General features: G+C 69.0%; 74 protein-coding genes and 7 pseudogenes. 41 read left to right on the forward strand and 40 right to left on the reverse strand.

What is annotated here, in order from left to right; all coding sequences use genetic code 11:
* A partial coding sequence (locus tag ACZ48Z_RS40855; protein ID WP_468741068.1) for an SGNH/GDSL hydrolase family protein occupies window positions 1–458 on the reverse strand: 458 nt, incomplete at its 3' end.
* A gap of 205 nt (window positions 459–663) precedes the next feature.
* Here ACZ48Z_RS40855 and ACZ48Z_RS40860 point away from each other — a divergent pair.
* The 6 genes and pseudogenes from ACZ48Z_RS40860 to ACZ48Z_RS40885 all read left to right on the forward strand — a co-directional run.
* The gene (locus ACZ48Z_RS40860; RefSeq protein ID WP_468740997.1) at window positions 664–1,122 is read left to right on the forward strand and encodes a nitroreductase/quinone reductase family protein; all 459 of its coding nucleotides are present in this window, start codon (window positions 664–666) and stop codon (window positions 1,120–1,122) included.
* The gene (locus ACZ48Z_RS40865; RefSeq protein WP_403729358.1) at window positions 1,119–1,586 is read left to right on the forward strand and encodes a cupin domain-containing protein; all 468 of its coding nucleotides are present in this window, start codon (window positions 1,119–1,121) and stop codon (window positions 1,584–1,586) included. The genes ACZ48Z_RS40860 and ACZ48Z_RS40865 overlap by 4 nt, the downstream gene beginning before the upstream one ends.
* A 69-nt stretch (window positions 1,587–1,655) precedes the next feature.
* Window positions 1,656–2,603, forward strand: a complete 948-nt coding sequence (locus ACZ48Z_RS40870; RefSeq protein WP_468740998.1) for an alpha/beta hydrolase — start codon at window positions 1,656–1,658, stop codon at window positions 2,601–2,603.
* 42 nt (window positions 2,604–2,645) lie between these two features.
* On the forward strand, window positions 2,646–3,548 hold the full coding sequence (locus ACZ48Z_RS40875) for a helix-turn-helix transcriptional regulator (protein ID WP_468740999.1): 903 nt from the start codon (window positions 2,646–2,648) through the stop codon (window positions 3,546–3,548).
* A 1,265-nt stretch (window positions 3,549–4,813) separates the two neighbouring features.
* Window positions 4,814–5,479, forward strand: a complete 666-nt coding sequence (locus ACZ48Z_RS40880; protein ID WP_468741000.1) for a hemerythrin domain-containing protein — start codon at window positions 4,814–4,816, stop codon at window positions 5,477–5,479.
* Between the two features lie 271 nt (window positions 5,480–5,750).
* Window positions 5,751–6,069, forward strand: a pseudogene (locus tag ACZ48Z_RS40885) (transposase family protein); the annotation flags it as partial.
* Window positions 6,070–6,138: 69 nt separating this feature from the next.
* Here the strand turns inward: ACZ48Z_RS40885 and ACZ48Z_RS40890 are convergent.
* On the reverse strand, window positions 6,139–7,008 hold the full coding sequence (locus ACZ48Z_RS40890; protein ID WP_468741001.1) for a helix-turn-helix transcriptional regulator: 870 nt from the start codon (window positions 7,006–7,008) through the stop codon (window positions 6,139–6,141).
* A 535-nt stretch (window positions 7,009–7,543) separates the two neighbouring features.
* Between ACZ48Z_RS40890 and ACZ48Z_RS40895 the strand changes: the two genes are divergently transcribed.
* From ACZ48Z_RS40895 to ACZ48Z_RS40910, 4 genes and pseudogenes are all read left to right on the forward strand, one after another.
* A complete protein-coding gene (locus tag ACZ48Z_RS40895) occupies window positions 7,544–8,644 on the forward strand; it encodes an IS110 family RNA-guided transposase (protein WP_468741002.1) in 1,101 nt (366 codons plus the stop codon).
* Between the two features lie 614 nt (window positions 8,645–9,258).
* A complete protein-coding gene (locus ACZ48Z_RS40900) occupies window positions 9,259–11,007 on the forward strand; it encodes a serine/threonine protein kinase (RefSeq protein ID WP_468741003.1) in 1,749 nt (582 codons plus the stop codon).
* A pseudogene (locus ACZ48Z_RS40905) lies at window positions 10,968–11,150 on the forward strand (hypothetical protein); the annotation flags it as partial. The gene ACZ48Z_RS40900 and the pseudogene ACZ48Z_RS40905, both read left to right, overlap by 40 nt.
* A gap of 615 nt (window positions 11,151–11,765) precedes the next feature.
* Window positions 11,766–12,242, forward strand: coding sequence for a hypothetical protein (locus ACZ48Z_RS40910; protein WP_468741004.1), 477 nt, complete (start codon window positions 11,766–11,768; stop codon window positions 12,240–12,242).
* Here the strand turns inward: ACZ48Z_RS40910 and ACZ48Z_RS40915 are convergent.
* The 3 genes from ACZ48Z_RS40915 to ACZ48Z_RS40925 all read right to left on the reverse strand — a co-directional run bounded on the left by ACZ48Z_RS40915 (window position 12,160) and on the right by ACZ48Z_RS40925 (window position 14,125).
* Window positions 12,160–12,561, reverse strand: coding sequence for a transposase (locus tag ACZ48Z_RS40915; RefSeq protein WP_468741005.1), 402 nt, complete (start codon window positions 12,559–12,561; stop codon window positions 12,160–12,162). The genes ACZ48Z_RS40910 and ACZ48Z_RS40915 overlap by 83 nt on opposite strands.
* Entirely contained in the window at window positions 12,558–12,989 is a 432-nt protein-coding gene (locus tag ACZ48Z_RS40920) for a transposase (RefSeq protein WP_468741006.1), read from the reverse strand. The genes ACZ48Z_RS40915 and ACZ48Z_RS40920 overlap by 4 nt, the downstream gene beginning before the upstream one ends.
* Window positions 12,990–13,255: 266 nt before the next feature.
* On the reverse strand, window positions 13,256–14,125 hold the full coding sequence (locus ACZ48Z_RS40925; RefSeq protein WP_468741007.1) for a helix-turn-helix domain-containing protein: 870 nt from the start codon (window positions 14,123–14,125) through the stop codon (window positions 13,256–13,258).
* A gap of 413 nt (window positions 14,126–14,538) precedes the next feature.
* Here ACZ48Z_RS40925 and ACZ48Z_RS40930 point away from each other — a divergent pair, with 413 nt between their 5' ends.
* From ACZ48Z_RS40930 to ACZ48Z_RS40940, 3 genes are all read left to right on the forward strand, one after another.
* Window positions 14,539–16,320 (forward strand): RNA-guided endonuclease TnpB family protein, encoded by a 1,782-nt coding sequence (locus tag ACZ48Z_RS40930; RefSeq protein WP_468741008.1) that lies wholly within the window; start codon window positions 14,539–14,541, stop codon window positions 16,318–16,320.
* A gap of 597 nt (window positions 16,321–16,917) precedes the next feature.
* Window positions 16,918–17,130: a hypothetical protein gene (locus ACZ48Z_RS40935; protein WP_468741009.1), complete on the forward strand. Its 213-nt coding sequence runs from the start codon at window positions 16,918–16,920 to the stop codon at window positions 17,128–17,130.
* Window positions 17,131–17,188: 58 nt separating this feature from the next.
* Window positions 17,189–17,704 carry a hypothetical protein gene (locus ACZ48Z_RS40940; RefSeq protein WP_468741010.1) on the forward strand — a complete coding sequence of 172 codons (516 nt, stop codon included), beginning with the start codon at window positions 17,189–17,191 and terminating at the stop codon, window positions 17,702–17,704.
* Window positions 17,705–17,883: 179 nt separating this feature from the next.
* Here the strand turns inward: ACZ48Z_RS40940 and ACZ48Z_RS40945 are convergent, their stop codons facing one another.
* From ACZ48Z_RS40945 to ACZ48Z_RS40960, 4 genes are read right to left on the reverse strand one after another with little or no spacing between them, the layout of a single operon-like run.
* A complete protein-coding gene (locus tag ACZ48Z_RS40945; protein WP_468741011.1) occupies window positions 17,884–18,201 on the reverse strand; it encodes an EthD family reductase in 318 nt (105 codons plus the stop codon).
* Window positions 18,198–18,365, reverse strand: coding sequence for a dihydrofolate reductase family protein (locus tag ACZ48Z_RS40950; protein ID WP_468741012.1), 168 nt, complete (start codon window positions 18,363–18,365; stop codon window positions 18,198–18,200). The genes ACZ48Z_RS40945 and ACZ48Z_RS40950 overlap by 4 nt, the downstream gene beginning before the upstream one ends.
* Complete coding sequence (locus tag ACZ48Z_RS40955; protein ID WP_468741013.1) at window positions 18,365–18,760, reverse strand: dihydrofolate reductase family protein; 396 nt, start codon at window positions 18,758–18,760, stop codon at window positions 18,365–18,367. The genes ACZ48Z_RS40950 and ACZ48Z_RS40955 overlap by 1 nt, the downstream gene beginning before the upstream one ends.
* 57 nt (window positions 18,761–18,817) lie before the next feature.
* Window positions 18,818–19,672, reverse strand: coding sequence for an RNA polymerase subunit sigma-70 (locus tag ACZ48Z_RS40960; protein ID WP_468741014.1), 855 nt, complete (start codon window positions 19,670–19,672; stop codon window positions 18,818–18,820).
* Between the two features lie 420 nt (window positions 19,673–20,092).
* Between ACZ48Z_RS40960 and ACZ48Z_RS40965 the strand changes: the two genes are divergently transcribed.
* Window positions 20,093–20,533 carry a VOC family protein gene (locus ACZ48Z_RS40965; RefSeq protein ID WP_329821861.1) on the forward strand — a complete coding sequence of 147 codons (441 nt, stop codon included), beginning with the start codon at window positions 20,093–20,095 and terminating at the stop codon, window positions 20,531–20,533.
* Between the two features lie 702 nt (window positions 20,534–21,235).
* Here ACZ48Z_RS40965 and ACZ48Z_RS40970 read toward each other — a convergent pair.
* Complete coding sequence (locus tag ACZ48Z_RS40970; RefSeq protein WP_468741015.1) at window positions 21,236–21,469, reverse strand: hypothetical protein; 234 nt, start codon at window positions 21,467–21,469, stop codon at window positions 21,236–21,238.
* A gap of 378 nt (window positions 21,470–21,847) precedes the next feature.
* On the opposite strand from ACZ48Z_RS40970, the gene ACZ48Z_RS40975 reads away from it, so the two are divergent.
* The gene (locus ACZ48Z_RS40975) at window positions 21,848–23,785 is read left to right on the forward strand and encodes an alpha-L-fucosidase (protein WP_468741016.1); all 1,938 of its coding nucleotides are present in this window, start codon (window positions 21,848–21,850) and stop codon (window positions 23,783–23,785) included.
* 35 nt (window positions 23,786–23,820) lie between these two features.
* Here ACZ48Z_RS40975 and ACZ48Z_RS40980 read toward each other — a convergent pair whose 3' ends face one another.
* Complete coding sequence (locus ACZ48Z_RS40980; protein ID WP_468741017.1) at window positions 23,821–24,375, reverse strand: winged helix-turn-helix transcriptional regulator; 555 nt, start codon at window positions 24,373–24,375, stop codon at window positions 23,821–23,823.
* Window positions 24,376–24,486: 111 nt separating this feature from the next.
* Here ACZ48Z_RS40980 and ACZ48Z_RS40985 point away from each other — a divergent pair, with 111 nt between their 5' ends.
* Complete coding sequence (locus tag ACZ48Z_RS40985; RefSeq protein ID WP_468741018.1) at window positions 24,487–26,109, forward strand: phytoene desaturase family protein; 1,623 nt, start codon at window positions 24,487–24,489, stop codon at window positions 26,107–26,109.
* A complete protein-coding gene (locus ACZ48Z_RS40990; RefSeq protein WP_468741019.1) occupies window positions 26,106–26,414 on the forward strand; it encodes an EthD family reductase in 309 nt (102 codons plus the stop codon). The genes ACZ48Z_RS40985 and ACZ48Z_RS40990 overlap by 4 nt, the downstream gene beginning before the upstream one ends.
* An 844-nt stretch (window positions 26,415–27,258) precedes the next feature.
* Here the strand turns inward: ACZ48Z_RS40990 and ACZ48Z_RS40995 are convergent.
* A complete protein-coding gene (locus ACZ48Z_RS40995) occupies window positions 27,259–27,834 on the reverse strand; it encodes a TetR/AcrR family transcriptional regulator (protein ID WP_468741020.1) in 576 nt (191 codons plus the stop codon).
* 237 nt (window positions 27,835–28,071) lie between these two features.
* On the opposite strand from ACZ48Z_RS40995, the gene ACZ48Z_RS41000 reads away from it, so the two are divergent.
* The 6 genes from ACZ48Z_RS41000 (at window position 28,072) to ACZ48Z_RS41025 (ending at window position 32,762) form a co-directional block, all read left to right on the forward strand.
* Window positions 28,072–28,767: an RraA family protein gene (locus tag ACZ48Z_RS41000; protein ID WP_468741021.1), complete on the forward strand. Its 696-nt coding sequence runs from the start codon at window positions 28,072–28,074 to the stop codon at window positions 28,765–28,767.
* Window positions 28,764–29,957, forward strand: a complete 1,194-nt coding sequence (gene lhgO / locus ACZ48Z_RS41005) for an L-2-hydroxyglutarate oxidase (protein ID WP_468741022.1) — start codon at window positions 28,764–28,766, stop codon at window positions 29,955–29,957. Before ACZ48Z_RS41000 ends, lhgO begins: the two co-directional genes overlap by 4 nt.
* A gap of 16 nt (window positions 29,958–29,973) precedes the next feature.
* Window positions 29,974–30,543, forward strand: a complete 570-nt coding sequence (locus tag ACZ48Z_RS41010) for an Ldh family oxidoreductase (protein ID WP_468741023.1) — start codon at window positions 29,974–29,976, stop codon at window positions 30,541–30,543.
* Window positions 30,519–31,082, forward strand: a complete 564-nt coding sequence (locus ACZ48Z_RS41015) for an Ldh family oxidoreductase (RefSeq protein WP_468741024.1) — start codon at window positions 30,519–30,521, stop codon at window positions 31,080–31,082. The genes ACZ48Z_RS41010 and ACZ48Z_RS41015 overlap by 25 nt, the downstream gene beginning before the upstream one ends.
* Window positions 31,079–32,422: a TRAP transporter large permease subunit gene (locus ACZ48Z_RS41020; RefSeq protein ID WP_468741025.1), complete on the forward strand. Its 1,344-nt coding sequence runs from the start codon at window positions 31,079–31,081 to the stop codon at window positions 32,420–32,422. The genes ACZ48Z_RS41015 and ACZ48Z_RS41020 overlap by 4 nt, the downstream gene beginning before the upstream one ends.
* Window positions 32,423–32,498: 76 nt before the next feature.
* Window positions 32,499–32,762: a hypothetical protein gene (locus ACZ48Z_RS41025; RefSeq protein WP_468741026.1), complete on the forward strand. Its 264-nt coding sequence runs from the start codon at window positions 32,499–32,501 to the stop codon at window positions 32,760–32,762.
* A gap of 437 nt (window positions 32,763–33,199) precedes the next feature.
* On the opposite strand, the pseudogene ACZ48Z_RS41030 reads toward ACZ48Z_RS41025, so the two are convergent.
* The 3 genes and pseudogenes from ACZ48Z_RS41030 to ACZ48Z_RS41040 all read right to left on the reverse strand — a co-directional run.
* Window positions 33,200–33,391: pseudogene (locus tag ACZ48Z_RS41030) on the reverse strand (hypothetical protein); the annotation flags it as partial.
* Between the two features lie 25 nt (window positions 33,392–33,416).
* Window positions 33,417–34,151, reverse strand: a complete 735-nt coding sequence (locus ACZ48Z_RS41035; RefSeq protein ID WP_468741027.1) for a TetR/AcrR family transcriptional regulator — start codon at window positions 34,149–34,151, stop codon at window positions 33,417–33,419.
* Between the two features lie 25 nt (window positions 34,152–34,176).
* Window positions 34,177–35,379, reverse strand: a complete 1,203-nt coding sequence (locus tag ACZ48Z_RS41040; protein ID WP_468741028.1) for a serine hydrolase domain-containing protein — start codon at window positions 35,377–35,379, stop codon at window positions 34,177–34,179.
* A 279-nt stretch (window positions 35,380–35,658) separates the two neighbouring features.
* On the opposite strand from ACZ48Z_RS41040, the gene ACZ48Z_RS41045 reads away from it, so the two are divergent.
* The 6 genes and pseudogenes from ACZ48Z_RS41045 to ACZ48Z_RS41070 all read left to right on the forward strand — a co-directional run.
* On the forward strand, window positions 35,659–36,486 hold the full coding sequence (locus ACZ48Z_RS41045) for an SDR family NAD(P)-dependent oxidoreductase (RefSeq protein ID WP_468741029.1): 828 nt from the start codon (window positions 35,659–35,661) through the stop codon (window positions 36,484–36,486).
* A 256-nt stretch (window positions 36,487–36,742) separates the two neighbouring features.
* Window positions 36,743–37,987: an MFS transporter gene (locus ACZ48Z_RS41050; protein ID WP_468741030.1), complete on the forward strand. Its 1,245-nt coding sequence runs from the start codon at window positions 36,743–36,745 to the stop codon at window positions 37,985–37,987.
* 299 nt (window positions 37,988–38,286) lie between these two features.
* A pseudogene (locus tag ACZ48Z_RS41055) lies at window positions 38,287–39,547 on the forward strand (IS701 family transposase).
* Between the two features lie 117 nt (window positions 39,548–39,664).
* Window positions 39,665–40,138 (forward strand): tetratricopeptide repeat protein, encoded by a 474-nt coding sequence (locus ACZ48Z_RS41060; protein WP_468741031.1) that lies wholly within the window; start codon window positions 39,665–39,667, stop codon window positions 40,136–40,138.
* Complete coding sequence (locus tag ACZ48Z_RS41065; protein WP_468741032.1) at window positions 40,132–41,292, forward strand: RNA 3'-terminal phosphate cyclase; 1,161 nt, start codon at window positions 40,132–40,134, stop codon at window positions 41,290–41,292. The genes ACZ48Z_RS41060 and ACZ48Z_RS41065 overlap by 7 nt, the downstream gene beginning before the upstream one ends.
* A 218-nt stretch (window positions 41,293–41,510) precedes the next feature.
* Window positions 41,511–41,939 (forward strand): annotated as a pseudogene (locus ACZ48Z_RS41070) (hypothetical protein); the annotation flags it as partial.
* Window positions 41,940–41,950: 11 nt separating this feature from the next.
* Here the strand turns inward: ACZ48Z_RS41070 and ACZ48Z_RS41075 are convergent.
* Window positions 41,951–42,236 (reverse strand): annotated as a pseudogene (locus ACZ48Z_RS41075) (ATP-binding protein); the annotation flags it as partial.
* A gap of 54 nt (window positions 42,237–42,290) precedes the next feature.
* Here ACZ48Z_RS41075 and ACZ48Z_RS41080 point away from each other — a divergent pair.
* Window positions 42,291–43,034, forward strand: coding sequence for a DUF4241 domain-containing protein (locus tag ACZ48Z_RS41080; protein ID WP_468741033.1), 744 nt, complete (start codon window positions 42,291–42,293; stop codon window positions 43,032–43,034).
* Here the strand turns inward: ACZ48Z_RS41080 and ACZ48Z_RS41085 are convergent.
* Both ACZ48Z_RS41085 and ACZ48Z_RS41090 read right to left on the reverse strand, forming a co-directional pair.
* Window positions 43,021–43,185, reverse strand: coding sequence for a hypothetical protein (locus ACZ48Z_RS41085; RefSeq protein WP_468741034.1), 165 nt, complete (start codon window positions 43,183–43,185; stop codon window positions 43,021–43,023). The two genes, ACZ48Z_RS41080 and ACZ48Z_RS41085, sit on opposite strands and share 14 nt — an antisense overlap.
* A 505-nt stretch (window positions 43,186–43,690) precedes the next feature.
* Window positions 43,691–43,888 carry a hypothetical protein gene (locus ACZ48Z_RS41090; RefSeq protein ID WP_468741035.1) on the reverse strand — a complete coding sequence of 66 codons (198 nt, stop codon included), beginning with the start codon at window positions 43,886–43,888 and terminating at the stop codon, window positions 43,691–43,693.
* A 36-nt stretch (window positions 43,889–43,924) separates the two neighbouring features.
* On the opposite strand from ACZ48Z_RS41090, the gene ACZ48Z_RS41095 reads away from it, so the two are divergent.
* Window positions 43,925–46,828: a helix-turn-helix domain-containing protein gene (locus ACZ48Z_RS41095; protein ID WP_468741036.1), complete on the forward strand. Its 2,904-nt coding sequence runs from the start codon at window positions 43,925–43,927 to the stop codon at window positions 46,826–46,828.
* 134 nt (window positions 46,829–46,962) lie between these two features.
* Window positions 46,963–47,091, forward strand: a complete 129-nt coding sequence (locus tag ACZ48Z_RS41100) for a hypothetical protein (protein WP_468741037.1) — start codon at window positions 46,963–46,965, stop codon at window positions 47,089–47,091.
* 331 nt (window positions 47,092–47,422) lie between these two features.
* Here the strand turns inward: ACZ48Z_RS41100 and ACZ48Z_RS41105 are convergent, their stop codons facing one another.
* Entirely contained in the window at window positions 47,423–47,734 is a 312-nt protein-coding gene (locus ACZ48Z_RS41105) for a hypothetical protein (protein WP_468741038.1), read from the reverse strand.
* Between the two features lie 467 nt (window positions 47,735–48,201).
* On the opposite strand from ACZ48Z_RS41105, the gene ACZ48Z_RS41110 reads away from it, so the two are divergent.
* The 4 genes and pseudogenes from ACZ48Z_RS41110 to ACZ48Z_RS41125 all read left to right on the forward strand — a co-directional run bounded on the left by ACZ48Z_RS41110 (window position 48,202) and on the right by ACZ48Z_RS41125 (window position 50,884).
* Window positions 48,202–48,423 carry a hypothetical protein gene (locus ACZ48Z_RS41110; protein ID WP_468741039.1) on the forward strand — a complete coding sequence of 74 codons (222 nt, stop codon included), beginning with the start codon at window positions 48,202–48,204 and terminating at the stop codon, window positions 48,421–48,423.
* A gap of 677 nt (window positions 48,424–49,100) precedes the next feature.
* Window positions 49,101–49,670, forward strand: coding sequence for a hypothetical protein (locus ACZ48Z_RS41115; RefSeq protein ID WP_468741040.1), 570 nt, complete (start codon window positions 49,101–49,103; stop codon window positions 49,668–49,670).
* A 697-nt stretch (window positions 49,671–50,367) separates the two neighbouring features.
* Window positions 50,368–50,529 (forward strand): annotated as a pseudogene (locus tag ACZ48Z_RS41120) (IS630 family transposase); the annotation flags it as partial.
* A gap of 46 nt (window positions 50,530–50,575) precedes the next feature.
* On the forward strand, window positions 50,576–50,884 hold the full coding sequence (locus ACZ48Z_RS41125) for an immunity 53 family protein (RefSeq protein ID WP_468741041.1): 309 nt from the start codon (window positions 50,576–50,578) through the stop codon (window positions 50,882–50,884).
* A gap of 52 nt (window positions 50,885–50,936) precedes the next feature.
* Here ACZ48Z_RS41125 and ACZ48Z_RS41130 read toward each other — a convergent pair whose 3' ends face one another.
* From ACZ48Z_RS41130 to ACZ48Z_RS41210, 17 genes are all read right to left on the reverse strand, one after another.
* On the reverse strand, window positions 50,937–53,333 hold the full coding sequence (locus ACZ48Z_RS41130; protein WP_468741042.1) for a DUF6519 domain-containing protein: 2,397 nt from the start codon (window positions 53,331–53,333) through the stop codon (window positions 50,937–50,939).
* A complete protein-coding gene (locus tag ACZ48Z_RS41135) occupies window positions 53,330–55,810 on the reverse strand; it encodes a hypothetical protein (RefSeq protein WP_468741043.1) in 2,481 nt (826 codons plus the stop codon). The genes ACZ48Z_RS41130 and ACZ48Z_RS41135 overlap by 4 nt, the downstream gene beginning before the upstream one ends.
* Complete coding sequence (locus ACZ48Z_RS41140) at window positions 55,807–58,410, reverse strand: baseplate J/gp47 family protein (protein ID WP_468741044.1); 2,604 nt, start codon at window positions 58,408–58,410, stop codon at window positions 55,807–55,809. The genes ACZ48Z_RS41135 and ACZ48Z_RS41140 overlap by 4 nt, the downstream gene beginning before the upstream one ends.
* Complete coding sequence (locus ACZ48Z_RS41145; RefSeq protein ID WP_468741045.1) at window positions 58,407–60,917, reverse strand: baseplate J/gp47 family protein; 2,511 nt, start codon at window positions 60,915–60,917, stop codon at window positions 58,407–58,409. The genes ACZ48Z_RS41140 and ACZ48Z_RS41145 overlap by 4 nt, the downstream gene beginning before the upstream one ends.
* Window positions 60,914–61,288 carry a GPW/gp25 family protein gene (locus ACZ48Z_RS41150; RefSeq protein ID WP_468741046.1) on the reverse strand — a complete coding sequence of 125 codons (375 nt, stop codon included), beginning with the start codon at window positions 61,286–61,288 and terminating at the stop codon, window positions 60,914–60,916. The genes ACZ48Z_RS41145 and ACZ48Z_RS41150 overlap by 4 nt, the downstream gene beginning before the upstream one ends.
* A complete protein-coding gene (locus ACZ48Z_RS41155; protein WP_468741047.1) occupies window positions 61,285–61,620 on the reverse strand; it encodes a hypothetical protein in 336 nt (111 codons plus the stop codon). The genes ACZ48Z_RS41150 and ACZ48Z_RS41155 overlap by 4 nt, the downstream gene beginning before the upstream one ends.
* Before the next feature lie 54 nt (window positions 61,621–61,674).
* Complete coding sequence (locus tag ACZ48Z_RS41160) at window positions 61,675–62,187, reverse strand: phage baseplate assembly protein V (protein ID WP_468741048.1); 513 nt, start codon at window positions 62,185–62,187, stop codon at window positions 61,675–61,677.
* On the reverse strand, window positions 62,184–63,302 hold the full coding sequence (locus tag ACZ48Z_RS41165; protein WP_468741049.1) for a hypothetical protein: 1,119 nt from the start codon (window positions 63,300–63,302) through the stop codon (window positions 62,184–62,186). Before ACZ48Z_RS41165 ends, ACZ48Z_RS41160 begins: the two co-directional genes overlap by 4 nt.
* Window positions 63,289–63,612, reverse strand: a complete 324-nt coding sequence (locus ACZ48Z_RS41170) for a hypothetical protein (protein WP_468741050.1) — start codon at window positions 63,610–63,612, stop codon at window positions 63,289–63,291. The genes ACZ48Z_RS41165 and ACZ48Z_RS41170 overlap by 14 nt, the downstream gene beginning before the upstream one ends.
* A complete protein-coding gene (locus tag ACZ48Z_RS41175; RefSeq protein WP_468741051.1) occupies window positions 63,609–64,265 on the reverse strand; it encodes a hypothetical protein in 657 nt (218 codons plus the stop codon). The genes ACZ48Z_RS41170 and ACZ48Z_RS41175 overlap by 4 nt, the downstream gene beginning before the upstream one ends.
* A gap of 42 nt (window positions 64,266–64,307) precedes the next feature.
* Entirely contained in the window at window positions 64,308–67,712 is a 3,405-nt protein-coding gene (locus ACZ48Z_RS41180) for an eCIS core domain-containing protein (RefSeq protein ID WP_468741052.1), read from the reverse strand.
* Window positions 67,713–67,849: 137 nt separating this feature from the next.
* Window positions 67,850–68,104 carry a hypothetical protein gene (locus ACZ48Z_RS41185; RefSeq protein WP_468741053.1) on the reverse strand — a complete coding sequence of 85 codons (255 nt, stop codon included), beginning with the start codon at window positions 68,102–68,104 and terminating at the stop codon, window positions 67,850–67,852.
* Entirely contained in the window at window positions 68,101–70,104 is a 2,004-nt protein-coding gene (locus tag ACZ48Z_RS41190; protein WP_468741054.1) for an ATP-binding protein, read from the reverse strand. The genes ACZ48Z_RS41185 and ACZ48Z_RS41190 overlap by 4 nt, the downstream gene beginning before the upstream one ends.
* Window positions 70,104–70,838, reverse strand: coding sequence for a Pvc16 family protein (locus ACZ48Z_RS41195; RefSeq protein ID WP_468741055.1), 735 nt, complete (start codon window positions 70,836–70,838; stop codon window positions 70,104–70,106). The genes ACZ48Z_RS41190 and ACZ48Z_RS41195 overlap by 1 nt, the downstream gene beginning before the upstream one ends.
* Window positions 70,839–71,685: 847 nt before the next feature.
* A complete protein-coding gene (locus ACZ48Z_RS41200; protein WP_468741056.1) occupies window positions 71,686–72,429 on the reverse strand; it encodes a hypothetical protein in 744 nt (247 codons plus the stop codon).
* Window positions 72,426–72,950: a phage tail protein gene (locus ACZ48Z_RS41205; RefSeq protein ID WP_468741057.1), complete on the reverse strand. Its 525-nt coding sequence runs from the start codon at window positions 72,948–72,950 to the stop codon at window positions 72,426–72,428. Before ACZ48Z_RS41205 ends, ACZ48Z_RS41200 begins: the two co-directional genes overlap by 4 nt.
* An 11-nt stretch (window positions 72,951–72,961) precedes the next feature.
* On the reverse strand, window positions 72,962–75,001 hold the full coding sequence (locus ACZ48Z_RS41210) for a phage tail sheath family protein (RefSeq protein WP_468741058.1): 2,040 nt from the start codon (window positions 74,999–75,001) through the stop codon (window positions 72,962–72,964).
* 717 nt (window positions 75,002–75,718) lie between these two features.
* On the opposite strand from ACZ48Z_RS41210, the gene ACZ48Z_RS41215 reads away from it, so the two are divergent.
* The 3 genes from ACZ48Z_RS41215 (at window position 75,719) to ACZ48Z_RS41225 (ending at window position 77,897) form a co-directional block, all read left to right on the forward strand.
* Complete coding sequence (locus tag ACZ48Z_RS41215) at window positions 75,719–76,585, forward strand: ISL3 family transposase (protein ID WP_468741059.1); 867 nt, start codon at window positions 75,719–75,721, stop codon at window positions 76,583–76,585.
* Window positions 76,527–77,324, forward strand: coding sequence for a transposase (locus ACZ48Z_RS41220; protein ID WP_468741060.1), 798 nt, complete (start codon window positions 76,527–76,529; stop codon window positions 77,322–77,324). The genes ACZ48Z_RS41215 and ACZ48Z_RS41220 overlap by 59 nt, the downstream gene beginning before the upstream one ends.
* 105 nt (window positions 77,325–77,429) lie before the next feature.
* Window positions 77,430–77,897, forward strand: coding sequence for a hypothetical protein (locus tag ACZ48Z_RS41225; protein ID WP_468741061.1), 468 nt, complete (start codon window positions 77,430–77,432; stop codon window positions 77,895–77,897).
* A 321-nt stretch (window positions 77,898–78,218) separates the two neighbouring features.
* On the opposite strand, the gene ACZ48Z_RS41230 is transcribed toward ACZ48Z_RS41225, so the two are convergent.
* On the reverse strand, window positions 78,219–78,584 hold the full coding sequence (locus ACZ48Z_RS41230) for a hypothetical protein (RefSeq protein WP_468741062.1): 366 nt from the start codon (window positions 78,582–78,584) through the stop codon (window positions 78,219–78,221).
* Between the two features lie 389 nt (window positions 78,585–78,973).
* Here ACZ48Z_RS41230 and ACZ48Z_RS41235 point away from each other — a divergent pair, with 389 nt between their 5' ends.
* Together ACZ48Z_RS41235 and ACZ48Z_RS41240 are read left to right on the forward strand one after the other, a co-directional pair.
* The gene (locus tag ACZ48Z_RS41235) at window positions 78,974–79,852 is read left to right on the forward strand and encodes a hypothetical protein (protein ID WP_468741063.1); all 879 of its coding nucleotides are present in this window, start codon (window positions 78,974–78,976) and stop codon (window positions 79,850–79,852) included.
* A gap of 373 nt (window positions 79,853–80,225) precedes the next feature.
* Window positions 80,226–80,522 carry a hypothetical protein gene (locus ACZ48Z_RS41240; protein WP_468741064.1) on the forward strand — a complete coding sequence of 99 codons (297 nt, stop codon included), beginning with the start codon at window positions 80,226–80,228 and terminating at the stop codon, window positions 80,520–80,522.
* A gap of 98 nt (window positions 80,523–80,620) precedes the next feature.
* On the opposite strand, the gene ACZ48Z_RS41245 is transcribed toward ACZ48Z_RS41240, so the two are convergent.
* From ACZ48Z_RS41245 to ACZ48Z_RS41255, 3 genes are all read right to left on the reverse strand, one after another.
* Complete coding sequence (locus tag ACZ48Z_RS41245; RefSeq protein ID WP_468741065.1) at window positions 80,621–81,553, reverse strand: hypothetical protein; 933 nt, start codon at window positions 81,551–81,553, stop codon at window positions 80,621–80,623.
* 716 nt (window positions 81,554–82,269) lie between these two features.
* Window positions 82,270–83,058 (reverse strand): hypothetical protein, encoded by a 789-nt coding sequence (locus ACZ48Z_RS41250; RefSeq protein WP_468741066.1) that lies wholly within the window; start codon window positions 83,056–83,058, stop codon window positions 82,270–82,272.
* Window positions 83,059–83,097: 39 nt separating this feature from the next.
* Window positions 83,098–85,620, reverse strand: coding sequence for a helicase associated domain-containing protein (locus tag ACZ48Z_RS41255; protein ID WP_468741067.1), 2,523 nt, complete (start codon window positions 85,618–85,620; stop codon window positions 83,098–83,100).
* Window positions 85,621–86,079 lie beyond the last annotated feature (459 nt).

Genomic DNA, 86,079 nt, shown 5'->3' on the forward strand with positions numbered 1-86,079 from the left:
CCACACGCTGTTCGATGAATACACCGCCTACCCAACCGAACCTGCCGCCACAGCTTGACGAGATATGCGCCTGAGGTGTCTACATCCCCACCGACACGGCCAGCGAGGCGATCGCCCCCCCTCGAACTGCGCCACCGGCAGCGGGCCCGGGCCGAGGACCGCATCCGTGCCGCCCGTGCCACCGGTCTGCGCAATCTCCCAACCGGCAGGTCCTCGCGGCCGCCGATGGCGGTGCGCTGGGGAACATTGGCCAGGGCGATGTCGATGTCGGGTCTGGCGGCGCGAGCCTGGCCGACCAGCGTTTTCATGCTGTCGAGGGTTCCGTCGGGGTTACTTATGAACCAGCCCAGGTCGTTGAACCCGAGCCCGACCAGGAGAAGGCCGGGCTGATACAACGCTACCTGCTCCCTGATCAGGTTCTTGTCCTGGGCCGCCTGACGGCCGGTAAAGGCCGTCACCGCGGATCTCCCGGACCATGAGTACGAACAGCTCGCATGCGGCGAACTGCACGGTGGCGCAGAAGACGAATCGAGGGGAGTGGTACTGCTGTTCCTACCCTCGCGACTGGCGGCTGACGTATCGCCCAGAGGACGATCGAACAAGCGAACTGCGGCCCGGGGCAGCAGCGCCACAGGCACGGCACAGTCCGAACCGGAGACAGTCATGACTGGCAAACCGGACTTGAACGTACGCATCATCCACGAGTTCCGTGCCAACAAGGGAGGGGTCGGTGGTGGTTTCAGCGGGGCGCCCCTACTCCTGCTGCACCCCGTCGGCACGCGCTCGGGCAGGTCCCGCGTCAATCCGATGATGTACCTGGCCGACAGAGGCCGCTTCCTCGTCTTCGCCTCCAAGGCCAGCTCCGGCCGCAATCCGGACCGGTACCCCAACCGGCTCGCGCGTCCCGAGGCACGCATCGAGGTGGGCGACGCGATCCTCGCCGTGCGCGCCGTCAAACTGCGGAGCACGGAGCGCGACACGGCGTTCGCCGAACAGGCCCGCCGCTGTCCCGGCTTCGCCGGCTATCGGAGCAAGACCGAGCGGGTCATCCCGGTGATCGCGCTCATTCCCCTCGGCGAAGGCGCCGAGTCCACCGATCAAGCAGAACGGACACCGTCATGACCATGGCCTACCTCGCCCAGCCCGAGCAGCAGCAGAGGCTCGAATGGCTCGACGGCAGCGAGTTCGCCGTACTCCTGGACAGCGTGGCCACCGGCGGACAACTGACCGTCGGACGGTTCTCCGTCAGCAAGGGCGAGGCGCCGCCTTACCACACGCACACCCGTGAGGACGAGATCTTCATGCTGATCAAGGGCAGTGCGCTGCTGTGGTGCGACGACCAGGAGATGGAACTGTCGGAGGGCGGCATCGTCTACCTCCCCCGAAACGTCCCCCACGGCTACCGGATCACTTCCGACACCGCAGACCTGCTGATGATCTGCACCCCCGGCGGCATCGAAGGCATGTTCCGCCACGCCGGACGTGACCTGGCCACCCCGCGCCCCGAAGGCTTTGAGATCTCACGGGACCTCATGGCCGAAGCCGCCGACATGTACGGCCAGATCATCGTCGGGCCGCCGCGCTGACCGTCGGCAGGTCCGCAGCGATCACCGCTCCGCCGTACGGCACTCACAGGAACCACGAAAGGCACTGCCATGTCCCGGCAACAGCGCCAAACCCTCGACGACCTGCTGCGGCACGGCCCGCTCGACCTCGGAGGCGACGTCGCCGAACAGCGCGCCGTCTTCCACGACATGATGACGTCCCTACCGTTGCCCCCCGACGTCTCGACCACGGCAGGCGAGTTGGGCGGCGTACCCGTCGTCACCGTGGAGACACCGGCGAACGACCCGGCGACCGTGCTGCTGTACCTGCACGGCGGTGCCTATGCCATCGGCTCGGCGGCCGACACAGCGGGCCTGGCCGGGGACGTCGCCCGGCGCACCGGTGCACGCGCCGTGTGCGTGGACTACCGGCTGGCCCCCGAGAACCCTTACCCCGCAGCCGTCGATGACGCCCTGGCCGTCTACCGTGCGCTGCTCGACGACGGTGTTCCCAGCTCCGCCATCGCCTTCGTCGGCGAGTCGGCGGGCGGCGGTCTCGCCGTCGCGACGCTGGTCGCAGCCAAGGACGCGGGCCTGCCCCAACCCTCGTCGGCCGCGGTCTTCTCCCCGTGGGCCGATCTGAGCGTGTCCGGCAACAGCGTGGTCGGCAAAGCCGCCGTCGATCCCGCGCTGACCCCCGAGGGTCTGCGCACACGCGCCCGCGACTATCTGCGGGACACCGATCCCGCCACGCCTCATGCCAGCCCCGTCTTCGCCGATCTGACCGGTCTGGCGCCCCTGCTTATCCAGGTCGGCTCGCACGAGATCCTGCTGGACGACGCCGTACGGCTGGCAGCCCGCGCCGCCGAACACGATGTCCACGTCGAACTGCAGGTCTGGCCACAAGTACCGCACGTCTTCCAGGCGTTCGCCGTGATGCTCGACGAGGCCGACGCCGCGCTGCAGGCCGCCGCCGCCTTCACCCGAGCACACTGGGCCACCACCGACGCCACCGACGAGGAACTGCCTGCGAGTAAAGAGTCCGTTGTGCCGCAGTAGAAGCGCCCTGCGGTCCATGCCGTCTGGACGACGATGACCTGCATGGCAACGACGAACCACTTCGGCATCGCTCTGCGGGGCTGGCGCGGGCGCGCGTCACCGCAGGACAGCGGGCTGGAGGCGGGCGGGGGCCGGCGCATCCCCGGGCTGCGCCGGGAGGAGCTGGCCCGACTGGCCGGGCTGTCCGTCGACTACGTGGTCCGGCTGGAGCAGGGCCGCGCTCGGCACCCCTCGGCCCAGGTGGTCGCAGCCCTGGCCAGGGCGCTGCGCCTCGACCCGTTCGAGCGTGATCATCTGTTCCGCTGTGCCCGTCTCGCACCGCCCGCCACCGGGATCGTGTCCCGGCAGGCACCCGCGCGCGTGCACCGACTGGTTAGCCAGTTGGGAGACAACCCCACCGCGATCTTCGCCGCCGACTGGACCCTCATCGGATGGAACGCGATGTGGTCCGCCGCGGTCGGCGATCCCCGTACGTACGGCTGGGACGAGCACAATCTCGTCGCCGGGATGTTCCGGTCGAGCGGCGGACGAGCGCGGGAACCGATCGCGGCATGGCCCGTTCTGTCCTGGGCGGGCGACGAGGTGGAGGAGGAGGAACTCGTCGCCGACCTGCGGGAGACCGCGGCCGCCCATCCCCACGACGGACGACTCGTCTCATTCGTCGATCACATGCGGCGGAACAACCCCCGCTTCGCCCGCCTGTGGTCCAACGGCACCGCCCGCACCCATGTCGGTGACCGCAAGACCATCGAACATCCGCTGGTGGGCGACATCGCCCTCGACCTCGACGTCCTGATGGCCGCCGGAACCGACCTCAGGATCGTCACGTACACGGCCGAGGCCGGGACCACCGACGCGGAGAAGATGGACGCTCTGCGTACCGCCTGTCATCCGCCGGGCAAGGGCCCGTCCCGCCCCACGTCAGAGATCTCCAGCCCCGGCTGATGACGCCGATCCCAGGCTCAGGACGATGCGCCGGAATCTCGGCCAACCGGGCCAGCAGTCCGGGCAGTTCAACCTCTGCGGCGTCAGGCTGATCACGGAGTTGGTCAAGGACGAGCGGGATCGCAGAAGATGCGACGGCGGGCAGGGACATACGTAGGGATCACTGGACTCGACACCCACATGATCTTGGAAGCTCGCGCCCGCCCTACGTTGCGGGCCCATATCGGGACGACCCCGCTCAACCGGCGACTACGTCGAAGCCTGGAGGGCGGCCCCGGCCACGATCACCGCCAGCGCGAGGACGAGCGAAACGAGGAGGCTCCTCCCCCAGCGTCTCTTTCTGGTTGTTCTCTTGCCGGCGAGCTTGCAGAATTCGCAGTCACTTTGTTCGGTACGCGGTCATCCCATGGGGAGCGTGCAGAAGATTCGCGGTGATACGGCCCGCATCCCGAGCTTTCGACATGAAAGCGTTCTCGGGCGATTGGGGCGAGGAGGCCAAGAGTCATCAGCGCGGCTGCGAGCACGGGTGCGATCGGTCCGGCCTGGCGGCGGGAGAGGTGGGACGCGTCTGCGTGGGGGATGAGCACGGGGGTGTGGAAGCACGGTTCTGGACATCGCTGTGCCGGTCCCAGGTAGAGGCATCCGACACCACTTGGGGTACACCTGTCTGCCGAGGTTATGGAGACTCCATTTCTCTCACAGTTGTGTCAAGGAGAACCACCAGCGACCAGAACCGGGGGTAGTACTGCTGTTCCTACCCTCGTGACTGGTAACTGCCGTGTTTACTGGAGGATGATCAGGCACGCAAAGGATCCGGCGAGTTCGTTGACCACGGCCGTGGGGCTTTCATGCCGTGAGAGGGCGGCGCCGCCCTGATTGTGGCCGGGCATCGCAGCGCCGCAGACCCCGAACCGGAGACAGTCAGGAGCCGTTGTACAACCGAATCTGAGACTTGGACTCCACAATGATCACGAAGCCCGTGCCTGCTCTGCTATGTGCCCCAACCGGTCACAACCCGCCCAGCCGCACGACCCCGGAACGTGCAGCCGCCCTGGCCTGACTGGCGACCTCAATTCAAAAGAGCCGCACGAAAAAAGGTACGGTCGCGCACAACTCCGCAAGGATTTGAGTTAGTTGCCACAGGTGCCGATAGCATTCAGAATCGCCGGGTGCATGCAGTGCGTCACAATTTATGCGCACCTTCTCAGTTAATCCCTCCCTTAGGAAAGCGACAGGCATTCATGAGTACGGCAACCGACGTTCCCATGGCCGATGTGCGTGACATGTATGTCGCGCACACCGTGTTCCGCCGCGAGTTCGGCCTCGCCCCGGGGCTCATACGCGGTGTCAGCAACGGTGACACCACACGCTCCAAAATTGTGGCAGCGCATCTCGACATCGTCCTCGGGATGTTGCTGACCCACCACGAGGGCGAGGACCTGCTGGTGTGGCCCAGGCTGCTGGAGCGCGTCAGCGAGGAGATCGCTCCGGTGGTCCACCTGATGGAGGAGCACCACGGGAGGATGCACACTCTTTGCGACGAACTGATCGCGCAGCTGAAGTCCTGGCGTTCCAACGCCTCCTCGGCCGAGGGCGAAACAGTCGCCACCACCTGCGAACGGCTCAACGAGGTCCTTTTCGAGCACATGGGCCTCGAGGAGAAGGAGATCCTGCCGCTCGCGGCGAAGTACATCACCGCCAAGGAGTGGCACGAGTTCAGCGAGCACGCCCTGGCCGAGACACCCAAGAAGAACCTGCCGCTGGGCCTCGGACTGGCGCTTTACGAAGGCGATCCTGAGGTCATGAAGGGCGTCCTGAAGGGCGCTCCTCTTCCCGTCCGTCTCATCATGCCCGTCATCAGCCGCCGCCTCTTCCGGTCTCACGCGAAAAAGGTCCACGGCACCCCTACCCCGCCCCGCGCGAGCGCCTGACGTGAAGGACGAGCACGAGTTCTCCGACGCGGGCGGACTGCCGCCTGACGCTTCCGTCGGCCTGCGGCCCCGGCCCTGACCCGGGCTCCGCGACCATCTCGTCGCCGGACTGGATCTCCGTCATCGCCTCCCGGGTGATCTCCCAGGGCCCCGTCGAGTGCCCAGATCGTCCCGGCTTGGGGTGTTGATCTTGGTGGTGGGTCCCGGGAGCAGGTGAACACGGCGCCTGTGGATCATGTAGTTCTCGACGCTGGAAGATCCACGAGGTGCCGTGTTCGTTCCTCCATCATCCCCTGTCGCTGTCCCCATGCCTCATGCGCCCTGTCTGGAAGGCCCTCGGCGAGGGTGCCGCCAAGGAGCAAGTCCGCTGCCTGGTCGCCGAGTTCGAGTCGGTCTGTGATCCGAGGGGGGCTTGCGGAGTGCGGTACCGGCTCTCCTCGCTGCTGGCCCTGGTGGTCTGCGCGATGAGCCCGTCCGACCACGACTCGATCACCGCGGCGGCGGAGTGGTGCCGGCGTGCGACGCCGGAGGAACTGGCCGCCCTCGGGCTGCCCTACCTCCCACTCCTTGGCCGCTACCGGGTGCCGGCTCCTCATCCTGTGTAGTCCGGGTCCGGTCCGAACCGTCCTCCCGGCTCTCGCAACGGTCACACCTTCCTTTCAGGAACCCTCTCCAGGCAGATGACAGGCCGCACGTAGAGCATCCAGCTTCTCTGCGTCAGTGGTCTCGGCCGCAGCCGCACACGTGAGGATCCGGAGGTCGGTGCCGGCAGGCATCAGGACATCGACGTCGAGGGTGATGTCACCCACCCGTGGATGTTCGATGGTCTTGCGGTCGCCGGCCCAGGGGGTGGCAGTGCCGTTGAACCACAGTCGGGTGAACGCTGGTTCCCGTCGAAGCATGCCTTCGACGAGTGAGGCAAGACGTTCATCCTGGGGATGGGCGGCCGCCGTCACACGCAGGTCGGCGACGAGGTCCTCCTCTTCCGCTTCGCTGCCTCTCCATGACCAGACGGGCCATGCCGCAATCGGGTCACGGTCTCGGCTGGCTCTCGTCTGGAACATCCCGGCGACGAGATTGCGTCCCTCCCAGCCGTACGCGCGGGGATCGCCGGCCGTGGCCGTCCACATCTTGTTCCAGCCGATGATGGTCCAGTCAGCGGCGAAGATCCCGGCGGGAGTCGTTCCCAACTGATGGACGAGTCGCTGCACGCTCGCGGGTATGTGTCTGGAGACGTTCCCGGCGGAGGGCGGTGCGAGGTGGGCGCAGCGGAACAGATGGTCACGCTCGGACGGGTCGAGGCGCAGTGCTCTGGCCAGAGCGGTGACCACTTGGGCCGAGGGGTTGCGAGCGCGGCCCTGTTCCAGCAGCACCAGGTAGTCGACCGATATGCCTGCCAGACGGGCCAGTTCTTCACGACGCAGTCCAGGGACGCGCCGCTCCCCGCCGGCCTCCAGGCCAATGTCCTGCGGTGACATACGCTCACGCCAGCCGCGCAGAGTCATGCCAAAGTGATTCATCGTCGCCATGCGGACCATCGTCGTCCAGATGCCACGGACGGCACGAAGTTTGTGTTGCCGCATAACGGATCTGTTACACGGAGTCGAGTCCTGACCGCCCGGGTCGGGTTACGGCGCGCCGTACGGCAGAGCGTCGCCGGACGCGTCGGGGTGCCGTTCCGGAGAAGCGCGATCAGATCGCCAACCGCAAGAAGCGCGGTTCTCGCGGCAGCCGTTCGCTGAAGTTCGACCCGGTCGACTACAAAGAACGGCACGCGGTGGAGTGCGGCATCAATCGCCTCAAAAGACACCGCGGGGCCGCCATGAGATACGACTGTGAGGATGTTGGGGTCCGCCTTGGGCGGTGGTCTGGCCCGCGATACGACTGGCCCTGGTGCCTTGCGTTTGATCTGCCGGCTACTGTCCGAGGCGGTACATGCTGCCACCGAAACGGTGGGCGTGTCCCGATAGGGGCCTTCGCGACAGGCACCGTCACAGTCCTGACCGCCACACCGTTCCGGCGTCGGCCACCGGTGTTCCCGAGGCGATCAGGAGACAGGCGACCATGCCCGGCATGACTCAGCAGAGCCATCCACGTCACGACACGGTTGATCAGCACGAACAGGTGCTGCTCGGAGTCGACACGCACAAAGACATCCACGTGGCCGCGGTCATCACCAGCACAGGACTTCTGCTGGACACGCGAGGCTTCCCCACGACCCGGGAGGGTTACCGCCAACTCCTTTCCTGGGCGCGTGCTTTCGGGCAGTTACAGCGTGCCGGAGTGGAATGCACTGGCTCCTACGGCGCCGCCCTCACCCGCTATCTGCACCACGAAGGCATCACGGTCACCGAGGTCAACCAACCCGACAAGGCCGCCCGACGCCGACACGGCAAGTCCGACTCCATCGATGCGGCCGCTGCCGCCCGTGCGGTCCTCTCCGGCCGGGCCACAGCCACCGCCAAGACGACAGACGGACCGGTGGAGACGATCCGGCTGTTCAAGATGGCCAAGACCTCCGCGGTGAAGTCCCGGTCCATGGCCATCAACCAGCTCAAGGCCGTACTCGTGGCGGCAGAGCCGGCCCTGCGTGAGTCTCTCGCCGGACTGAGCAACTCCAAACTCATCCGCCGGTGTTCGCAGCTGAGGCCCGCACGCATTACCGGGCCGCAGGCGGCATCCCGCCATACACTCCGGCTCCTGGCCAAGCGAATCCTGCACCTCACCGAGGAGATCAACGACCTCACGGCACGGATCAGCACAGCGATCAATGCCTACGCCCCCAAGCTCCTGGATCTCTACGGCGTCGGCCCGGACACGGCCGCGGCCTTGCTGACCGCGGCCGGCGACAACCCCGACCGCCTGGCCAGCGAGGCATCCTTTGCCGCCCTGTGCGGTGCCAGCCCCGTGGAAGCATCGTCTGGAAAGACCCAGCGCCGCCGACTCAACCGCGGCGGCGACCGCCAGGCCAATTCAGCGCTCTACACCATCGTCATCGCCCGTCTGCGCTGGGACACCCGCACCCGTTCTTACGTGGAACGACGAGTCACCGAGGGCAAGACACGACGCGAAGCCATCCGATGCCTCAAACGCTACGTGGCCCGCGAGATCTACCAAGCCCTCCTCACATCCAAGAGGCGATCGGCACCAGCCCCTGCCGATTGACATCCATAGGGGCATCAAGCTCGCCGTCCGCTACGAAGCGACCGTACTGGTCGCCGCCATCAACGAGTGGCTGTAGGAATCCGACGAAAGCCGAGGGCCGGTGGGGGCCCGCAAATCAGTCGAGAAAGCCTTTGCGTGGCTGTCACCCTGGCGAGATGTTGCTCAAGCTGACCGGATCCAGCGGGGCGGGCAAGACCACGCTCGCCTTCGCCCTAGCCCTGCCCTTGGAGTTGGTTGGAGCAACGCCGTGGGTGGTACTGCTGTACCTACCCTGCCCCCTAGGCCGCTGCCGCCCCCGGAGAGGATGATCGGCACGCGAAGGGCCCGGCGAGTTCGTCGACCACGGTCGTCGGATCTTCATGACGTGAGACGGCGGCGCCGCCCCGCTCGCGGCCGGGCCCTGCTCCTCATGGAACCGACCAACAGCCCTGGAGTCGCCCCGCGCGTGACAACCGGGCCCGACGCGCCGTGGAAAGCGGCTGCTTCCGGGCCCTTCGCTGCCAAAATGCTCCTCAACCAGTCGTAGGCGAAGGGCCGTTGGGCGTGCGGTCGGCCGGAGGAACCCCGTGTCGCCGTCGGCCGGATCGGTCTGAAGCAGAGAAAAGGAACCCACGGTGTCCGACGAAGGACGGCTGATCGCCGGCCGATACCTCATCCTCGACCGCATCGGCCGGGGCGGCATGGCCACCGTCTGGCGCGCCCACGACGAACTCCTCGGCCGCCAGGTCGCCGTGAAGAAGCTCCACTCCCAGCCCCAACTCGACGACGCCGAACTCGCCACCCTCTTCGAACGCGCCCGGCGCGAGGCGCACAGCGCCGCCCGGATCAGCCACCCGAACGTCGTTGTCGTCCACGACGTCGTGGACGACGAGGGCCGGCCCACCATCGTGATGGAGTACGTGCGCTCCACCACCCTCGCCGACCGGATCAAGGCGTACGGCACGGTCCCGCTCGACGAGGTCGCCCGGATCGGCCGGGGCGTGATCGCCGCGTTACGGGCCGCGCACCGGGCAGGGGTCCTGCACCGGGATGTGAAACCGGCCAACGTGCTGCTTGCCGAGGACGGCCGCGTGGTCCTCACCGACTTCGGCATCGCCCAGGCCGTCGAGACCTCGGCGCTCACCCGCACCGGCCAACTCGTGGGGTCGGTCGATTTCATGGCTCCCGAACGCCTCGTCGGCGCCAAACCCGGGCCGGAGGCCGACCTGTGGGCACTCGGCGCGACGCTCTTCGAAGCGGTCGAGGGCCGCTCACCGTTCCTCCGGGAAACGGTGGCCGAGACGATGTACGCCATCGCCATGGAACCGGCCCCCGAAGTGCGCGGTGCCGGACCGCTCACCCCGCTGATCCAGGGCCTGCTCGTGGCCAAACCGGCCGACCGGCTGTCGGCCGAGGACGCCGAACGCATGCTGCGAAGACCGGCAGGCGCAGCGGGGCCCTCTGTTGTTCCACCCGCCGCCCACCCCGTGTCCGTGGCCGACGATGCTCCGGCTCCGGCTCCGGCCGCGAACCCAGTGCCCGAGTCCGTATCGCCATCGCCATCTGGGCTCAATTCGGACCGCGGAACCGACGATGCCTCCGCAGCCGAGCCACCCGTAGAACCTCCACAGCCCGATACGACCGGCCAACAGGCGCACCGGCCCCCAGGCCGTTCGAAGAAGCCGGTCGTGCTCGCCGCGGCCGTCGCCACGGCGCTGTTGATCACGATCGCCGTACTGCTGACCAACCTGCCAACGGGGAAGAGCCGCGTCAGCGCCACCGCGTCCGATGGCCCGCTCGCGGCCGACAACCCCACCCAGCAGTCCACGGACACATCCGCACCCACGGTCTCTTCCCCCAAGGCGTCCCGCTCCGCGAGTTCCGGCGCCAAGTCTCCGACGCCGCACACCTCTTCGAAGCCGACGTCCACAACCGTGCAGGAGGACTCCGAGCCGGAGTCCGGAGGCAATGCCGGATCCGAGGAAAGCGGATCCGGTGCAACGGTCGACCCGGCCGTCGGCCATGCCCTGGTGGTCCCCGCCACGCAGAAGTGCCTGAGCGGCGGCGCAGGGACCGAGGGAATCCAGCTGGTCCATGTCGCCTGCGACGGCTCCGCGGCACAGCGCTGGCAGACCGGATCGGGGGACACCTTCCGCTCCTTGGGGAAATGCATGACCGTGGCCGACGGAGCGAGCGACGACCGGACCGAGATCCAACTGAGCGCGTGCAGCGGCGACTCCAGCCAGCAATTCCACTTCTCCGGTACGGAACTGGTGGCCGATCAGTCACAGAAATGCGTCACCGTTTTCGGGGGCACGAGCGGCACGGTGGTGGTCCTGTGGGAATGCAACGCCTGGGACAACCAGACGTGGACCCTCCAATAACATGGCCGACATGGCACTTCGGCATGGCTGTGCGCGGTTGGCGTGAGCGCATGTCACCGCAGGACACCGGGCTGACGTTGGGCGGGGAGCGGCGCATCGCCGGACTGCGCCGCGAAGAACTGGCCGGTCTGGCGGGCATATCGAACTCGGCCCCCTCGCCACGCCCTTCGGGCGGGAGGGGGCCTTTAGCGTCATGCCGCCGCCCGCTCCAGGGCCTACGGCTGAGGGTCGCCGGTCAGCGTGACGATGGGCGCAAAGGGGGCAACTCCGATTGCGGCGCGGACTTCTCGATCGTGACTGAGCTGATCGCGTCGTTGGCCGATGCCCGGGACGGTCCAACGTCGAAGCCCGACGAGTCGGCAGACATGTCAGCAGCCTCTTTGCCCCAAGGGTCCGACCGCGCGAGGATGGAGCGCCCCGTGCCTTAAGCGTTTTCCCGCATGCGAGCCGGGTAACGCTCCGTCGAATTCAGGTAGTAGGACGACGCCTGATCATTGGCCCCCGTAGTCACTCAACCGTGGCACATTGCCGGTGATGACTCAGTGCCTTGTGGCAAAGGGAGTCCCTGTTCGATGAGCAGGGGCTTCTTCGTGTGCGGGGCATGATCGCCTTGGGGGAGGGGCAGGCAGCGGACGGCTTGTTGTGGATCGAGGAGGGCGCGATGCCGTCGGTGCTGGGGTTGATGGAACAGCGAACAGCGTGAGGCGCGGGCGGGGCAGGATCTGGAGTCCTGGACGGAGGTCCTGGAGCAGGCCCAGGTGGAAGTGGATGCCGCGCGGGAGCGGGTCGAGCGGGTCCGGGTGGGGCGTGCGGAGCTTGTGTCGGTGCCGGCCGGGGAGAGCCCGGTGAATACGTCGGTTCCGGTGCCGTCCGGTGGTGAGACGGCTGCCGGCGTGGGATCGGGCGGCTTGGGTTCGGGGCATGGTGAGCGGCCGCCGGTGTGGCGGTCGGGCATGGGGGAGGAGGTGGTCAGCGGCCTGTATCGGGAGGTGTTCGCCGCGGTGGTGGCCGCTTCGGGGCCGGTGAACGGGGTGGAACTGACGCGGGCGGTGGGCCGGGAAGCGGACATCAAGAACGAGGTGGGGAAGATCCGCCACCGTGCCTATGCGCTGGAGAAGCGGGGCTGGCTGGTGCGGGCGAAGGACGGACGGTTCATGCCTGAGCCCGGAGCAGTCGGCCGGGACGCTTCTCCGGCCAGCGCGGAGCGTCTGCGGCCGGGTGCCGGGACAGTCTGATCATGGCGGCCCACCACACCATCTGGGCGTGGTGGTCGGGGCGGCGTTCGTGGTCGCGGTTGAGGCGGCGTGAGCGGGCCGGCCAGCTCAGCGTCCGCTCCACGACCCACCTGCGGGCCAGGACGACAAATCCGCGTTGTCCGTCGGAGCGGCGTACGACCTCGGTCCGGACTCCGTGACGGGCGAACGCCTTCGCCAGCGCCGGATCCTGGTAGGCGCTGTCGAACCAGACCAGTTGCAGCAGCCGGCCCGGCTGCTGCATGAACGTCTCCAGCAGTGCGGGGGCGGCCTTGGAGGCGTGCACATCGGCCGTGGTCACGGTGACTTCCAGGAGCAGGCCGTCGGTGTCGGTGAGGATGTGGCGTTGCGGCCGTCACGTGATTTGCCGCCGTCGTATCCGCGGCTGTCCTCGCCGGCGGTCTCGGAGGCGTCCGCCGACTGGCTGTCGATGACTCCCGCACTGGGCTCGGCGTTGCGGCCGGCGCGCTGCCTCGCCGAACGTCGCAGGCGTTCGTACAGTTCACGCACATAGTCGTAGGCCCGCCAGCGGCGGAAGAAGTCGTAGACCGCCCGCCAGTACGGGAAATCGACCGGCAGAGCCGTCCACTTCACGCCGTTGTCGACGAGGTGGCGCACCGCGTCGAGCATTGTCCGGTGGCAGTACGGCTCGGGGCGCCCGCCCCGCTGCAGGAGCCAGGCCGGCACCGGCATCGCGGCGCGGACCTCGGCCCACTCCGCATCCGTCACGTCACTCGGATAGCAGCCTGCCCGCCGCCCCGGAGCGAGCAAACCGAACCGGTGCACATAGCAGGCACACCCAGGAGTGACCGCGGTCGACGCAGGCACAGAGATACTGCTCAACTGATCAGGCAACGGGCTTCCTTGGTCGTGCTGGTGTCGTAACCGCGTCACTACCAAGGGGCCCGTTCTCTCATGCCCGCGACCGCACCCGAACCTCCGTCCAGATGATCACCCGCTGCCGCTCGAACAAGATCCGGTTTGCCACAACGCACTCAGAGGCGGCTCGCCGCGTCGACGTACATCTTGGTGATGTCGGTGATGAAGTCACGGCTGCCGTCGGGTCTGAGGGCCAAGTCCTGGAGGTGGTCGTACATCACTCTGTAGTGCTGCACGTCAGATGGCTTCTCCAGGTAGAGATCGCTGGTGAAGCGTTCCAGGTGCACCACTGCCTCGGGGCTGTCGGCGAACCGAAGGATGCAGAACCGTCCTGCGAAGCCCGGGTGGGCACCCGCCGTGTAGGGGAGGACCTGCACGGTGATGTGGGGCTCGGTGGCGAGTGCGTTCAGGTGCTCCAGTTGTTCGCGCATGATGTCCAGGCCGCCTACGACGCGGCGCAGTGCCGATTCGTCGACGATGACCCACAGACGCAGCGGGCAGGCCGGGTTGTAGATCCGGTGCTGACGGCGTAGCCGCACCTTGAGGCGTGTGGCGGCCTGTTCGGCGGTGAGCTGGGGGATCGTTTCCCCGATGACTGTGTGGGCGTAGGCGGGGGTCTGCAGCAGGTCGGGGATCATCATGGGCTCGTAGGCGTGGACGGTGGCGGCGTCCGCCTCCAGGCCGACGTAGATGCTCTGGGGAATGTCGCCGTAGACGTTCCACCAGCCCTGCTGTCCGGATTCCTTGGCCATCAGCATGAGCGCGTCGATGACCTGCTGGTCCGTCACTCCGTAGATCGCGCACAGATCGCGTACATCGCGGGGGTGGATGGTGCGGCGGCCGTTCTCCAGGTGACTGATCTTGGGCTGGGAGACCATGAGCCGCGCGGCCACTTCTGTGCTCTTCAGCCCGCTGGCCTGACGGAGCCGGCGCAGCTCGGCTCCCAGGCGGCGCCGTCTGACGGTGGGATTGCTGTTCGTCGTCACGGCGGTCTACCTCCGGCTCCACGTCATCGTGCTGGATCGCAGATTGCCACGGAACAGGGATCGTTGATCATGTGCCATGCCGTCGTGTTCGTCGGGCAGCCAAAGCGGACTGTGACTTCGTCATGTGCCTCGCAACAGGAACCGCCAGGCGTTCTACCGGGAGTGACCGAAAACAGGCACGCGTGCTTCCTTCACATGTCGGCGAAGGCTCTTGCATCCCTTGAGCTGGAGGCAATTGCCAGTGTAAGAGTCCTTTTCTCTGCCCGACGAACACGACGGTATGGCGCGTGACCAGCAGCCTTCACCCCGTGGCAACCTGCGGTCCAGCACAGCGACTTGGAACCGGAGGTACACCGCGCGTGGCGGCGAAATCCCATCCCGCAGGGCCCGGGCACGGCCCCACGGCCGTGACGATGCCCAAAACGGAGGTGTTGCGGGCGTACCGGTTCACCCTGGACCCCTCCGATGCCGAGCGCGCCGCCCTGTCCCGCTATGCCGGCGCTTGCCGGTGGGCCTACAACTACGCCGTGGCCAAGAAGACCCAGGCCCACCAGGCATGGGCCGACCGCAGGAGCTCCTACCTCCAGGCGGGGCTGAGTGACGCGGAGGCGAAGGAGCGGATCAAGGCCGACGGCGCCGAGCTCACCGACCGCGTCAAGGTGTGGGACCACCACCGCAAGAGCCTCACGCTCACCGTCGCCGGCAAGCCGCCGCTGCCCGCGATGCAGCCCCCGGCCGGGCAGGAGGCTCTCGTCCGCCGGCTGGCCGCCGCCCGCGCTGACGCCGCTGGTACCAGCTGTGAACGCGAGCTCCTGGCCGAAGGCCGGGCCACGGTGAACGCGCTCAAGGCGAAGGCGTTCAGTGCCGGTTTCCGCACGCCGACCGCCACCGACACCAGCGCCCTGTGGCGGATGGAACGGGATCTGCCCAGGGAGGAGGGCGGCAGCCCGTGGTGGAGCGAGGTCAACGTCTACTGCTTCACCTCCGGCTTCGACCGCGCCCAGGTCGCCTGGAAGTACTGGCAGGACTCGCTCGCCGGCCGCCGCGCCGGCCAGCGGCAGGGGTACCCCCGCTTCAAGAAGAAGGGCCACACAGAATCGTTTTCCCTCTTCCATGACGTGAAGAGGCCGATCATCCGCCTGGAGGGCTACCGGCGCCTGGTGATGCCGGGCCTGGGCAGCATCCGCATCCACGACTCCGGCAAGCGCCTCGCCCGGCTCGTGGAGCGCGGGCAGGCCGTCATCCAGTCCGTGACCGTCACCCGCGGCGGCCACCGCTGGTACGCCTCCGTGCTGGCCAAGGTGCAGCAGGAGGTGCCCGTGCGGTGGGAGCACGTCCACGACGACGGCACCCGCACCCCGTACCTGAGCCGCACCCAGGCCGAGAAGGCCGCCGAGGGCGGTGGACACGTCGAACAGATCGGCCGCCCCACCGCCCGCCAGCGCGCCGGCGGGCTCGTCGGCGTCGACCTCGGCTTCCACACCCTGGCCGCCCTGTCCAGCCCCCTCGATCCGGCCGACCCCGCCACTGCCCTCATCGAGCACCCCCGTCCACTCGCCGAGAGCACGGCAAGGCTCGTGAAGGCCCAACGCGCCATGTCCCGTTGCCAACAGGGGTCGGGGCGATGGAGAAAGGCCGCCGCCCGCGTCTCGCGCGTCCACCAGCAGATCACCGTGCGACGCGCCTCGTTCCTGCACGGCCTGTCCAAGAAGCTGGCCACCGGCTTCACGCACGTGGCGATCGAAGACCTGGACATCACCGCCCTCACCACCTCGGCCAACAGCACTCGGGACAAGCCCGGCACAAACGTCAGGATGAAGGCCCGCTTCAACCGGCGCCTCCTGGACGCCGGCCTGGGCAGCCTGCGCCGGAAGCTCGCATACAAGACCGCCTGGTACGGCTCGCAGCTCGTCGTCCTCGACCAGGGCGAGCCCGTCCACGGCACCTGCGCGAAGTGCAAGGAGCGAAACCCAAGCTCCGACCCCTCGTGCAGCAAGTTCCACTGCCCCTCGTGCGGTGCGGTCGTACACCACCACGAGAACAGCACCGCGAACATCGTCGACGCGGCGCACAGGAAGCTCAAGACGGTCGCCTCCGATAGGGGGGAGACCCAAAACGCTCGCCGAGCCCCTGCAAGTCCCGGAGCCCGCAAGGCTCCCGGGCAAGGGGCGTTGAAACGAGAAGACTCCGGCTGACGCCGGTGCCACCCCCGGGGAGAGATCCCCAGGCGTCCCACAACCAACGCCGCAGGACAGCTACCGCCGAAGGCCCCAGGCCATTCAGCCGCCGCTCCCTACGCGCCCGGGACGATCCGTGTTCTGGCAGATCGACAACTGCACCACGACGCTTCGCACGATTTCCTCCCAATCCCCTGACCGCCGTGGCCAGTCCGGCGTGAGGGGGCGACGCGGGAAGGATGCGCGGGCCCCGTTGACGCGGCCCGTGTCCTTCCGGCCGCCGTCTGCGTTGATCGGGTCGACGCGTGCACTGGTTTGGACCCCACGTCGGGCCGGTGCCGTCCGCGGCCCCCGATTCTGCGCTCTGGAGTCGGGGCCGCGTCAGCTTGGGTCCCGTCCGCGGACCCGCGTGAACAAGGTCCTGGCCTGCCCCGAGCGGCCAGGACCTTCGCGCCGTGATGAGGCGTTCCGTGCGAACGGAGCCGGGTGGTGGACTGGGTGGGGCTGCCGGACCGGTGGGCCCAACCACGGTGTGCCGGTCCGGCAGCCCGGGAGCGCGGCACCGACGGGCGCCAGCAGGCTCCTTGGGGTGTGGTGCGGGTGGCGGTGGGGGCCGTGCCCGCACCGCGCGGTCAGCGTCCGGGCCAGGGATATCGGCGGACGAGGATCGTCCACTCCTCATCCGCCCGGCCGGGCACCGGGCGGCCGTCGGTCTCCCACTTCGTCTCGGCCGGCTGGCCGGCCGTGCTGGCAAACCTCAAGTCGATGCTGGAGACCGGCGAGGTCCTGCCGCGGGCGCCCTGGGAGATGTCCCGTTCCCACACCTGAGCCGCGCCTCTCCGCCCCTGGTTCATTCCGCATACGCCCGCACAGAGAGGTGCAATGCATGCCGGACACTGCCCCACTCCAGGACGGCTACCGAGCGCTGCTCGACGCCGCCGCCACCGTGGCCAACGCCGACGACCCCAGCTCCGCCCCGCCGGACGGCGAGTGGAACGCCGACCAGATCCTCGCGCACGTTTCTCTCGTCAGCGCCGCCACCATCGCCGTCGTCGCAGGTATCGCAGCGGGGGCCAACACGACGTACGACAACCGGATCGCCCTCGACACCTGGACCATCCAGCAGACCATCGCGCACGCCGACGGCAATGTCGGTCTCCGGGACCGCATCCGCGGACAAGCAGCTGTCCTGTGCGCACTCGTCGGAAGTGCGGTGCTCAGCGACGCCGAGCTCGGCACCTTGGTGCCCGCCCGGCTCCTGTCCAACGACACCCTCCTGGTCGATCGGCCCATGCCGCTGCGCGACATCGTCACCGGACTGGCGGAGGCAGAACTGCCCGGCCACACGAAACAGCTCCTCGCACTCCTCCCCGAGCGGGCCATGACCGAGGCCACGCGGTGACCACGGCACATACAGACTCAGCTCACCCGCAGCTGATGGGGTGCGCCGACTCGCCCGAACGTCGGTATCTGCTCACTTCCCAACGCTCGGGGGAGGGGGCGTCCTCGCTTTGGCGCCGACGCGGATGATTCGAGCGGGCTGAGCCTGGCTCGTTCGTTGCATATACGGGTCTAGGTCGCCTACAGGACGCTCTCGCCCACGGTGAAGATCATGCTGCGGACCGGGGCGAGTTCCTGCAGGTGCGCCGCGTCGGCCGCTGTGGCGCGTCCTTCGGGTGAGGCGAACGCGGCGCGCAGGTCGTCCACCGCGTCCCACTCAAGCTCGGCGACCAGGTAGTACGGCGCGCCGCCGCGGACGGCGACCAGGTCGCGGCCAATCGTGTAGCGGCGCAGCCCCGGCAGGCGGCGTGCGAGTGGGATGTGGACGTCGTGGTAATACCGGTCGAATGCCGCGGAGTCGGCCGGTGTCTCGTACAGGGCGATGAAGCGGGCGGTCATCGGGCGGCCGTCCGGTACCGGGTGAGGACGGCGGGACCGGCCTGCTCAGCAGCCACGCACTCCAGCTCGGCGTGGGGGCCGTCGGTCGGGAAGAGCCGTCGGCCGGAGCCGAGGACGATGGGGAAGGTCAGCAGCCGGTACTCGTCGACCATGTCCGCGGCCATCAGTGGTCCACGACGCTCAGGCTCCCGGTGACGATCACGTCCCGCCGCTCGCGCTTGACGGCGTCGACCAGGTCGCCGCCTAGGACCTGGGAGTTCACCCACCGCTTCATGTCGGTGTCGATCAGGCTACGGGAGGCGACCAGCTTCGGCACGGCATTCATCCGCGCGGCGAACGGGTCGTCGCGGCCCGGCCAGAGCCGCGAGAACAGCTGCCAGGTGGCGCGGCCGAGCAGCAGCACCCCGTCGTCCAGCGTGCGGCCGAGCCGAAACTTGTCCCCGGCGACCGCCTCCGGGCCGTGCCGGAACGCCCAGCCACCCAACGGCGTGCCGGCGGACCCGTCCGGGTCGGTCACGATCCCGTCCAGGGTGATGAACTCGATGACGATGACGCTCACGATGAGATTCCCTTCGGTTCGGTGCTCACCGGTAGGTACCGGCGGCACCGCCCCGACTCATCGCTCCCCGCGGAATTCGTCGGCGGGAATCTCGCGTGGCAGCTCGAAGGCGTCGAAGACGCGCGGATCGGCGAACACGACGTTGTGCGCGATGCGGCCGTCGGTGACGGTGAAGACCTGCAGGGTGTGCAGCCGGAGCCCGCCGCCGGGGTCCGGCGCGTAGGCGGCGAGCGCAGGCTGCCCGTTGGCAGTGAGATCCCGCATGCCCCAGCCCGCGCCCCACATCCCGAACACGCGCTCCATGAACCGGCCGTAGTCCCGGCTGCCCCGATACCACAGAGGAACCGGCGGCATCTCCATCACCGCGTCGTCGGCCAGCAGCCGCACCAGCGCGGGAACGTCCGCCGCCTCGAACGCCCGCATGTACCGCTGGACCACGGCCCGCACCTCGGGATCGTCCGGCTCGGTGACCGCACCGGCATCGCCGACGCCGACGAGGGCGGCACGGGCGCGCTGCAGCGCGCTGTTGACCGCCGCGACCGTGGTCCCCAGCTGCTCGGCGACCTCGGCGGCGGTGAACGCCAGCACCTCGCGCAGCACCAGCACCGCCCGCTGCCGCGCCGGCAGGACCTGCAGCGCCGCCACCCACGCGAGCCGCAGATCCGCCCTGACCTCCACGTCGAGCCGCATGTCGGGGAACGGCTCCAGCCAGGGCACATCGAGCGCCGGCACCAGCGGCGCCCCGGGATCGTCGCTCGGCGCCCCCAACCCGGACGGCAGCGGCCGCCCGCGCCCCTCCAGCGCGGTCAGGCATACGTTAGCCGCGATCCGGTACAGCCAGGTCCGCACCGACGCGCGCGCCGGGTCGTACCGGTCGCGGGCCTTCCAGGCACGCAGCAGCGTCTCCTGCACCCAGCATCCGGTAGCAGAACGCCACCAATTCACCCCGGTACGGCTCGAAGTCCACCGGATCATCATGCCGCACACCCGCCTTGCGCGCCCTGAAACGGGGCTTCAACAGAATCCGCCAGGCCTGAGCGCCCCGCACCAGAAGGACAGGTCCGGCTTGGGCCATCTATCGATCCTCGGGCGGGCCAACTGCAAATCCTCGCTGCTCGCCAACTCGTCGACTCGAGCGGCGGGCACGGGGCCACCTATTAATCGAAGTCACATGTCCTGAGCTACCGAACCTTCAGCATGTGCCAACGAAGTTTGAGCGGTGCAGGCCGCTCGCTGAGATTCGTGGCGGAGGATGTCGAGAACGTGCCACCGGCTCCGTCCCAGGGACATCAGCGGCCACCACTGGCCGCACGAGGAAGAAGGAGAACAAGCATGGCGATTCAGCGGATGGACAACGTCGGCATCGTTGTCGAGGATATGGATGCCGCCATCGCGTTCTTCGTGGAACTCGGTATGGAGCTGGAGGGCAGGGCGGAGGTCGAGGGCCTCGTCGCCGACCAGTGCACCGGACTCGACGGTGTTCGCTGTGACATCGCGATGGTCCGGACCCCGGACGGTCACAGCCGGCTTGAGCTGGCGAAGTACCGCAGCCCCGCGGTGATCAGCGCCGGGCCGCGCAACCGGCCACACAACATTCTGGGCACGCACCGCGTCATGTTCGCCGTCGACGACATCGAGGACACCGTTGCCCGCCTGCGCCCTCACGGAGCCGAACTCGTCGGCGAGATCGCCCGGTTCGAGGACAGCTATCTCCTCTGCTACCTCCGTGGCCCCGAGGGCATCATCGTCGGACTGGCCGAGCAGCTCAGCTGAAGGCTGACGAGGGGTCCGGTACACCCGCAAGCCTCCAGCCACCACCTTTGACGCCCAAGTACCGACGCGCCGCTCAGACTTCGTTGACACGCTCAAGGTTTGGTGGCACGGGACAACTCACGTCGATCACGATGCGGTCACGGTCGACAGGTTTTCCAAGGTCGGCGTCACACGGGAGCCAAGAGACACACCTGTAGAAGGTGCACGGCGGGATCAGCCCGCCCCACCACCAGGAGCACCCAGTGGCGAGCGCCGCTGGCGAGCCGGAACAGACCCCCTCCGTAGACCCCTCCGTCACCCCCTCCGCGCCCCGTCATCAAGGGGCGGGCGTTTCCGCAGGTCAGTCCCGCCGGACAGGGGGTCGCCGCAGGTCCGACAACCCTCATGCCCAAAGGCGATCCAAGCACAGGAGGACTTCGGCGGAGCCTCGACGCAGGGAACTGCTGCAAGCGCTGGAGATCTTTCAGAGGGCGACGCCCGATCAGCTGTGGAAGCTGACCCGCCCGGACAACCAGCACGACAAGCTCACGCGGTACAACCTCCTGGATCTGGAGGAACACCACCTGGTGAGGATCGAATCGGTACAGGACGACCAGCGACAGGTGTGGGTGCTCACCAAACGAGGACACAGCGAAGCGAAGAAGGTGCTGGAGCCGAAAGGCATACGAGTCTCGGTGCTGCGCGAAGAGAAGTACGACCCGGTCACCGGGAAAGCTGCTCGGCACCGGCTACGACGACCACGCCGCGGCGGTCACCTCCACGGCCGCCGAACTCCACCGTGCCGGGATCGGGCACCGGCTCGGCTTCCAGACCGAGATCGGCCACCGGCTCGGCAACGGGTACGTGCCGTGTCCAGACGTTTGCGACCACTCGCACAAAAAACCAGGTAACGAGTGGGGAACGGCGGCGGACGCGGACTTCTACCTCGCGATCCATCCCATCTCTACCTTCGCGGGTGCTCCGCCGCGAAAACCCTTGACCCGATCACTGTGGGCCCAGACATGCCATGTCTGGGCCCACGGGAGGTGCCTAATGAGGAGCGATCTATGACAAATAGGCCATTTTTCCTGTCTTTCATCCCTGCACGGGCGTTGACATCCCTGGGATACATAGCCGAAGTTCATCGTTAACATCCGGAGCCCCGGCCTGGGGCGCTGTTCGACCCGCGTCCCCGCCCGTCCTCGACCTGTCGTTTGCGGCACCTGGGGGTTCGCCGGCTGCCTGCAGGTGCGAGAACCGGGCGATGCGCATTCGGTCGTCTCTCACCGTGTACGGCCCAGTCAGGGGTAAAGCGCACCAATCAGGAGTGAGATCATGTCGTCAGGAAGACTGTCCCGCCGTACGCTTCTGACTGCGGCGGGTGCTGCCGCAGCAGTGACCGCCCTGCCCGTTCTTCCCGCCTTCTCCGGCCTCCTGGCCGAGGCCTCCGCCGCTGACCTGCAGACCAATCTGGCCAATCTGGCCGACCTGCGGTTCGGGATGTTCAACCACTTCAACCTGGGCACGTTCACCAACGAGGAGTGGGCCGCGCCGAACCAGAGTCCCACGCTGTTCGCTCCCACCGCCGTCGACTGCGCGCAGTGGGCGGCTGCGGCCGCCGCCGCGAAGATGAGCTACGGGGTCCTGACGACCAAGCACCACGACGGCTTTGCCCTGTGGCCGAGCGCCTACGGCACGCAGAACGTCGCCAACAGCTCCTACAAGCACGACATCGTGCAGGCCTACGTCACCGCGTTCCGCGCTCAGGGTCTCAGGGTCGGCCTGTACTACTCGATCTGGGACCGTACCTACAACGTGCAGGCCTACAACACGCGGCAGGGGGTTGCCGCCACCGAGGAGATCCAGCCGGGGGACATCACGTTCATCCTCAACCAGATCACCGAGCTGCTGACGAACTACGGCACCATCGACATGTTCATCACCGACGGCTACGCCTGGCAGATGGGCCAGCAGGCCGTCTCCTACCAGCAGATCCGCGAGCACGTGAAGTCGCTGCAGCCGAACATCGTCATGATCGACCACGGCGGGCTCTCGCAACCCTGGCTCGGCGACGCGATCTACTTCGAAGAACCGCTCGGCGTGACCTCGCCGACCGGCAACACCTACGCCTCCCTCCAGGGACAGACGATCAGCGACGGCTGGTTCTGGCACCCTTCCACGCCTACCACCGACCCGATGAGCCAGGCGTCGATCCTGTCCCATCTCACGGACCTGGAACCGAAGTACACCTCCTTCATCCTCAACTGCCCGCCCAACCGCAACGGCGTACTGGACACCAACATCGTCAACCGCCTGGCCGGCGTCGGCGCCGCCTGGAGCCCGAACACCTCCCGGGCCCCGCTGCCGACGCAGCAACTGCGCTGCGAGCACCCGGTCAACCCGGTCAATGCCTACGCCACCGCCTTCCATGCCGGCGAGGGCCCGCTCAACGCCATCGACGGTCTCAGCGACAAATCCTTCGAGACCTGCTGGTCCACCTGGAGTCTGTCGCTGCCGCAGTCGATCACGATCGACCTGGGCGGGGTCTGGAGCAACGTCTCCACCCTGGAATACCTGCCCAAACAGTGGAACCGGTCCAACACCACCGACGGCGACATCACGTCGTACACCATCTACACCAGCACGGACGGCGTCACCTTCACACAAGCCGCCACCGGCACCTGGAGCGGCAACCAGACGACCAAGCTGGTGGAGTGGACGAACCGCAACGTCGGTTTCCTGCGCATCCAGGTGGATGCCGCCACCGGCGGCTACGCGAACATCGGCGGCGTCAGGATCGGCGGCTGGTCAGCCAAGCCCGCCCTGGTCTCCAGCACGTTCCCCGGCGACTCGACCGTCTACAAGCTGGTCAACCGCAAGAGCGGAGAGGTTGCCGACGTGTACAACTTCGGCACCGCCAACGGCGCCAACATCCAGCAGTGGCCCTGGCTGAACAACACGGCCCAGAAGTGGACCTTCGCGAGCACCGGCGACGGCTACTTCAAGATCCGCAACGTCAACAGCGGCAAGCTCATGGAGGTCGCAGGGCTCTCCCGCGTCGACGGCGGAAACGTCGGCATATGGGCCGATGCCGACGTTCCCCAGCAGCACTGGGCCCTGACGCCCACCGGCGACGGCTACTACTTCCTCACCAACCGGCTCAGCGGTCTTTCACTCAACGTGGACGGCGCTTCCACCGCCGACGGGGCCAACATCAACCAGTACACGTACACCAACGCCGCTCGGGAGCAGTGGCAGATCGTCAGCGTGTAGCCCGAACTGCCAAAGGCGGCGCAGCGATGCGGATGTCACGGCCCGTCAGCCGGGCCGGAGGCATCCGCCGCGCCGGACCGGGCGGGCCGGGCTCCGGGGCCGGGCGTCGCGGTGATGTCGCGGACGGCGGCGATTTCGTGGCCGGAGGCGCAGGCAATGACCGCGTGGACCGGTGCCCCGCAGTCGCGATGGATCAGCGTGACCGTGGGCCCAGGCGCGTCGGCAAGCCAGCGTTCGGCCCAGGCGTTGAGAGCAACCAGGGTGGGAGCGAGGCTGAGTCCTTTGTCGGTGAGCCGGTACTCGTCCCGCTCGCGGGCACCGGGCTCGCGGTAGGGCCGTTTTTCGAGCACGCCGATGGCCACGAGGTCGCGCAGTCGCGTCGAGAGAACGGTCCGGCTCAGCTCGCAGCGGCGCTGGAAGTCCTCGAAACGCCGGGTGCCGTAGAAGGCTTCCTTCATGATCATGCCGGCCGCGCGGGGGTTGAGGACCTCCAGGGCGAGGGCGATCGAGTCGGGCTCGATGTCCCAGGAGTCACGGTTCCACGGGGCTGGACCGCCTGTCGGGCTCGGTCCTTCTGATGCGTCAGTCACGTCCCTCTCCCCGGGTCGGCGCCTGCCAACAGGCCCCTCACACGCCTGCACTTTACACGCACTCCAGGCCTGAGTACGGTTATGCGGACTCAGCCGAGGAGAGGGGCACGCATGAGCGTCGGACAGAGTTACCGCCGGAGCAAGGCCGGTACGTCATGGGACGCGATCGTCATCGGGTCCGGGATCGGCGGCCTCACCACCGCAGGCTTCCTCGCCCGGGCCGGACAACGAGTTCTGGTACTGGAGCGGCATTCGACCGCCGGCGGAGCCACCCAGACCTTTCGCCGGGCCGGGTACGAATGGGATGCCGGGCTGCACTACATGGGCGAGGTGCATCGTCCCAACAGCGGGCTGCGCCGGATCTTCGACCACATCACCGGCGGCAAGCTCGAGTGGGCCCCGATGCCCGACGTCTACAACCGGATCGTCGTCGGTGACCGTGAGTACGAGTTCCCGTCGGGCGCCGAGCGGTTCAAGGAGCGCATGACCCGGTACTTCCCGGACGACGCCGAGGCGATCAGCCGTTACGTGGACCTGGTCTTCTCGGCCAACCGGACGGCCAAGAACTTCTTCGCGCAGCGCAGTCTGCCGCAGCCGACCGCCGACGAGCTCTACGAGGCGATGTGCGCACCGTTTCGCGCCTTCTCCGACCGCACGGCGACGGAAGTCGTTTCGGAACTCACCGACAACGAGGAGCTCAAGACCGTCCTGTGCGGTCACTACGGCGACTACTCACTGACCCCGGGGCGCGCCTCGTTCGGCATCCACGCCATGCTCATCCGGCACTACATCGACGGAGCCAGCTACCCGGTCGGCGGATCGGGCCGACTGGCCGAGACGATCAGTGAGGTGATCCGGGACGCGGGCGGAGAGGTCCTCATTGCCGCCGAAGTCGCCTCCGTGCTGCTCGACGACGAAGGACGGGCCGGTGGTGTCACGATGGCCGACGGCCGCGTGTTCCACGCGCCGGTAGTGATCAGCGATGCCGGCGCCCTGAACACCCTCACCCGTCTGCTGCCCGCCGAGGCGAAACACGACGACGGCCTCGTTCAGGCGTGCCGGGCGATCGGCCCCTCGCTCACCTGGGTCGTCCTCAACATCGGGCTCAAGGAGCCGGCCGACCAGCTCGGCCTGCAAGCGTCCAACATCTGGGCACACCAGGGGCCGGACATCGACGCCCAGTTCGCCGCCTACGAGGCGGACCCCCTGCACCGCCCGATGCCGGCGTACTTCCTGACCGCTCCCTCGACCAAGGATCCGCTCTGGAACGACCGCTACCCCGGGCGGAGCACGATCGACATCGCCGGGGTGACGACCTGGTCCCTGTTCGAGCCCTTCGCGGACAGCGCCTGGATGCGTCGCGGAGCGGAGTACGAGCAGCTCAAGCAACGGCTGAGCCAGGAAATGCTCGACCAGGTCCTGCGTTTCTATCCCAAGGCGGAAGGCAAGATCGATCACATGGAGCTGGCCACGCCGCTCAGCTTCAATCACTTCCTCGGCCGCACCCACGGTGACTTCATGTCGCTGGCGCACACTCCCGAACGCTTTGCCCAGCGGGGTCTGAGCGCCCACACCACGGTGCCCGGCCTGTTCCTCGCCGGCCAGGACGTCGCCGCGGCCGGCGTCAGCGGCGCGGTGATGGGCGGACTCGTCGCGGCATCCGCCGTGCTCGAACGCGATCTACTCGTCGACCTCGCCACGAGGAACCTCACGCCCGCAGGAGACAGCGCATGACCGTGAAACTGATGGTGCTGTACACGCAGCCCGTCGACGGCGACGCCTTCGACGAGCATTACGTGGGTGTCCACGCACCCCTCGTGGAGGTGGTTCCAGGCCTCCAGCGATGGGAGTCCGCGCGCGTTGCCGTAGCCGCCGACGGCGGTGAGCGGACGTTCCACCGCATCGCGGAGCTGTATTTCACGGACATGGAGTCCCTGGAAGCCGCGCTCGGTTCCGACGAGGGACGGGCTACGGGCCGCGACTACCGGCAGATCGCCCCACCCGGCTCCCGGATGTTCATCGCCGCGCTCGACGAGTAGCTGCCGCGGTTCTCCGTTCGAGGTGAGCGCGGTCCCGGGAGCGGCGCACTCCCGGCACACGGTATCCCGACGGGGGCGGCCCGACCGCGAAGTAGATGGCGGCCAGTGAAGCAAGTGCGTCCCGAGGCCGCGGAGTTGCTCGTACAGGACATGACGCAGCCGCAGGCAGCAGCCCTGCGGCTGCCGTCTCCGGAAAGTCCGCCGACGTCCGGCACGCCGGCGGGCGGACGGATTGGAGTCTCTGCGGTCCGATCGTCGGCAGCCCGGTTTCCCTGTCTCATCGCCCGGGCCCGGCATTGGTGCGGTGGCGTGGTGCTCGGCCGGGGTCATGCCGCGCAGGCGCTTGAAGGCGATGTCAGTGCGAAGGTGTTGGCGTAGCCGAGCTTCACCCGGCGGTGGGCGAGGAACGGCCGGCTCACCCACGCCGGCCACCTGCGGGCCTTCGCCTCACTCCGAGCATCCACCGGAGCCGACGCGCACGGCGGCTGGCACACCGCCGCCCAGCGCAACCTCTTCAACCGCTGTAGGTCGGCTCCACCACTGCCCACAGCACCGCCGGCTGTTCGACGAACACACCGCGCCCCCACCGGACTCGCCGCCGCAGTTTGACTCGTCGGCTCGTGAGGTGTCTGCCTCCATGCCCGCGACCGGTGGCGATCACCCGGTCGAGACTCCCGTTCGACGCGCACCCCGCAAGGAACGACAACAGCCACTGAGCTTCGACGCAGGCCTGGACACCCCTGATGAGGGGCTCGGGCGGATCGAAGTCCGGTTCTCGCAGGTCTTGACGGGCAGGTGAGGGCCGCACGGGGATCGACGACGACGCGCGCCCTGGCGAGTGTTGTCAGCGGTGTGCTGTCCAGCCTTGGAGTGCGCCGTAGTAGGCGGGGATGAGCCGGTCGAGGGCCTCGTCGGTGGTGGATCCCTGGTCGACGAGGTCGAGGACTTCGCGGGGGTCGAAGAGGATGTTGTAGAGGAACAGGGCGTGGTCGAACTGTTCGTCGGGGATGCCCAGTTTGCGCATGACACCGCGGATCGGCCGCTCCCACGCGTCACGGACCGTGCCGATCACCTCGTCACCGCCCCGCAGGCGCCCGAGGAAGCCTTCCCGGGCCCGGAGCTGGATCATCGCTGTCCCGTACACGGCCAGCAGCCGTCCCCATTCCCGCACCACGTCCTCGAACAGGGCCGTACCGGTCTTGGGGCAGTCGTGGCTGTAGTCACGCAGGGCCACGATGACGTCGTGCAGGTAGGTGTTGAGCAATTCGTCCAGTGACGGGAAGTACCGGTAGGCGGTGGCGGGCGAGAGCCCGGCCCGCTTCGCGATCACTGGTACGGACAGATTGAGCGACCCCTCCCGGAGCGCCTCCCCGGCCGCATCGAGAAGCCGCTTGCGGTTGCGCACCACGTCACTGCGCAACCGCACACCCTTCGAGCCGTTCGCATGCCGCGTGCCACTCAGCGCCTGACTCCCTGTCAATTCGTAGCCGTATCCGGTCCAGGGGCGCAGGTTCTCTTCCCGAGCGTTCCCGGCCTGTGACCGCCGAGTCCGGCAAAGACCTTCCGTGTTCCATTGACGTAACTGAGACACCATTCTAGCTTGTGATCTCACACTCGTACTGAGAGTTCATTCTCATTTTTGCTGGAGGGTACTGGGATGAGCGGGACCGGCACGGAATCCGGCGAAGCGGCGGTGCGCGCGAACTCCACGGTCATGGCGGAACTCGGCCGCCTCGGGGCGGCGACGATTTACGAGGCCCAAGGACAACGGGGTGCGATCGACTCGGACGTGCGATCCCTGGATACGGCGTTTTCGCTGGTCGGCGAGGCTCTGACCGTCGACGCGGGGTGGGCGGACAACCTCATGATCCACGAAGCCCTCCTGCATTCCAGGCCGGGGCAGGTGCTCGCGGTGAACGCCCATCAGTGTGTCCGGGCCGGCGCGTGGGGGGACGTTCTCACGGCGCAGGCCATGCGCCAGCGGCTGGCCGGGCTCGTCATCGACGGCGCCGTACGAGACGTGCGGAGCATCGTCGACGCGGGATTCCCGACGTTTGCCCGGGGCAGCTGCATCCAGGGCACCACGAAGGCCTTTCACGGGACGGTCGGTCAGGCCGTCGTCATCGGGGGCGTCGAGGTCGAGACCGGCGACATCCTGGTGGGCGACCGCGACGGCCTCGTGGTGATCAAGGCGGCTGACCTGGGCGAGACCCTGCGTCGCGCCCAGTCCCGGGAGGCCGTGGAGGCCGGGTACAAGGCGGCGATCGCGCAGGGCGCGACCACCGCCGAGCTGCTGGGGCTGAGCGACCTCCTCCAGGCGCGGCGCACGGCCCAGGGGCGAGGCTCGGCGTGAGCGGTCGCGCCCACGTCGTCGTGGTCGGCGCAGGCATCCTGGGTCTGGCGACCGCACGCGAGCTGATCGAGCGAGGCCATCGGGTCACCGTCCCCGAAAAAGAGACACGAGTCGCACTACATCAGACGGGAAACAACTCTGGTGTCATTCACTCGGGCCTGTATTACAAGCCCGGCAGCGACAAGGCCACGCTCGGGACGGCAGGCGCCACCTCGATGCACGAATTCGCCGAGCGGCACGGCGTGCGGGTCGAGATCTGCGGCAAGATCGTGGTTGCGACCGACCCGTCCCAACTGCCGGCTCTGCGCGAACTGCACCGCCGCGGGCAGGCCAACGGTGTGCCCTGCCGGCTGATCAGCTCTCAGGAGGCGAAGGAGTACGAGCCTCATGTCGCCTGCGTGGCCGCCCTGCGGGTCGAGTCGACCGGCATCGTCGACTACCCCGCGGTCTGCGACGTGCTGCGCGGTCTCCTAGAGGAAGCCGGGCACGAGGTCAGGCTCGGTGCACGGGTCACCGGGATCGTGACGACGGCGGCCGGGGTCGCCGTGGACACCTCGGCCGGACGGGTCAGCGGTGACCAGCTCGTCAACTGCGGTGGTCTGCACAGTGATCGGCTCGCCCGGCTGGCGGGGCTGCGACCCCAGGTCCGTATCGTCCCTTTCCGGGGGGAGTACTACCAGCTCGCGCCGGACCACGCCCATCTCGTCAAGGGCCTGATCTACCCGGTGCCCGACCCCACCCTCCCCTTTCTCGGGGTGCACCTGACCCGGATGACCGACGGTCCGGTCCACGCGGGCCCCAACGCGGTACTGGCCCTCGCCCGCGAGGGCTACCGATGGAGCACCGTCGTCCCCGGCGACCTCGCGGACAGCCTGCGGTGGCCCGGCCTGTGGAGACTCGCACGACGGTATTGGCGTACAGGACTCGCCGAGACGGCGCGCTCCCTGTCCCGACGCCGATTCCTCGCCGGCCTGCGCGAACTGGTACCCGCTCTCCCCGACGAGAGCATTGTCCCGGCCGGCGCCGGTGTCCGGGCGCAGGCGCTGCACCGCAGCGGCGCACTCGTCGACGACTTCTCCTACCAACGGGCGCCACGGCAGATCCACGTCCTCAACGCGCCCTCACCCGCGGCGACCGCCGCGCTGGAGATCGCCCATCGCATCGCCACCGAAATAGAGGCAAGTCAGTGACAATCGAGGAAAGCCGATGACGTCTACCTCGCCCGAGCGACGTTTCGAGGCCGCCGACCTGCGGCGCTACGTCGAGCGGATCCTCTCCGCATGGGGTATGCCGCACCGCCCGGCAGCCATCACCGCCGACATCATGATCGACACCGACCTGTCCGGCGTCGACTCGCACGGCGTCTCCATGCTGGCGCTGTACGAGAAGCTGCGGGCCAAGGGCCGTCTCGACCTCGCCGCCCTACCCGTGGTGGTCACCCGCCATGCCTCGCTGCTCGTCCTCGACGCCCGCAACGGCCTCGGCCATCCGGCGGCTCTGGAGGCGATCGACCTGGCAGCCGCCCGGGCCAGGGAGAACGGTGTCGGTGCGGTCGCCGTGCGCAATTCGCACCACTTCGGCGCCGCCGGATACTACGTACGCCGGGTCGCGGAGGCCGGCCTGCTCGCTCTGGCCACCTCGACCACCCGGACACCCGTCGTCTCGGCCACCGGTGGGACGACGCCGGTACTGGGCACGAACCCTCTGGCCTTCGCCGCTCCCCGTGCGATGGCCGGCCGGTGGTCATCGACATGTCGACCAGTGTCGTGGCGATGAACAAGATCAAGGCCTACGCGCTCAAAGGGGACCCGATCCCGCAGGGCTGGGTCGCCGACCAGTCGGGCGACGGCGTACTCGACGCGGCGGAAGCGTTCGAACTCCTGATCCACCGTTCCGCGTCACTCAGCCCGCTCGGCGGTCCCAGCACCACCACCGGCGGCCACAAGGGCTTCGGACTGAGCCTGATGGTCCAGATCCTCAGCGCGGCCCTGTCCAAGGCCGCCGCTCCGGGACACGACGGAGCCCATGACAACATCGGCCACTTCTTCCTCGCCATTGACCCCGAGCACGTCAACCCCGACGGTGGCACACCGCGCCAGGTGGAGGAACTCGTGCGTTCGGTCCGTGCCGGCGAACCGGACGTCCTGATCCCCGGGGAACCGGAAGAACGCTCTCGTGCGAGGCGGACGGCTCTGGGCATTCCCCTGCCCGACGCGCTGGTCGACCAGATCGCCGCCATCGGCGAGCGGGCGGCCATCGCGATGGAACTACATCCCGTCACCGGCGAGACAGCAGAGCCGAGGTCCACCTCATGAGTGCCATCATCGCGCTGGCCGCATCCATCCTGGCCATCGTCGCCTGGAACGTTCTGCTGCGCCGCAGCGTCGGAGAAGCGATGATCGTCGGCTTCCTGGTCACCGTGGCCTTCGCCGGCGGCGACGCGCCCCAGGTGGCCTGGAACAGCCTTGTCACCGCGCTGAAGGAGCCGATCACCTTCGCGGCCCTGGCCTTCGTCTTCGTGAGCGCCGTGCTCTCCGAAGCCGGCCTCATGCAGCGCCTGGTCGACATTCTCAGCTCGCTGCTCGGCCGCTTCCGCGGCGGATCCGCCTACGCGGCCACGGCGTCCGCGGGGCTGTTCAGCACCGTCGCGCACGCGGGTCCGGCGATCGCGGCCACCATCGGCTCCATCACTATTCCGTGGATGCGACGCTCCAACACCAGCGGGGAGACGGCCGCGCTCATCACCGCGGGCAATGCCGGCATGGGCACGACCTTCCCGTTCGGCGCCGCCTTCTTCGTGCTGCTCGCCTCACCGACGGTCAGTCCCGTGCTCGATTCGTCCGATGTCGTCCCCGCCATGTTCGTGGTGGGCACCTGGATGGTCCTGATGCGGTTCGCCATCACCTTCGTGATCGTCCGCCGTCGCGGCATCACGGCGATGTCCGCGGACGACATCCAGCCTTTGCGCCATACGTTCAGCCGGGGATGGACCTCGCTGCTGATCTTCGTGGGTATCGCGGTCCCTGTGCTGGCCACCCTCGGGCCGACCGGAAACTTCGTCAAGCACCGGGTCGGGGAAGCGGGGGCCGACGCGATCGACCTGCTCATCTGGATGCCCGTGCTCGTACTGCTGCTGGGAGTCCTCGTCACGCGGAAATCCCTGCCTCAGGGACCCCGTGGATGGTGGCAGTTGCTGGACACCATCGGCCCGAAACTGAGCGTCGTCGGCGTCACCATGGTCTGCGCCTTCGCGGCATCCAACGTGCTCAACACACTCGGGCTCGCCGACCAGCTCGGCCGCCAGCTCCACCGGCTCGACGGCGTTCCGGTCTTCATCGTCGCCCTGCTCGTCGGCCTGGTCGTGGTCGTCGTGGCCGGTCCGCTGAACTCCACGGCGACCACCGCCGCGGTGGGTCCCGTCGGATTCGCCGCGCTGACCGCCGCCGGGGTGTCGCCGGTCGCGGCGTTCGCCGCGCTGCTCGTCTTTGCTTCTTCGGAGGGCGCTTCTCCGCCCGGCGCGGCTCCGATCTATGTCGCGAGCGGTATCGCCGAGATCAACCCGGTGCGGATCTTCGGCCCCATCATGGCCTACTACCTCCTGCCGTCCATCCTGTTCGGGGTGCTCATCGCCGCGGGGATTCTGTGGGTGCCGTGAACCACTGGGCCGCCCCTGACAGTCCGCCGGGTCGCAGACCCGCTCTCCTGCCCAACGCCACGGAACCGGAGCTGTCGTGAACAGAGTCCTCTCCATAGCCTTTCGTCTGTCGCTGCTCGTCTTCCTGCTCGGCGGGACGATCGTCACGTTCGGACAGATCGCGGGCGTTGCAGCCGGCGACGGTGACCTCGTCATGAAGGTGGCCGCCAGAGTCGGGGAGCCGACCTGTGTCACAGCGGGCATCGCGGGTCTCCTGGCGTTCGTCCGTATGTACGTCAAGTCCGAGCAGCGGGAGGGAGAGGCGCAGCCCGTGCCGGAGCTGCCGAAACAGCGGACCTGAAAGCCTCGGCGGCGTGGTCGGTCGCCTCCGGCGTCGCTCCTGTACAGCGCAGGACCACGGGGCCGAGCCACAACTGCTCGACAGAGCGCCCGATCCACCGGTGGGCCGCCCACGCTGCCGAAGTATGTCAGCGGCACTCATGCCTGGTGGCACTGTTGGGCTTGGACCGGCACCCGGACGCACTGCGGGAGCATCTCGGCCCCTGTTCACCGCACCGGTGGTTCGGATCCGCGCGTACAGCAGGGCCACTGCGGCCATGGCTTCCGGGGGTCGGCCTCACAGGGGACATGACCCGGACCCTTGCGTCCGGCCCCTCGGACCGCTCCTGGACGAGTACGCAGCCACTGACTCTGTCGGCGAGCTGCGATGTCGTTTCGTTTCGTTGAGGACGGTGACGCCATCGTGTCGGCGATGGCGATGAGTTCTGGGTTCTGGCACAGATCGTCGCCCGGCGTCACGTAGCCCTCGGGCCACGCCCGGTCCGGCACCAGGGCCGCCCGCCGCAGCCGGAGGCGCCCCTGCGCCTGCCCGGTTACCCCCTCACCCGTCCGCACGGCGACGTCGAGGTCGATGGCAACCACGTCTCCCGAGACGGAAGGGAATCCGGTAAGCGCCTGCGCGATCTCGCCGGTTGCCCTGTTGCTCGGCGAGGCGTCAGTTCTCCGTGTGTTCGCTTCCTTCTGCGCGGGCGCGCTGCGCGCGGAGCTCCACGGCGTCGAGGAGCAGGCCGAGCGCGGTCTCGAACTGGTCCTCTTCGTCGATTTCCGCGAGATAGGGGGCGACCTGTGCCAGGTTGGGGTACCGCTGTGGCGAGGCCGTCAGGTACTCGCGGCGCCAGGCCAGCCGGTCGCCTTCCTGAGCGGCCTTGTCCAGCACGTTGAAGGAAGCCTCGAAGGCGCTGACGGCGAGTGCCATTTCGGCCAGGACCCGGTAGTACGAGGCCGCTTCGCGTCCCTGGAGGCCGGCCTCGAGCAGGGCGCCGATGACCACGTCGGCGCCCTGGAACTCTGGCTCGCGCCGGGAGGTCCGGGCCGCGACCAGGACGGCCACGCCCGGGTGCTGCAGGCATGCGGCACGGATCCGTCGGGCGAGCGAGGCGAGGGTCTCGCGCCAGCTTTTCGACGGTGCGAAGTCGTGCAGGGCGTCGCTGACCAGCCGGGCGGCCAGGCCGAGCAGCAGGTCGTCCTTGCCGCGGAAGTGCCGCAGGACGGCTGTGTGGTCGGCGCCCAGATCAGTGCCCAGCCGACGGAAGGTGAGCGCCTGCGGACCGTCCCTCTCGATCACGGCCATTGCGGTGTCCAGGATCAGATCCGGGGTGAGGAACGATGCCTGACGCTGCTTCCGCCGCGCGGGAGTGGCTCCTGCCGGGTCGGTCTTCGCGCGTGTCATGGCTGTCATCTTATCGACGGCGTTGTCAACGGTGGTCCTCCTGCAGGTGGTCGGCGACCGCCCGCAGTGCCGTGACGGACTCCGCGTCACGTGAGGGGTCGTCCGCCGTCGGCCACGCGCTGGTCTTGACGATCACCACGTCGGCGTCCGGGTCCACATACAGGTACTGGCCGTGGATCCCCACTGCGGTGAACGGACGTCGTTCGCCGCCGAGTGTCCACCACTTGTTGCTGTACCCGTAATACGGGTAACCGCTGGGGCCCAGTGCGCCGACCTCCAGGTGCGGCACCCCGCGTCCCCGGCTGCGTGTCACCCATTCCTCGGGCACGATGCGCTGCCCGTTCAGCTCTCCGCCGCGGGACATCAGCAGCCCCAGCCGGGCCATGTCGCGGGCGGTGGCATTCAGTGAGCCGCCGGCGATCGCGGTACGCGGATGCCCCCGGGTGAGCCAGTAGTACGCGTCGTGCCCGGCGCCGATGCGGCTCCAGAGGCGCTGGGCAGCGTATTGCGCGAGGGAGCGGCCGGTGGCGGACTCCAGCACCCATCCCAGGACCTGGGTGTCGATCGTCGAGTAGTTGAACCGTGTGCCGGCCTCGGTCGAACGCTCGGCCGAGGACACGACCTCGTGCAGCGAGCCGCCACCTGTTGCGGTCTTGGCGAATCGGTTGATCAGACTGTCCCGAACGGTGTAGGCCTCCAGGTCACCCACTCCGCTGCTCATGTCGAGCAGATGCTCGATGGTCACGCCATCGAAGGCAGAGCCCAACAGCCCCCTGCAGTACGCCGTCACCGGTTCGGTCACATCCTTGATCGCCCCCTCGTCGAGGGCGATCCCGATCAGCATCGACGTCACCGATTTGGTCATCGAGAACATCTGGAACCGTACACCGACGCCGGCGAAGCGCCCCGGATACGACTCGTGGACGATCTCGCCGCCATGCAGCACGACGAAGGAGGTGGTGTTCGTCCGAGCGTGCAGTTCGGCAAGGCTCCGCTCCCGCCCCTCGAAGCCGTAGGCCACTTCCAGGGGGCGCGGTCGCCGGGGCAGGGGCAACACATCTCCGCCGCGGCGGACGTCTTCGGTGGGCATGAGGAGATTCATGTGAGTGAACGTCCACTCATTGACCGGGCGGTGGGTCATCACCTCGTCCTGGTGGCGCCACAGCCACACCGCCCCGGCGCCCGCCGCGGCGGCTCCCAGCAGCCATCCACCCGCTTCAATGCGCATTACTGAGCCCCTTCATCGCATGGACATGCCGAGCTTCGACGCCCTCACTCTGGCTTGCCGATCCATCGGTGTCAACGGTGGTGACAACTGTGATGGCACCACTGTTGACACGCTTTGGATGGATGGTCATGCTGACGGCGAGGTCGCTGGACCCCCTTCTTCCGGCACTCCACGAAGGACAGCGCATGACAGCCATCCAAGAAGAACTGTGCTGCAGGCCCGCCCCGGACGGACGCACGGGCAAAACGCTCGGCTCGCGGATCACAGGAACGGCGACCGATGAACGGCACTGAACTGACCACCGCGCGCCGCCTGCTCGGGAAGCTGCCCTTCGTCGACCCGGGCCGGTCCCCGCTGCCCGCGAGAACCGCGTTCCTTACCGGTGCCAGCTCGGGCATCGGCAAGGCGCTGGCAGCCGAGCTGTGCGCCCGTGACTACGACGTGTACCTCACCGCGCGCAGAATCGAGCTCCTGGAAGAACTGCGGGCACAGCTCACCGCCGCGTTCCCGCAGCGTTCGGTGACCGTGGCCGCTCTCGACGTGACCGAGCACGAGGCCGTGGCGCGGACGATCGACGACGCGGTCCGGCAATTCGGGGGACTCGGAATGGTCATCGCCAACGCGGGGGTCGACGCAGGGGGCAACATCGGGGAGGGCCGCTTCGAGGCGCACCGCGCGGTGGTCGATGTCAATCTGCTGGGTGCGATGGCGACCATCGACGCGGCCGTCGCGCACTTCCGCAGCAAGGGCGGCGGACAGGTGGTGGGCTTCACCTCCGTCGTGGCCGCGGCGGGCCTGCCGGGCGGGGCACCGTACTGCGCCTCCAAGGCAGGGCTCACGAGGTACCTTCAGTCGCTCCGAGGCGAGCTGTGGAACAGCGGCATCACCGTGACCACGGTCGCCCCCGGCTACATCGACACCCCGATCAACGAAGCCCTGGGCGACGAACGACCGTTCCTCATCGACACCCGCACGGGCGCCCGCAAGATCATGGACCGCATCGAGTCCGGCGCCGTCCACGCGACAGTGCCCCGCGTGCCCTGGGCCGCCGTCGAATACCTGCTGGCCCGGCTCCCGACCCGTCTGCTGCGGAAGGTCAATGCCTGAGCGCCCGGGCCCGTTGACCACTGACGCGCCGGCTGCAGCCGCAGAGTTCGTCCGGGGCGGCTGACCACTGGCCGCCAGCCTGTGCCCCCGACGCGTCCGGGTCGAGCATCCCCTCTCTGCCCGAGGCTCCCTTCGCCGCTGCAGTACTGGACACCGCACCCGACCGCCAACCAGTTCTGAGGTTTCTGACGATGCTCCTCTTCCCTCCCGCTCCCACGCCTGCCTGCCAGGCGGCCCTCCGCGCAGGGGGCATTGAGTGAAAACGAACAGCGACAACGCGCTGACGCTCACCGTCGCCGCTGCCCTGATCGCCGGAGTCACGCTCGGCAGCAGCCCCAGTAATGTGATGCCCGTCTTCGTGGACGACTTCGCCGACCGCTTCGACCTGTCCAGCACCAGCGCCGGACTCGTCGCCGCCAGCCAGCTGATGGCGGTCGCGATCACCACCCTCCTGCTCACCAACCGCGCCGCCCGCCCCGGACGCGTCCGAATGGCCCGAGGCGGGCTGGCGCTGGCCGCCTCGGGATTCATCGGCGCCGCCATCGCCTTCGACGTCCTGACGCTGATCGTGGCCAGCCTGCTGCTCGGCACCGGACTCGGAGCCGTCTACGCCGCCTCCACGGCCGCCCTGGCCGGCGCCGGCGACGACGCCGACAAGACGTCCTCGATCACCGTCATCGGCGCGCTGTTCGCGAATGCCCTGCTGCTCCTCGCTTTCCCGGCCGTCGACGCGTCCGCAGGCGGGGGAACCGGCTTCTTCCTGCTGGCGGTGTGCTGCCTGCCGGGCTGGTTCCTGGTGGGCCACCTCCCCGACGGCCCGGGCCCGGCGAGCAGTCCTTCCGCGACCGCCCCCGACGCAGACTCCCGGCAGGCCCGTCCCTCCGCTGTGCTGCTCGTCGGCGCGGGCCTCCTGACGGCCGTCACGCAGGGAGTCTGGTCCTACGCCTCCGTCCTGGGGCGCGGCCACACCGGAATGTCTGCCTCTGTGCTCTCCGCCGTCCTGGCCGGCTCCAGCGTCGTCGCACTCGCCGGAGCCGTAGCCGGACCGCTCGCCGTGAAGCGTTTCGGCCGCCTGCGCTCGATGACCGGGTTCGTCGTCGTCGAAGCGTTCAGCACGGGGTTCCTCATCGTCACCCACAGCCCCACCCTGTTCATCGCCACCGCCGCCGTCTGGCAGACGTGCTGGCTGGCCGTCCTGGTGCAGATACTCGCCGCCGCCTCGGTCATCGACTCAACCGGACGCTGGCTGGCCGCCCTCAGCGGCGCCGGAGCACTCGGTGGAGGCGTCGGCCCCCTGACCGTCGGCGCGATCATGGACAACATGAGCGTCGGCGTCCTGAGCGTCCTCCTCACCGCCGGAACCCTCATCGCCGCACTCCCGCTCCTGAAGATGACCGCGTCCAGCGACGCGGCAGCAGACACCGCATCCGTCGCACCCCACCCGCAGCCCACGTTCATCTCGAGGACGACCACCGAGAAACCAGCCTCACCAGCGGAATGAAACACCCGCCCCACAATGTGTCGGCGGCGGCTGAATCCTGACCGGTGTGCTCCAACGGCAAGAAGGCGAACGCAACCTACCTGGCCTTCGCAACTTGGTTGCTCCTTCCTGCGCCATGAAGGCATGCGCGGCTTGAGTGCCCGGCTGTCGCGTCCGGAAAAAGGCGGCGTTCTGCTGGCGGGCAGGCACGCTGTCGTCGAGTCCGTCGAGTCCGTCGAGTCCGTCGAGTCCGTCGAGTCCTGGCTAGTAGTGCTTCGTTAGGTCTATGCGTTTTCGCTGATCAAGAGCATGTTGCAAGTGTGGATGCGCATGAAGTGAGCCGATTACGGGCCGCGTTGGGATTGTTCGTGGCGGATGTGTTCGCCTCGGTGCCGCGTACGGATCAGCGGGCCAAGGGTGAGTGCTATCTGCGGGGGCTGATGCTGGATGGCCGGCGCAAGTCGATCCAGCCGATGGCGGCGCGTCTGCCGGATGGGGACATGCAGGCCCTGCAGCAGTTCGTGAACCAGTCGCCGTGGGATCCGCTGCCGGTCAGGCAGCGGATCGCCGAGCGGCTGTCCCAAGTTGTCAGGCCCGAGGTGTGGGTGATCGACGACGTGTCGTTCCCCAAGTGCGGCAAGGCGTCGGTAGGGGTGGCCCGCCAGTACTGCGGAGCGGTCGGCAAGCGGGCGAACTGCCAGGTCGCGGTCAGTGTCCATGCCGCCACCGACACCGCCTCGTGCCCCTTGGAGTGGCAGTTGTATCTGCCGCGTGAGTGGACCGACGAGCCCGACCGCTGCCGCAGGGCAGGAGTCCCCCAGGAGGTGGTGCACCGGGAGAAGTGGCGTCTCGCGCTCGGCCTGCTGGACACACTCGCCCAGTGGCAGCTGGAGGCGCCGGTCGTGGTCGCCCGTCAGCACACCGTTCCGGCTCGGTCTGCAGGAGCGAGGGCTGTCCTATGTCCTGGCCCTGCAACGCAAGGAAGTCGCCCATCCGGAGGAAGCCGAGCCGCACCAGCCCGCTTATGGCGGGCTCGGGCCGCCCACCCTTCCCCGCTACCGCCTCCCGCCGCGAGCCCTCTCGACCCTGGCCGCGGAAGCCGGCGCGGAGCGATTCTCCGAGGTGACCTGGCGGCAGGGCAGCAAGGGCGTGATGACCTCACGGTTCGCGGTGCTGACGGTGCGGCCTGCGGGCAAACAGTCCCTGGCCGCCGCTCAGGAATCGGGCGGGGGCCGCAGCCGGTGGGACGGCGTCCTGCCCGTCCAGACCGTCCTGGTCGAATGGCCACACGGCCAGGACGCCCCGACGGACTACTGGATATCGAACCTGCCTCCCACCACACCGACCGCTGACCTGGTGCGGTGGGCGAAGATGCGCTGGCGGGTCGAACATGACTACCGCGAGCTCAAACACGGCCTGGGACTCGACCACTTCGAAGGCCGCACCTGGCGCGGCTGGCACCACCACGTCACCCTCGTCACCGCCGCCCAGGCATTCCTCACCCTCCGCAGGCTCGACCCAAAAGGCGAAGCACCAGCCCAAGCCTCTACCAGACCCTCGACGCCCTCCAAGACCTGCTGAGGTGTTGGACGGGCACCTGCAGCACCTGCGGCCGCCCCCTCACCGCAAGCAGAACCAGAACCTAACGAAGCACTACTAGGCGACCCAGAAGAGTCGGCCGCCCATGCCCGCCGCGCTGTGGAGTTCTACGCGGCCGAAGGCAACGAGGCATGGCGGGCCGCGGCACTCAGCCGCCTCGGCATTGCGCTCACCGCGGCCGACGACTATCGGGCGGCCTTGGCGTGTTGCGCGGAGGCGCTGGAAATCCTGGTGAACCTGGACGACCGCTACTACCAGGCTCATGTGCTGGCCACCCTGGGGCTGATCCAGCACCGGCTCGGCGCCTACGACGAAGCGGTCGCGCGGTTCCAGGACGCGGTAGAGCTCTGGCACGCGTTCGAGAACCGCTTCGAGGAGGCGTCCGCGCTGCACCGGCTGGGCGACGCCCACCACGCGGGCGGCGACGCGCTGGCCGCACGCCGGGCCTGGTCGGCGGCGCTCGCCGTCCTCGACGACCTCGGGCACGCGGACGCCGCAGCGGTACGGGCCAAGCTCGCGCCCCACCCCGGCAGCACGGCCCCGGACGGCGGCGCCCCGGAGGACGGATGCTGACGATCGACGCCGGTGCCGGCGGCGGGGGCCTGCTGCGTACGGCGCTTTCGCTCTCGGTCGCCCTGGGAGTGCCGGTCCGGCTGCTCAACGTCCGCGTGGCCGCACCCGAGCGTGGCCTGGCCTGGCCGCACGTCAGGCTGCTGCAGGAACTCGGCAGGTGGACCGGCAGCGACGCAGGGGACGTCCGCCTCGGCGATACCGAGGTGGTCTTTCGGCCGGGTGCGAGCCGTCCTGCGGGGCCGGCACACCTGGACCTGGACGACCCGACGCGCACCTTCGAACGCCGCGGCATCGCCGTCAGGCGCGATTACGACCGCGCCAAGGACGTGTTCCCCGGCGGCCTGCCCGACGAGGGCGGCCGTTCGGTACGCGGCTACTCGGCGTGCGCCCCGCTCATGGCGCTGCTGCCCCTGCTGGGGCGGCCCGGCGCCTCGGCAACCGTACGGGGCGGGACGGAGACGGCGGGCGCGCCCTTCGCCGACGCCGTCCGGTACGCCCTGCTGCCCGCACTGGCCGCCCAGTTCGGGGTGCGGCTGACCATGTCCGTCGTACGGCGCGGATGCATAGGGATCGGCGGAGGCGAGGTGACGGCGGCCGCCGCACCGTCGTCCGACCCCGCGCCCGGCCCCGATCCGGTGCCGGTGCCGGTGTCCGGGACGGCGGCGCTGCTCTACCTCTTCGGTGACGTCGGCGGCGACGTGGCCGTGCGCTGGCGGGACGGCCTGCCGCGCCGCCTGCCGGGCGAACTGCACACCGGCGTGGTGCGCGTGCCGTACCCCGCCCGCAGGGTCCAGCAGCTCTTCCTGCTGGGTGGCGCGTGGACCCGGGACGTCAGCATGTGCGACGAGGAGGGGCTGCCACTCGCCGCCCCACAGACGTACGAACGGGTGCTGTCCGAGCGGCGGTTCACCAGGCACGTCAGCCGCTTCCTGCTGGAGCAACTCCTGATGTGGGCGGCGATCCGCGGCGAGGACGCCTGCTGGACGACGGAGCTGGACGGAGCACCTGGACGCGGTCTCCACTGTCGTGCAGGCAATGTGCGGCCGCCCGGTCAGCCACCGTCCATGCCGCGGGGCCATCGAGGTGCGCATCGGTTGACCAGTGAGTGCGCCCGAGCCCCGTATTCAGCCTCGTCCGCGCGGAGTGAGACCTGAGCGAGGTTGGCGATGCGGCAGAAGTCGCCGTCGGGGCGTACGAGGTATCGCCAGTTGAAGGACATGCGGTCCCCTTCCCGTGGAGCAAGGCGCGAGACCTACCGTCTGTCTGCTTCGTGACCTGCGTCAAGAGGCGAGACGCCTGTGCACGCGGGATCCGGCGCTGTGCTCCAACGCCGGGTACTGCGCGAGCGCTTCGCTGAGGTGTGAGAGCGCGCGACGCGCAGTGGATCCACCGTCCGGCGAGCGCGCCGGTCACCTCACCGGATCTCGCCTGGGACGTGGCCAGCGACCGGGACATGTTGCGGGCCTGGGCCCTTGCCTGGGATGACGGGGACGGCAACGCGGACCTCTTCCGTCCCGAATTGCTCGATGACCCGGCCACGTCCGTGCTCGTCGGACACTCCGCTGACGGCCTGGTGGCCGCCGGGGCGGTGGCGAGCCGCAATGACCACGTGGTCGGAGTCTCCAACGTCTTCGCGGTGGAGGGCGGCGCTGACCGGGCCTGGCCGGTGGTGCTGGACGCAGTGCACCGGCTGTTCCCGACCCTGCCCGTAGTGGGCTATGCGCACGGCGCGGACCTGGATGCCGCTATCCGCCATGGCTTCGAGGCGGCCGGCGCGCTGCGGGTCTGGCTGCACGGGTAGTTGATCGCGGGTCAATTCCTGCTGCTGGGGTTCTTCGGGCGCTTGTTTGGGCGGTAGCTGGGGCCGTTCATGATGACCTGGTGGCTGGCGTTGATCAGCCGGTCCAGGAGCGACTCGGCGACGACCGGGTTGGGGAAAGAGCGGATACCAGTCGCTGGGCGCCCGGTTGCTGGTGATGATCAGGGATCGGCCTTGCCGCTCGGAGACGAGTTCGTAGAGGTCGTCGGCCTGCGGTGCGGTCAGCTGGCGCATGGCGAAGTCGTCGAGGGTGAGCACGTCGGGCCGGATGAGTTCGCGGAATGGCGATCCCGGACTTCGGGCTCTGTCAGTGGGGCTCTATACCGTTCGGCCATGGGATACACAGCAGATGAGCGTCTGGCGGCAAGTCCGGAAGAGAGCCGGTACTTGGGGACGGTGTTCACACTGGGGGCGCAGGTGGGCACGCATGCCGAGGATCCGGCGAGAGCCGTGTACGTCGTCGAGGTGACGGAGGTGAGCCCGATCCGGGTGCCGAGCGGCCGGCTCGTCGTCGCCTCGCCCTGGCCGGATGATTCCGACTGGGAGTTGCCCACCCCGGCCGGCCGGGAACTGAAGGACCGGATCCCCCCTGGCGTTCACCGGGTGCAGGCCTCCTGGACGGAAGCGCCGTACGAGTACGACGGCGAGCAGTTCGACGGTCGCGAGGCGGTCGCGGTCCGCCTGCTTGTCAGCGATGCCCCAGTGGCCTGCTGGGAGGCGGGCCTCGGTGTCGGTGAGAGCATCGAGCAAATCGTCCACGGTGAGCGGCCGGGTTTCGACTCTGAGGAAAATATGGGGAGTTTCGCCGACGCCACCGCCTGGCCATCGCTGACCGAGCCATTCCGCCAGGTCTGGCTCGAGGTCGATGCGGGCAGGCAGGATGCATCCCTGGCCGCCGAGTCTCTGGGCGAGTCGTTTGAGCGGGTGAGCTACGAGGCTCTCGGAGCCGACCTCGTGACGTTCCCGGCCGATGGGGGGAGCGTTGTATGGCTGGGGCGCACGGAGACCGGGAGTATCGCCTCGATCGTCACGACTGGAACGCCTGCCTTTCATAACCGGCTGTTCACAGCCGTGTGAGCAAGGCCTGCCGGACGCGGTCGTAGCCCACCCGGCGCACCGCGTCCTCCGCCGGGCCTACCGCAGAGGTGTCCGCCGGAACACCGGCGACAGCGGTCAGCAGCAGGGCGGCGGACGTGGTCCCAACCACCGCCGCAGCACGTATACGCATGTGAGTCCAAGTCAGAACAGGGGGCCGGTAAACAGCAGTGCGCTGTGTAAGCGGCCCGCGAGAGTCAGAGAGCCGATCGGCCCACGGAGACTGTCCGCAGGGACCGAGGGTTGTAGGAGAGTCGAAGATCAACCCAGCTGTGGTTCCGTTCCGTCCGGCGCAGACGAGGCACCTGGCACGTTGTCACCACGCCAGCACGACCGCATAGGACGCGGTTGCTGCCAGCATCCCGCCCGGCAGCGACGACTGGCCCAGTCACGAAAGAGGCACCCGTGGTCGCCCGGATCTTGATCGAGACGATGGGCACCAGGATGTTCCCTCCACAGGGCCTCCGTTGGGCCCTGGCACCGCGGACACACCGCCCTCTCTGCAATCCACTGATCATTCATGCGCGCATGCTGACGGCTCGATCCGCTTACGTCCTGCGCAGCGACGGTGCGCCGTCGCGGCCGCGCCGTCACTCTCCGGTGAACGGACGCTACCCACGCTGTCCAGGAGCCGCACCTCACATGAGGAGGGGGGTGAGGGCTGCGGTGACGGCGGCGGCGAGGGTGATCATTGTGGTGAAGGTGAGGGCGGCACGGGTCAGGGCGCTGGGCCATGTGCTGCCCTCGAGGCGGGCCAGCGTTGCGGCGACGGCGGCGGCCATCAGCGCAAAAACGGTGACGACAGCGACAGCGAGAAGGACGACGGCGACGGTCACGGCAAGCTCCCTGTAAACGGTGGGGTGTTGGCAGGGATGAACCTCCTGGAATGCCTGTGCGCCATGGTTCAGCGAGACGAAGATGAACACGGGCGCACACATCACCCGGGGGGCCAGTACATGCACGAGGCGGACAACGGCCGCAGCCCGGCACTTGCTGAGCTGCGCGGACGACTGGAGGATGGACGGGCCCGAGCCGGGTTGAACCAGACGGAGCTCGCCCGAAAGGCCGGCCTGGGCCGCGGGACAGTGTCCAAGGCGTTCTCGCCTGGGGGCGGCATTCCGACGACGCAGACGGTGGCCCGTATGGCACACGCGTTGAAGCTGCCGGTCGGGGAGCTGCTGGAGTTGCGGCGGACCGCGGTCGAAGAAACATCCGGGCACCCGGCCGACATGCCGGGGCCGGGGCGTCCGATTGAGCAGTGGGAGCCGCACGAGCTGGAAGTGCACCCGGCCGGTCCGGGCACCATCACGGTCGGCGAGCGGGCCCTGCCGGGATACGTGGAGCGCCGGCATGACGAAGTGCTGGCCGCGGTGGTACGGGAGGCGGCTAAGGGCCGCAGCCGGATCGTGGTCCTGGTGGGCAGTTCCTCGACGGGCAAGACGAGGGCGTGCTGGGAGGCGGTGCAGCCGCTCGCCACGAAGGGCTGGCGGTTGTGGCATCCCTTTGACCCGACCCGGGCGGAGGCCGCGCTGGAGGAGCTGCACCAGGTTGGGCCGCGCACCGTGGTGTGGCTGAACGAGGCTCAGCACTATTTCGGCGACCGGGCCTGCGGCGAGCGGATCGCGGCAGCCGTACACCGCCTGCTGACCGATGAGCAGCGCGGCCCAGTCCTGGTACTGGGAACGCTGTGGCCCGAGTACGCCGACCGGTACACGACGCTGCCCGGTCCGAACGGGAACGACCCTCACACTCGGGTGCGGGAACTGCTCACCGGCCGCACCGTTGCCGTCCCCGACGCGTTCGACTCCGCAGCCCTGGCCGCCGCCGCCCTCCTGGCCGAGGGGGGTGACGCACTGCTGGCCGACGCCCTCACGCGCGCACGCGACGGCGGACGGATCACCCAGGACCTGGCCGGAGCCCCCGAACTCCTGCGCCGCTACGAGCAGGCCACCCCACCCGCCCGCGCCCTGCTGCACGCTGCAATGGACGCCCGTCGCCTCTTCGTCGGCCCTTACCTCCCCCAAGCCTTCCTGACGGATGCGGCTCCCGACTACCTCTCACAGGACGACTACGACCAACTCACCGAGGACTGGGCCGAACAGGGCTACGCCGAACTCGCCGCACCAGGGCACGGCAAACAAGCCCCGCTACGTCGCGTACGAGCCCGTCCTCAACGACGCCCACTCGGCTTATCGCAGCCAGCCGACCACCCCGAGCCCCAGGCCAGGGGCACGATGTACCGGCTCGCCGACTACCTCGAACAACACGGCCGCTCTGTCCGCCGCTCCCTGTGCCCGCCTGCCTCGTTCTGGGACGCCGCCCACGCCCACCTCACCGACCCAGATGACCTGGAAGTCCTGGTCGAGGCGGCTGAGGACCGACACCGCCTGCAATGGGCACACCACCTCCGCCACCGCGGGGCCTCCCTCGGCAGCGTCAACGCCCTCTATGACCTGGCCGAGATGCGGGAGGACGCGGACGACCGGGCAGAGGCTGAGAGGCTCTATCGGCGGGTAGCCGACCTCGGCGATACCGATGTCCTCTTCAACCTGGCTCTATTGCGGGAGGCAGCGAATGACAGGGAAGGCGCTGACGACCTTGCACGGCAGGCCGCTGACCTCGGAAATATCAAAGTGCTGTCCGACCTGGCGGAGTTGCGGGAAGAGGCTGGGGACCGCGAGGGCGCTGAAGCCCTGGGCCGACTGGCCGCCGGTCACGGCAGCACCACCATCCTGTACCGCCTGGCCATGATGCGGGAGGAGGCTGGGGACCGGGCGAGTGCCGAGAGCCTCTACGAACAGCTCGTCGAGCACGTCGGCGCCGATGCCCTGTACTGCCTGGCCGTGATCCGAGAACACAGGGGAGACCAGGCCGGTGCAGAGACGCTCTATCAGCGCGCCGACGATCACCGCGACCTTGATGCTTTGTGCCGTGTGGTCACGGTGCGGGACATGGTGGGCGACGGGAAGGGCGCTGCAGCCCTCGCGCGGCGGGCGGCAGGCCGCGGCAGGCCTGTCGCCCTGTTCAGCCTGGCGCGGTCCGTCGAAAGGGCGGGGAGCGTAAAGGAGGCTGGCAGGCTCTATCAGGAGGCCGCCGATCATGGCATCACCGAGGCTCTCTTCCGGTTGGGCCGGTTGCGAGAGAAGGCCAAGGATCTGAAGGGTGCCGAGACCTTCTATCGGGAGGCCGTAGAACACGGCATCACCGAGGCGTTCTTCCTGTTGGCTGTTCTGCGGGAGCGGGCAGGGGATGGGGAAGAAGCGGAGGATCTCTACCGGCGAGCTGCGGACATCGGCGAGTCCGCTGGCCTGCGCCGCGTGGTCACGTTGCGCGAGAGGATGGGGGACAGGGAAGGCGCTGAAAGCCTGGCACGTCAGCTTGCAGACAACGGCGACCCTAACGGGGTGGGCTACCTGGGCGACTGCCGGGAAACGGCCGGAGACAAGGACAGCGCTGAAAGTCTCTACCGGCAGGCTGTTGAACGCGGCAGCGTTTTCGCCCTGAACCGCCTGACCAGGCTACGCGAGCAGTCGGGGGACCTGAAGGAAGCTGAGCGCCTTGCCCAACTGGCTGCCGACTTCGGCAGTCCCGACCCGCTGTACCGGCTTGGCCTGTCGAGGGAGAAGGCAGGGGACCGGGAAGGCGCCGAGCACTTCTTCCGCCAGGTCGCCGACCGCGGCCGCGCGCGCGACATGCCTCCTGATGGATCAGCCTTCAGTGCATGGTGGCCCGATGGTCTGGACCCGGATGGACAGCCCACACCGCCCTGGCGGTGAACTGCGGCGCGCGACGCCTACAGACGCCGGCGTACCGCAGACCGTGATGAACCCCAACGGCAGCACAACGACAACCACCTACCGGAGCCCGCTGGCCGACGGCAGCAATCATCGAGGGCGCCCACGCCAACGGCGTGCGCGTGATCGCCGTAGCCACCGGCCGCAGCGACGAATCCGTCCTTCGCGAAGCCGGCGCCGAGGTGGTCCTCCCCGATCTGCGGGACACCGACCTGCTGGTCAAGCTCGTACGCAACGGCGCCTGAACACTCCAGCGGCTGCCAAGACCCACCCCTTGACAGCGAAAAGGGGCGGCTGGCGCGCTCAAACCGCACCAGCCGCCCCCTCTCACGTTCCGTAAGGAGAACCCCGTCCATGACGACCTTCACGGCCCCCGCCACCGTCATCGACAAGAACCTGGATACCGCGTGTGCCGCTGTCACCAGCGAGATCAACCGAACGGACGGCGAGGCGTCCCTGTTCTTCGAACTACTGGAAGGCCGGATCGACTGGAGCATGGTCAGTGTGGACTCGTCCCCCTGCCGCGTCCATCAGCCACGATGGTTCGACCGGCCCCTCACGGCTGTGCCATATCGTTCAGCACGTTTCCGTCTTGGCGTAGTTGCCGAAGGTGAAGTGGTAGGCCGCCCCCGAGCCCGGGGGAATGGTGAAGCAGTCGCTGTCCGGTCCCCAGCCGATAACGACCCGTGCCCGTTGCGTGTTGCCGCATGCGTTCCACACCCACGCGACCTGCCCGGAAGCCTCGTTGTAGATGTCCGTCGAGACGCACCACGGGACGTTCCCCATCGCGGATGCGTCCTGGGCAGGGGCCGCGACCGCGGGTCCTGCCGCAAAGGCGAGGGCGGCCGCTGCCACCAGAGAGGTGAAGAGAACTTTGCGTGATGCCATAGGGTGCCCTCCGTTGTTGTGAGGTGGTGGCGCAGCGCCTGCGCGCCTGAGTAGGTGTTTTCAACATCTACCCGGGCCGTCACCGGTCGTGTCCGGGTACGGCGTGTGCGGGTGGCCAGGGTGCAGGCATGAACCAGTAGAGACCGAGTCAGTATGTGATCGCATAATGCCGCAGTCCAACGTTTCGGAATTCCCCGAAAAGGTGGACGTGTTGGACGCCCTCCTGCTATGAGCGGCGCGCCTGCCCGGAGCTGGCTCGCTGGCGCGTGTCGATGAGCTTGCCGGCCTGTCACCCGACGCTGACGTCAGCCCTCTCCGTTGTGACGGTCATGGGCTCTTGTTGGGGCCCACGTCGGGGGCCTGTGCTGGTAGCTGATGGCACTCGGGCCAACGCGGAGAAACGCCGACGCGGAACGGCGGCTTCTGCACCACTGGCAACACGCCGCCTCTGACCTGCGGCATCGAGGTTGAAAACACCTACTCAGCGCCTGCGGGAGTGGTCGCTCTTCCGCGCCATCACGCTCAAGCTGCCCTGGCAGCCGGACGACCTGCTCGCGTCATCCAACTGGCTCCAGCTCAAGATGGCCGACGGGACGAACACCGAGGCCTTCGAGATCCTCGCCGAAGCCGGCCGCACCAAGCGGATTCGCAACGCTGCCACCAGCCTCGCCCACCGCAGCTCAAGCTGAAATCAGCTCACCCACAACTCTTGACTATTGCTCCAAGGAAGCCGAAGCAGCACGCAGTCATCTACGCGACGCCTGCAAGTTGGCTACACAGCTGCGCAGGGCCGTTGTTGCCTTCTTCAGGCACGAGGACGGAACTGCCGAAGCCTGCTAGACCATGCCCACGACTCGATCTTCCCGGCCTTCGCGGGCAAGCGCGGCGCCGAACTCTTCTACCGCGTCGGCGGCCTGAAGCACTAGGTACGCAACCGGCCCCGCGCCGCCGTCGGCACCACAGATCTGGGCTGCCCCGCCCCGGTCTGGAGGACGCTCACTCCCCGCCGCACGCCCTCGGGACGAAGTGGCCTCAAGGCAGCGGTAGTTGGCGTATGGGGCGAGTTCTGGGGGCATATCGGGGCTGACGCTTGAGGAGTCAGAACGGCCGGGGAGAGGTTTCGGGGATGGCGGCTGGGCGGCGACGCAAGGTAGGTGCGGTGCGGCAGATCGGGGGACGGATCGCTCCGGAGCACCGCAACGGTGTCATGAGCCAGGTCGTCGCGACCCGGCTTCCGTGCCCCGTGTGCGGATCGGGCAAGCTCCGCGTCACAAGCAGTGGCCAGGAGTGCGAGGAATGCCGCCAGACACAGGAGCAGCGGCGCCGGCGGCGCACCATGCTCAGGCGAACGGCCGTGGGGCGACCCGTGTCGTGGCTGGTCAAGGAGCGCAGCCGGGAGGCCGGCCTGATGTTCACGCGCTACGCAGCCTGGCGGGCCCTCGGCCCCAACCCGCTGCCTCGAGGACGCAAGACCCTGGACCGGCTGCGTGTTCACCTGGATGCGGTGCACGTCCTGGACACAGAGCTCAAGCGCCGCTACGCCGCAGGGGCCGCGGTCAGCCCGGCGGGGATCACTGAGCGGCAGGCGGCCGCGTTCCGCCGGCGCCTGTTCACCGATCTGACGGCCGGGCGCCGCACCGTCGATGAGCTGCTTCAGTCTGACGACCGGCTGGGAGATCAGCATGCTTTGCTGGATGCGACGCACGCCTTCGGCGTCTTCAGCGCTCAGTACGGGCACCAGGTCGCCGCGAGCGTCTTTAGGCACGCGGGGGTGCCCGTGAGCCTGTCGTGGCAGGCAGCGGGTACCCACCTCCCTGCCCTCGTCCAGGCTGCGGGCACGGTCGCTTCCAGGCCGTCCGCCGCGTCAGACTGGCTGGAAGAGGCCACCCGCATCGACGTCGAAGCCGAAGCCGCAGCTGCGCGAGCCCGTGGGTAGCGGGGACGGCGAGAGGGGAGCGCCATGCCCAAGATGACGAGCGGTCCGGCCCGGCCGTGGCACCCGGGGATGACTACGGCTTCCAAAGAGGACATCAAGCACATGCGGCCGAAGCAGCGGAACAAGTACCGCCGTCTCGGCTTCACTTGGGCGGAGATCAAGAAGATCGACCGAGCAATCGGACGCGGGGAGCCCGCCCTCACCCTCAAGACCACGGCTGGCGAAGTGACGCTCACCCTGCCTCCGCCACCGAACAGGCCGCAGGCCCCGGGAAACCAGACATGACCTCCCCAGCTCCCCCCCCCACTCACGAGCAGCGCGACGGCAAGACCACCAGTCCGGTGTTTCTCATGGGTCACCTAGGCTGCAGCCGGATCCCTAGGCGCGGGATTCGCTGTGATACTCGCGTTCGGTCGGCCAGACCACGATGTCGACTTCTCGGGGTTCGGCGGCGGTCAGTGCCCAATGGGCGTCACGTCCAGGGACCGGCCGCGGGTTCCGCCGCGTGGCCCGCTCCCGCTTCCAGTACGAGGGCGGCCACCGCTTCGTCCTCCAGCTCACCGGGCGCGCCCGTGCCCTGGCCGCCGACGTCCGCCGCCACGCCGCCGCACTGCCCAAGAACGACGGCCGCGGCGCCCTCGCCGAAGTCATCCTTCGCAAAGCCGACGGACGCCTGTCCGCCCCGTTGGAAGGCACCAACCACACCGTGCAGACCCGAGCCCTGCACGCCTACCTTCGCTGGCGCAACGCCAACGCCCGCCACCGCGACGTCCTGGCCGCCGAACGCAAGGAACGCGCCCGCATCCGCAGCGAGAAAGGCATCCGCTGGGGCGGACGCCCCCTCGCCACCGCGGCCTGAGCGACCCGGCGAACCTATGGTCAGAGCACTACTAGCATCCCCTGTCATGAGCGATTCGGGAGATGTCCTTGACTGGCTGCAGCACTGGTACGCCGCGCAGTGCAACGAGGACTGGGAGCACGAGTGGGGCCTGAAGATCGCCACGCTCGACAACCCCGGCTGGACCGTCACCATCGACCTGGAGGAGACGGACCTGGAGCAACACGAATACCCCCGCCAGGACGTCAACCGCAGCGCTCACGACTGGGTCTGGGCATGGACTTCCGAGAAGACCTTTCAGGCCAGATGCGGCCCCGGCAATCTCACCGAAGCCCTCGCTTTGTTCCGCTCCTGGGCGACCGCGAACACTCCTTGAGCAATCGCACAGCGGCGGGACGCCACCCCGGTGAACCTATGCGGTCAGGACACTAGCCGAGCGTCAGGTAGAAGAACAGATCGAGATCCGCCGCCTGCTGCGGATCGCGTTCCTTGAGCAGCAGCTCACGGCCGGTCGCACCGGCATTCGTGCCCAAGTGCTCGGCGTTGAGATATACCCGGCGTTCGGTCCGCGGGTCGCGTGTCCATACCTGAGCGGACCGGACGCGCAGTCGGCACAGGATCTGCGGGGTTTCACCGGGCTTCCAGCCGACGGACTTGACCTCGTCGCTCTGGACGATGCGGTTGCCCCACTGGTGTAGTGGCGCGGAGGTGAGGAAGGCCTGTGCCATGGCCGAGGGGGTCCACACCACGCTCGCCCTCGACTTCCGGTTCAGTTCGATCCGGCCGTCGAGCCGCACTCGTTGGAACCCGAAGGGGGAGGAGACCGCGGGAGGGCCGGGCTGCTTGCTCGTCGCCTTCGCCCAGTAGATCTTGTCGGGGTCCGTCATCGGATACGGCAGGTCCAGTTCGACCTCGACGATCGGGTCGAACGGCTGAAGTTTGGCCTCCAGCAGCCACTGGGGTTCCGGCGGGTCCATGCGTACCACGATTTCCCTGATGAAGGCGTCGTGCGGGACTTCCAGCCCGTTGAGGATGAGATCGTCCCTCACAAGCTCGATCACCTGGCCGGACCCGACCAACTGGATGGAGGCGAGCCGTAAGGTGGGCGGCTCCATCGCGCCGCCGGCGTCGGCGAAGCCGGCCGTGAACAGTAGTGGTGGGCCCTCGTCGTCTCCCGTGGCCGATTTCAGGGCTGCCTGCACTTGAGGAAGGGTGTCGGGCGAGTTCGGCCCGATCTCCCAGTGGACCTCGCACAGGCCGCCTTTGGTGACGGTTGTGACGGAGTGCGTGGCGTCGACGGGGGACGCGTCGATCCGGCTGGGGACGCCGCCAGGAGGCATGGTCCACGTCACCGACGCCCCCTCGACAGGAGTGCGCCCGCGCATCACCGCGACCCGCAGTTTCCCGGGCAGGAGGTGAGGGCCGCCGCCCGACGGGTCCTGGACCTGTTGGCCGTCGCCGCCCCGGTACAGAAGGGCGCGGTCAGTCAAGGCCGCGGCCGGGATCCGGCAGTCCTCGGCGTCCGACGCCGAGACAAGGGCGGCGAGTGGGGCATAGCGGATCTGCGGACCGTGCGGTCGCTCCGCGAGGTCTTTGGGCCAGTCGATCGAGCCGTCGGCGCGGGCGGCGAACGTCCAGTAGTCGCCTCGGCGGAACACGTCGTCGAGGCCCGAGCCGAACCGGCACTTCAGGCCGTCACCGAGGTCGATGGGGAGGGACTGCCGCGGGTCGTCGGCCGACGCCTTCGCGGTCGCCACCCCGGCCCCCTGGGGGAAGGCGTCCCACAGCCGCAGAAACCAGCCCGTCGGGTCGTTCTTGAGGGAGGCGGCGATGCCCGTCGCCGCGGCCTCGAGGGTGACGAGGGTGTCGGTGGCCCGCGCGACCTGGAACAGCCGCTCACGGTCGGCCGCGTCCCGGGGGTCGACGTCGTCGTGCCGGGACACGAACTCGGCGTGGGTTCCGGGGGCGAACCAGTTCAGCGGGTCGAGCGCCGGGGGCTCGACGGTGATGGCGGATCCGTCCACCTTCACGATTCTGGCCAGGACCGAGGCGTTGCGCCGCGACAGTTTGACCTTGAGGCCGTCCATGCGGAAGCGCGGCCCGTCCGCGTCGGGCAGGTCTTGGCGCGGGACGCCGTCGTGCACCTCGATGCGGAACAGCAGGTTCTCCGGGCGGGAATAGCCGCCCTGCGGGGTGAGCGAACAGGGGTCGCTCGCCGGCGGTGCCTGGTCGGGCAGCACGGTTAGGGTGCCCGAGGACGGCTGCGTCAGCTTCGTCCACTCTGGGTGCTTCGCCACGGTGGCGCAGCCGAAGTCCGCTCCCCAGCCGTCGGCCGGGGCGAACGGGAACACCTGCCAGTCGACCAGGGCGCGACCGGCCGCCTGGGCGTCGCCCAGCGCCGGGTCGGCAAAGGCTGGTTCCTCGACGGGATCGATGTACCGAACCAGCGATTTGAGAGCGAGGAGCACCTGGCCCGTTGGGGTGGTCTCGGCTCGCGGGTGCGGCTGCGTCGACACCAGACAGTCGTCGATGGTGTTCTCCACCAGCCGCCCACCGAGGAAGCCATGGCCCGGTCCGATGCCACAGGCGTCTGCGGTGGCGGCGCCCGTCACTTTGAAAGCGCTCGATCCGGCGGGCACGACGAGGCGTTCGGGCGTGCCGAGCATGTCGTCGGTCGCTGTCTCGACCCGGTCGAGAAGGCACCGGCTCCGGGCGTCGAGATCGGCGTCCAGCAGCACCTGGCCCTGTCGGGCGACGACCGCACACGGCTGCCGCTCGTCCTGGGCCCGGATCGTCAGACGGGTGGCGTCGTTACGGCTGGTCATGGCGTGTTCCTCCGGGCTGCGACGGCGCTTGAGCGGGTGTCGTCGATGACTCCGGCCTCCAGGGCGACCGGCAGGTACTCCTGGAACAGGGCCCGCACATTGGATACGGCGATGCCGTATGCCGCGTGGGCGAAGGCGCCCATCTCCACGTCGCCCTCGCCGCCCGAGCGCACGCTGCCGGGGCAGCGCGGGTGCAGCATGGCCAGCGTCGGCTCGTCGGCGGAGGTGTCCAGGAAGAGGGGCTCGTTCGCCAGCCGGACCGCCTGCGTCTCCTCTGCCGTCAGCGGGCGCCGCGCTGTCTCCTGGGCCGCGGTCAGAGCGAGGGAGGGCTGGCAGCGGAAGGTGCGCGGTGTCGCGGAGCCGGTGGGGACGAAGCTGTGGCGTACGCAGCCGCTCTGACGGCGGGTCACCGTGACGGGCTCGGTGAACACGGCGTTCGTCGCGGACAAGGATCGCAGCGACGACGTTCCGAGCACGGTGACGTTGCACAGGGTGACGTCGAGGCCGGGTGTGTGGAGGGCATCGCCCGGGGTGCCGTCCGCGGTCAGTACGCTGTCCGTGACCGTCAGTTCGCCGCTCACCCGGTCGGTGCAGCGCAGCGGGCCGCAGATCGAACGGTCCACCGTGATGCGGGCAGCGACAAGGGGCCCGTCCGCGGCGACCGCGACATTGCCGGGGGCGCGCAGGGTCACGTATCGGATGGTGAGTTCGGTCACCGACTTCGGCTCCAGGCGCAGGCCGTGGGTGAGTTCCAGCCCGTCGAGGACGAGTCGGCCCGCCGGGGCGTCGGCGTCGCCCGTTCCGCGCTGCACACGCAGCGGCGCGTCCACCGTGCAGCGCCGTTCCCAGCGTACGACGAAGCCGCGCAGCGCGGGGTCGGTCTCCGCGCCGGGCGTCGTGCGCGGCGGCCGCCACTGCGCGGCGACGACGTACACCTCGGAGGCGGCGGGCACCGTCACATCCAGGGTGGCCGACCCCGGGGGTGGCGTTTCCAGGTCGCAGCGGGTCAGGACGACGAGGCTGCGCTGTCCCTTGCCTTGGGTGGCGACTTCGGCGAGCGCGTCGGCGAGTGTGGGCACGGTGCGGCTGGAGGCCTGGGCGGAGCCGCCGGGTGTGGCGGTGGGGTCGACGACCCAGACCAGGTCCTGAGCGCTGCCGGTGTCCCGGATGTCGAACGGCTCCGCCGGGGTGTTGCGGTCCTGGGCGCCGGCTCCGAGGGGCTGACCTGCGGCTGTGGCACAGGCGACCCGTACCTCGACGACGTCGGGCCCGGTGGGTGGCCGGGCGACGACGATCCGGCCGGTCACCGGGTCGACGGCGCAGGCGAGGGGATGTGTCCCGGTGCGCTGCAGCGCACCGGAGGGCTGCGCTTCGTACCAGGTGTGCGTCTCCTGGTCGGCGGGTCGGGCGCCCGGGGGATCGGGCGGGGATTCCAGGTTCGCGATCCTGAGCTCCGCGGGCGGCACCCGCCGGAAGTCGCTCTCGCCGTCCTGCCGGAGAAATACCGTGAACGGCGCTCCGGCCCGGTCGAACCAGCGCCGGGTCACCCATCGGGGCGCTCTGCCCTCAACTTGTGCGGCGCGCAGCTCACTCGTCTCGTGGTGCAGGGGCAGCCGCCGCAGTCGGTCGGGCAGGTCGGCCTCCTGGATTCGGGTCCCGGCGGCGTCGGCACGGCGGTCGGGGTTGAACAGACGCAGCACAGCCCCTGGTTGCTGGGCGAGCTGGAAGTAGCCGTCCCGTTCGGTGCCCTGGACCGGCCAGGGCCGGGCCCGGGGCACGCCCGCCAGGTTCGCCGCCGGGACCGTGTCCGCGACCGCGGTGGGCGCGGGGAACTGTGTCACCAGCGGTCGCAGGAGGTGGACGCCGACCGAGGCGGGCGCATGCCGGCCGACGGGTCGGCCGGGGGCCGTCGGTTCGATGCGGCGCACATCGAGCAGGCGGGGCAGCCGGTCGAAGGCGCCGCCGGCCGACGAGACGGTCCTCCCGGGGGTGAGGTCGGCGGTGGTCGGGCGGTCCGGTCGTAGGTCCAGCAGGTGGCCGCAGCGCGCCAGACGCTGGAAGTACTCGACCGCGACAGCGGGCAGGCCGGTGACATCGCCTGCCATCGCTTCGACGACGCGGGCCGTCCCCTTGCCCCTTCGGTAGCGGATCGTGTTGGCCACGAAGGCGCGACGCCCGATGCCCGCCTCGCCCGGGACGGGCTGGAGCGGGGGCGCGGCGACGAGGGAGGCGATCGCGTCGAGGGCGGCCTCGCCTGCCGTCTCGACGAACAGTGCGTCGTGCCAGTCCTGGATCTCTGCGTCGAGCTCGGCGCTGGCCAGCCCGAGCACCCCGAACAGGGCCCGCAGGGTGCCGCCGTTGGCGAGATCGGTCTGGCGGATGTGGGCGGGCAACAAGTCGTACAGGGCTTCGGCGACGGCCTCGACGCGGGTCGTCGGTATCCCGCTCCCACCGTTCGTCGTCGGTGTGTGGCTCATAGGGTCAGCTCCGTGAACGTGATGTCCGCGGCCGCCAAGGACAACAACCGGGCCGGGTCCAGCCGCGGCAGACCGCTGTGCGGGTCGGTGACCACGACCGGTCCCGGGCAGGGCAGTCGTCCCTGGGGGTCCTGCGTCACGCCCGGCGCGGAGAACCCGGTGAGGACCACGGCCGTGACACCGTGGACGTTCTGCACCGTCGCGATGATCTGTGAGCGGTGCACCGCGGTGCCGAACGGACGGGCGGGTTTGCCGAAGTCACGGACCAGGGCAGCCCTGACGGCCTCCTCCACATCCGGCCGGCGCAGACCGGTATCGGAGGCCAGGGCCAGCGCCACCGTCATCGGCAGATCGACGAATCCGGTGATCCGCACGTGGGTGCCCGGCGGTGCTGCGGCGACGATCGCGTGGTGCAGGCCTGCTGCGAGGTCCGAGCCGGCAGCCGGCGCGCTGAACGTGGTGGTGGCGACGGTGAGGCAGACAACACGCCGCAGTCCCATCCGTACCTCCACGGCCGAGGCCTTGCCGATGCCCCGGTAGGCCTGGGCGAACGCCTCCAGGTCCGTGAGGGACACCACCCGGTCCAGCGTCCGGATCGCCTTGGGCGCGCCGGTGCGCATGTCCTCGATGCTCTCGGCGTCGCTGCCGCCCTCCGCCGCGAGCGGGTTGGTCACCGACGCGAGGCCGACCACCGGAGTGAGGATCTGCGTCAGCCGCCCGGCCGGCAGATTCCCCGTCGCCCCGCCACCGGTGCGATACAGCGCTACGACATTGCCGGTCCCGCTGGACAGCCGTCCCCCGAACTGCACCTCCGACCCGCCCTCGGGGCGTTCGGAGACGTGGAAACGGCGGCTGTCCGGCCCCTCGCCGTACAGCGTCTCGGCATGTTCGTAGCGGCGGTCGTCGACCCGGACCTCGATGGCCGGGGCATATCCGCGGGAGCCGGGCGCGGGCAGATGGGCGAGGGGGGCCTGCTGGAGCGGGAAGCGGGGCAGGGGCATCGACGGGTCGCCCGATCCCAGGGTCTCGGCACCCGCTGCCGGGGTCTGCGCGTGCGAGGACGGGACGACGTTGGCGAGCACGGTCAGTGTGGCGCCGGTCCATCGGCCGGTCAGGGGCCGGTCGAACACGACGAGCGTGGCATCGGCGCTCGGTTCGCACCGCAGGACCGTCGCCGCCTCGGACAGTGGCTCGCCGTCGGCACTCTGGCCGGTGAGAAGCACGCGGCGGCCCGGTGGCAGGGGCGTTGCGCCGTCGAGGTAGAAGCGGTCGGGTAGGTTCTCGGCGGCGAGGTCGGGGTGCTGCGGTGGCGCCGGTTTGCTGTCGGAGCCCGGGTCGGTGACCGGCAGGAGGCGGTTCTCGGGGCGCGTGAGGAGGGTGCCGCGGGCGGTTTCGAGGTGGAAAGTCGTCTCGCGGACCTTGGTGTTGAAGTCCTCGGCGATTGTTTCCTTGAGGGTGATCGAGGTGCAGCGGGCGGACAGTGCGTAATCCGAGCGTGCGCGCTCCTGGGCGGCGAGGATGCGTGCCGCCTGCCGCGTGTCGGCCTCCAGGACGACGAGGCGACCGGGCGCGGCAGGCGGGTGGACGGCGTCGAGGTCGATGGTCCAGGCGTGCTCAGTCACGACGCCGATCGTGAAGTCTCGCCATTGGGTCGGCAACGACGTGCTGCCCACCGGCACCGGTGCGCCATAGTCCTTGCGCACCGTGTCCGGCATGAACCTGATGTCGGGCGCCGTCGCGCCGAACGCCCGGGCCTGCTGTCCGAGCAGGATCACGCTGCCCGGCCCGGCCGGCGCGGTCAGGCCGTCGTCCACGCTCAGCAGTTGCTGCGCGGAGAGGGTGAGCACGGTGCGGGCGGGTTCGGCGGAGGCCGCGAGTTCCACATCTGTGACCCGGGCCAGGAGCCAGGACGTCGTGGTCTGGGCGGGTGCCCGCTTCCTGGCGTGGACGAGCACCCGGTCGCCCACGCGGGCCCCCAGGCTCACCCCCTCGACCTCGACGGTCGTCGTCGCCTGCGAGATCTTCGGCACCACGAGTGCGCGCAGCGGCCGGAGTTCGTTCCACGCCGCATGCGCCTCGACGTCCGTGTCCGTCTCGAACGTCACCGGCTGCCCGCCCTGTTCGGGCACCGTGGCCACCTTCATGCCCGCCGGGATCGTCACCACGTCCGGCAGACCCGGCACCGACGTGGTGTCTGGCGCGCCCGGGAGTGTGGCGACCTGGAAGGCCAGCAAGGTGGCGGCGGCGAGAGCCGGGCGCGGCGCATGGCCGAGCATGCCGGTCAGCCGGACCAGTGCCGCACGGTCCTCGGTGGCGGGGAGCGTGGAGTCGAGGGCGAGCCGGTGCAGCGTCCAGCCCAGGACGTGATGGGTGCCCGCGGACGCGGCGAGCAGGGCGATGGCGGGGTCGTCGAGGGACCGCCCGAGCGCGGCCAGGGGACGGCCGCCCAGCGCCTGCGCCTGGGAGATGCGGTCGAGCAGGCGCTCCAGGATCGCGCCGTAGCGGAAGCGGGCCGGGTCGCCCGACAGTTGAGGTGAGCTGCCCGGAGCCGTCGCCGAGCAGGTCGCTGCGGATCCGCCGCAGCCGCAGGCGCAGCTCATCGCCCACCCCGCATGCCGAGCCGGAGCCGCCCGCGCTCCGGGAAGCTGGGATCGTCGCGCAGTTCGAGTACTTCGGCCGCCGCGGGGCGGATCACGCCGTGCTCGAGCTCGTCGCGGGGCGGACGCCCGAAGCGCTGGAAGACCAGTGGCTCGACGCTCTGCACGCCGCGTACCGCCATCACGGCGGCGATCAGCGCCGACAGGTACAAGGGGGTGCCGAAGGTGAACCGGTCGGGATGGAAGAACCCGGGCTTGCCGTCGCCCGCGGGTGAGAGCGCCGCGCGTACCCGCCGTCCCACCTCGCCGCGCAGCTGTCCCGGAGCGGCGCACACTGACAGGCTGATGTCCAACGGCACGGTGTGCGCGGCGCGTACCGCGACGTCGAAGCCCGCGAGCCGGAACGACTCCAGATGCGCGAGCAGTCCCGTCCTGAAGGCCGTGTCCAGGCTTGCCCCGCCTTGGCGGTCGACATGGACGATGACGGTCTGCCAGGCGCCGGTCCAGCGGGGGAGGGCGACGGCGGCGACGACGCCGGGGTAGCGGCGGGCCGCATCCGCGTAGTCCGCCGCGGTCACGGCACGCTCCTGCCGGCGGAACGCCTGCGGTGCGGCCACCCTGACCACCGCGTCCTCCTCGGGCGCCGCGCCTCCCGACGCCGCGACCAGGTTCGTCACCGCCGTGACGCCGACCCTGGCCTCGGCGTCGGGCAGGACAAGGTGGCCCAGCGCGTCGGCGCCGAGGTTGCCGGCCGGTCCGGTGCCGAACCGTCCGCTCACGCCGAGGGCGTCGCCCACCGCCGGTGCCAGTCCGTGCGTGCCGTCCCCGAACCGCAGCAGCGGGGCGCCATCCGGGCCGGTCTCGACGACGAAGTCCCGGGCGAAGCGCCCGCTCGCCAGCAGATCGCGGCGTACGGTCCAGGCGGCGAACGCGTCGTGCAGGGTGATCTGCGGCAGGCACCGGGCAGGGTCTATCACCGTGAGTGCGGCGGCCGGGGGCGGCCCCGGATCGGCCGGCCCGTGCGGTGCGGTCCGTGCGGGCGCCCCGTGGTCGGCCGCCACCCGGGGCCGCCAGGTCACCCCCGCCTGCGGGGCCGGCGGGGACAGGCGCGGGGCCAGCGCGGCGGTGGCCGACGGCGCCAGGTTCAGATGCGGATGCGGCGGCAGGGTGGCGCCGTGCTCGGCGAGTACGACGTTGCCGTGCGCGTGGGCGCACACGACGTGCCGGGCCGGTCCGGAGGCCTGCGCGACCTCGGCGGAGACCACCAGGTCGAACGGCAGCGCGTCGGCGGTGTCCCATTCGACGTCGAGGAGGTCCGTGCCGAGCAGCAGGACGTCCTCGACGGGTGTCACCCGGGTCAGGCGTACGACATGGCGGTGGCGCGGATCGGCGTCCTCGGTACGACCCGTGTCCGGGGCGACGGTCTCGGCCAGCAGCAGGAAGTCGCCCGCCGACAAGGGCCCGACGCCCGTGCCGGTGTCCACGAGTGTGATCGCGGTGGAGCCCGCGGGCAGGGTGCAGCGCTCGTCGCCCCAGGTGTGCAGGGCGATGTCGGAGCGCCAACTCCACAGCGGCAGCTCGGCCAGCGTCTCGAAGACCACCGGCGCGGCGGCGAGCAGGGCCGGATAGTCGGCCGCCGCGACGACGGGGGACAGGGCCGGGGAGCGGGGCAGCAGGGGCGTGCCCGCCCGCAGCCGGTAGCCCTCCTCGGCCGGGGCGGGCGCGGTGAAGGACACGGCGACGTAGGTGCGGGCCGATCCACCCTCACCGGGCGTGTAGTCGAGCAGCCGGGCGTGCCGGGTCAGCGACGCACGGGTGCGCGCGGAGTCCAGGAACGCCTCGGTGCCGACCCAGTCGAGGGTGTAGCTCTGCTGGTCGGCCCGGTAGGCCAGGGCCTCCACGATCGTCGTCGTTAGGTCGACCGGATCGTCCTCGCGAAAGGCGGGGACGAGCACCGCCATCCGGTCCAGCATCAGACGGCGAAAACCCTCCCAGTCGCGGGTGCGGTAGTCGAAGAGGGGATCCGGCGCTGCGCGCGCCGCCAGATCGTGACGGCCGGGGGCGCAGTCGCAGTCGCCGTCACCCGCGCAGTCCACGGCGAAGGAGAAGTCGACGGCGGACAGCCGGGGATCGAGGAAGTCCGGCGGGGCGCCGGAGCCCGCTGCGGCGACGATCGCGAGCCGGTAGGTGGAGAAGTCGGTCGGCCGACCGCCCGGCACCGTGACCGTGTACCGCGCCACCCGCGCTCCGCCCGGCGCCGTCCCCACGACCGGATCCACCCGGGGCGCGGGAAACCGTACCCCTCCGGTCAGTTCGATGTTGTCACCGGTGAGCGCGGCCTCGGGCAGGGACAGCGGCTTGACCAGCACGATGTCGATCTCGGTCGCATCGGCGGTCGTCGTGCCCCGGCGCACCTCCACATAGTCGATCCCGGACACACCGGCCGGTCCGTTCGCGGCCAAGGCGGCACGGCGGCGTTCGTCGCGGCAGTAGTAGCGCGCATCGCTCATCCGAGGGTCCTCCGCAGCTGTACCTGATCGGCAGCCCCACTCGCGCGAACCTCATAGGTGATGACGATCTCCAGCACGCCGTCGGCGCCGGTCATGTCAACGGCCACGTCCCGCAGCGTGAGCACGTCGCCCAGCCACTGCTGGATCGCCGACTGCAGGGCGGCCGAGAGCGCGATCGTGACCGGAGCGTCCTGCGGGCCGAACAGCAACTGATGGGCGGGGCTGCCGAGCTCGGGCCGCATCACCCGCTCCCCGGGAAGGGTCAGCACCAGCAGTTCGAGCATCTGCCGTACATGTGCGTCGCTGCCGTACGTCACCTGGGCGGAGCGGCCGAGTGCGGTGACGGTGAAGGGGAAGGCGAGCCGGCTCATGTCGCCACGACCCGGGTCTGGGAGCCGGAGATCACGGGCGGGCCGGCGGGGATCTGGTCGGCCGACTGGCAGATCGCCGCTGCCGGGTTGACCAGCATGGGCTGTCCCGAGACGGTCACCCGGGTCGCGCCGGCGATCCACTTCGTACTGACACACGGCTGCGGCTTGGAGGGCGGCACGGTGAACGGGCAGCCCGCCACCGTGCCCTGGTCGGTGAGGACGGCGACCGGGGTGCCGGACACCACGACGCGGGGACCGGCGGCGACGATGTTCAGCGGGGCGCCGTGCGGACAGGACGCGGTCGCTCCGGAGTGCAGGACAGGACCCGTCATCGCGGGCTCCTTCCGTCGTGCGTACGGCAATGGGGCGCGAAGGAGAGGGGCGGGTCACGTCACCACCAGCGCACCCCCGTTGATGTTCACGGAGGGCCCGACGAGCGCGATGGAGGCTCCCTGTCCGTTGCTGATGGTGATGCCGGTCGTCCCGATGACGATCGTCGCGCCGGTCGGGGTGGTGACCTGGACCTGGGAGGCGGGCAGGTCGGACAGGGTGACCGAGACGCCGGTCGTGGTCTGCAGATGGATGTTGGGGGTCAGGGGGGTGCCGGCCATGGCCAGGGCGGGCGCACCGGAGGGGTCGGGCCAGAACGCGCCGGTCCAGATGGGGGAGTCGGGGTCGCCGGCCTCGAACTCCACCCACACGGTGCTGCCGGTCTGGGGCAGCGCGATGATGCCCGCGGTGCCCTTGGCCGCGAACGGCAGCGCGGGCAGCGCCCACGTCGAAGGGAACAGCCCGTATCGATCGGAGAGCTGGACCTGGATACGGCCCTGCAGCAGCGGGTCGGCCGTGTTGAGGACGGTGGCCCGGTACTTGCCGAAGAACCTCGGCCCGGATGTCATGGCGCCACCTCCGTCACGTTCGACACGAGCCCGTCCCGGGCCAGCTGGAACGCCTGTTTCCAGCTGCCCCGCCCCAGCGTGTGGGTCACCGAGCGCACGAACCACAGCCCGTCGTGCGCCCGTCCGGCGCCACGCACCCCGACCAGGGAGCGGGCGTCCAAGGGCCGGCCGTAGCGGGCCAGGTCCATCGTTCCGGTCGCGGTCACCGGGTCGGCCGTGCCGCGGCCGGCGAGGAGCGTCATGAGGATCTCCGGCAGGGTCAGCTTGTCGGTCTCCCAGAGCTTCGTCCGGGTGGGCACCAACGGCCGGGCGGCGAGCGGCGGTTTGAGCAGGGCGATGTCCGGTGCCGGTACGGGGACCGAGAAGTTGGCGACCTTGACATGCCCGTAGGGCAGGATGGCCGTGTTGCCGTCGGCGGAGAAGCTCAGGCTGTCGAGGTTGGCGGAGGCGTCCATGTCGACGGTGAGGGCCGGTTGGACGAGGCCGACACGCAGCCGGGGCCCCCAGTACGCGGTGTTCACCCCGGGCGTGGGGCCGGGGATGACATAGAACTCGTGGCCGGCGTCCTTGGCGAGTTTGGTGGCGTACTCGAAGTCGGTGCCCTGCTGCTGGGCGAACTTCTCCACCGGATTCGTCGGCGGCTGGTACGGCGGCGGAATCGTCAGCGGTACGACGCCCAACGGCGCGTACTTGACCATCATCAGGGCCACCCGGGCGAACGGCGGCATACCCGGGAAGGGCAGACCGGTCAGGTCCGCCACGTCCATGTACCCGGAGACGTCCTCGCCGGTCACGACGAGGCGATGTTCGCCCGGCCGGCCGGTGGCGGTGACGTCCTGGCGTTTGATCGGGCCGTCGGCGAGCACCTTGGGTACCCCGCGCAGGGTCGCGACGAGCACCACGCGCATCATCGGGTCGAAGAACCCGGTGGGCAGCAGCGAGGTGGCGATCGGCGAGGTCTTGGAGTAGGTGAAGCTGAGCTGGAAGCCCGAGCGTGCTCCCACCGCGTGGGTGACCGTCGCGCCCTCCAGGGCGTCGATCACCGCCTTAGGGGCGGGGGCGACGGCGACCGGTCCCATCCGGACGGTCAGCGTGACCGTGCTAAGCGTGGCCATGGTCGGCGATCTCCAGAGGCAGCGGGATCATCACGAGCCGGCCCTCGGTGCCGGTCAGCACGGCCGGATCGGCCTCACCGCTCGCGTCGACGATCCGCCACCACAGAGCGGGATCGCCGTAGCCGTCGTAGGCGAGCGTGTCCGGCCGCTCGGCACCGTTGAGCCTGCGGTGGGCGAGCGGCACATGACGTTGCGGCGCCGGCAGGAGGCGGCGGGCCAGGAAGACCTCCGTGGTGCCGTCGTCGCCGGCGCGGGTGATGACGGGCAGCGCGTGGTAGCGGCTGTTGGGAGGGAAGGGCGCGGCCGTCATGGCAGCCTCGACAGACCCAGGCCCTGGACGCCGGCACCGCGTCGGCAGGCCAGCCGCTCGCGGCGCCGGGCGGCGGTCAGGAACAGCTCCGCACCCTTCGAGCCCGGGGCCAGATCGTCGAACGACAGCACGCGTACACCCAGTGCCACCCGGGCGAGGATCGGGTTGAGCCGGGTGTCGAAGGCCTCCTCGGTGGCGGTGAACTCGGTGATCCGCACCGGCAGCGTGCGGTGGGCGCCCAGCACGAGCAGCAGCAAGGGGGAGGGCAGGGGCAGGATCTCCAGTGTTCCCCTGCGGGCCAGTGCCTCGGCAGCCACCAGATCGGCGGTGGCGGGCGAGATCATGGTCTCCAGCTCGGCGAGGTCGGCGGCGATGCCGTCGGTGACCGCGGTCGGGTGCAGGGCGGGCTTCTCCAGGCGGTCGGTGGCATCGAGGACGATCTCGAGCTTGAGGGTCTCCACGGGGGGACCCACGAGTCGCAACGCCTCCAGCCGGTCTCCGGTGTCGGCGGCCGCACCTCGTGGGGTGAGGGTCCGGGTCAGGGTTTCGGGGTTGTACTGGAACGGGACGGTGCGCATGGCGGCGCGCCCGTCGGCGTCCATCACGACGAAGCCGCCGCGCACGGTGCGCGGTGAGCCAGGAAACGTGGTCAACGGGGTCCTCCTTTCCGGATGGTGGTCAGCACGGTGGTCAGTTCAGTTCTCCTTCGCCCGGCCACGCCCGAGCATGTCCTTGATGACCTCGACGGGGTCGATGGAGTCCGGTTCGACCTTGATCTGGGACAGGCTGGGCCAGGTGATCTGGCCGTTCTTGGCGTAGGCGATCCGGCCGAGGGTGAGTTTGAGTTCTGGTCCCAGCCGCGCCGAGGCGTTGGCGACGTCGTAGGTCCAGCGGTGGGAGAACAACCCCCACGCGGCATACAGCTCGGCGGCCAGCAGCACCCTGGCGCTCGCCGTCAACTGGCCTTTGGCGTAGGCCTCGGCGTCGAACGAGAATCCGTCCTTGTCGTAGTCGGCGGAGATCTTTATGCCGCCCTCGCCGTCGATGCGCAAGGACGGGGTGATGTCGATGCCGCCCTTGGCGCCGGCCGCGCCGAGCGCGATCTCGGCGCCGATGTACGCACCGAAGGTGCCGGAGAGTTCGGCGTAGGCGGGGACCATGAAGGCGCCGGTGAGCTTGGCCGCCACCTGGGGGTCGTCCTCGAACGGATAGAGCTCGCCCTTGAACACGACGCCCTTGAGCATGACGGGCCCCACGCCGTAGCCGAGTTGCAGGGCGCCGCGCAGCTCGATGTAGGCGGTCACGGCCGGCACCGGGGTGGGGATGGAGAACTTCGCGCCGACCCCCTTGAACAGGGGCACCGTTCCGCCTTGCGGGGAGGGCCACTTGCGGACCAGGACGATGTCGCCGACGGCGACCTCACCGGACAGCTTGACCGTGCGATCCTTGCTGATCTCGGCGGTGAGGACGGGCTTGAGGTCCTTGGTGACCTGGTAGGCGATGCTGCCCTTGCCCCAGTAGCGGCCCTTCTCGTCGAAGTTGAGGGCGAGGGAGCCGTCGGCCTTGGGGGTCTTCACGACGACGGTGGCCGCGCCCGAGAAACGACCCTCCTCATCCTCCTCGGCCCGGTTGTACTCCACCTTCATGGTGGCCTTGATGCTGTTCCACGAGATGTCGGCGTCGCCGTGGAGGTACAGGCCGCGGTCGCTGTAACGACCGGAGAGTTTCACCGAGTTGACCAGCGGCAGGGGTTTGTCGATCGTCACCGACCCGCTGTAGGTGACGGCCTGCCCTTCCCAGCGGGCGCCCAGGACGAGTTGGGAGTTGCGGATGGTCGTGATGATCGTCCCGGTCGCTTTGGGGTCGAACTTGCCGCCGGTGGTGGTGAAGCCGATCTCGACGTTCGCGGTTGAGTGCGGAAGGGAGGCGGTGCTGGCGGTTACCTTGCCGGACCAGCCGGTTTCGGAGTTCCACATCACTGTCCCGGCCGCGGCGTTGACGCCGGGGATCTTTCCGGCCGGGGTCAGTTGGCCGGTGGCGACCAGCGCGCCGTTCTGCACGGTGACATTGAGGGTGCCGAGCAGGACGGGTTTGGCGGACGGGCCCACCGAGAAGGTGAGCGTCCCGTTGGGCACCAGCGACGGGGAGAGCTGCAGGGCCAGTTCACCGCCGGTGAAGCGGAACGCGGCCGGCAGCGGCGAGCGGAGTTTGTCCGCAGGGATGGGGGCGATCAGCTTGAGCTCGTCGTTGGCGTAGACGACGTTGAGCCGGCCGAGGAACGGCACCGAGGAGCGGATGGTCCCTTCGCCGCTGAGTCGGCCCTGGTCGTCGAGGGCGACCTTGGTCAGCTCGCCCGGACTCAGATACGGGTAGTAGAACGTGATCTTCTTGTTCTTGGCCGGGTCGAGTCGCAGTCTGCGGGCTTCGCCCGGCGGGGCCTGGGTGGGATCGTCGGCAGCCTCGGGGCCGGCCGGGGTGGCGGCGGCCGGGGCCGTCGCGGGCATGACTTCGGCTTCCAGGACGACCGCGGCGTCGGCGTCGGTGGCTTTCATGGCGCGGCTGTCGAGGGCGGCCAGCACGGTGTCCCGGGCGGACTTCGCACCGGCCGCGGCTCGCTTGTACGTCTGCAGCCGCATGCCCGGGACGATGCGCCGGACAAGGCTGTCCAGGGGCGTCTCGCCGGTCTCGCGCACCAGCACCGTCTCGCCCTGACCACCGGCCGACAGGGCGAGGGGCTTTCCGGCGGCCTTGGCCTTGTCCGCGTCCGAGCCGCGTACCGTGCCGGCACGCAGCAGGTCCTCGATCTCGAAGCTGGCGTCGGGCTGACCGGTAGGTACGGTCGCCTTGGCGATACGGATCTGCAGTCGGCGCACGTTTTTGCCGCGCATTGCGGGGTCGCGGATCTGCCGCACGATGTCAAGGAGAGCCTGGCGCGTCTTCGAGCCCGCGGCCCGGTTCTTGGTGCTGGTCAGCAGTTGCAGGTTGGAGGGGATGGAAGTGCCGCCGAGCTGCTTCTCGACGATGTGGTCGATGTCGCACTTGGCATGCTCCAGGTCCTTGCCGAGTCCCTTGACGAGGTTCCTGACGGCCGGGTCGGCGAGCTTGCCGCGTACCGTCTCGTCGGTTCCCGCTGTGGCTGTGATGGCGTCGGCCAGCGCCTGGGTGCTGCGGAAACCGAAGGCGCCCAGCCACACATTCTTGTAGTCCTCGCCGCCCTCTTTGTAGGCGGCGACGGAGTTGCCCTCGATGAGGGGGCTGAAGATGAGACGGCCTCCGCCGGCCGCATCGTCGTAGGCCCTCTGCACCCAGCTTCCGGCCCCCTTCTCCAGTGGGAGGCTGAACTGCGCCAGTTCGACGACGAGTTCGGTGGTGCCCTGGCCGGTCGGCTCGTCGGTGATCACCTTCATGCCAGGCAGCAGGTTGAGGGCGGGGGGTGCGGTGGTGCCCGGCTGGGCGGCCGCCTCCTGCGGTGCGGCGGCGGGGCCGGGAGCGGAAGTCGGGATGGATGCCGGTGCGGCAGCACCGTTGGCGGCGCGTCGGATGCGGGGCGCGCCCGGGCGGGGTGCGAGCGTCGGGCGGCCCCCGTCGGCCAGTGTCCGCACCGCACGGTCGGCCTCCGCCTCCAGGCCCGGGTCGTTCGCCACGGCGGCGTGCGGGGCGGCGGTGCCGTATGCCTGCATCACGTGCGCGAGTTCGTGGGCGATCAGGCCGCGTCCGGCGGGTGTGGCGGGGGCGTACTGTCCGGCGCCGAAGACCAGGTGTGGTCCGAGCGAGAAGGCGCGGGCGTCGAGTGTGGTCGCGGCGAGGGCCGCGGTGGGGCCGTCGTGCACCCGGACGTGGCCGAGATCGCGTCCGAAGCCGGACTCCATCTGCCCGCGTAGGGACGGCGGAAGAGGGGTGCCGGGTTGGGCGACGGCGGCACGGACGCGGTCGGTGCCGGGGGAGGGGGACGAGGTGGTCTCAGGGCCTGTGGACGCGGGTGCGGTGGTGTGCGCGGGCGTGGCCGTCGTGCGGAGGGAGACCGGCCCCGTGGCGTTGGCCCGTGTCGTGGATGTCGGCGCGGCGAACGCCGGTGTCCGGCCGGTCCGTCCGGACGTCATGGCGGTCGTCGGTGGCGTGAACGACGGCGCCGGGGTACGCCGGCCGGCGCGGCTGTGGTCCCCGTGCTGCCGGCCGCGCGTTGTGGGCGTGGCCGCCTGGGGGTGGCGAGTGGGGCGCACGGCGTGCGCCAGCTGCCTCACCGCGGCTCGCTTACGTCGAGCCGGGCCCGCACGGCCTGGACGACGGCCGTGGCCACCAGGTCCGCCCGATAGGCGGCGAGGCTCGATTCGTGGACCGGGACGGCCCGTGCCGGTGTCGGATCCGCTGTCAGGGCGCGTTCGATCGCCGCGGGCAGCGCGTCGGCGAGGAGTCGGGCCTCGGCCGCCGAGCCGGCGGTCACGTGCAGCGTGCCGATCCGGAGCCGGATCGGTGGCTCGACGAGCGGGTTCATTCCGGCTCCTCCCACCGCACATGGGGGACCGGCAGATTCTGTTTGCGGAGTTCTTCGGCGAGCTCGGCCTCGACCATTGCCCGGTCGACGCCTCGTCCGGCCTGCGCGGCGAGGAAGGCGGCGCCGAGGGCGACGTTGCGGATCGCACCTCCGGTCAGCGGGAGGGCGGCCAACGCCTCCCAGCGCATGGACTGCAGCGGGGTCTGCGGTGGGAACGCCGTACTCCACAGGCGCTGCCGCTCCGCTTCCGAGGGCAGCGGGAAGTCCACCACGAAGCGGAAGCGGCGCAGGAACGCCGGGTCGATGGCCTGGCGCAGGTTGGTGGTGATCACGGTGAACCCGGAGAAGCACTCGACGCGCTGGAGGAGGTCGCCCACCTCGGCGTTGACGTGCCGGTCGGTGGCGTTCGAGACTCCGCCGCGGGTTCCCCAGACAGCGTCCCCCTCGTTCCACACCATCATCGACCCGGAACGCTCGGCCGCATCGAACACCGCCGCGATGTTCTTGGACGTCTCGCCGACCCATTTGGAGATGACCTGGCTGAGATCGATGACCATGACGCGCAGGTCGAGCGTCGACGCGAGGACCTCGGCCGCCATCGTCTTGCCCGTGCCGGACGGACCGCAGAACAAGGCCGCCACGCCGCGCCCGCGCCAGCTGCCGCGGCCGCCCACGCGGGCGGCGAAGCCCCAGTCGTCGAAGACCCGGGTCGCATGGCGTACATGTGACTCCACCCGACGCAGTGCGGCCTCGGTGGCCGGCGGCAGCACGATGTCGTTCCAGTCGTAGGCGGGCTCGACCAGGTTGACCCCGGGCAGTGGGGACGGGGTGAAGGAGCGGGCGGCGACGTGCCAGAGCGCGGCGGCCGCGCTCGCCGGATCCGGGGCGGCGTCGACGGCGGCCGCGGCACGGGCGGCCGCGGTGGCGATCCCTTTGGCGTCGAGCCGGAACTGCCCGGCCACGCGCTCCACTTCGTGCCCCAGCCGGGCCGTACGCTCGGCCCCCAGCGCCGTGGCCCAGCGGCGGCCGGCGGCGGCGGGAGTGTCACCGGCGGCGGGGACGATGTGAAGCCCGCGGGTGAGGCCGTCGGGAACCTGCTGTCCCGCCAGCAGCACATGCCCCAGGACCCGGTCGGCGAAGCCCGCGACCGCGCCGGTGGGAGCAGCGCCGGCGGTGTCGATGACCAGGGCCGCGGTGTCCAGCATGGCCTCGCGGCTCCAGTGCGCGGCCAGCCGCTCACGGCTCTCGGGGTCCTCGGGGATGTCCGAGCCTGCCAGGCGCCACGGTGTGAGACCCAACGCGGACAGGGCCTGCGCGATGTCCTCCCGGGGTACGTCGGGCAGCAGCACGAGCGGGGGGACGCCCAGCGGGCCGCGTGAGGCCAGCGACCGGGCCAGGCCGAGGGGCAACTCGCCCTTGTCACCGGGTCCGTCGGCCGCCACGGGTACCGGTGTCATCCGCGCGGACACCAGGGGGTCGCGGACGGGCTGGTCGAGCAGCCGGTCCAGTACTGGCGCGGCCAGCGTCAGGCGGGCTTCGACGCGCGGGGCGGCCGGCTCCGCCTCCACGATGTCGAAGCGCGCCAGCGGCAGCGCTTTCGCCAGCACGGAGGGTCGCAGCTCCGTGATCGCGCGGCAGGCCAGCCACAGGGGCAGCCCGCCGCCGGGCACGCCGCCGTTTACGGCCGTCGCCTCGGCCACGGCATGCGCGACCTGTTCGGACGTGTCCGCCGCGAGCAGCAGGAAGATCAGCTGCAGCTCAGCCGGGGAGAGGCCGAAGCCCTCCGCCATGCGCGGAAGCGCGGACGCGGGGTCGGCCCGCTCCAGCCATTGCCGCAGTCGGGTGTATCCGTCAGTGGGCGGCTCGCCGCAGGCCACGGCGGCCAGGGCCGACAGTGCCGTCGACACGGCGAGTTCGGCCAGGTCCGGCTCGCGTCCGTGGGCGGACTCCTTGTGCTGGCCGGGCCTGGTGGCCGTCTGGGTGGGCGGTGGGGTCGCCATCAGGCACCCCCCGTGATCGGGACGGTGTCGCCCGGGGGCAGCGTGGCCGACGGTGTGACGTCCGGCCGCACGCCGATCTGTGCTTTCGTCACTTCCTTGGCGACGGGGTAGGTGTCACCGACGTCGAGGAACACCGTGGTCACCAGGAAGTGGGCGCAGGGCCGCATGGGGGACTGCAGAGCCGACCAGATCTTCGTCGACAGGTCGACGTCGACCGGTGCCTGGGACACCGTGATCTGCTCGGGCTGCTTCGCCGGATCGTGCAGCGGCTCGGCCGCCAGTGTGTTGAGGATGGGCGCGGATGGGTCCGCCACCGAGATGGCACCGAGGATGGACTGGATGAGCGGCCGTGACACGATGCCGTGTCGGTTGAGCGCCGCGATCCCGAGGCCGAGCAGGACCTCGCGTTCGAGTCCGGCACCCGTCGCCGCGAGCAGATAGTGCAGGTCGACAGCGAGGGGCGAGGGACCGGTCCGGTGGCCGGATGAGTCGACATGCGGTTCGTGCATGGAGCGCCAGGCCGAGTTGGGCACCACATGGTGCAGGAACAGATACAGGCCCGCCGGTTCCGGCTGCGGAGCGGCCATGCCGTTGGCGGGTGTGGCCGGCGGGCGTGGTGGCGGCTCGACGGAGACGGTCGGTGCGGTCAGCCCGGCGTAGGCGAGGCCGATACGGCGCTGGAGAACGGTGCGCAGCACGATGGTGGTTGCCGGGAGGGCGAGTTGGGCCGTCATCAGAGCCCCCGCCCCGTTGTACCGGCGGGCCCGGTGGCCAGGTAGTCATCGAGCGTCGGTCCGGTCCTGGGCCGCGGCCGCCGCTCCTGAGAAGGAGTCGCGCCGGCGCCGGCCGCGATCCGCACCTCGACGCGCCCGATCTCCACGACGATCGGGACCGGCGTCGCGGATGCTTCGGCCGTGGGCGGACCGGGCTCGAGTGGCAGGGGCAGGGGTTCGGCGGGTACGACGTCGAGGGTCACCGCGGTCCGAGGGGTCGGTGAGGCGTGGCGCGGGGGTGCGTCGGCAGGTCCCGGCACCGTGTGGTCGCCGGTGGCTGGCGGCGGCAACGGCTGTGCGGTGGACGGTGGTTGTGGAGGCGGCGCGGGCTGCGGGATCGGAGAGGGCGGCTGAGGTACGGCGGTGCGGGGACGGTCCGCAGTGGATGGCAGGGCAGCGTCCGGCGTGCGGGCAACTGGTCGGGTGGGCGGAGTGGGGGGCGCGGAGTCGTCGCGTGGGCCCGCCTCTTCCTCGTCCTCGGTGCGGGCGCCGGGCGGCGGAGGCCGCTGTTCCTCGGACATGGCTCGGTCCGGGTCGCGCAGCACAACTGTCGTCTCGGAGACGCGTCGGGGAGAGCCGGAGACCGTGTCGTCCACCCATGAGCGGCGACCGTCAGTATCTGGCGCAACGTCAAGGATGCTGTGATCAGAGGGCGGTAGCTCGTCGAACGCGGTCTCGTCCCATGCCTGCTCGAACCGTGAGCGAGGCCTGGGATCGGCCCTGGAGGACACGCTGTCGTCGTTTTCCGCTCCGGCCGTCCGAGCCCCCGCTCGTCGCAACGCCTGCGCGTATGCCGAGCGCCGCGCCGTCATTGCGCCGCCGCCGTGCGCCGGGCGGGAAGGTGTGCCTCGGAGATGAGTTCCACGTAGCGACGGCGGCGCGCCGTGGGCATCGTCAGGATGGACTCCTCCGACCAGCCGTAGCCGCCGGCGATCACGTCGACGTCGTGCATCAACTCGTCCACGAGCCCATCGAGGTCCCGCGCCACGAAGTCGGCGGGATCGGCGTCGGCGGAGATCGTGTGCCCGCACGCCGCGCAGGAGAGGTCGACGAGCAGTGAACCGGCAGGGTCCAGCACCTCCCACCCATCGGCGAGCCGGTCGAGATCGCCCGCGTCCAACGCGGGAACCCGCGCTCCCAGGCAGGTACGGGCCGCGAGCGCGGGCAGACTGTCGGCCACGGTGAGGTCGGACAGCACCGGCAGCCGGAACGCCGACTCCACGCCGTCCACGACGATCCGCACCGCGGCGTCCCGCTCGGCGCGGGGGAGCGCGGTGACGGCCTGAACAGGCAGCGTGAACTCGTTGTCGGTGGTGCACCTTGGGCACACCACATGCGCCTCGATCGGTCGGCGTACCAGGCTTTGGTGCATGGTGAGCAGGCGCTGGTTACGGGTGCCCAGCGGGTATTCGAGAGCACCCGGGCCGTCGACTGCCACCAGCAGCTCGACGACACGTTCGCCCGCCGGCCGGCGCCGTGCGAGCGGCCACAGCCGGACGATGTCGGCCGCGCTCAGGGCGGGGACGGGCGGGGTGTTCACGGTGGGGCTCACGGCTCGACGAAGGTGGGCTCTTTGGGCTCCGCTACGGCGTAGTCGCGCTCCCAGCCCTCGTTCTCGAGTTTGAGCTTGGCGATGGCCACGGCGTTGGCGTTGGCGTCCAGATCCGGCAGCGCCTGGTACTCCGACACCCAGCACCGGTAGATGGCGTAGCTGAGGACGACCTGTCCGGCCTCGTTGAGCAGTTCGATGATGATGTCCTTGCGGAAGTCGGCGAGGGACACCTCACCGCCCAGCGTGGAGCCGAAGTTCCAGGTCTTGTTCGCCCACTGCTCGAACTCCTGGTCGTGGGAGACGCCTCTTTCCAGCGTGATCGCGTCGTACTCGGTGCGGCCGGGGGACTTGTACGACGTGGAGGGATCACCGCCACAGCGATGCTTGACCACCTCGGTCGTCCGTTTCAGCACAGACGCCTTCGAGATGCCCGCGACATAGCGGCCGTCCCACTTCACACGGAACTTGAAATTCTTGTACGGGTCCAGCCGCTGCGCGTTGACCGAGAACTGTCCCACCATGCGCTCCTGTCTCAGACGGCCGGCTGCACGATCTGCTTCAGGCTGATCACCACGAACTCGGCCGGTTTGAGAGGCGCGAACCCGATGACGACGTTGACGACTCCCAGATCGATGTCGGCCGGGGTGGTGGTCGAGGCGTCACAGGCGACGAAGTACGCCTCCCGCGACGACACGCCCTTGAACGCGCCCTGCCGGAACAGGCCGTGCATGAACGCCGTGCAGTTGACCCGCAGTTGGGACCACAGCTCCTCCCCGTTGCGCTGGTGGACCGCCCAGCGCAGGGACTCCGACAGCGAGCGGAGGATGTAACTGCCGGTCCGGCGTACGGGGATGTACTTCCACTGGCTGGCCAGCGCGTCCGCGCCGTCCACGGTGCGCGAGCCGAAGACAACGGTCTGGTAGATGGGGAAACGCCGGATCACGTTGAGTCCCAGAGGGTTCACCAGACCCTGCTCCGCGTCGGTCACGTCCAGGGAGGGGCCGTAGACGCCGGCGAGGAAGGCGTCGGTGCCGGCTGGCGCCTGCCAGACGCCCACCCGGTTGTCGGTCCTGGCGATGGTGCCCGCGACCGCACCGGAGGGCGGGTGGGACACGATGCTGCCCGGCCGCAGTGGGTCGTCCACCCTGATGTTCGGGAACCACGCGGCGGCGTGCGTGGAGCGGGGCACTTTCGTGGCCTTCCACACCGAGGCCGAGGTGATGTCGACGACGTCGGGCGGCGGGTCGACGACGAGGAACGCGAACTTGACGGCGCACACACGGGCCGCCTCGGCGTAGACCGCCATCGCGTTGGTGTGGTGTGCGGCTCTGGGATCCTTGACCGAGGGACGGACGAGGTCGGGCAGGCACAGGAGGTTGAAGAACGCGTCAGGCCCCTCGAGCGCGGTGACGGTTTCCTTGAAGTCGGCCGACGCCGGCTGCCCGGTGGCCTCGCCGTCCGAGCCGGCCTTGCTGTCCTTGGTGATCGGACTGTTCTCGTACAGCGCGCCGAGCCGGTAGCGCGAGGGGTTGGTGACCTGAGAGGCGAGCTTGTACTCGCCCAGGAGATCTGGGTTCGCTTGCGGGGCTTCGATAGTGACCGTTGCGTCGTGGACGCGTTTCCCGTCGGGCGCCTCGGTGGGGCGGCTGAGCGTCAGACGCAGGAAGTCACCGCCCTCGTGGAGAGTGACTGCGACAGCGGCGTCGCTGAGCTTCTTCCGGGCACCGTCGTCGGCCTGGATGCCCGCGTTGAGTGCGGTGACCAGCCGGTTGACCATCTCCAAACGGCTGGTCGGCTTGGGGCTGTCCTTCTTGAAGACGGTCACCGTCAGATCCTTGACCGAGGAAGCGGTGTCCTCCTTGCCGTCGGCACCCCGGGCGATCACCTTCAGGGTCACGTCGATGGCATTCGCGAAGGTGCCGGGCGCGGGATCGGCACCGATGCGGTAGACGGATCCTGTGGTCTGCGGGCCGTTCACCCCCGGCCCGTTGAGCTTCACGGTCACCAGTCGTGAACCCGTGGCCGGGTCGCTGACCACGGTGTCGGCCGATCGGGCATTGCCCGCCTGGGTCGTGAGGTCCACGAACCGCTCGACCAGGCCGGTGGCAGGATCGACGAACGTGAGGTTGAAGCGCGTGCGATCGTGCTTCGGATCCGTGCTGGAGTAGGGATGTGCCCCGATCTCGAACGGATCGATCTCGACGAAGAGGTCGCCCCCCGCGGTGCCCGAGCTCAGCGCGGTCAGCGTGAGGGAGACGGCCGTGGTGCTCTCGTCCTGCTTGACCTCCGACACGGCCTGCGCGGCCTTGTCCACGGGCAGCCGGATCACGACCGCCTGACCACCGCCGTTGGCGAAGAAATGCATGATGGAGTAGGACAGCGAACTCTTGGCGTACAGCCCGCCGAAGTTCCGCTCGAAGTCGGCGAAACTCAGACAGGTCACGGGCCGTTTGTCGATCCCGGTCCGGGTCGGCCCCAGGAACAGGGCGACCGACGTGGGCGCTCCGGCCACGGTCCGTACACCGGAGTCCAACTCGCGGGTGTAGACGCCGGGATGAGTGAGGTTGAGCATCGCATGGCCTCCGAGCCTGTGATGTCCCGCCGCGAACGCGGAGCACCTGATGCACCGTCAGCACATGGTCCCCCGCGTAATGCTCCCAGTACTTCCCATTTAGTGTCGATACGGAAAATGTCTGATCTGAGGGAAGCGATGGAGATGAGGGGCAGAGGACAAGCCCAGGTGGAGGCCCGTACAGACGGCATGTGGGTCGGTCACTTGGACGCCGGGAGCCAGCACAACAGCACAGCCTGCCTACGCTGTGACATCACGACCGCTGGCCTATCAGCCCGCCGACAGGCCGACTGATCAGGTCCTCGAAGAGATCGCCTTTCGCATCGCGCCTCCCGGACGGCCGGCGCCGCTCCATCGACGGAGCACTTCGTCCGGGAGAGCATCTTGACGCCGTCGCCGCCGAACTCGATGGCCGCCCACGCAAAACGCTCGGCTGGGAAACCCCAACCGAGCGCCTGCATAAACTGCTCGCGGCCTGATCCGCACGACCACGCGTTGCAGCTCCCCGCTGAAACCGCCGTGGTAGTGGGCCTTATGGCTTTGTGGGTGAGAGTTGGGCTCTGGCACAGATCTTGGGGTGCGGTCGCGGAGCGTCACTGCGGCGTTCGATTGCAAGAGCCCGGATTCGCGCGAGGCCGCGTACGCCTTCCCGCCTTGCAGCAGAGAGTGACGCTCCGTCAGGTCTGTGCTGGCCCTCTCCGGTGACCGCAACGAGCGGTGACGGTGCTGGTCATGCAGGCCGACGCAATGTTCTGGGACTCGCTCGTGTTCGACGGAATCGACGGCGTGGAGGTCGAAGCGGTGACCGCTGCCTTCGGCACGGTCGATGTCACAGCCAGAGGCCGGGCAGCCGGGGCAGCATGTCCGGACTGCGGCCGCTCCTCGGACCGAGTGCACGACTCCTACCAGCGCAGACTGAAGGATCTACCGCTCGCTGAACAGAGCGTCGTGATCCATCTGACGGTCCGGCGCTTCATCTGCAGCACGGACGACTGCCCGCGTCGTACGTTCGCCGAGCCGTTCGCTCAGTTGACCGCCCCGTACGCGCGCTTCACTACGCGGCTGGGCCGCGTCCTGGAGCGTGTCGGGCTCGCACTCGCCGGACGGGCCGGCGCCCGGCTGACTGCCCAACTGGATTTCCCCGTGGGACAGATGACCCTGCTGCGTAGGGTCATGGCGTTGCCTGACCCGCAGCTCAGCACGCCGCGTGTGCTGGGTGTGGACGACTTCGCCACCCGCCGTGGGCAGACCTACTCCACCGTCTTGACCTGCGGAGAGACCCATCGCGTGGTGGACGTGCTTCCGACGCGCGACTCCGGGCCGCTGGCCGCGTGGCTGGCCACCCATCCGGGTGTGGAGATCATCTGCCGGGACCGGGCGGGTGCCTATGCCGAGGGCGCGCGACTCGGCGCTCCCGCCGCGATCCAGGTCGCCGACCGGTTCCACCTGTGGCAGGGCGTCGGCCGAGCCGTGGAAACCTGCGGTCGCGGCCCACCGCGAATGCCTGAACGGACCAACAGCGCCCATGCGAAAGGACGTTGCGGCGTCGCCCGACGACTCGGTGCGCGGCGGACCGGACCTTGATGGCTGGCGGGCCCAGCGCAAGAAGGCCGCGCACGCCCTGGTCCACGAGCTGCTCGCCCAGGGCCACTCCCGCAGGGCGATCGCCCGGCATCTGGGCTGGGGGCTCAACACCGTGCTGCGCTACGCACATGCTGCCACCTGGCAGGACACCCTGAGAGAAAACCGCCCCCGGCCAAGTCGTCTCGACCCCTACAAGCCCCATCTGGAACGGCGGTTCGCCGCGGGATGCACGAACGTCACCCGCCTGCATCGCGAATTGACCGCCGAGAACGCGCCCGTCACCTACCAGATGGTCCGCGCCTACATTGCCACCCTGCGCGCCGCACTGCCGCAGCCGCCACCCCCGCCGCCGACCGTCAGGCGGGTCACCGGCTGGCTCACCCGTCACCCGTCAACCCTGAGCGAAGACGAGCGCGCCGCGTTGAAGGACGTCCTGGCTCGCTGCCCAGAACTGGATACTGCGGCCGAACATGTCCGCGGCTTCGGCGAGATCCTGGCTCACCGGCTGGGCCCCACGCTTCCCGCATGGATCGAAGCCGTCGATGCCAGCCAGCTGCCCGGCCTCACCAACTTTGCCCTCCATCTGCTCCGAGACCTCGACGCGGTGACCGCCGGCCTCACCCTGCACTGGAGCTCCGGTGGCACGGAAGGCGCCGTGAACCGCATCAAGAAAATCAAGAGGCAGCTCTCCGGCCGTGCCGGATTCGACTTGCTCCGCAAGCTGATCCTGCTCCAATAGCGTCACGCCCAGACTCTGCAGCCAACCCTGGTCACGTCAGCGAGTGTGGTGGGCTGAGAAGATCACCGCGAGACCACAGATTCCGTCGGGACCGCGAAGGACAGAATGTCGGAGAGACCGCCCATAGACCGGGCCGAGGAGCGACTGCACCATGAGCTGAGCCGCGGACAGCAGCCCCTCGCCGAACTGGACTTGGACGAGGTGTGGCTCAGGTTCGTGCGCTTCGGCTCCCAGCGCTTCGACACCGCGGACACGCCAGACGCTGATGGCCTTCTCTTCCAGTACGGGACTCACGCCTTCGAGGGACCGCCCGTCTTCACGCTGGACCTGGCTCGGCAGTTCGAGATCAACAACGCTTCCGACGAGCATGATCATTACATCCAGCTCCACTGCGAACTTCGGTACGAGCCCGTCCCTCAACTTCGGGCGCTGGGGCACTTCGAGACCTGGTTCTTCCACGACACGGACGACGAACTCGACGCCTGGGCCGACGGCCTTGGTCGCCAGGAATTCTGGCCGATCGTCCGCAACTTCCACCCCCAGGAAATCCGGGTCTACCAAGAGCAGGCGTGATCACAGCCGCGAAGCGACCTGCCTTGTGACACTCCGCGACCGCACCCCAAGATCTGTGCCAGAGCCCGAAACTCACCGACAGACCCATGCAGTCCCTCGTGCACGGCACGATGCCTCAGGAATCCGCCGACCGCCTCGCCTGGTGGCAGGCGTACTGGAGGCGTCGCCACCACGCGAGCCCGCCTACCGATCCACCTGAATAGCCCCGGCACCTCTCACTCTTGTTTCCCTGACGGGCAGACAGTTCGCCAGCTGGCGGCGCCACCAGCTCGTGCCGGGTGCCGGGTGCCGGGTGCCGGGTGCCGCGGTCACGGCGATGACCTAGTTGATCATGGTCCCGGTTCGGTGGTGTGGGGTGCGGGAGGCGGGACGTCGGGTGGTGGGGCGGTCGTGGGAGTCCTGGGGGGCGAGGGCTTGGAGGACGGACTGGACGAGGACGACGGCGAGGCCGGCCAGGGCGAGGGTCAGGACGGCGGGCCAGGGGGCGCCGGTGGTGATGAGGGTGAGGGTGCTGACGCTGCCGAGTCCGGCGCCGGGCCAGGGCGGGGACCCGGGACGGGCGGGCCGGGGCCGGTGGAGCGGGCTGCGGAAGGGGGGCAGTTTGCGGGTTGTTGTGCGGGCCGCGCTGCGGATCGAGCATGGTGGACTCCTGCCGAATGTCGGACTTGGCCGGTTGGTGTCCACCACCGTCTGAGGTCGTTGATTGACTCGGTAGCGGGGCCGCCTTTCCTGGCGAACCGAGTCGTCATCTCACTGAACTCAGCCACCGCAACACGGAGACTGCGAGATCATGCCTGTATGGCCACCACCGAATGGACTTTGGCGCCGCAGACTTGGGCAACCGACGGAATTCGTTGACCTGCCGGAACGTGGCTTCCGCTGCGTGGGAATCCCGCGCAGGCGGGCCCGCCTTCCCGCCGATGAGCAGCATGGGCGCGATCGCAGGCAGCCAGGGTGGAAGAAGACCGCGCGCCACTTGACGTCACCGCTGGGGGAGGTGGACGTTGAACGCAGGCACCGTGACTATTCGGCTCTGCAGGGTGGTCTCGGCCCGTCACATCAGGAGGGGGATTTTCATGAGCCCTGTCAATTTTCACTACTTCGCGATGCGTACTCGCACAGGTGGCCAGGCAGGTACTGACAGCGCCGTGAATCTGATCATTACCACTGGCGATAGGGACATTTACGACCACCGCTATCCGGACACCGAGCAGGAAGATCAGGAGCGAGGGCAGGCGAACCTCTACAGGAGGGAAGGGTGGATCGACGACGTCGGCACGACTGCCCGGGTTGGGCTGCTCGGTGACGATGCATGGGAGCCGGAGTTGCTACTCCTCTGGGGCACCCGCGAAGAGGCAGATGACCGCAGTCGACGTATCGTGCCGCTAGCGATCGAAACCGATGTCCAAACGGCGTTGAGCACCAACGATCGCGGCGCTACGCAGTCGATGCCCCTCCGACGTACGGGTAACCCCGAATTGAGAGTTCCCGTCCAACAGCTCCTACTGATTATCGAAACGGTTCAGGACAGCAGCGATCTCGACGCACCCTTCGGTGGCGGTGCAATTTCCGACCCGGACGCTGTCGCCGACTCGGGAACCGAGGATGAAATCAGGCTTCAGATTGTCGCCAACGATGCACTGGTTGTTGACGAGGTGATTGGAGATACCGCCCAGTGGGATCTCGAACCCAACCAGGTCAACATCTACTCCATACCAGTCGCTGTGCCCTTCACGCGGGAGGGGCTCGCTAAAGATGCGATCCGGTTGGGAATTCGCGGCAGCGATGCGTGGCGTCCCAGGAGGCTTTTCGTCTTCGGCCTGTTCGTGAAGGACCGGACCTATGTGATGCCCTTGGTGCATGAGGATCCTTGGGTCCAGGGGAGTCTGAGCAGGGACAGCGGCGAGGGGCAGAGCCAGGTGATCCTGCCGTTGGAGGAAATGCCCTCTCTGTGATCGAGCGGAGAAGGCTTGCGACCTTGGGTGAAATTGAGGTCGGGGTCCGTTTGTCACCTTCGCAGGCGTCCTCGGCCGGCTTCTTCGGCGCGGCGCTGAGCTGGGCGGGGAACTCCTTGGCCAGGTCCGGGTAGCCCGAGTCGTCCTCGGCCTTCACCCTCGGGTGCTGCTCGAACTGGGCAACCGACGGAATTCGTTGACCTGCCGGAACGTGGCTTCCGCTGCGTGGGAATCCCGCGCAGGCGGGCCCGCCTTCCCGCCGATGAGCAGCATGGGCGCGACCGCTGACCTCTCGCAGCGAAGGTTGAGCGTTGTCATCGAAAGTTGAGTGATCGTTTAGGGCTGGCTGTCTGGGGAGACGGTGAGGGAACCGGTGCAGGCGTACGGCGACCCCGTCCTCAACGCCTTTGACCTGGGCTTCTTCGATGGTGGTCGGCGTCATCGGGTGGCGTTGGGGGCCGGGTGGAGCGTCCAGTTCGAGGATGTACCGCCAGCGCGCGTGTTCCGATGGAACAAGGGTGATCGCAGCTTTCCCGGCTGGTGCTACGCGGAGACCACAGGCAGCAATGTGGGCTACGAGTCGCGGTTAGAGCGGCACTGTCTGATCCTGCTGGACTTTGACATCCAGCCTGCTGGCGTCCTCGGTCCTCAAGTCGTCGGACGCAACTGAATGTCGGAGTTTCCATGCTTTCGCCCCCGCAGGGGCCCAGAAGGAACGCGGCCCGAGTACGCGCCAGCGGTGCTGGCCAGAAGCCGCACGGGTCAGGCTCACCCAGGCGGGGGTTGCGCCAGGCCGGGGCTGTCGATGTCCAAGTCGTCGGGCCCGTCCACGAGAGGTCCCATCACCGTTTCACTCTGGCCAGGGAAGGACACCATCGGTACCACCCGAACGACGATCACCTCGGACGCAGATACCTCGACGGGCGGGAGCTGCGGAGCCCTTTCTGGTATCCCGAGGCCAGAGCGTCGGACCTCCGGGGTGGGGCGGTCTGGCAGCGTCGTCATTTGTATAGGGACCTTGACTATCAGCGGCATCTCGTAGGCGGCATGGGTCTGTTCCGGTCCCACCGCCGGGAGGGATGGTCCGGCGGCGCCCGCGAAGTTTCGCACCGAGTCGGCCAGCTCCTGCAGTCCGTCCACGTTGATGTTGTGCACGGCCTCGCCGACGACACGGGTCGCATCGTCGGCGAGGGCCAGGAAGGTGGGGTGCAGGACGTACTTGCCCAGCTTGACCGCCACCTCCCACTTCTCGTTGCCGCGGGCCAGGTCAGTGCAGATGGTGGCGGTCCAGCCTTCGGATGAAGCGTGCGGGAGCATGAGCCGCCCGAGGACGTCGAAGGCGTCGGCCGCCTGGCGCTCGCCAAGATGCGGTACCTCGGCCTGACCCGCCAGGCCGAGGTCGGCCTCTGTCCATCGGTGTGCCAGCGCGTGTACGGCGAGTTGGAGAGAGCTACAGACGAACTCCCTCTGCGCTGCGGCCTCGACCGGCGGGTGGGCTGGCCGGTCGAGACCCAGCATCGCCTGTGTCTGCCCCGCCAGGACGCCGAGAGCCCATGTCAGCCGTTCCTGGTCTGGAGAGCGCCGCCGCAGTTCCCGGGCGGCGTCGCGGGCGGCCCTCAGTACCCCGCGAGCCAGCTGGTCGAAATGCTCAAGCGACGTGGCGGCCCACTGACTGGGGCCCGTCGGGTCGTCGGCGTTCAAGCTGCTCCCCCTTCCCGGCCGGTCCGATGGTACGAGCGGGGAAGGCCGGTAAGCCCAGGATGCCCCGTCTGATGCCGTTGTAGCCCCATCGGCAGTGTCGGAACGGCGGATAGCATGCCTCGGACCGTCACCGCCTCAGTTCTGCACGGTCCGGCACTCAGACTTCAGCGAGAAGCGCTCAGCCTTCACTGCGACAGATCAACCGCAGGCACAACCAACGGAGGCTGGCTGGTCCCCGACTGCGTTTCGTCACCCGGGACGGTCCATTTCGTCGGTAGTCCGACTCTGGTTTGGGAGGTGCAGCGCAGGAGCGGCACCGTTTGGATGACGGTTGTGTCCCGGGAAGTCACTACGTCCGCGCACGCGCACGACCTCGGGCGTACTGCTCTCGCGGCCCATCTCATGGGCGTCGATCACGACTCGGACCTGGACGACCGGCGTGCGGTCGTCCGGTATGCCGGCATGTCGGTCGTGGTCACTGAGGGAAACCTTGAGTGGTACCTCCGGGAACAGGGCTACTACGAAGGCTCGACCGCCCCCGCACTGAGGGCAGTGCTGCCCCAGGATGCGTGCGCAGCTCTGCCAGATCAGCTCCAGGCCGAACTTGGCCGACGAGACTGCCCCGGCCCAACGGCGCACGGTCCCGTCGACCGAACGAGTTGATCAACCGGCCCCTTGTCATGCAGGCCTCAGACACAGGCACTAAGGGGAATGCGTCAGCCACCGATGCCGCGTTCGATCGCGCGTACTGTCTCCTGAGTCAACTGTTCGCTCTGGTTTACAAGGACCAGTAGGGCGTTGACCTTTGCAAAAAAGGCGACGACAGGGTCAAGGAAGCTCGCGTCCATCATCCGTCGGATGAGGTTCGGGCGGCGCAGCAGGGCCCTCTGAGCCGCGTCAGTAGCTGCCTCGACCGGGTATCGGCCTCGCAGCCGTGCCTGCTGTACAGCTGCAAGCATCTCGTTCAGTCGAGCGAGCAGGAACTGTTTGTCGGATTCCTCAAGCGTGGATGCGAGCACCGCCTCCGTAAGTTCGCTGATGAGAGCCGTGAGATCGCGCCCTTCGGCCTCGGTCAGACCAGCCTCTACTTGGGCCCTGCGGAGCTCGCCGGCACACCCTTGCAAGCTATAGATCGCTGCGCTGCGGGCCGTGTCACCGCCATCACTGAAGTTCTGCCATACGTGGGCGATATTGTGGTGGGGCTGCGAAGATGCCTGAAGCCCAGCGTCGACTCCGACCAATGGCTCCAGTAGGTACTCCCGGTGCTGGACATCGGTCACAACGAGGGAAACAGCCTGTCGCACCTTGCCTGGCAGGTCTTTCGCCTCAGCGAGACGACGAAAGAACTCTGCATCTCCTGCTGCGACCGCAGCGTCCTCATAGCTGAGTGCCTTGGCCCATGCGATCCAGTTGCTTTGGTTTGGTCCCAGCTCTTTGCCGACGCGGCAGAACTCAACGAGCAGCGAATGAAGGCGTTCAGCCGGGTTGTCAACGCACTCTGCCACCCGCTCAGCGTAAAGTGATCAATCGAGTTTCGCGCCACTTCACATCAAGTCCAGGCCGAGGGTGGCCAGCTCCGCGCGCCGCTCGGCGGACAGTTTCCCGGCCCGGCGCCGGGTGTTATCGAGCCACGCGCCGATCTTGAAGCTCACTCCGTCCACGACCTCGACAGCCTTCCTCGGCACACGCACATGCCCCTCCCGTGCGTGGAACCGCTGTACCGCGGCGAGGTTGGCCGCCCACCGGTCACCCTGGCTGCGCCGCGCCGGCACCGCGACCTCGTCTTCGTCCGCGGGTTCGATGCCGATGCTCTCCAGCAGGAACCGCTGCGCCGGCACCAACTTGTCCCACCCGGCCCGCTGTCCGACGATCCACGCTCCGAGGTCCTCGCCCTGCACGATCACCTCGCCCGGCTCGGCAGGCAGCGTGCCGCCGGCCTTCACGTGCGCGAGCGCGAGCCGATACGACCGCTGCCAGCCGATCTCCCACTCCGGGCACCACCCGGGATCGATGTCGTCCAGCAACTCCATACGGCTGGGGGAGAGCTCTCCGACGCCGGAGACGATTTCCCCGGCCTCCCGCCGTACGGCGTTCTCACGTGACCTCCGGGCCGCAGCACGCTGGTTCTTAGCCCAGGTGCCGATGGGAAACCCGTCCCCGCCCCAGACCGCCGTGGCGGGCGGCAGGAAGTGGCCGTGGGCATCGGCGTACGAGCGAGCGACGTCCAGACCGGCATCCCACGCGGACGCGTGCACCGACCACACCATCCCGAGCTGCTCCAGCTCCGCGACCCGCTTGGCGTCCAGGGTGCCATCGCGGTAGTACCGGCGTTGATCTGCGACCCATACCCCCAGGGGATGGCCGCCGATGCCCGCCCCCCAGTCCTCAGGCGTGACGTACGTGAACGGCACCCGCAGCGCGCCCTCCCCGGTCTCACGCAGCCACCGCGTCGCGGCCTCGACCCCACGCCGCCAGTACACCTTCTCGGGGTCGATGACCCGCAGCCGCACGAACGCGGTGAGTGCCGCGGGGTCGCGTTCCTCGGTGAAGCGCAGCACCCCCGCCGCCGCGCCCCCGACCACCGGAACGACGTCCTGCTCCTGGACCTCCTCGCCCCCGTCCTCGCCGGCTTCGTCGTCCTGGCCGTCGACGATGTCCTCGCCGCTCCCAGGACCGCCTTCGGACGGCCAGCGGCTGTTGCGCAGCCGGGGATCCGCGAGCGCCTCGATCATCTGAGCATCGTGCGCCCGGAGAGCTCCAAGGACCTTCGACAGGCTGTTGTAGGCATCCGAAGTGAGGAGTTCATTCGCATCTTCGCCCGGCCCGAGGAACACCGGAACGATCAACGTTGCCAGTTTCCCGTGATCGGGATTAAGCCGCAGAGCACGTCCGACCATCTGCACAATGTCGACCATCGAGCCCCGGACGTCCGCAAAAAGGACAGCGTCACACTCGGCAGTATCGACACCTTCCCCGAGCACACGAACGGAAGAAAGCACCCGCAATTCTGCCCGCACATCCCGACCCTCAAAGTCAGGTCCTCCGAGGAATTCAGACGCGAATTCATCCAGCACCTGACGACGATGGCCGGGGGCGTGCTCGCCGTACAGCCAGTCCGCCCACACCTGCTCCACGGGCGGGTAGGCGTCGGGGTCGTCCTCAGCGAGCCGGCCCGCGGTCACCGGGACCGAGACCGCCATCGCCTCCGCCTCACCCACCCGACTGTGGAAGCTGAGGACGCGACGAAAGCGCTCCTGGACAGCAGCGCGCATGAGCCCCGTCTGCACCGCCGCCAACCGCGCCCCACGCACGCCATCCGAGCCGGTGTCCTCGCTCGTCAGCGCCGCGTACAGGTCAGGATCACGGATGTCGAGGCACAGCACCTGATACGGCGCCACAATGCCCCGCCCGATCGCCTCCGACAACGTCAACTTGTAAGCGACCGGCCCGAAGACGGGGGAGCCGTCCTCCATCGACGCCACCATCCGCGGCCGCTCACCCTCCGCCTCCCACACCCGCGGCGTCGCCGTCATGTACAACCTGCGCTCCGCGGGAAGCTGCGCCTGGTCGTGCACGGCCGCCCACGGCTTCAACCCATCCCCACTGGTCCTGTGGGCCTCATCCACGACCATCAGGCTCCAAACCCCCAGGCCAGCGGCGTGCGCACGCTGAAGGACACCCATACCCACCGAGGCGTACGTCGCGAAAACGGTCACGGTCTCCAGCCCGCGCATCCACTCCACGAGCTCCTCAGGATCCGTCGTGCACGGCAGCCCTTGGCTCTCCTCAGCCCGCAGCGAGCAAACCCCGATCATCGCGCCGGACCGGCCCGCCCGACGCCACGCGCCGGCCATCTGCGTCAGCAGATCCAGCGTCGGCACCAGAACGAGCACACGCCGGGCCGAAAGCCGGTGCGCCGACTCTGCGGCGATGAGGGTTTTACCGGAGCCGGTGGCCGCGATTACCTGCGTCCGTAGACCCTCGGGAGGCATATGGCCACCGGGCGGAGTCCCGAGAATGCGGACCACATTATCTACGGCCTCAACCTGATGTGGACGCAATTCCATCTGAGTCACGGAGCCTCGCATTCTCGGAGCCCTGGAGGGAATCGACTGCTATCCCAGAATCGATCCGGGATCCCAAAATGACGACCTGTACCGAGTGAATTCACGAAGGGATAGGTAGTCTATGCTCATCCCAGAGTCTAGCCGATGACAAGAGTGACGCACCACGTTTAGGGGGAGTGTCCGAAACGTGATCAGAGGTGACCGAGGAGGCAGCCCTGATGCAGCGTCACGCGACCGACCCCCGCCCCTTTGCCGCCGCGATTTTCCTGACGTGCCCGGAGGGTGCGTCAGGTCCCGTACTGGACTGCGGAGCAGGCCTGTACGGGACGATCCGGCGGAGCCGGATCACCGGATCACGGAGTGATCCGGTAGGCGGAACGGAGTTCCGCCGCTATTCCGGCGAAGCCGGAATCCGCCGCGTAGCGGCGGCGCGTCGTGTCTGCGGAGCAGACCGCGCGC

Source organism: Streptomyces sp. NPDC031225, from assembly GCF_055570355.1.

Excerpts from the sequence above, each read along its gene's own strand:
- ACZ48Z_RS40860 (WP_468740997.1), top strand. The coding sequence starts at position 664 with ATGACTGGCAAACCGGACTTGAACGTACGCATCATCCACGAGTTCCGT.
- ACZ48Z_RS40865 (WP_403729358.1), top strand. The coding sequence starts at position 1,119 with ATGACCATGGCCTACCTCGCCCAGCCCGAGCAGCAGCAGAGGCTCGAA.
- ACZ48Z_RS40870 (WP_468740998.1), top strand. The coding sequence starts at position 1,656 with ATGTCCCGGCAACAGCGCCAAACCCTCGACGACCTGCTGCGGCACGGC.
- ACZ48Z_RS40875 (WP_468740999.1), top strand. The coding sequence starts at position 2,646 with ATGGCAACGACGAACCACTTCGGCATCGCTCTGCGGGGCTGGCGCGGG.
- ACZ48Z_RS40880 (WP_468741000.1), top strand. The coding sequence starts at position 4,814 with ATGGCCGATGTGCGTGACATGTATGTCGCGCACACCGTGTTCCGCCGC.
- ACZ48Z_RS40890 (WP_468741001.1), bottom strand. The coding sequence starts at position 7,008 with ATGGCGACGATGAATCACTTTGGCATGACTCTGCGCGGCTGGCGTGAG.
- ACZ48Z_RS40895 (WP_468741002.1), top strand. The coding sequence starts at position 7,544 with ATGCCCGGCATGACTCAGCAGAGCCATCCACGTCACGACACGGTTGAT.
- ACZ48Z_RS40930 (WP_468741008.1), top strand. The coding sequence starts at position 14,539 with ATGCCCAAAACGGAGGTGTTGCGGGCGTACCGGTTCACCCTGGACCCC.
- ACZ48Z_RS40940 (WP_468741010.1), top strand. The coding sequence starts at position 17,189 with ATGCCGGACACTGCCCCACTCCAGGACGGCTACCGAGCGCTGCTCGAC.
- ACZ48Z_RS40945 (WP_468741011.1), bottom strand. The coding sequence starts at position 18,201 with ATGACCGCCCGCTTCATCGCCCTGTACGAGACACCGGCCGACTCCGCG.
- ACZ48Z_RS40950 (WP_468741012.1), bottom strand. The coding sequence starts at position 18,365 with ATGGCCGCGGACATGGTCGACGAGTACCGGCTGCTGACCTTCCCCATC.
- ACZ48Z_RS40965 (WP_329821861.1), top strand. The coding sequence starts at position 20,093 with ATGGCGATTCAGCGGATGGACAACGTCGGCATCGTTGTCGAGGATATG.
- ACZ48Z_RS40970 (WP_468741015.1), bottom strand. The coding sequence starts at position 21,469 with ATGGATCGCGAGGTAGAAGTCCGCGTCCGCCGCCGTTCCCCACTCGTT.
- ACZ48Z_RS40975 (WP_468741016.1), top strand. The coding sequence starts at position 21,848 with ATGTCGTCAGGAAGACTGTCCCGCCGTACGCTTCTGACTGCGGCGGGT.
- ACZ48Z_RS40985 (WP_468741018.1), top strand. The coding sequence starts at position 24,487 with ATGAGCGTCGGACAGAGTTACCGCCGGAGCAAGGCCGGTACGTCATGG.
- ACZ48Z_RS40990 (WP_468741019.1), top strand. The coding sequence starts at position 26,106 with ATGACCGTGAAACTGATGGTGCTGTACACGCAGCCCGTCGACGGCGAC.
- ACZ48Z_RS41000 (WP_468741021.1), top strand. The coding sequence starts at position 28,072 with ATGAGCGGGACCGGCACGGAATCCGGCGAAGCGGCGGTGCGCGCGAAC.
- ACZ48Z_RS41010 (WP_468741023.1), top strand. The coding sequence starts at position 29,974 with ATGACGTCTACCTCGCCCGAGCGACGTTTCGAGGCCGCCGACCTGCGG.
- ACZ48Z_RS41015 (WP_468741024.1), top strand. The coding sequence starts at position 30,519 with ATGTCGACCAGTGTCGTGGCGATGAACAAGATCAAGGCCTACGCGCTC.
- ACZ48Z_RS41020 (WP_468741025.1), top strand. The coding sequence starts at position 31,079 with ATGAGTGCCATCATCGCGCTGGCCGCATCCATCCTGGCCATCGTCGCC.
- ACZ48Z_RS41035 (WP_468741027.1), bottom strand. The coding sequence starts at position 34,151 with ATGACACGCGCGAAGACCGACCCGGCAGGAGCCACTCCCGCGCGGCGG.
- ACZ48Z_RS41040 (WP_468741028.1), bottom strand. The coding sequence starts at position 35,379 with ATGCGCATTGAAGCGGGTGGATGGCTGCTGGGAGCCGCCGCGGCGGGC.
- ACZ48Z_RS41045 (WP_468741029.1), top strand. The coding sequence starts at position 35,659 with ATGAACGGCACTGAACTGACCACCGCGCGCCGCCTGCTCGGGAAGCTG.
- ACZ48Z_RS41065 (WP_468741032.1), top strand. The coding sequence starts at position 40,132 with ATGCTGACGATCGACGCCGGTGCCGGCGGCGGGGGCCTGCTGCGTACG.
- ACZ48Z_RS41080 (WP_468741033.1), top strand. The coding sequence starts at position 42,291 with ATGGGATACACAGCAGATGAGCGTCTGGCGGCAAGTCCGGAAGAGAGC.
- ACZ48Z_RS41085 (WP_468741034.1), bottom strand. The coding sequence starts at position 43,185 with ATGCGTATACGTGCTGCGGCGGTGGTTGGGACCACGTCCGCCGCCCTG.
- ACZ48Z_RS41095 (WP_468741036.1), top strand. The coding sequence starts at position 43,925 with ATGAACCTCCTGGAATGCCTGTGCGCCATGGTTCAGCGAGACGAAGAT.
- ACZ48Z_RS41105 (WP_468741038.1), bottom strand. The coding sequence starts at position 47,734 with ATGGCATCACGCAAAGTTCTCTTCACCTCTCTGGTGGCAGCGGCCGCC.
- ACZ48Z_RS41125 (WP_468741041.1), top strand. The coding sequence starts at position 50,576 with ATGAGCGATTCGGGAGATGTCCTTGACTGGCTGCAGCACTGGTACGCC.
- ACZ48Z_RS41130 (WP_468741042.1), bottom strand. The coding sequence starts at position 53,333 with ATGACCAGCCGTAACGACGCCACCCGTCTGACGATCCGGGCCCAGGAC.
- ACZ48Z_RS41135 (WP_468741043.1), bottom strand. The coding sequence starts at position 55,810 with ATGAGCCACACACCGACGACGAACGGTGGGAGCGGGATACCGACGACC.
- ACZ48Z_RS41140 (WP_468741044.1), bottom strand. The coding sequence starts at position 58,410 with ATGAGCTGCGCCTGCGGCTGCGGCGGATCCGCAGCGACCTGCTCGGCG.
- ACZ48Z_RS41145 (WP_468741045.1), bottom strand. The coding sequence starts at position 60,917 with ATGAGCGATGCGCGCTACTACTGCCGCGACGAACGCCGCCGTGCCGCC.
- ACZ48Z_RS41150 (WP_468741046.1), bottom strand. The coding sequence starts at position 61,288 with ATGAGCCGGCTCGCCTTCCCCTTCACCGTCACCGCACTCGGCCGCTCC.
- ACZ48Z_RS41155 (WP_468741047.1), bottom strand. The coding sequence starts at position 61,620 with ATGACGGGTCCTGTCCTGCACTCCGGAGCGACCGCGTCCTGTCCGCAC.
- ACZ48Z_RS41160 (WP_468741048.1), bottom strand. The coding sequence starts at position 62,187 with ATGACATCCGGGCCGAGGTTCTTCGGCAAGTACCGGGCCACCGTCCTC.
- ACZ48Z_RS41165 (WP_468741049.1), bottom strand. The coding sequence starts at position 63,302 with ATGGCCACGCTTAGCACGGTCACGCTGACCGTCCGGATGGGACCGGTC.
- ACZ48Z_RS41170 (WP_468741050.1), bottom strand. The coding sequence starts at position 63,612 with ATGACGGCCGCGCCCTTCCCTCCCAACAGCCGCTACCACGCGCTGCCC.
- ACZ48Z_RS41180 (WP_468741052.1), bottom strand. The coding sequence starts at position 67,712 with ATGACGTCCGGACGGACCGGCCGGACACCGGCGTTCGCCGCGCCGACA.
- ACZ48Z_RS41185 (WP_468741053.1), bottom strand. The coding sequence starts at position 68,104 with ATGAACCCGCTCGTCGAGCCACCGATCCGGCTCCGGATCGGCACGCTG.
- ACZ48Z_RS41190 (WP_468741054.1), bottom strand. The coding sequence starts at position 70,104 with ATGGCGACCCCACCGCCCACCCAGACGGCCACCAGGCCCGGCCAGCAC.
- ACZ48Z_RS41195 (WP_468741055.1), bottom strand. The coding sequence starts at position 70,838 with ATGACGGCCCAACTCGCCCTCCCGGCAACCACCATCGTGCTGCGCACC.
- ACZ48Z_RS41205 (WP_468741057.1), bottom strand. The coding sequence starts at position 72,950 with ATGGTGGGACAGTTCTCGGTCAACGCGCAGCGGCTGGACCCGTACAAG.
- ACZ48Z_RS41210 (WP_468741058.1), bottom strand. The coding sequence starts at position 75,001 with ATGCTCAACCTCACTCATCCCGGCGTCTACACCCGCGAGTTGGACTCC.
- ACZ48Z_RS41220 (WP_468741060.1), top strand. The coding sequence starts at position 76,527 with ATGCGAAAGGACGTTGCGGCGTCGCCCGACGACTCGGTGCGCGGCGGA.
- ACZ48Z_RS41225 (WP_468741061.1), top strand. The coding sequence starts at position 77,430 with ATGTCGGAGAGACCGCCCATAGACCGGGCCGAGGAGCGACTGCACCAT.
- ACZ48Z_RS41235 (WP_468741063.1), top strand. The coding sequence starts at position 78,974 with ATGAGCCCTGTCAATTTTCACTACTTCGCGATGCGTACTCGCACAGGT.
- ACZ48Z_RS41255 (WP_468741067.1), bottom strand. The coding sequence starts at position 85,620 with ATGGAATTGCGTCCACATCAGGTTGAGGCCGTAGATAATGTGGTCCGC.